96 protein-coding genes and 2 riboswitches (2 of these 98 only partly in view) are annotated in these 115,343 nt (G+C 37.8%); of the genes, 79 read left to right on the top strand and 17 right to left on the bottom strand.

All coding sequences use genetic code 11. The annotated features are described in order from the left end of the window. Window positions 1-1,725 carry the 3' portion of a ferrous iron transport protein B gene (feoB, locus tag QBE53_05335; GenBank protein ID WZL82531.1) on the top strand. The gene continues 288 nt to the left of window position 1, outside the view, so 1,725 of the gene's 2,013 nt are visible here — the last part of the coding sequence; its start codon lies off the left edge, out of view; its stop codon occupies window positions 1,723-1,725. 19 nt (window positions 1,726-1,744) lie between these two features. Next, on the top strand, window positions 1,745-1,903 hold the full coding sequence (locus tag QBE53_05340) for a FeoB-associated Cys-rich membrane protein (protein ID WZL82532.1): 159 nt from the start codon (window positions 1,745-1,747) through the stop codon (window positions 1,901-1,903). A gap of 63 nt (window positions 1,904-1,966) precedes the next feature. Here the strand turns inward: QBE53_05340 and argS are convergent, their stop codons facing one another. Then, window positions 1,967-3,748 carry an arginine--tRNA ligase gene (gene argS / locus QBE53_05345; protein ID WZL82533.1) on the bottom strand — a complete coding sequence of 594 codons (1,782 nt, stop codon included), beginning with the start codon at window positions 3,746-3,748 and terminating at the stop codon, window positions 1,967-1,969. Window positions 3,749-3,908: 160 nt separating this feature from the next. Next, entirely contained in the window at window positions 3,909-6,632 is a 2,724-nt protein-coding gene (locus QBE53_05350; protein ID WZL82534.1) for a PBP1A family penicillin-binding protein, read from the bottom strand. A gap of 220 nt (window positions 6,633-6,852) precedes the next feature. Between QBE53_05350 and dapF the strand changes: the two genes are divergently transcribed. The 6 genes from dapF (at window position 6,853) to arsB (ending at window position 14,414) form a co-directional block, all read left to right on the top strand. Beyond that, window positions 6,853-7,686 (top strand): diaminopimelate epimerase, encoded by an 834-nt coding sequence (dapF, locus tag QBE53_05355; protein WZL82535.1) that lies wholly within the window; start codon window positions 6,853-6,855, stop codon window positions 7,684-7,686. A 9-nt stretch (window positions 7,687-7,695) separates the two neighbouring features. Beyond that, window positions 7,696-8,934 carry an LL-diaminopimelate aminotransferase gene (locus tag QBE53_05360; GenBank protein ID WZL82536.1) on the top strand — a complete coding sequence of 413 codons (1,239 nt, stop codon included), beginning with the start codon at window positions 7,696-7,698 and terminating at the stop codon, window positions 8,932-8,934. A 27-nt stretch (window positions 8,935-8,961) separates the two neighbouring features. After that, complete coding sequence (gene glnA, locus QBE53_05365; protein WZL82537.1) at window positions 8,962-10,296, top strand: type I glutamate--ammonia ligase; 1,335 nt, start codon at window positions 8,962-8,964, stop codon at window positions 10,294-10,296. Between the two features lie 39 nt (window positions 10,297-10,335). After that, window positions 10,336-10,908 (top strand): response regulator, encoded by a 573-nt coding sequence (locus QBE53_05370; protein ID WZL82538.1) that lies wholly within the window; start codon window positions 10,336-10,338, stop codon window positions 10,906-10,908. Between the two features lie 231 nt (window positions 10,909-11,139). Beyond that, the gene (locus QBE53_05375) at window positions 11,140-13,227 is read left to right on the top strand and encodes a glutamine synthetase III (GenBank protein ID WZL82539.1); all 2,088 of its coding nucleotides are present in this window, start codon (window positions 11,140-11,142) and stop codon (window positions 13,225-13,227) included. 131 nt (window positions 13,228-13,358) lie between these two features. Beyond that, window positions 13,359-14,414: an ACR3 family arsenite efflux transporter gene (arsB, locus tag QBE53_05380; GenBank protein ID WZL82540.1), complete on the top strand. Its 1,056-nt coding sequence runs from the start codon at window positions 13,359-13,361 to the stop codon at window positions 14,412-14,414. 3 nt (window positions 14,415-14,417) lie between these two features. On the opposite strand, the gene QBE53_05385 is transcribed toward arsB, so the two are convergent. Together QBE53_05385 and QBE53_05390 are read right to left on the bottom strand one after the other, a co-directional pair. Further along, window positions 14,418-15,590 (bottom strand): pyridoxal phosphate-dependent aminotransferase, encoded by a 1,173-nt coding sequence (locus QBE53_05385; GenBank protein ID WZL82541.1) that lies wholly within the window; start codon window positions 15,588-15,590, stop codon window positions 14,418-14,420. Then, a complete protein-coding gene (locus tag QBE53_05390) occupies window positions 15,590-16,747 on the bottom strand; it encodes a PLP-dependent aspartate aminotransferase family protein (protein WZL82542.1) in 1,158 nt (385 codons plus the stop codon). The genes QBE53_05385 and QBE53_05390 overlap by 1 nt, the downstream gene beginning before the upstream one ends. Before the next feature lie 188 nt (window positions 16,748-16,935). Between QBE53_05390 and cysK the strand changes: the two genes are divergently transcribed. The 8 genes from cysK (at window position 16,936) to QBE53_05430 (ending at window position 26,204) form a co-directional block, all read left to right on the top strand. Further along, the gene (gene cysK, locus QBE53_05395) at window positions 16,936-17,865 is read left to right on the top strand and encodes a cysteine synthase A (protein ID WZL82543.1); all 930 of its coding nucleotides are present in this window, start codon (window positions 16,936-16,938) and stop codon (window positions 17,863-17,865) included. Window positions 17,866-17,961: 96 nt separating this feature from the next. Next, window positions 17,962-18,912: a hypothetical protein gene (locus tag QBE53_05400; GenBank protein ID WZL82544.1), complete on the top strand. Its 951-nt coding sequence runs from the start codon at window positions 17,962-17,964 to the stop codon at window positions 18,910-18,912. A 1-nt stretch (window position 18,913) separates the two neighbouring features. Next, entirely contained in the window at window positions 18,914-19,564 is a 651-nt protein-coding gene (locus QBE53_05405) for a YigZ family protein (protein ID WZL82545.1), read from the top strand. A 111-nt stretch (window positions 19,565-19,675) separates the two neighbouring features. Further along, on the top strand, window positions 19,676-20,995 hold the full coding sequence (gene xylA, locus QBE53_05410; protein ID WZL82546.1) for a xylose isomerase: 1,320 nt from the start codon (window positions 19,676-19,678) through the stop codon (window positions 20,993-20,995). Window positions 20,996-21,133: 138 nt separating this feature from the next. Then, window positions 21,134-22,312, top strand: a complete 1,179-nt coding sequence (locus QBE53_05415; GenBank protein WZL82547.1) for an ROK family transcriptional regulator — start codon at window positions 21,134-21,136, stop codon at window positions 22,310-22,312. Between the two features lie 20 nt (window positions 22,313-22,332). After that, window positions 22,333-23,811 (top strand): xylulokinase, encoded by a 1,479-nt coding sequence (xylB, locus tag QBE53_05420; GenBank protein ID WZL82548.1) that lies wholly within the window; start codon window positions 22,333-22,335, stop codon window positions 23,809-23,811. A gap of 267 nt (window positions 23,812-24,078) precedes the next feature. After that, on the top strand, window positions 24,079-25,311 hold the full coding sequence (locus QBE53_05425) for an extracellular solute-binding protein (GenBank protein ID WZL82549.1): 1,233 nt from the start codon (window positions 24,079-24,081) through the stop codon (window positions 25,309-25,311). Beyond that, complete coding sequence (locus tag QBE53_05430; protein ID WZL82550.1) at window positions 25,308-26,204, top strand: YegS/Rv2252/BmrU family lipid kinase; 897 nt, start codon at window positions 25,308-25,310, stop codon at window positions 26,202-26,204. The genes QBE53_05425 and QBE53_05430 overlap by 4 nt, the downstream gene beginning before the upstream one ends. On the opposite strand, the gene QBE53_05435 is transcribed toward QBE53_05430, so the two are convergent. Continuing rightward, window positions 26,182-27,039 (bottom strand): helix-turn-helix domain-containing protein, encoded by an 858-nt coding sequence (locus QBE53_05435; protein ID WZL82551.1) that lies wholly within the window; start codon window positions 27,037-27,039, stop codon window positions 26,182-26,184. The genes QBE53_05430 and QBE53_05435 overlap by 23 nt on opposite strands. 125 nt (window positions 27,040-27,164) lie before the next feature. On the opposite strand from QBE53_05435, the gene QBE53_05440 reads away from it, so the two are divergent. Continuing rightward, window positions 27,165-28,436, top strand: a complete 1,272-nt coding sequence (locus tag QBE53_05440) for an MFS transporter (protein ID WZL82552.1) — start codon at window positions 27,165-27,167, stop codon at window positions 28,434-28,436. Window position 28,437: 1 nt separating this feature from the next. On the opposite strand, the gene QBE53_05445 is transcribed toward QBE53_05440, so the two are convergent. After that, window positions 28,438-29,112 carry a VTT domain-containing protein gene (locus QBE53_05445; GenBank protein WZL82553.1) on the bottom strand — a complete coding sequence of 225 codons (675 nt, stop codon included), beginning with the start codon at window positions 29,110-29,112 and terminating at the stop codon, window positions 28,438-28,440. A gap of 108 nt (window positions 29,113-29,220) precedes the next feature. Here QBE53_05445 and QBE53_05450 point away from each other — a divergent pair, with 108 nt between their 5' ends. From QBE53_05450 to QBE53_05470, 5 genes are all read left to right on the top strand, one after another. Then, on the top strand, window positions 29,221-30,654 hold the full coding sequence (locus QBE53_05450; GenBank protein WZL82554.1) for a histidine kinase: 1,434 nt from the start codon (window positions 29,221-29,223) through the stop codon (window positions 30,652-30,654). After that, complete coding sequence (locus QBE53_05455; GenBank protein WZL82555.1) at window positions 30,651-32,210, top strand: response regulator; 1,560 nt, start codon at window positions 30,651-30,653, stop codon at window positions 32,208-32,210. Before QBE53_05450 ends, QBE53_05455 begins: the two co-directional genes overlap by 4 nt. 112 nt (window positions 32,211-32,322) lie before the next feature. Continuing rightward, entirely contained in the window at window positions 32,323-33,408 is a 1,086-nt protein-coding gene (locus QBE53_05460; GenBank protein ID WZL82556.1) for a TRAP transporter substrate-binding protein, read from the top strand. 75 nt (window positions 33,409-33,483) lie between these two features. Next, the gene (locus QBE53_05465) at window positions 33,484-33,963 is read left to right on the top strand and encodes a TRAP transporter small permease (GenBank protein WZL82557.1); all 480 of its coding nucleotides are present in this window, start codon (window positions 33,484-33,486) and stop codon (window positions 33,961-33,963) included. 11 nt (window positions 33,964-33,974) lie between these two features. After that, window positions 33,975-35,270, top strand: coding sequence for a TRAP transporter large permease (locus QBE53_05470; protein ID WZL82558.1), 1,296 nt, complete (start codon window positions 33,975-33,977; stop codon window positions 35,268-35,270). 5 nt (window positions 35,271-35,275) lie between these two features. Here QBE53_05470 and QBE53_05475 read toward each other — a convergent pair whose 3' ends face one another. Next, entirely contained in the window at window positions 35,276-36,103 is an 828-nt protein-coding gene (locus QBE53_05475) for an AraC family transcriptional regulator (protein WZL82559.1), read from the bottom strand. 149 nt (window positions 36,104-36,252) lie between these two features. Between QBE53_05475 and QBE53_05480 the strand changes: the two genes are divergently transcribed. Continuing rightward, window positions 36,253-39,402, top strand: coding sequence for a glycoside hydrolase family 2 TIM barrel-domain containing protein (locus tag QBE53_05480; GenBank protein WZL82560.1), 3,150 nt, complete (start codon window positions 36,253-36,255; stop codon window positions 39,400-39,402). Between the two features lie 13 nt (window positions 39,403-39,415). Here QBE53_05480 and QBE53_05485 read toward each other — a convergent pair whose 3' ends face one another. The 3 genes from QBE53_05485 to QBE53_05495 form a co-directional block, all read right to left on the bottom strand. Next, entirely contained in the window at window positions 39,416-40,519 is a 1,104-nt protein-coding gene (locus QBE53_05485; protein ID WZL82561.1) for an alanine--glyoxylate aminotransferase family protein, read from the bottom strand. A gap of 4 nt (window positions 40,520-40,523) precedes the next feature. Continuing rightward, the gene (locus QBE53_05490; protein ID WZL82562.1) at window positions 40,524-41,078 is read right to left on the bottom strand and encodes an ECF transporter S component; all 555 of its coding nucleotides are present in this window, start codon (window positions 41,076-41,078) and stop codon (window positions 40,524-40,526) included. 166 nt (window positions 41,079-41,244) lie between these two features. Next, on the bottom strand, window positions 41,245-42,633 hold the full coding sequence (locus QBE53_05495; protein WZL82563.1) for an L-cystine transporter: 1,389 nt from the start codon (window positions 42,631-42,633) through the stop codon (window positions 41,245-41,247). Between the two features lie 153 nt (window positions 42,634-42,786). Between QBE53_05495 and QBE53_05500 the strand changes: the two genes are divergently transcribed. From QBE53_05500 to QBE53_05525, 6 genes are all read left to right on the top strand, one after another. Continuing rightward, window positions 42,787-44,088: a methyl-accepting chemotaxis protein gene (locus QBE53_05500; protein WZL82564.1), complete on the top strand. Its 1,302-nt coding sequence runs from the start codon at window positions 42,787-42,789 to the stop codon at window positions 44,086-44,088. A 132-nt stretch (window positions 44,089-44,220) separates the two neighbouring features. Further along, window positions 44,221-44,901, top strand: a complete 681-nt coding sequence (locus tag QBE53_05505; protein WZL82565.1) for a polyphosphate polymerase domain-containing protein — start codon at window positions 44,221-44,223, stop codon at window positions 44,899-44,901. A gap of 22 nt (window positions 44,902-44,923) precedes the next feature. Further along, window positions 44,924-45,598, top strand: coding sequence for a DUF4956 domain-containing protein (locus tag QBE53_05510; protein ID WZL82566.1), 675 nt, complete (start codon window positions 44,924-44,926; stop codon window positions 45,596-45,598). 10 nt (window positions 45,599-45,608) lie between these two features. Then, window positions 45,609-47,180: a carbohydrate-binding domain-containing protein gene (locus tag QBE53_05515; GenBank protein WZL82567.1), complete on the top strand. Its 1,572-nt coding sequence runs from the start codon at window positions 45,609-45,611 to the stop codon at window positions 47,178-47,180. A 17-nt stretch (window positions 47,181-47,197) separates the two neighbouring features. After that, window positions 47,198-47,884 (top strand): response regulator transcription factor, encoded by a 687-nt coding sequence (locus tag QBE53_05520; protein ID WZL82568.1) that lies wholly within the window; start codon window positions 47,198-47,200, stop codon window positions 47,882-47,884. Then, window positions 47,874-49,337 (top strand): HAMP domain-containing sensor histidine kinase, encoded by a 1,464-nt coding sequence (locus tag QBE53_05525; protein WZL82569.1) that lies wholly within the window; start codon window positions 47,874-47,876, stop codon window positions 49,335-49,337. The genes QBE53_05520 and QBE53_05525 overlap by 11 nt, the downstream gene beginning before the upstream one ends. A gap of 1 nt (window position 49,338) precedes the next feature. Here QBE53_05525 and QBE53_05530 read toward each other — a convergent pair whose 3' ends face one another. Beyond that, on the bottom strand, window positions 49,339-50,703 hold the full coding sequence (locus QBE53_05530) for an MATE family efflux transporter (protein WZL82570.1): 1,365 nt from the start codon (window positions 50,701-50,703) through the stop codon (window positions 49,339-49,341). Between the two features lie 302 nt (window positions 50,704-51,005). Here QBE53_05530 and QBE53_05535 point away from each other — a divergent pair, with 302 nt between their 5' ends. The 13 genes from QBE53_05535 (at window position 51,006) to QBE53_05595 (ending at window position 64,646) form a co-directional block, all read left to right on the top strand. Then, on the top strand, window positions 51,006-51,971 hold the full coding sequence (locus QBE53_05535) for an ABC transporter substrate-binding protein (GenBank protein ID WZL82571.1): 966 nt from the start codon (window positions 51,006-51,008) through the stop codon (window positions 51,969-51,971). Between the two features lie 11 nt (window positions 51,972-51,982). Next, on the top strand, window positions 51,983-52,837 hold the full coding sequence (locus QBE53_05540; GenBank protein ID WZL82572.1) for an ABC transporter permease subunit: 855 nt from the start codon (window positions 51,983-51,985) through the stop codon (window positions 52,835-52,837). Continuing rightward, window positions 52,830-54,011 (top strand): glycine betaine/L-proline ABC transporter ATP-binding protein, encoded by a 1,182-nt coding sequence (locus QBE53_05545; protein ID WZL82573.1) that lies wholly within the window; start codon window positions 52,830-52,832, stop codon window positions 54,009-54,011. Before QBE53_05540 ends, QBE53_05545 begins: the two co-directional genes overlap by 8 nt. 21 nt (window positions 54,012-54,032) lie before the next feature. Beyond that, window positions 54,033-54,671: a GntR family transcriptional regulator gene (locus tag QBE53_05550; protein ID WZL82574.1), complete on the top strand. Its 639-nt coding sequence runs from the start codon at window positions 54,033-54,035 to the stop codon at window positions 54,669-54,671. 127 nt (window positions 54,672-54,798) lie between these two features. After that, on the top strand, window positions 54,799-56,424 hold the full coding sequence (locus QBE53_05555) for a diguanylate cyclase (protein ID WZL82575.1): 1,626 nt from the start codon (window positions 54,799-54,801) through the stop codon (window positions 56,422-56,424). Between the two features lie 11 nt (window positions 56,425-56,435). Next, entirely contained in the window at window positions 56,436-57,083 is a 648-nt protein-coding gene (locus tag QBE53_05560; GenBank protein WZL82576.1) for a class I SAM-dependent methyltransferase, read from the top strand. A gap of 25 nt (window positions 57,084-57,108) precedes the next feature. Further along, a riboswitch (cobalamin riboswitch) is annotated at window positions 57,109-57,303 on the top strand. A 183-nt stretch (window positions 57,304-57,486) separates the two neighbouring features. Next, on the top strand, window positions 57,487-58,518 hold the full coding sequence (locus QBE53_05565; GenBank protein ID WZL82577.1) for an ABC transporter substrate-binding protein: 1,032 nt from the start codon (window positions 57,487-57,489) through the stop codon (window positions 58,516-58,518). Between the two features lie 29 nt (window positions 58,519-58,547). After that, on the top strand, window positions 58,548-59,582 hold the full coding sequence (locus QBE53_05570; GenBank protein ID WZL82578.1) for an iron ABC transporter permease: 1,035 nt from the start codon (window positions 58,548-58,550) through the stop codon (window positions 59,580-59,582). Next, complete coding sequence (locus QBE53_05575; GenBank protein ID WZL82579.1) at window positions 59,575-60,348, top strand: ABC transporter ATP-binding protein; 774 nt, start codon at window positions 59,575-59,577, stop codon at window positions 60,346-60,348. The genes QBE53_05570 and QBE53_05575 overlap by 8 nt, the downstream gene beginning before the upstream one ends. A gap of 12 nt (window positions 60,349-60,360) precedes the next feature. Beyond that, on the top strand, window positions 60,361-60,891 hold the full coding sequence (locus QBE53_05580; GenBank protein ID WZL82580.1) for an ATP:cob(I)alamin adenosyltransferase: 531 nt from the start codon (window positions 60,361-60,363) through the stop codon (window positions 60,889-60,891). 8 nt (window positions 60,892-60,899) lie between these two features. Next, window positions 60,900-62,267, top strand: coding sequence for a cobyrinate a,c-diamide synthase (locus QBE53_05585; GenBank protein WZL82581.1), 1,368 nt, complete (start codon window positions 60,900-60,902; stop codon window positions 62,265-62,267). A gap of 40 nt (window positions 62,268-62,307) precedes the next feature. Then, on the top strand, window positions 62,308-63,207 hold the full coding sequence (locus QBE53_05590) for a RimK family alpha-L-glutamate ligase (protein ID WZL82582.1): 900 nt from the start codon (window positions 62,308-62,310) through the stop codon (window positions 63,205-63,207). After that, entirely contained in the window at window positions 63,204-64,646 is a 1,443-nt protein-coding gene (locus tag QBE53_05595) for a hypothetical protein (GenBank protein ID WZL82583.1), read from the top strand. The genes QBE53_05590 and QBE53_05595 overlap by 4 nt, the downstream gene beginning before the upstream one ends. Here QBE53_05595 and QBE53_05600 read toward each other — a convergent pair. Beyond that, window positions 64,626-65,486 carry an AraC family transcriptional regulator gene (locus tag QBE53_05600; GenBank protein ID WZL82584.1) on the bottom strand — a complete coding sequence of 287 codons (861 nt, stop codon included), beginning with the start codon at window positions 65,484-65,486 and terminating at the stop codon, window positions 64,626-64,628. The genes QBE53_05595 and QBE53_05600 overlap by 21 nt on opposite strands. Before the next feature lie 163 nt (window positions 65,487-65,649). Between QBE53_05600 and QBE53_05605 the strand changes: the two genes are divergently transcribed. The 21 genes from QBE53_05605 (at window position 65,650) to QBE53_05705 (ending at window position 93,304) form a co-directional block, all read left to right on the top strand. Continuing rightward, window positions 65,650-68,937, top strand: coding sequence for a DUF5107 domain-containing protein (locus QBE53_05605; GenBank protein WZL82585.1), 3,288 nt, complete (start codon window positions 65,650-65,652; stop codon window positions 68,935-68,937). Window positions 68,938-69,026: 89 nt separating this feature from the next. Beyond that, on the top strand, window positions 69,027-69,473 hold the full coding sequence (locus tag QBE53_05610) for a MarR family transcriptional regulator (protein WZL82586.1): 447 nt from the start codon (window positions 69,027-69,029) through the stop codon (window positions 69,471-69,473). Beyond that, window positions 69,473-70,819 (top strand): MATE family efflux transporter, encoded by a 1,347-nt coding sequence (locus tag QBE53_05615; protein WZL82587.1) that lies wholly within the window; start codon window positions 69,473-69,475, stop codon window positions 70,817-70,819. The genes QBE53_05610 and QBE53_05615 overlap by 1 nt, the downstream gene beginning before the upstream one ends. A gap of 18 nt (window positions 70,820-70,837) precedes the next feature. After that, a complete protein-coding gene (locus QBE53_05620; protein WZL82588.1) occupies window positions 70,838-71,620 on the top strand; it encodes an AAC(3) family N-acetyltransferase in 783 nt (260 codons plus the stop codon). Between the two features lie 205 nt (window positions 71,621-71,825). Then, entirely contained in the window at window positions 71,826-73,913 is a 2,088-nt protein-coding gene (locus tag QBE53_05625; GenBank protein ID WZL82589.1) for a methyl-accepting chemotaxis protein, read from the top strand. A gap of 339 nt (window positions 73,914-74,252) precedes the next feature. After that, on the top strand, window positions 74,253-75,869 hold the full coding sequence (gene hcp / locus QBE53_05630; protein ID WZL82590.1) for a hydroxylamine reductase: 1,617 nt from the start codon (window positions 74,253-74,255) through the stop codon (window positions 75,867-75,869). Window positions 75,870-76,012: 143 nt separating this feature from the next. Further along, window positions 76,013-76,200, top strand: a riboswitch (cobalamin riboswitch). Window positions 76,201-76,214: 14 nt separating this feature from the next. Next, window positions 76,215-78,698: a glycyl radical protein gene (locus tag QBE53_05635; GenBank protein WZL83268.1), complete on the top strand. Its 2,484-nt coding sequence runs from the start codon at window positions 76,215-76,217 to the stop codon at window positions 78,696-78,698. Continuing rightward, entirely contained in the window at window positions 78,699-79,502 is an 804-nt protein-coding gene (locus QBE53_05640) for a glycyl-radical enzyme activating protein (GenBank protein WZL82591.1), read from the top strand. Window positions 79,503-79,621: 119 nt separating this feature from the next. Continuing rightward, complete coding sequence (locus QBE53_05645; protein WZL82592.1) at window positions 79,622-80,923, top strand: diguanylate cyclase; 1,302 nt, start codon at window positions 79,622-79,624, stop codon at window positions 80,921-80,923. 102 nt (window positions 80,924-81,025) lie between these two features. After that, window positions 81,026-81,928 (top strand): quinolinate synthase NadA, encoded by a 903-nt coding sequence (nadA, locus tag QBE53_05650; GenBank protein WZL82593.1) that lies wholly within the window; start codon window positions 81,026-81,028, stop codon window positions 81,926-81,928. Window positions 81,929-81,937: 9 nt separating this feature from the next. Beyond that, a complete protein-coding gene (nadB, locus tag QBE53_05655; protein ID WZL82594.1) occupies window positions 81,938-83,467 on the top strand; it encodes an L-aspartate oxidase in 1,530 nt (509 codons plus the stop codon). Continuing rightward, window positions 83,464-84,336: a carboxylating nicotinate-nucleotide diphosphorylase gene (gene nadC / locus QBE53_05660; protein ID WZL82595.1), complete on the top strand. Its 873-nt coding sequence runs from the start codon at window positions 83,464-83,466 to the stop codon at window positions 84,334-84,336. Before nadB ends, nadC begins: the two co-directional genes overlap by 4 nt. Window positions 84,337-84,357: 21 nt before the next feature. Beyond that, a complete protein-coding gene (locus QBE53_05665) occupies window positions 84,358-84,870 on the top strand; it encodes a shikimate kinase (protein WZL82596.1) in 513 nt (170 codons plus the stop codon). After that, entirely contained in the window at window positions 84,863-85,702 is an 840-nt protein-coding gene (locus tag QBE53_05670) for a S1-like domain-containing RNA-binding protein (GenBank protein WZL82597.1), read from the top strand. Before QBE53_05665 ends, QBE53_05670 begins: the two co-directional genes overlap by 8 nt. Before the next feature lie 248 nt (window positions 85,703-85,950). Beyond that, window positions 85,951-86,451: a translation initiation factor IF-3 gene (infC, locus tag QBE53_05675; protein ID WZL82598.1), complete on the top strand. Its 501-nt coding sequence runs from the start codon at window positions 85,951-85,953 to the stop codon at window positions 86,449-86,451. 35 nt (window positions 86,452-86,486) lie between these two features. Next, the gene (rpmI, locus tag QBE53_05680) at window positions 86,487-86,684 is read left to right on the top strand and encodes a 50S ribosomal protein L35 (GenBank protein WZL82599.1); all 198 of its coding nucleotides are present in this window, start codon (window positions 86,487-86,489) and stop codon (window positions 86,682-86,684) included. A 21-nt stretch (window positions 86,685-86,705) separates the two neighbouring features. Further along, window positions 86,706-87,065 (top strand): 50S ribosomal protein L20, encoded by a 360-nt coding sequence (rplT, locus tag QBE53_05685; GenBank protein ID WZL82600.1) that lies wholly within the window; start codon window positions 86,706-86,708, stop codon window positions 87,063-87,065. Window positions 87,066-87,317: 252 nt separating this feature from the next. Continuing rightward, entirely contained in the window at window positions 87,318-88,718 is a 1,401-nt protein-coding gene (locus QBE53_05690; protein ID WZL82601.1) for an ABC transporter permease, read from the top strand. Window positions 88,719-88,732: 14 nt separating this feature from the next. Continuing rightward, window positions 88,733-89,431 carry an ABC transporter ATP-binding protein gene (locus tag QBE53_05695; protein ID WZL82602.1) on the top strand — a complete coding sequence of 233 codons (699 nt, stop codon included), beginning with the start codon at window positions 88,733-88,735 and terminating at the stop codon, window positions 89,429-89,431. Then, window positions 89,431-91,938 (top strand): PASTA domain-containing protein, encoded by a 2,508-nt coding sequence (locus QBE53_05700; protein ID WZL82603.1) that lies wholly within the window; start codon window positions 89,431-89,433, stop codon window positions 91,936-91,938. The genes QBE53_05695 and QBE53_05700 overlap by 1 nt, the downstream gene beginning before the upstream one ends. Before the next feature lie 169 nt (window positions 91,939-92,107). Continuing rightward, the gene (locus tag QBE53_05705) at window positions 92,108-93,304 is read left to right on the top strand and encodes an acetate kinase (protein WZL82604.1); all 1,197 of its coding nucleotides are present in this window, start codon (window positions 92,108-92,110) and stop codon (window positions 93,302-93,304) included. Between the two features lie 147 nt (window positions 93,305-93,451). Here QBE53_05705 and hydG read toward each other — a convergent pair whose 3' ends face one another. After that, a complete protein-coding gene (hydG, locus tag QBE53_05710; protein WZL82605.1) occupies window positions 93,452-94,837 on the bottom strand; it encodes a [FeFe] hydrogenase H-cluster radical SAM maturase HydG in 1,386 nt (461 codons plus the stop codon). Window positions 94,838-94,859: 22 nt separating this feature from the next. Further along, window positions 94,860-96,107 carry a [FeFe] hydrogenase H-cluster maturation GTPase HydF gene (gene hydF / locus QBE53_05715; GenBank protein WZL82606.1) on the bottom strand — a complete coding sequence of 416 codons (1,248 nt, stop codon included), beginning with the start codon at window positions 96,105-96,107 and terminating at the stop codon, window positions 94,860-94,862. A gap of 357 nt (window positions 96,108-96,464) precedes the next feature. On the opposite strand from hydF, the gene QBE53_05720 reads away from it, so the two are divergent. From QBE53_05720 to QBE53_05765, 10 genes are all read left to right on the top strand, one after another. Next, the gene (locus QBE53_05720) at window positions 96,465-97,226 is read left to right on the top strand and encodes an IclR family transcriptional regulator (GenBank protein WZL82607.1); all 762 of its coding nucleotides are present in this window, start codon (window positions 96,465-96,467) and stop codon (window positions 97,224-97,226) included. A 144-nt stretch (window positions 97,227-97,370) separates the two neighbouring features. Further along, window positions 97,371-98,216, top strand: a complete 846-nt coding sequence (gene kduI, locus QBE53_05725; protein ID WZL82608.1) for a 5-dehydro-4-deoxy-D-glucuronate isomerase — start codon at window positions 97,371-97,373, stop codon at window positions 98,214-98,216. A 12-nt stretch (window positions 98,217-98,228) separates the two neighbouring features. After that, on the top strand, window positions 98,229-99,017 hold the full coding sequence (locus tag QBE53_05730) for a gluconate 5-dehydrogenase (protein WZL82609.1): 789 nt from the start codon (window positions 98,229-98,231) through the stop codon (window positions 99,015-99,017). A gap of 93 nt (window positions 99,018-99,110) precedes the next feature. Further along, complete coding sequence (locus QBE53_05735; GenBank protein WZL82610.1) at window positions 99,111-100,070, top strand: sugar kinase; 960 nt, start codon at window positions 99,111-99,113, stop codon at window positions 100,068-100,070. A 66-nt stretch (window positions 100,071-100,136) separates the two neighbouring features. Further along, entirely contained in the window at window positions 100,137-101,633 is a 1,497-nt protein-coding gene (locus QBE53_05740; protein WZL82611.1) for a histidine kinase, read from the top strand. Next, complete coding sequence (locus tag QBE53_05745; GenBank protein ID WZL82612.1) at window positions 101,630-102,628, top strand: TRAP transporter substrate-binding protein; 999 nt, start codon at window positions 101,630-101,632, stop codon at window positions 102,626-102,628. Before QBE53_05740 ends, QBE53_05745 begins: the two co-directional genes overlap by 4 nt. A gap of 83 nt (window positions 102,629-102,711) precedes the next feature. Further along, on the top strand, window positions 102,712-104,631 hold the full coding sequence (gene speA, locus QBE53_05750; protein ID WZL82613.1) for a biosynthetic arginine decarboxylase: 1,920 nt from the start codon (window positions 102,712-102,714) through the stop codon (window positions 104,629-104,631). Window positions 104,632-104,703: 72 nt separating this feature from the next. Next, the gene (locus QBE53_05755) at window positions 104,704-105,906 is read left to right on the top strand and encodes a saccharopine dehydrogenase family protein (protein WZL82614.1); all 1,203 of its coding nucleotides are present in this window, start codon (window positions 104,704-104,706) and stop codon (window positions 105,904-105,906) included. A gap of 24 nt (window positions 105,907-105,930) precedes the next feature. Further along, entirely contained in the window at window positions 105,931-107,085 is a 1,155-nt protein-coding gene (nspC, locus tag QBE53_05760; protein ID WZL82615.1) for a carboxynorspermidine decarboxylase, read from the top strand. Window positions 107,086-107,147: 62 nt separating this feature from the next. Then, window positions 107,148-107,699, top strand: coding sequence for a hypothetical protein (locus tag QBE53_05765; GenBank protein WZL82616.1), 552 nt, complete (start codon window positions 107,148-107,150; stop codon window positions 107,697-107,699). A gap of 13 nt (window positions 107,700-107,712) precedes the next feature. On the opposite strand, the gene QBE53_05770 is transcribed toward QBE53_05765, so the two are convergent. From QBE53_05770 to QBE53_05780, 3 genes are read right to left on the bottom strand one after another with little or no spacing between them, the layout of a single operon-like run. Further along, entirely contained in the window at window positions 107,713-107,943 is a 231-nt protein-coding gene (locus QBE53_05770; GenBank protein ID WZL82617.1) for a thioredoxin family protein, read from the bottom strand. 33 nt (window positions 107,944-107,976) lie between these two features. Further along, window positions 107,977-108,981 carry a permease gene (locus QBE53_05775; GenBank protein ID WZL82618.1) on the bottom strand — a complete coding sequence of 335 codons (1,005 nt, stop codon included), beginning with the start codon at window positions 108,979-108,981 and terminating at the stop codon, window positions 107,977-107,979. Window positions 108,982-109,015: 34 nt separating this feature from the next. Then, the gene (locus tag QBE53_05780; GenBank protein WZL82619.1) at window positions 109,016-109,375 is read right to left on the bottom strand and encodes a metalloregulator ArsR/SmtB family transcription factor; all 360 of its coding nucleotides are present in this window, start codon (window positions 109,373-109,375) and stop codon (window positions 109,016-109,018) included. Between the two features lie 220 nt (window positions 109,376-109,595). Here QBE53_05780 and QBE53_05785 point away from each other — a divergent pair, with 220 nt between their 5' ends. The 6 genes in view from QBE53_05785 to QBE53_05810 are tightly spaced (at most 45 nt apart) and all read left to right on the top strand, a layout consistent with a single transcriptional unit that may run on beyond the window. Then, window positions 109,596-109,838, top strand: coding sequence for a (2Fe-2S) ferredoxin domain-containing protein (locus QBE53_05785; GenBank protein ID WZL82620.1), 243 nt, complete (start codon window positions 109,596-109,598; stop codon window positions 109,836-109,838). Continuing rightward, window positions 109,835-111,574, top strand: coding sequence for a [Fe-Fe] hydrogenase large subunit C-terminal domain-containing protein (locus QBE53_05790; protein WZL82621.1), 1,740 nt, complete (start codon window positions 109,835-109,837; stop codon window positions 111,572-111,574). Before QBE53_05785 ends, QBE53_05790 begins: the two co-directional genes overlap by 4 nt. Continuing rightward, a complete protein-coding gene (locus QBE53_05795) occupies window positions 111,574-112,761 on the top strand; it encodes a PP2C family protein-serine/threonine phosphatase (protein ID WZL82622.1) in 1,188 nt (395 codons plus the stop codon). Before QBE53_05790 ends, QBE53_05795 begins: the two co-directional genes overlap by 1 nt. Continuing rightward, window positions 112,748-114,208, top strand: coding sequence for a 4Fe-4S dicluster domain-containing protein (locus QBE53_05800; protein WZL82623.1), 1,461 nt, complete (start codon window positions 112,748-112,750; stop codon window positions 114,206-114,208). The genes QBE53_05795 and QBE53_05800 overlap by 14 nt, the downstream gene beginning before the upstream one ends. 45 nt (window positions 114,209-114,253) lie before the next feature. After that, window positions 114,254-114,520: a cysteine-rich small domain-containing protein gene (locus tag QBE53_05805; GenBank protein ID WZL82624.1), complete on the top strand. Its 267-nt coding sequence runs from the start codon at window positions 114,254-114,256 to the stop codon at window positions 114,518-114,520. Next, on the top strand, window positions 114,517-115,343 hold the 5' portion of the coding sequence (locus QBE53_05810) for a cobyric acid synthase (GenBank protein ID WZL82625.1). It continues 703 nt past the right edge of the window; the window shows 827 of its 1,530 coding nt (coding positions 1-827); the start codon lies at window positions 114,517-114,519; its stop codon lies beyond the right edge, outside the window. Before QBE53_05805 ends, QBE53_05810 begins: the two co-directional genes overlap by 4 nt.

Raw genomic sequence — 115,343 nt, forward strand, 5'->3', positions numbered from 1 at the left:
CGAAGCTTATTTTTCACAACGCAGCTGTTAGAATTAGATATTCCTGTTGTCGTAGCCTTGAATAAAAGCGATTTAAACAGAAAGAAAAACACAGATATCGATATTGACGCGTTGGCAAAAAAAATAGGGTGTCCGGTAGTTGAAACAGTATCGACAGCTTCAACAAACAATGGATTAAAAGACTTATTGAGCAAAGTGGTTGAAGTGGCAGGCAAAGGACAGTCGCGACCGTTTAATGCAGATAATGTTAACATGTCGAATAAAGAAGCGGTGCTTGCATCGGATAAAAAACGTTATGATTTTGTAAAAACGATTGTTAAAGCTGTTGAAAAAAGAGTTGTCGCTTCTAATGAACAAACAAAACAGGATGCAGCAGACAGAATTTTAGCACATAAGTGGCTGGGAATTCCGGTGTTTGCACTTATAATGTGGTGTGTATTTGCTATTTCTCAATCATGGGTAGGTCCTTGGATTGCGGATGTATTTGTTGGATGGCTTGAAGGTTTTCAAGGTTTTGTTGCAGATGCTTTAGGTGAAAGCGTTAGTCCGTTTTTATCGGCACTATTGGTTGATGGTATTATTGGTGGTGTTGCAGCAGTTGTTGGTTTCTTACCACTGATTATGGTTTTATTCTTCTTGCTTGCGTTATTGGAAGATTGTGGATATATGGCAAGGGTTGCAGTAATTATGGACCGTTTTTTCAAAAAAGTGGGTCTCTCAGGAAAATCGATTATCCCAATGATTATTGGTACAGGTTGTGCAATCCCTGGTGTTATGGCTACAAGAACTATTCGTAACGATCGCCAACGAAGAACAACGGCTATGTTGACACCTTTTATGCCTTGTGGAGCAAAACTTCCGGTTATTGCCTTGTTTGCAGGTGTGTTTTTTAACGGATCAGCAATTGTTGGTGCAGGCATGTATTTCTTAGCTATCATAATCATTATTATCGGCGCACTCATTGTGGTTCGTATTACTGGAGAAAAAGGTGCACGGTCATTTTTCATCATGGAACTTCCAGAGTATAGAATACCAAGTGTTAAAAGAGCAACGATTTCAATGTTTTCACGGGCAAAGGCTTTTATTGTGAAAGCAGCGACTATTATTTTGATTTGTAATGCGGCTGTGCAAATTATGCAGTCCTTTGATTGGAGTTTTAACCTTGTAGCAGAAGGGGCAGAAAATACAAGTATCTTAGCAAGTATTTCTACTCCGTTTGCGATATTGTTATTACCGCTTGGTTTTGGGGTATGGCAATTAGCGGCAGCTGCAATTACAGGTTTTATTGCAAAAGAAAATATAGTAGGTACATTGGCAGTTGTCTATGGAATCTCAAACTTTATTGATACAGAAGAATTTGCAATTGTAAATGAAGCAGGGGCTGCAAGTGGTGTTGCCGGCGTTATGGGAATCACTTCTGTAGCAGCGCTTTCATATTTAGTATTTAATCTATTTACACCACCATGTTTTGCAGCCATTGGTTCTATGAATTCAGAGATGGAAAATAAAAAGTGGTTATGGGGTGGTATCGGCTTCCAGTTTGGTATGGGATATGTTGTGTCCTTTTTCTTCTACCATATCGGTACATTGATTACAACAGGAGCAGTAGGTGAATATTTCCTACCAGGAGTTATTGCTGTTGCAATAATGATTGGCATCGTCATAGTCCTAATGAAAAAAGGTGACCAAAAAGCAAATGCAAAAGTAGCATTAGCTTCCAGATAATAGCAAAAGGAGTGATATTATGGGAGATATAATTGTTATTTTAATTATCGTGGCAAGTATAAGTGGTGCCATTGCAAAGATTATTTCCGAAAAGAAAAAAGGTGTTAAGTGCATCGGATGCCCTCACAGTGGAACAAAAAATGTTCCAGGTGGCGGCTGCAGTTGCAATCATGAATAAAAATTGTTTTGCCTAAACCCAAAAAAATAGCCAGTGCATTAGTGCACTGGCTATTTTTATAATTTACATTTTTTCCGGAACGATGATACCAAGTAAGTCAAGGCATGTTGTTTGAACATCAAGAGTTAATGTTAACAGAGAAAACCAAGATTTTTTCTGTTCTACATTGGTCTCGTTAATGATATGGTGTTGATGATAAAAACTACTAACCATCGTTGCCAATTCATAGACGTACTCTGCAATAACATTTGGAGAACGGTCTCTTGCGGCGAGATTAAGGACACTTTCAAGTTGATCAAGCTTTAACATCAAGCTACGCTCAATATCGCTTGCAGGAGCCATTAAATCGCCTTTTTCAAAGTTAGATGCTTCGAGCTTACGGATAATATTTTTGATGCGGACAGTAGAATAAAGAATATAGGGGCCGGTTTTTCCTTCAAACGAAGAGAACTTGTCAAGGTCAAAGACATAGTCTTTCATACGATAATTGGATAAATCCGCATATTTTAATGTGGCTAAACCGACAATGTGTGAGATACTATCAATATCATCGGCTGAAGTATCTATACCTTTATCTTCAATATTTTTAATGATTTTTTCTTTTGCATTATTCTCAACCATTTCAATCAAGTCAGAAAGACGAAGGACTCCGCCAGCTCTTGTTTTGAATGGTTTACCATCTTTTCCGTTCATTGTTCCAAAGCCAATATGTTCAAGAGAGACATCAGGAGATACGATTCCATTATCACTGGCACATCTAAACACTTGAGTAAAATGGGTTGCTTGTCTTGAATCTACAACATATAAAATCTGTGTTGGATCAAAATCTTTGACGCGCTGGTAAATAGTGGCTAGATCAGTTGTACCATAAATTACGGAGCCATCAGATTTGAATAAAATAATCGGAGGAACATCTTTTTTATCTTCCGGGCGGGCAACGTCAACAACAATTGCGCCGTCGCTTTCACGTAAGACATTTTTCTCTTTAAGGATAGCAATAGCATCATCAATATATTCTTGGCTATTACTTTCTCCATACCAAAGGTCAAAATCAACATTGAGGCGTGCATAATTCTTTTTAATATCAGTTATAGATATATTGACAATATGCTTCCAAAGAGCAATGTAACCAGGATTACCTTTTTGTAGCTTATAGGTTGCTTCTTTGGCTTGATTATACATAGCTTCATTTTCTTTACAAAGAGCGCTGACACGTGGATAGATTTCTTCAAGATCCTCTAATGAGAAAGGAGCATCACTAGGGTAATCCCCAGCGTGTTCTGGATCAAAATAGGGGAGATCAGGTTGTGTGCGTTCGATTTCTGAGATGATCATACCCATTTGAAGACCCCAGTCGCCAAGATGGATATCACCGATCACATTGTGACCCAGATATTTGAGTAGGCGCTTTAAGGATTCACCAATAATAGCTGTACGTAAATGACCGACATGTAACGGCTTAGCAATATTAGGTCCGCCATAGTCAATAACAACTCTTTCAGGATGTTGTGCAAGGGATATTCCGAAACGCTCGCTATTCATAATTGCTGTGGTGTTTTGTGAAATATAATCATTCGTGAGTGTGATGTTAATGAATCCGGGCTTAACGGTAACCGCCTCTTTAATAATTGTTCCATATTCAGGGTAAGTTTTTAGGGTTTCAATAACAGTGTCACTAATCATAAAAGGTGCTTTTTTGTATTCTTTTGCAGCGGGCATAGCACCATTGCATTGGAATTGACACAAGTCAGGGCGGGCAGAGACAACAACATCTCCGTAGGAAGCTTTGTACCCGGCTTCTTCAAAAGCACGAGATAATAGTTCGGTTAATTTTGAGGTTAACATTTAATCGACTCCTTTTTCTTCAATACATTCTGTTTATTATAATATAAAAGACTGCAGATTACAATAATAGACTGCAGATTAGTTGGTCACAGTATAAAACAAAGAAAAGCTGATATGTCAGCTTTTCTTTGAACATATCAGCTTGAATTTGAATCAGTACTTAGTTGTTATTCCCGTTGTTACTTGAGTTTCCGTTTCCATTGCCGTTGTTAGTATTGTTGTTATTGTTCCCATTATTGGAAGTTTCTGGGAACTGGGGGTTAAACGGGGAGAGCGGATTGTTCGGGTCAAATACATCTCCATTATTTGGCGTCTCTTCAGGCACATTTTCCGGAACTGTATGAGGACCGTGAACATTACAATATTCTCCAATCATTGAGTGTGGAATTTCATATTGGTAGTCCGCGATTGAGTTTAATACTGCTGGTGATAACTCTTCAACATTTAATGGGTTGACACGTTGAATCATGATGCGTCGTTCTACCAACTCTTCAGGACAATATTCAGTAGCAAACAAACCAGTGGAGGTATCGATAAATACCTCTTGATGTACATCACAAGTCTCTGTAGGCACTGTTCCTGGAGCAAAATATTCATAACGTGCAGTACTTCCTCGAGGATCGTCTGTGCATAGTCCTTGAACAGCTAATTTGCCGGACTCGGTACAGATAAGTGCAGAAGTAATACTTGCAGGCTTATTGAAGTCTTTATATGGAAGCTCTTCGTGAGCAATTTCCATGACGTCGCGCCACATTCGCTTGTGATAACTTCGTACATATGCCATTTGCTGTGGGTCATCATATCCCATCCAAAGCGAAGCAGCATAGTAAGGTGTATATCCTGCAAACCATAAGTCTTTGGTAGCAGAGGTTGTACCAGTCTTACCTGCAGCAGGTGTTTTGGTATTTCTAAGTCTAGAGGCTGTACCGGTTCCGTATTCAATAACATCTACCATAGCATCGGTAAGTAAAAATGCTGTCGTATCTTTCATTACGGTACGTGTAACCGGTTCTTTGTCAATTAGGATATTACCATCATGGTCTAGTACCCGTGTATAGAAAATAGGTTCGACATAGACACCTTCATTAGCGATGGCGCCGTAAGCGGCAGTTAGTTCAAGAGTTGTTACCCCATCAGTCAATCCACCAAGGGGGAGCGCAAGGGTTTTATCTGTAAAGGATTGTCCATTTCGTGTTAACGATTCATGGAGTGTAGTAAAGCCAAGGTCCATTAAATAATCGAATGCTAAATCAACGCCTACATTAAAGGTGGTCTCAACTGCCAATATATTCATTGAATCGACGATTCCTTGACGAATGGTCGATAGACCACGATACCCGCGATACCAGTTGCCAGGGCTATATGTTGAGCCGTTTGGCATAGAGACATTAAATGGAGCATCATCTAAAACGGTTGCCAATGTATAATCTCTAGCATCTAAAGCTGGAAGATAGGCAGCAAGTGGTTTAAATGTTGAACCCGGTTGACGCTTTGCTTGTGTAGCACGGTTAAAGGTTTGGTTACCTATTTTTATTCCACGACCACCAGCTAACGCTTTAACATGCCCGTTGTGGAAGTCGAGCAGTACCATCGCCGCCTGAGGTTGAGGGATAAATAATGGGTTTTCCTTAGCAAGCCCGTTGTCAAAATCGGATTGTGTCAATCCGTATTCGTCCCAAACACTTTGGATATAGGCTTCAGCTTCTTCCCGATTTGCAAATTGTTCTTCGTGGTAAAAATGTTCCGGATTTTCTTCATCTTTTAAAACCGATAAGCTATATAACAACTTCATAGCATAGTCTTCATACTCTGGTGGATAGTTTTCTTCATTATTAAAGACACTATCCATACCTTCTTGAATCTTGGAGTCTTGTGTAATGTAGATACTAAGTCCACCGCGATAGATTAGATTGTATGCCTGTGATTCAGAGTATCCTTTTTGGATGGTTAAATCATCAACAAGACGTTCAATCGTCTCATCAACAAAATATGAATAACTCGACGATTTTTCAGCACGCATTTGTGAATTGATTTGAATTTGACTATATACATCCGTATTATATGCTTCGTTGTATTCTGCTTCGCTGATATAGCCTTGCTCTAAAAGCTTATCTAGAATACGTTCTGCACGGTCCCGGTTGTTCTCAGGTTTTGATACAGGATCATACTTTGACGGATTGTTTGTAATTGAAGCAAGTACAGCAGCTTCTGCAATGGAAATATCCCAAACATCCTTATTAAAATACAGTTGAGAAGCAGTTTGAACACCGTTGGTTCCGCGACCACTAGCTACAGTGTTCATATAGAGTTCAAGAATATCTTCTTTTGAAAGATACTTTTCAAGTTGAACGGCAAGATACATTTCTTGTAATTTACGCTCAATCGTTACATCTGTAGATAAAACGTTGTTCTTAATAATCTGCTGTGTAATGGTACTTGCACCTTCAGAAAAGCTTTGTGTCTTAAGGTTAATAAAAATAGCACGCATAAACCCTTCTAAGTCAACACCATTATGTCGCATGAAGCGTTCGTCTTCAATAGCGATATAAGCCTCTCCCAAATATTTTGGGATTTGGTCATATTCAACATAGATTCGGTTAGCATCAGCACCATGAAGTTTTTGGACTTCGTTGCCTTGAAGGTCATAGATAATCGTTGTATATCCTTCGGGTTGGATCTTTTCCAGTAAATGATCAATACTTGGTGATGCGTCAATAATAGCTTTAAAGGTTCCAAGACCTGCAGCAAAAGCAATAATACCTGCAACTAATATAAAAAATACTAAAAGCTTGAAAAAAGTTGAACTGACTAAATTCTTGATCTTGCTAGACTTTGAATTAATCTGCTTTATTTTCTTATTTCGAGCATATTTTCCAAAATTCATAATGAATCCTCCTTTTAATCTTCACTATTATATCAAATATATGGCTAATAAGAAAGAAGTTTAATAACCTTAATCAAAAATTAATATTTACAAGGAAGGTTTTTGAAGGGGAATTATTTTTTGTGGCATATATTGCATTTTGAGAAATATTCATGTATACTTAAATAGTGTTATTAAATGGTACTACTAATTTGAGCTGAATAGTCCTATGAGGTGAAAAATGAATTTTACGAAAATGCAAGGCTGTGGTAATGATTATATCTATATAAATGGGTTTGAAGAAACGGTAGAAGATCCCAAAGAGCTGGCAATTCAAATGAGTGATCGCCACTTTGGAATCGGAAGTGATGGGATAGTATTGATTCTTCCATCGCAAAAAGCGGATGTAAAGATGCGGATGTTTAACGCAGATGGATCAGAAGCTGAGATGTGTGGCAATGCGATTCGATGTGTTGGCAAGTATGTCTATGACAACAAAATGATTGGGAAAGAGACGATATATGTAGAAACTCAGGCAGGAATAAAAATTCTAGAACTCTTTCATGAACAGCAAAGCGTAAAGACGGTACGAGTGGATATGGGAGAGCCTATACTAAAGGCACAAGATATCCCTGTCTTAAGCGAAGGCTCACCGGTAGTGGATTTGATGTTGATGGCAGCAGATAAAAAATTTGCGATGACATGTGTATCTATGGGAAATCCCCATGCAGTTACATTTGTTGAACAAACCGATGGATTTAATGTAGAAAAGTATGGTAAACTATTAGAAGTGGACGCTTCTTTCCCAAAAAAAGCAAATATTGAGTTTGCGCAGGTCATCAATCGGCATGAGATAAACATGCGGGTATGGGAACGGGGAAGTGGAGAGACGCTGGCATGTGGTACAGGCGCTTGTGCGACACTTGTAGCATGTGTTCTTAACGATAAATGCGACACAAAAGCAACGATACATTTACTTGGAGGGGATCTAGACATCGAATGGGATCAAGAGACCAATCATGTGTTTCTTACAGGCCCGGCGGAATTTGTTTTTGAAGGTAAATGGTTAAAATAGGAGGATATTATGGCAGAAAGTTATATTCAAAGTTTAATTGCAGAACGCATTGGTGGAAAACAATTTGGAAAAAGTACGGTTATCTATAAATTTGAAAAAATCAAGCGTGCTAAAATCGAGGCAATGAAAGCACACCCAGATCTTGAGCTTATTGATATGGGGGTTGGAGAACCGGATGCAAAAGCAGACCAAGGAGTTATTGACACATTGGCATTTGAAGCCAATCAATGGGAAAATCGTAATTATGCGGATAATGGTATTTTTGAATTTAAAGAGGCCGTTGTCACGTATATGGAACGTATCTATGGAGTGAAAGGAATCGATGCACAAACCGAAGTCAACCATTCCATCGGTTCAAAGCCTGCGCTTGCCATGATGGCACAAGCGTTTATTAATCCGGGCGATGTTACCTTGATGACAGTACCTGGATATCCAATCATGGGAACGATGACAAAGTGGTTGGGGGGCGATGTGTATAATATGCCGCTTTTGGCTGAAAACAAGTTTCTTCCTGACTTAGATGCAGTTCCAAAAGATATCGTAAAAAAAGCAAAATTATTGTACTTGAATTATCCCAACAATCCTACAGGTGCAGTGGCAACCAAAGCTTTTTTTAAAAAAGCAATTAAATTTGCAAAAGAAAATAATTTGATTATTGTTCATGATGCTGCATATGCTGGGTTAATGTTTGATGGACATAAGCCTCTAAGTTTTCTAAGTCTCCCTGGAGCAAAAAAAGTAGGCGTTGAGATTCATTCGCTCTCAAAAGCATATAATATGACGGGATGGAGAATGGCTTATGTTGTTGGAAACAAAAAAGTAGTTGCTGCATTTGCATCGGTTAAAGACAATAATGATTCAGGACAGTTTAAAGCGATACAAAAAGCTGCTGTTTATGCGTTGGAACACCCGGAAATTACAGAAATGACAGCAGCAAAATATTCAAGACGCCATGATATGCTTGTTGAAACCTTGTCAAGCCTTGGATTCAATGTGAAAAAGCCTAAGGGCTCGTTTTATCTTTATGTAGGAATACCCAAAGGGGTGAAAAATGGTGTGAAGTTTAAAACAGCAGAAGACTTTTCACAATTTTTAATCAAGGAAAAACTGATTTCTACGGTTCCATGGGATGATGCAGGTGCCTATGTGCGATTTTCTGTTACATTTTTATCGTTAAATGCTCAAGAAGAACGACTTGTCATGGATGAGATTTATCGACGATTGTCCGATGTTGAGTTTGTATTTTAAATATAGCCATCCTAAAGGAGGAAAGCAATGAGTGCGAAGATGTATTCTAATGAAGAGATTCGACGGATTGTGTTTGATGAAGATGTAAAATTCATCCGATTACAATTCGTGGATATTTTTGGAACACTTAAAAATGTTGCCATTACTGTTGAACAGCTGGAGAAAGCTTTGGCTGGAGAGATTATGTTTGATGGTTCATCAATTGAAGGGTTATATCGAATTGAAGAAGCGGATATGTATCTTCGTCCAGATTTATCAACTTTTCAGATTTTTCCATGGAGACCTCACCAAGGAAAGGTAGCAAGGCTTATATGTGACATTGTCAAAGCCGATGGAAATCCTTTTAGCGGTGATCCTCGATATGTTCTTAAGCAGACAATAAAAAAAGCAGAGGCAATGGGATATCGAGTCAAGGTAGCACCGGAGTTTGAGTTTTTCTTGTTTCATACAGATGAACAAGGAGATCCAACGACGACGACACATGATAAAGCCGGATATTTTGATTTGGGACCTATTGATTTGGGGGAAAATGTTCGAAGAGATATTGTCTTGACGTTGCAGGATATGGATTTTAAAATTGCTGCATCCCATCATGAAGTAGCACCAGGTCAACATGAGATTGATTTTGAAATGGGGGATTTGCTTGAAACAGTCGACAACATTGTGACGTTTAAGCTTGTTGTCAAAGTGATTGCACAAAAACATGGATTACATGCAACATTTATGCCAAAGCCTCTGCATAACATTAATGGATCGGGTATGCATACTTTAATGACGCTAGAAGAAAAGGCGACTGGAAAAAATGTCTTTTTTGATGCAGATGAAGACTACCAATTATCCGAAGATGGACATGCTTTTATCGGAGGATTATTAGCACATGCTAAGGGCATAACAGCAGTGACGAACCCAACGATTAATTCATATAAACGTTTGGTAACAGGATTTGAAGCGCCGATTCGCATTGGCTGGTCAAGTTCAAACAATAGTCCGCTGATTCGTATTCCTGCAGCACGTGGCAATAGAACCTGTATTGAGTATAGAAGTCCTGACCCTTCCTGCAATCCGTATCTTGCCCTTGCAGTGATGATAGAGGCAGGGTTAGATGGAATTAAAAACAATTTAAAATCGGATGAACCCATGTCGGCAAAAGACTTATCTAAGGCAGTACACCCCTTTGACTTTGAGAATACGCTGCCAAAAACATTAAAGGATGCTGTGGTTGAGTTGGATAAAGACGAACTGATTAGGTCTGTCTTAGGCGATGTATATGAAAATTATAAACGTGCAAAAATTAATGAATGGATGGATTATATATCAATCGTACATGATTGGGAAGTCGAACGGTATATATCTAGGTATTAGTCGTTCTCATCGAGACTCTTCATAAGTAGGTGAAATTATATGGGGATAAGAGTCATGATTGGCTCAAACAACAATAAAATAGCTGCTCAACTAACCCAATTTCTGGTTGAAAACGGTATGCAAGTTGTTGGCGAGACGACAGACGCTTATGATTTGTTGCGAAGGATTCATACAGTCTATCCGGACATTACGATTATTGATGATCAAATGAAGGGAATGAAAGGGTACGAAATCTCTGAAACCATTCTAGCAGAAAAAGTCTGTCCGGTGATTACACTTATTCACGCGGCAGATATGGGCTATTATGTCAACTTGAATCAAGAACCGATTTTTGCCAGTATTGCAAAGCCGTGTGGACGTGAAGTGTTGATGAATACTATCTTCTTACTCGCCAAAACAGCCAAGAGCATACTGGCATTGGAGCAAAAAGTTGACAAAATCAATGATGAGAAAAAAAATCAAGACATTGTGAACGAAGCAAAAAAATACTTGATGGAATATCTGAACTTAAGCGAAGAAGAAGCACATCGCAAAATACAAAAAAAGAGTATGGATAAAGGTATTTCAAAGGTAAAGGTAGCAGAAATCATTATCAGAATATACAAAAAATAGTGATAAAAAGCTTGAAATGACAGAAAATTAATTTATAAAAAAAATAACTTGCATTATTATTTGTCCTATGATATTATGTTTTTAAGTAAGAGGGCGTAGCGCCCAGGTCATATTTATTTTTGTTTTGGAACAATGGCGTTCTCAAGGCTTTCTTGAGCACGCCTTTTTTGTGTTATTGGAAAGCACGACTTAGACTTTGTGGTAAATCGTTAGCATAGCAAGGAGGATTTTATGAATGTAACTGATATTTTTGGGAAAAATGTATTTAATGATGTTGTAATGAAGGAACGTCTTCCAAAGGATACGTATAAGGCGCTAAAAAGAACTCTAGACTTGGGTGAAGCGCTTTCTGAAGACGTCGCAGATGTGGTTGCAAATGCAATGAAGGATTGGGCAATTGAAAAAGGTGCAACCCATTATACACATTGGTTTCAACCAATGACAGGAAAGACTGCTGAAAAGCATGATTCGTTTATTGAACCGACAGGAGAAGGCTCTGTAATTATGGAGTTTTCAGGCAAACAATTGATCCAAGGGGAACCAGATGCTTCATCTTTTCCAAATGGTGGATTACGTGCGACATTTGAAGCAAGAGGCTATACAGCATGGGATGCGACATCACCTGCATTTTTAAAAGATGATACGTTGTGTATTCCTACAGCTTTTTGTTCCTACAGTGGCGAAGCACTGGATAAGAAGACACCTTTGTTACGTTCAATGGAAGCTATAGATAAGCAAGCCTTAAGAATATTAAGACTCTTTGGAGATACAACGACAAAAAAAGTAACTACAACCCTTGGACCGGAACAAGAATACTTTCTTGTAGATAAGCGATTATATCAACAACGAAAGGACTTGATCTTTACAGGACGAACATTGTTTGGTGCAAAACCTCCAAAGGGACAAGAATTAGATGACCATTATTTTGGAAGTATAAAAGAGCGTATTTCTGCATTTATGAAAGAAATTGATGTGGAACTATGGAAATTAGGTATTGCATCAAAGACAAAGCATAATGAAGTTGCTCCTGCACAACATGAGATGGCGCCAATCTTTACAACGGCAAATATTGCAACAGACCATAATCAATTGGTTATGGATATGATTACAAAAGTTGCGCAGCATCATGAACTTGCATGTCTATTACACGAAAAACCATTTGCAGGGGTTAATGGATCGGGAAAACATAACAACTGGTCTATGAGCACTCCAACAGCTAATTTGTTATCTCCAGGAAGAACGCCTCATTCAAATGCTCAGTTTTTAACATTTTTAGTGGCTATCATTGCAGCGGTTGATGAGTATGCGCCATTGCTTCGCTTGACAGCAGCCAATGCAGGTAATGAACATCGCCTTGGTGCAAATGAAGCGCCACCGGCAATTATTTCTATTTTCCTTGGTGAGCAATTAACGGATATTATTGATCAAATCAAGTCTGGGGCATTAACATCAAGTAAAGAAGCGAGTACGATGAAATTAGGCGTGACAACATTGCCGGATTTCCCAAAAGATGTTACTGACCGTAATCGAACATCACCTTTTGCATTTACCGGTAATCGCTTTGAATTTAGAATGGTTGGATCGAATCAATCCATTTCGGGAGCGAGTATTACGCTAAATACAATTTTGGCGGAAGTCTTATCCCGAATTGCAGATAAATTAGAAAAAGCAGAAGACTTCGAAACCGAGCTTAGCCATATTTTAGAAGAGCTTGTCAAAGAACATTATAATATTATCTTTAATGGTGATGGTTATTCTGAAGAGTGGGTAGAGGAAGCCAAGAGACGAGGCTTACCAAATATTAAGACGACGCCAGAAGCAATTAGTGTCTTTAACCGACCTGAATACATTGAAGTCTTTGAACGTCATCATGTTTTCACAGCTCAAGAAGTCAATGCACGACAAGAGATATTATTTGAAGAATATTCAAAAAATATTAATATCGAAGCATTAACGATGATTGAAGTTGCACGACGTGAAATTATGCCGGCAGTTATGGAATATATGGGTGTATTATCCAATTCAATTATTTCAGTTAAATCAGCAGTTCCAAGTGCAGATGTTTCGGTTCAGACACAGCTGGTTGAACAAATCTCAAAATTATTAAAAGAGGTGAGTGATCAAGTCGATGCATTGGAAGCTACGGTAGAACGCGTTCATGATGGAATCGAAGATTATGAAGAACAAGCCCATGCGTATAAGTTTGAAGTCTTTCCGGTAATGGAAGCGTTGCGTAAGCCTTGTGATGAATTAGAAGTGATTGTATCTGAGGAATTTTGGCCATTTCCAACGTATTCAGATTTATTGTTTAGAGTATAATTTATATATATTTAAAAGCGGTACGCCCTGGTTGGTGTACTGCTTTTTTCTTGACAGTTTTTCAAGTATATGCTAACATATCGATAAACATAGATATGTTAATGCAAGTACGATATATGAAAAGGAGCTATATGAAAAAACAAAAATTAGAAGGTATGAGTTTTTTTGAGCGGTATTTATCTTTATGGGTGATTCTTTGTATGCTTTTAGGAATTGGTATTGGAAAATATTTGCCGATGATACCAAGATTTTTTGGGAAGTTTGAAGTCGCCAATGTATCTATTCCGATTGCAATCTTAATTTGGCTGATGATTTATCCAATGATGATGAAAGTAGATTTTAAAAGTGTGAAAGATGTAGGGAAAAATCCTAAAGGATTGTTTGTGACATGGGTTGTTAATTGGTTGATAAAACCTTTTACTATGTTTGGAATTGCCTATCTTTTCTTTAATATTATCTTTAAGGAGTGGATTACTCCAGAGTTAGCATCAGATTATTTGGCAGGAGCGGTGTTACTTGGAGCAGCACCTTGTACTGCAATGGTCTTCGTATGGAGCCATTTGACGAAAGGAAATCCCGCGTATACAGTTGTTCAAGTGGCAACCAATGACTTGATTATCTTAATTGCATTTACACCGATTGTTGCTTTTTTGCTTGGGGTCAGTGGTTTTGTAGTTCCTTGGATGACATTGATTCTCTCTGTCGTTCTCTTTGTCGTTATTCCTCTTACCGGTGGAGTAATCACACGTCACATCATCATAAAAAATAAAGGAGAAACCTATTTTAATAATACGTTCCTCCCTAAATTCAACCATGTTACAATTGGTGGATTGTTGATTACACTTGTACTTATTTTTTCTTTTCAAGGACATGTAATCTTAGAAAATCCATTGCATATTCTCTTAATTGCCATTCCATTGATTCTTCAGACTATTTTGATTTTTGGTCTTGGTTATGGAATAAGCCGTGTACTAAAATTGCCACATGCTATTGCTGCACCGGCAGCAATGATTGGTGCTTCCAACTTTTTTGAGTTGGCAGTGGCAGTGGCTATTGCACTTTTTGGTGCTCAAAGCCCGGTTGCATTAGCAACTATTGTTGGAGTATTAGTTGAAGTACCAGTTATGTTGATGTTGGTTCGATTTGCAAATAATACGACAGAGTGGTTCTTAAACGCAAAAAACTAACCGTTATTTAAAGGCAGTAGCGATTTGACCTAAAGCTTGTTCAAGGATTGTTCTTGGACAAGCTATATTTATACGCTGAAAACCTTGACCTGCCTGTCCAAACATTAATCCATCATCTAGCCAGACCTTGGCTTCATAGAGCATTTTTTCTTTGATGGCAGTGTCGGATAATCCAAGTGCGGAAAAGTCAAGCCAGACAAGATAAGTACCTTCAGGCTCAATCAAACGAACGTTAGGAAGGTGTGTCTTTAAGTATTCGCGTGTGAACGCAAGGTTTTCAAGTAGGTAGATGCGAAGTTGGTTAAGCCAATCATGCCCATTGGCATAAGCGGCCTGACAAGAAATTAGCCCCATAATATTTGGTTGGCTGTACCCTGAACATGCAAGAGCTTTTTTAAATGCTTTTCTTAGCGTCGGGTTTGGAATGAAGATATTGGAAAGTTGAAGACCGGCTAAATTAAAGGTTTTTGATGGAGAGGTACAAGTAATTGATATTTGGGCGAAGCTATCTTGAATACTTGAAAATACAATATGTTGATGACCTGGGTAGATAAAGTCTTGATGAATTTCATCGGCAATCACATAAACATTATGCTTAAGGCATATATTGCCTAAGCGTGTGAGTTCTTCTTTGGTAAATACGCGTCCGACAGGATTGTGGGGATTGCTCAAGATGAAGAGTTTGACCTTGTGTTCCTCTATTTTTTTTTCGAAATCTTCAAAATCAATGATATAGGTATGATCTTTGGTATAGATTAACTCATTAACAACAACATTACGATGATTGTTTTCAATAGAATCACGAAACGGATAATAGACAGGTTCTTGGATAAGAATGCTGTCGTTTTCTTTTGTATAGGCATGAATGGCCATATTAATAGCAAAAACAACGCCAGGTGTTTTGATAAGCCATTGGGGCTTTATAGTCCAATGGTATTGGGAAGAAAACCATTGGGTTAAGATGTCTTCGTATTGATGATCGTTATCAGAATATCCATAGATGCCGTGTTGGGATTTTTCGATGAGGGCGTCCATCACGGCTGGGGGGGATGCAAAGTCCATGTCGGCAACCCAAAGGGGCAGGACATCATCAGGAAGTCCGCGGCGCGTGGCATAGTCATATTTTAAAGAGTTTGTATCGTTTCTTGGGATGATTGTGTCAAAGTTATATTGCATTAATTTGCCTCCTTTAAAATGGTGTCAAATTCATGAATGAGGTCATCTATAGCCTCTATTCCGACAGATAAACGTAGTAAGCGGTCATTGATCCCTTTTTTATTACGCTCCTGTTCAGGAATATCTGCATGGGTTTGTAACATAGGATAGGTGATTAAGGTTTCAACACCACCAAGACTTTCAGCATAGTGGATAATGGATGTATGGTTTAAGATGTAGGTTGCAATAAAAGAGCTGGCGCATTCAAAGGAAATCATTGAGCCAAATCCACTGCATTGCTTTTGCATAGTGTGATACCCAGGGTGGTTGGGTAATCCTGCGTAAAAAACCTTTGTGATTTTTGGGTGTGATTCGAGCCAAACGGCTAGTTGACGTGCATTTTTTTCCTGTGCATCCATACGTAAAGCAAGGGTTTTTATGCCACGAATCATTAGCCAACTGTCAAAGGGAGCAAGTGCTGAACCCACTGTTTTTATTAGATAGCGTAATTGTTCACTAAGGTGGGCATCGTCAACAATGACAAATCCAGATAGTGTATCGTTATGTCCGCTCAAAAATTTTGTACCACTGTGAAGAATGATATTAGCACCAAATTGAAAAGGCTTTTGAAGATATGGTGTTAAAAAGGTGTTATCTACAATAAATAGTAGGTCGTGAGTACGAGCGATTGTAGACATGGCACTTAAGTCGGTAATATGCATCATCGGGTTTGAAGGAGTTTCAATATACAGCGCTTTGGTTTTGGGGGTTATAGCAGAGCTTACAAGGGATGGGCTAGTTGTATCAACATAGCTAAATTCAAGATTGTACTGATGACTCAAATAATCGAACAGGCGGTGTGAGCCTCCGTATAGATCTAATGAGGTAATAATGTGATCTCCAGGTTTAAACAATTGAAAGACGGCTGTAATAGCAGCCATGCCAGAAGAAAAGGCAAGTGCATCATAGCCACCTTCTAGATTGCATATAAGTGTTTCGAGTTGCTCCCTAGTTGGGTTTTGGAGTCGTGAATAATCGTATCCAGTGCTTTGGCCGACGCTTGGATGCACAAAAGTAGCTGACTGATATATGGGCGTACTGATGGCTCCGGTATGGTCATGGGGGAAGGCTTGAGCATTGTGTACACATAAGGTGTTGAAAGCGTTATTTTTTTTCATGTAGGCTCCTCTCTTTACGGTTTCATCGTTATACTAAAATATATAGGTTTTTCGTGAAAAAGTCAATGACATATAAAACATATATAAAAAATAAGATATCTTCTTGACAAATATAAGTCTAGCGTGTAAGATGTAGCTAACAGATGACATATATAACATATATAAAAAATATGAATTGGAGGAACAATATGAAAAATGTATATAGTAATTTAAACGAGCTTGTAGGTAAAACCCCTTTAGTTGAGATTAGTCGATATGCAAAATTAAATGAGCTTGATGCGAATATTATTGTAAAGTTAGAGAGCTTTAATCCAGGCGGAAGTGTAAAAGACCGTATTGCAAAAGCGATGATTGAAGATGCAGAACAAAAAGGAATATTAAAAGAAGATTCTGTCATTATTGAACCGACCAGCGGAAATACGGGGATTGGATTAGCATATATTGGCGCGTCAAAAGGATACCGTGTAATTTTGACTATGCCTGAGTCCATGAGTGTCGAACGAAGAAATATTCTAAAAGCCTACGGTGCTGAACTTGTTCTGACTCCGGCAGCTGGAGGAATGAAAAGTGCTATAGAAAAAGCTAAACAATTACATGAAGAAATTGAAAACTCATTTATTCCAGGTCAATTTATTAACCCGGTAAACCCTGAGATACATCGAAAAACATCAGGACCTGAGATATGGGAAGATACAGAAGGTGCGATTGACATATTTGTCGCAGGTGTTGGAACCGGCGGAACGATAACAGGAGTTGGAGAATATCTGAAGTCAAAGAATAAAAACATCCAAGTCGTTGCTGTGGAACCAACTGGATCTCCGGTTTTATCTGGAGGAAGTTCAGGACCCCATAAAATTCAAGGGATTGGTGCAGGATTTATACCGGAAATTCTAAATACAGCAATTTATGATGAAGTGATTCAAATAGAAAATGACGAAGCCTTTATAGCTAGTCGACAACTATCAAAATCTGAAGGGATTCTTGTAGGTATATCATCCGGTGCGGCAGTTGCGGCAGCAGCAAAGTTAGCCAGTCGACCGGAAAATACAGGTAAAAATATCGTTGTTTTCTTACCGGATACGGGAGAACGTTATTTATCCACACCACTATTTTCCTAAGGCTCCTAGGTTGAATACTTAATCAAATTACGATATAATCATAAGATAGCGACAAGTATAATAGAAAGATTAAGTATGTCAGATAGGAGAGACAAAGTGATACTTACATTAGCATTAAACCCTGCAGTCGTTCGTACAATCAATGTAGAAGGTTTTCAAGTGGATCAGCATAATGAGGCTGTTTATGATGCGTTGAGTGTTGGAGACTGTGGAATATACAGTGCATATATTGTTAAAATATTACAAGGAGATCCATATGTTATGGGGGTCTCTGGAGGTATTGGTGGACGATATATCAAGAATTTTTTAGATAAAAACAAAATAAAAACGGATTTTCTCCAGGTGGATCACGAAACCAAGACCCATCTATTAATTCATGATAATATCAATGATACAACAACAAAAATACTAAGTCATAATAATCAACTGACGGAACGAGATTTTATTAATATTAAACACAGAATATATCATCATATCAAAGAAACAGAGTTAATTATGCTAACGGGTGATGATGCGTGGAGCTCGAATTTTATTAGAGATTTGAACACCATGACGAAAGGTGCAATACGTATCATTACCGCAGTCGAAGGTGATAGCTTTAGAGAGTGTATTAATGAAAGTGTCTATGCATGTGTTATGGATGTAGATAATCTAAAAGCTTTAGGCTATGACTTTCCGGAAGATGAAGAAAGCTTTGAAAGAATACGTGAATTTCGACGGGCGCATAAGATGAAGTATTTGATTGTTAAAGGGCATTATGAGATTATTGGTTTTGCAAAGAACAAAATATGCAAAGTCAACTATCATACCAAAAACAGCATATATCCGGTAGTGAAAAGTATGATTTTAGGTGGATTAAGTGTTGGTGTTAAGCGCAATTATAGTTTTGAGACAACGATTAAACTAATGGGAGCTATTGCAAATAATTGCTCTGTTGATGAGTATCCATTCGTTATTCGAAGAAATGAAATTGATCGAGGCATGAAGCACTCTAAGCTTTATGAAATCTATAATCAACGTAATGGTTATTCGATAGGGGATATGTAAAATGGAGCGATTTACAACACTAAAAAATCAACAAGAGGCAGAAATAGTCGTAAAAAAATCTCGCTTTATCGGTATTGCATTTCCATGTGACTCGGTTGACGTATTTGAAAAAGAAGTAGAACGCATACAGAGAAAATATCCCGGAGCCCGTCATTACTGCTATGCCTATCGCTTTCTTGAAAATATTATTAATGAACGTTATCAAGATGATAAGGAACCTTCGGGAACAGCAGGACTTCCAATACTAGAAGTTTTACGTCATCACGATGTACTTCAATGTGCAGTCGTGGTGGTGCGTTATTTTGGAGGAACGCTTCTAGGAACAGGAGGACTATCAAGGGCTTATTCTGATGCGGCAAGAGATGCATTAGCAGCATCAATTTTTATTACACAAGTTAAAGCTGTGGAATGTGAAATCAGAGCGGACTATCACTTTAGCGGAAAAATTGACTATTATTTAAATACAGAAAACATTCCTGTTGTGGACACACAATATGCTGATCAAGTAACGTATACTGTTGTAGTTGAAAAAGAGCAGTATGATCAAGTGGAAAATGATTTGAAAAATATAGCGGCCAATAACATACAATTTGTTTATATGCGAGATGTCTCAGGATATTATGAAGGTAAAGACTTTATTGAGGTACAATAAAGTCTTTTTTTGGATACTTTTTAAAATACTTTTTAAAAGTCGTTGAAAAAGTATTGCGCATGAGTTATAATAAGGTCACCAAAATAATATTAATTGATTTAGGAGGGCTCTATGAAAGAATATTTTGAAAGTATAGGAAAGATTCAATTTGAAGGACCAAAGTCAACGAATCCATTGGCATATAAATACTATGACGCGGATCGAGTAGTTGCAGGTAAGCCAATGAAAGAACACTTGCGTTTTGCAATGAGTTATTGGCATACAATGACCGCAGCAGGTGTAGATCCATTTGGAATGGGTACCATGGAGCGATCATACAATAGCCTTGAGGGAATGGAATTAGCAAAAGCTCGTGTACATGCAGCTTTTGAATTTATGGAAAAACTTGGTATGGAATATTTTTGCTTTCATGATATTGATATTGCACCTGAAGGAGATTCATTACAAGAAAAACTCGATAATTTAGATCAAATTGTTGATGTTATCGAAGAAAAAATGCAAGAGACAGGCATCAAATGCTTATGGGGAACTACCAATGCGTTTGGACATCCTCGATTTATGCATGGAGCATCTACATCACCAAATGCCGATGTTTTTGCATTTGCAGCAGCACAAGTTAAAAAAGCTCTCGAAATTACCCATCGTTTAAAAGGCGAAAACTATGTGTTCTGGGGTGGTCGTGAAGGATATGAGACACTTCTTAATACAGATGTTGCACTTGAAAATGATAACTTGGCAAGATTTTTGAAAATGGCAAAAGACTATGCGAGAAAGATTGGATATACAGGACAATTTTTGATTGAACCAAAGCCAAAAGAGCCTACAAAACATCAGTATGATTTTGATGCTATGACGGTTTTAGGATTCTTAAGAAAATACGACTTAATCGATGACTTTAAGCTAAATATAGAAGCTAATCATGCAACACTTGCAGGGCACACATTCCAACATGAATTACTTATTTCACGTATTAACGGTGCACTGGGTTCAATTGATGCTAACCAAGGCGACATGCTTTTAGGATGGGATACGGATCAGTTCCCAACAAATATTTATGATGCGACAATGTGTATGTATGAAGTATTAAAAAATGGTGGAATTGCTCCCGGAGGATTAAACTTTGATGCCAAAGTACGTCGTGGGTCATTCCAAGCAGATGATTTATTCATTTCCTATATTGTTGGAATGGATACTTTTGCTAAAGGACTTCTTGTAGCTGACAAATTATATAGTGATGGTATCTTAGAAGATTTTGTCGCTAAACGTTATGTCTCATATACTGATGGAATCGGTAAAAAAATCCTAGACGGAACAACAGACTTTGAAGAATTAGCAGCTTATGCTGTTGATCATGACCAGATTCAAAATACTTCAGGACGTCAAGAAATGTTAGAAGACATTGTTAATCGCTATATCTACTTAACACAATAAAATTATAAGTGTGCTTGTGCATTTGTTATGCGCTTGATATAATGTTCTAAGGCGCATGAGAGAAAGACTTGAGAGAAGACAATTGACAGTCAGGGTGACTGCCAATTGTCTTACATCTTATAAAATAGGAGCGATCATATGACAAAGTTTGGAACATTCAGTCAAGAACAAATCAAAGAAATCAATCGAGTTAATGTTATCAATGCTATCAGAAATAACAAAGAGACGACAAAGCATGAAGTGTCAAGAATACTTAAGCTAAGTATACCGACAGTGACATCTAACATTAATGCGTTGATAAAAGAGGGGTTTGTTTATGAATCGGGTGTGGCTCAATCAACAGGTGGACGCAAACCAGTTTTGTTAAGCTTTAATGAAAATGCTAGATTTTCTTTTGGAGTCAATATTACGTTGGATCATATGACGATTATTTTGATGAATCTTAATGGAGAAATTATTGAATCACAGGTATTTGACTATTTGCCTAATCGTAATTTTGATCAAGTGGTGACACAGATAAAGGAAACTATTTTAAATATATTAAAAAAACGTCAGATTTCTAAGAAAAAAGTCGTCGGAATTGGATTGTCTTTGCCGGGACTTGTTGATGAGGATAAACTGATTTTAGACAGTGCTCCAAATCTTGGAGTCAAAGAATATGACTTTCATTCATTTCAAGAAGCTCTTGGAATTCAAGTATATGTGGAAAATGAAGCGAATATTGCAGCTTATGGAGAGACTTTACAGGGAAACCATAAAAACATGAGTAATGTTGTCTATATATCGATAACAGAAGGTGTAGGGACAGGGATTATTATCAACAACCAAATCTATAAAAGCGCCAATAAAAAAGCGGGAGAATTTGGACATATGCGTATTTCTGATGAGAATCTTCAATGCAATTGTGGACGTACTGGATGTTGGGAGTTGTTTGCTTCAAAACGCGCATTGATTCGATACTTTTTTGAAGAAACCGGGCAATCAGAAGAAGACCTTTCGGTATTACTTTCTGATGATAACCTTCAAAAACCTGCCGTCAAAGCGGTACTTCAAAAATATTTTGATTATTTATTTATCGGTATAGAAAATATTGTACTAGGCTTAAATCCTGAATATGTGATTATTGGTGGAGAGCTTGGGAAATATAAGCAGCAATTACTTCAATTTATCAATGAAGAAAAACAATTAAAAAGTTCATATATGGTATATGAAGGGACACGTATTATCTTCTCTGATTTAGCAGATCAAGCTTCTGTTATTGGAGCGGCATTATTGCCGCAGCAATCTATTTTCTATCACCATAACAATGTAATTTAACGATAAGGAGAGAAGCGTTTATGTATTATTTAGGTATTGACCTAGGAACATCCTCAGTAAAAGTACTACTTATTAATAAAGACAATGAAATTGTCGGTGATGCTTCACGTGAGTACCCCGTATCTTATCCTCAAGAAAAGTGGGCAGAACAAAATCCTATAGATTGGTGGATTCAGACAAAGGAAGCTATAAAAGATGTTGTCAACAAATATAACATTCCCAAAGATGGCATTAAGTCAATGAGCTTTAGCGGACAGATGCATGGATTGGTGGCATTGGATGGGAAGAATGAAGTTTTAACGCCGGCAATCTTATGGTGCGATAATCGTACAGAAGCAGAATGTGAAGAGATAACTGAATATTTTGGACAAGAAAAATTGAGTGAATATACAGGGAACAAAGCGCTAACAGGATTTACGGCACCAAAGATTCTTTGGGTCAAAAAGCATCTTCCCAATGTTTTTGCTCAGATTAAGCATATTATGCTGCCAAAGGACTATGTCAGCTTTAAATTAACAGGGAACTACTCAACAGATGTATCTGATGCTTCAGGCATGCTCCTTCTCGATGTTAAGAATAGAACATGGTCACAAGAAATGCTTACATTTCTTGGCATTGAAGAGACGATGCTTCCTAAGCTCTATGAGTCTTATGAAGCATGTGGATATGTTCAGCCATCAATATTAGAAGAGCTTGGACTAGAAGGTGATATAGTAGTTGCAGCCGGTGCAGGTGACCAAGCAGCTGGTGCAGTGGGTACAGGAACAGTTGTTGAAGGTATTGTGTCGGTAACACTGGGAACATCAGGCGTTGTTTTTGCTGCGCATGAATCGTATGCCCATGATGAAAAGAACCGATTGCATGCATTTTGTCATGCAAATGGAAAATATCATTCAATGGGAGTAATGCTGTCTGCGGCTTCATGTTTGAAGTGGTGGGTTGATACAGTTCAAAAAGGTATGAGCTTTGAGCTATTGCTAGAAGAAGCACAACAACTTGAGACAGAAGATAAACACCTTGTTTTCTTGCCTTATCTCATGGGAGAACGCACACCTTATGCAGATCCAAATGCTAAAGGGGCCTTCGTTGGCATGACTATGACGACACAACGAGGACATATGACAAAAGCTGTTCTTGAAGGTGTATCCTATGGATTAAAAGACTCTATGGAGATTCTAAAAGATATCAAAGTGCCTATTAAACAAGTACGTGTGATTGGTGGAGGTGCCAAGAGTGCTCTATGGAAGCAAATACTTGCCGATATGTTTGATGTTGAAATTCAACAAATCAATACAAATCAAGGGGGAGCATTGGGGGCGGCGATTTTAGGTGCAGTAGCTGCCGGACATTTTGCATCGGTTTTGGAAGGATGCGAAGCTATGATTAAGGTAACAGATACGGTAAAGCCAAATCCGGATACAAAAAGCTATTATGATGAGAAATATCAGCGATTTATAAAACTATATGCAGCGCTTAAAGACTGGTATCAATTAGGCTAACATAAGTATAAGGATTCTGAGTAGATAAATGGATATAAAATACCGACAATCATTTGTGATTGGCGGTATTTTTATATTCTCGGACAATATGTTTAGGCTTATCTGAATCTAGATGTAGCATAGAACATGAATCGGATGACTTAGGTGAATAATCTGTATAAAAATGGTATAATAAGGATATAGTATATAAGTTCCTACTTCACAATATACTAAAATATTGGTATGATGTGTATATCAAAATTTATCATTATTAATTAGGAGAAATACATGCGACATTACATATTACTTGGTTTATTATTACTTGGCTTGATAAGTTTTTCAAGCTGTACTATTGAAGAAAATGCTTTGGATGAAGCAACGCCAGTTGAGGAAATAGAAGCGCCAACACTTAGGATATGGAGCTATTCAGATGAGTTCTTAACGGAGTTAGCTACATTTGAAGAAAAAAATGAATGCATTATTGAATATGAATTGATTGATGCAAATGGGTTTGCGCGAATGGTTGACACACGAATAGAAGAGGGTGAAAAACCAGATATTATTATTTCAGACTATGCATCAATGATGAGCGAAACATTAAAGGACCACATACGTCCTTTAAATACATTTTCAGAAGAATATAACATTGCAGAAAAGCTTAATCCACAGATGCTTGAACAAAGCTATGATACATCAAAACAGATGCGCGGCCTCTCATACCATATGACACCGATTGTAATCTTTTATAGGCGAAGTCTAGCTAAGCAAGTGTTGGGGACAGATGATCCCGAAGATGTCAGACCACATTTTAAGTCGATGGAGTCGATTTATGATTTGGGAATGATGCTTAAAGATCATGATATTGGCGTTGTTCCAGATCCTTATGCTCTACGCCATTTTATGCCGTTAGAGACAGTAAAGACAGATGAAGGTGTAGTGAATTTGGAACAGTGGAGAACGTATCTTACAACGCTTAACGCAATCAAAAGAAATAAGCTTACGCCATTTTATGTCGAATGGTCAAAAGAGTGGTTTGCGGGAATGCAAGAGGATGTGTTTAGTTATGTATTACCCAGCTGGGCGTTGTCTCAGATTTTGTTTATGTCAGCGCCACAGACCTCGGGAGATTGGGGAATGGTTCAAGGACCCTACTCAAAACAATGGGGAGGAACTTGGCTATCAGTTACTTATAGTGGAGAACAACAAGCGTTGGCAGATCGATTTCTTGAATATATACTTCTTGATCAAGAGCATCAAGAAACATGGCTTTCTAAGAGCTACCAGATATCTAGCAACATACAAGTACAACAAAAGCAGAGTTATCCAGAAGGAAATGTCTTTTTAGGCGGACAAGATTACCATCAAACCCTCAATCAAATCATTGAATATGGGCTGGCAAAAGAGGAACGTGACACATTATACGAAGAGCTTATAATCCGCTATGTCAATGATGAATTTCATACGATTGATGAAGTGTTAATGTTGATTGAAGAAAAAGCAATAAAGGAGGAGACATTATGAAATACATACAGTTAGTTTATAATCCGATGTCAGGAAGTCGTACATTTAAGACACGGCTGGATACACTTATAGAAATTGTAGAAAAAAAAGGGTATGAGCTACGCATATGGAGAACACGCTCGGCAGAAGACTTTACAACTTTTTTTGATGAAGGTAATTTTGAAGGTTGTGCTGCGATTTTAATTGCCGGAGGAGATGGTACAGTTAATCGGGCAGTCAATGCCATTATGAATAATAAAATCAATGTACCCATCGGTGTGATACCGGCAGGTACGGCCAATGACTTTGCACAGCATTTAGGAATTCCGGCAAATTTTAATGATGCTTTTGATGTCATTGCCCAGATGAAAACACGAAAATTAGACATAGGTGTTGTGAATGGACAATATTTTGTGAATGTTTGTGGAGGGGGATTGCTGACAAGTATAGCCCATACCATAGAACCGGAATTTAAGAATACACTAGGTAAATTAGCTTATTATATTAAAGGGGTTCAGCAAATTCCTAAATTCAAAAGTCAAAAAGTGCGTATTACAACCGCTGAACAAATTTATGAAGAAGAATTCTATCTTTTTATAGTCCTTAACGGCTCAAGTGCAGGAGGGTTTAACCGTTTAGGTGAATATGCATCTATGCGCGATGGCAAATTGGATTTTGTTGGATTTAAAGCGTGCAGTATGAATGAAATTCCCCTTATTTTTGCAAAAATGATGCGAGGAGAACATTTGGAAGACAAGAACATTTTGTTTTTCCAAAGCCGTAAGATTCACATTGAATGTTTAGAAGATAAAGGCTTTCCGGCAGATGTGGATGGAGAGTTAGGTCCGGCATATCCTTTGGATATTAAGGTTATACCGGAAGGCATGGAATTTATTGTGAAAACTGGTTCTTAAAATCACTGGGCGTACGCCCGGTGATTTTTTTGAATTGTTTTGAAAAAGTATAGGTATCAACATAGCCTAATTTTATTGAAATCTCTTTAATACTTAACTCAGAATTCGATAGTAAGCGTTGAGCAAGGTAAATACGATGTTGGATTATATACGTTCCAGGAGAAAGGTTATAGTGCTTTGTAAAAAGTTTTCTGAATTTTTCGTACCCCATATTTACTTCAAGAGCAACATCTTCAATGGAAATACGATTTCCGATATTTTCGTGAATATAAGCCGTGGCAACAGATAAAATATTTTTTTCGTCAGAGGAACGTTGACTTACGCGATCAAGATAAGTCAAACGTGCAAGGTAATTGATGATTTTGGGAATGACTAAAGGCAATTCAAGGCGATCAGAATAGCCGAGCTGTTCATGGAAGGATAAGAAGGACTGAATGGTTTCAAAGTCAATTCCAGGGTGAATGACAGGAGAACCTTTACCAAGAACGCCAAGGTCAACAAGATTTTGGAAGAGCTTTTTACCAATAACGATATATAGTTCTGACCAACGATCATCTTCAGGAACCGTTGAGTGGGTATTTCCGGGAAAGCGCTGAATAAAGTCACCGGCTTTGACAGGAATTTTTCCGTTGCTGTCTTCATAATACCCATGTCCCTCAATTACAAGAACACCGTGATATTCATTGGTGGTTAACTGAATATGTGAGCCGGAGTTTTGATTTTTTCGAACATATCCTGAGGCAAGAATACCTTCATGTGGCGTTGAATTTAGCATGCGATGCTGTGAAGTATTTTTCCAGTTGAATTTATTACCAATAACTTGTGCAATGTTCATAGTATGCTCCTTACCAAATATGACATGAAAAATACCAAAATGACCATTTGTATTTTCTAAAAAAAAGAATATATTAACTCTTATATTATATACATGGTATCCTAGAGAATGCAAGAGGAAGAAGAATGAGAAAAGCAATGACAACACAAGAACGCAGTCGGCGTTATTTTATTTTGGAAGGAATTACAGGGATTGGTCAATTTTCATTGACGACCGGTAATTTTTTGGCAGGGTTTATTAGCTTTTTAGGAGGCAGTGAGACATTAAATGGTCGGATAGGCGTTATACATGTCGCTATGGGGATTTTTCAAATTTTTTCGACATTAATTTTATCTCATGGGCATCGTAGCCGTAAAGAAAAAGTTATCAGTATTGCCATTATCTTGCGGATATTTATGTCAGCGACATATTTTGTCCCCTATATTTTAATGCGCTTAGGGGCTTCGCCAACGATAATGATGGCTGGTTTTATAAGTTGCTTTGTGTTGGCTTATATTTGTAATGGACTTATCAGTCCAATCATCTCTAGTTGGATGATTGATTTATCGCCACTTCAAATTCGTGGGAAATATTTAGCGTATCGTGAAAAATTGTCGTTGGGAATTGTCGCCGTATGCACCATTGTTCTTGGACGTGTTCTTGACTATAACAAAATGTTGGGACAAGAGTTTGTAGGTTTTTTGTTTTTAGGTGCAGTTCTTGTCATTATGGGCGTGTTAAATATTTATGCGCTTATTCATATTGAAGATGTACCAACGGATGAGACTAAAAAAGAAAATGCTTTTTTAAAGCGTCTTTGTGCTCCGATACTAGATCCGGTTTTTAGTAAAATTATTCTTATGTATATTTTTTGGAACCTGGGGCTCTTTGTTGGTGCGCCTTTTATGGCGGTATATATGGTAGATGTACTTAATCTTAGCTATACATATATGATGACAATGACGGTTGTGACTATTTTGGTGCGTGTCGCCTTTACATCATGGTGGGGAAATCTTGCGGATAAAAAATCATGGTTTTTATCAGGAAGCATCTCCGTGATGCTTTTAGGATTAACACATTTTTCTTGGGGATTTATCACACCCGATAATTATAAGATACTGATACCCTTAGTTCATGTTACAGTAGGATTTGCATGGGCTGGTGCAGGGATATCGTTATTTAATATGCAGTTTTTATTTGCAAAACAAAAAATACGTACAATGTCTGTAAGTGTCAATTCAGCTATTGGAGGCTTAGTTAGCATTGTCGCTGTATTTTTAGGAAGTTATATTGTGGAATGTGTAGGGGAAAATGGCATGCGTTGGACGTTCTTTTTATCCGGTTTGATTATTTTACTTTGTCCAATTTATATTCACAAAGTGTTAAAACGGTTACACATGCACATTATCCAAGATTAATTTAAGCATTTGATGTGTTTTTATATTTATACTTATAATATTTTAAAGAGACAATAACAAGAATGACTTTTACGACCAGAGAAAGTATAAAACTTGGCGATGAGGGGTCGTCGGCAGTTAGTCCAATAAAGGTGGCAATAAACATGGAAGGTATAAGGCCAAGCGTTGAACTAATAATATATTTGATGAATGGGGTTTGAACTGACCCGAAAAACATTCCGGTAATATCCATCGATACAAGTCCGATGGAACGTATTATAAAGACAAAAAACCCCTCGTTTTGTTGTCTGTTTTTTAGCAATTCTTCTCCCTTCTTAAATCTATCTAGTAGGGCTTCGACCCGATTTTTTCCAAGAATAGATCCGATACCATAAGCGACAGTACATGCAATAACTAATCCGATAAGATTAATTCCCAATGCGAGTAGCGGTGGAAAAACCATGCCGACAACAATTTGCAGTATAGGCACTGGGATAACAAATAGGATGGGTTTGATTAAATACAACGTCAAGAAAAAAATCATTGCAAAGAAAGGGTTGCTTGGACTATAATCAAGAAGGTTTTGAATGGAAAAAATGCGATTGCCTCGATTGAGGTATAAAAAGCCAAGAACCATACCGATTAGAATTAAATATCTTAATATATAGAATAAACCACGCTTATAAATTTTTTCCATGAGAATCTCCTTTAAGTACACTATGTCTATTTATTATAAACTGAATCAAGGCATTATGAAAGGGGATATTTAAAAAGAGTCCACTGAATAATGAATGAAAGGAATCCCATGAAGTCGTTAAAACGCGTTGTCATACAGATTTTTGTGTCTATCTTAGGAATTTTCATCTTATCCGTTATCGTTAATACCAGTGTAGATGCCCATATTTTAAAGAAAAATCAACGAATGATTCATAACTATGATATGATCACACAAACTGTGGTCTTATATGATGCATCCAAAAATGCTTTTCGTCTCTATAATCGTAATCGCGCTTCAGAGTTTTATCAAGAGTATCAACAAACCTATACGGTGTTAATGGAGGCAATTGAAGGCTTGTCCCAGGAGTTTGAAAAAGACATTCAGGTTAAGATGCATTATCGAATTATTCGCCAAATGCTTAAGGAGCGCCACCAATTGATTGAAGCTTACAGTACATATGAAACCGTCGGGCAATCCCTCTCGCAAGATCTTGAGTTTGTACAGATTATGAGTGACCGTATATCTACACAATTAAATTATCTATTGGCATCCTATTTGAGTTATATCAATCAAGGCAATCATGAACAAACCCATTGGTATGCAACATACAAGAGAACATTCAATCTTATCATGCTGATTATGATTAGTGGGATTATTATTGGAGGGTTAGTTACAATTACAAAGGTGAAGGAAAAACTCCACCAAACCAAGCAGGCGATGACAGATATCGGAGAACGTCGATTTTCGACGCCGGATATTACGCTGACACAGTATGACGATATTAACGTCTACATTAATACGGCCAATACGATGAAGCATGAAATTATTGCAGGTATTGAGCAGATCGAAGCGTTCGCAGAACAAAAAATCATCCATGAAAAACAAGGCCGACTTTTAGCAGAAAGTCAATTTAAAGCTTTGCAGCTTCAGATTAATCCACATTTTTTATTTAATACGTTAAGCTTGGTTATTCGTCATATTCAGCTTAATGAAAAAGAGGTTAGCATTCAGCTGGTTAAAGAGACTTCACGTATTCTTCGTAACAGCCTAGGTAAGCTTGACCAGTTAATAACCTTGGATGAAGAAATTGAATTACTTGAAGCGTATATATATATTCAACGCCTACATTTGCAAAATCGTGTCGATATTGTTCTTGATATCCGCAAATCGTATGGAGGATCCCAAATTATGGTTCCCTCCCTTGTAATCCAGCCCCTTGTTGAAAATGCAGTCTTGCATGGCATGAAGGAAACGAGTGAACAAGGATTGATTGAAATCAAAATCTTAGAAAAAGCAACCCATATTGATGTAGTTGTTTCTGATAATGGGGTGGGAATGTGTGAACAGCAGGTTCAGCAGCTTTTTAATGTTCACCAAGAAGAACATATTGGTATGACAAATGTGCTAAAGCGCTTGCAATTAATCTATGATCATAAGAATAGTGACCTAATAAATATTTGGAGTGAGCCCGGGGAAGGGACGACCATTACAATGAAGTTATATAAGGAGGTAGAACTGTGATTAAAGTATTGATTGCAGATGATAAAAAAATAGAACGCAATTACTTGAAGCAATTTTTAGAACAAAAGTATTCCAAGGATGTCACTGTTGTAGCAGCGGTCCAAGATGGACGTGAAGTTATAGATTTTATGTCTCATAGCCGAGTAGATTTGCTTTTACTGGATATTCAGATGCCTAAAATTGATGGATTAGAAGTTGCCCAGCAAGTACGTATCAGTCATCCGGATGTCGAAGTAATCCTTATTACCGCTTATGCGGAATTTTCTTATGCCAAACAGGCCATCAAAATCGGAGTAACAGATTATTTGTTAAAACCATATATGGATGAAGAACTTCAAGAAATTATGGATAACAGTTTAATAAAAATCAGCAAAAACACACCTGAATTATATAACGGTGGAGTAAGCCATGGATATGTGGATGCCCCTTATTTTGAACTAAAGATGGCAATGAATAAAATTTTACTTGATAAGCATAAACATGAATTAGGCAAAGAAGTATTTGCTAATCAACCTTTTAATCATAGTGATTATAAAGTTGTGGTATTTTTTAGTGAAAACTTGTCAAATATATCTATGGATATGCTGCAAATCGTCTTAGGAATTTTTAGAAAACGGAATCTATACGTTCTTGGCTATGTTGATGGCAAAGAGATTATTATCTACTTATTCGGAAATAAAAAAATTGATTTTGTTGAAATGGATACAAGTATAAAAAAAGCGGTAAAATTTTTAAATGATGAAAAAGTGGGAGAAGTTTTTTGTGGTGTAAGTGGGTTTTACTGTGCACTAGAAACAATGCATCCTGCTTATGCAGAGGCAACCTCGTTTATTACAGAATTTAGTCCGTTAACAATCCAAAAGGCCTTTATCAACAATATGACAGAGCGTGAAAAGGGTTATGCTAAGCTGCATCAGCTTTTGCAGGCGATTATTATGAAAAATCATGAAGAGATGCAAAAAATATATAGGTACTTGATTCATCAGATTATGGATGATAAAGGCCTAAGCTTGGCGTACATGGGATATTATTTAATAGCAAGCGTTTATGATGTCTTAAATTGCCAAGGTGAAAAAAACAAAGAAATACATACGTTTATGCGAAGTGCGCAGCAAAATTATAATGCAATCACGGCAATGGAAGAACTGGTATATGACTTGGTTCAATCCCTTAGCCAACGAGTAGGGGACGTAAGTGTCTATAACAATGTTACATTAACTGCTAAAGCTAAGGATTACATACAAGCCCATTATCATGAAAAAATCACATTACAGGAAGTGGCTGATCGGCTTGATGTAAGTTACGGGCATTTAAGCAAGTGTTTTAGTCAGGTAGAGACCATTCCCTTTAATCGATATCTTCTTGAAACACGTATTAAGCAAGCTAAAAAATTGATGACTCGTGGGGAGAAGACCATCAGTGAAATCGCTTATGCGATTGGTATTGATGATCCTAACTATTTTAGCAAGTGCTTTAAGCGTGTCACTAATATGGCACCCAAAGAGTATATGACAATGCAAATGGTAGAAAATTCTCCTACGTCTTCAAAGTCATGACCAAAAATTACCCGTATTGATAAATTACTCCATTCTAATGCTTTATAGCCTTGGGTATAATAGGGAACGTGTCAAGGACATGAAAATAATTAAGCATTTAGGGAGGAAACAGATGAAAATGAAGAAAATGATGGCTATTATCTTAACACTTGTGATGATGATAGGTCTATTGGCAGGATGTCAACAAGAGACAAACAATGAAGTTACAGAGACGGAAACGACAGAAAACGATGGACAAACAACAACAGAAGAAAAAAATGATGCAGAAGAGACAGCAGTAGAACCAGAGCTTGTGTTGCGTTATGGAGATGTTAACCCATTAGGACATGTCCTTTTGGATTCAGCAGATTACTTTGCACAACAAGTTAATGAAATGAGTGAGGGACGTATTAAAATTGAATTATATCCATCCGGTCAGTTAGGGGATGATAATGAAGTATATCAAGCACTTCAAATGGGTGCGGTAGACTTATATCGAGGAAATGCTTCATCATTAACAGATTTTGGAAATATGCAAGTGAGTGCATTGGCATTACCTTATATCTTTAGAGATCGTGAACATTTTTGGGCTGTATGCGGCGGTGAAGTCGGACAAAAGATTCTTGATAATGTTCAAGAAACAGGTTCAAGAATGGTTGGCCTTTTCTACATGGATGAAGGTGCGAGAAACTTCTTTACAACAGAAGCACCAATCACAACGATTGAAGACATTCAAGGGTTAAAAGTGCGTGTGCAAAACTCAGCCTTGATGTTAGATACAATTTCAGCACTAGGAGCAAACCCAACGCCAATTGATTATGCAGAGCTTTATACATCTCTTCAAACAGGTGTTGTTGATGGCGCTGAAAATCCACCGGCAAGTTATTATTCAAATAAATTCTATGAAGTTGCACCTTATTATGTCTTAGATGGACATACATTTTCACCTTCTGTGATTCTTATGAGTGAAATCACATGGAACAATCTAAGTGAAGAAGATCAAGCTATTTTAGTTGAAGCCGGAAAACTTACAGAGATCTATAACCGAGAAGCTATTGAAGCGGCTGACCAAGCAGCTTATGAAAACTTAGAAGCACAAGGCGTTCAAATTACAACATTAGAAGATCCTGAAAAATGGTCTCAAGCTATGGATGTTGTTTATGATACACATGGAAGCGAATTCTTAGATTTAATCGAAGAAGTTAGAAATGTAAAGTAATATACAAATGTCATGCAAAGATCAAGCCTAATGTTTCTATCATTAGGCTTCATTTTTTAGAAAGCGAGTAAAACAATGAAAAAAATACTTGATCGAACATTTAATTTTATAGAGTCTATCTGTAAGATTCTATTAATTGTACAGATTATTTCGGTGACGATTGTTGTTGTAGGAAGACAAGTCTTTAGTATGACACCTGTGTGGGGCGAAGAGCTTACGCTTTTTTCAATGGTTTGGGCATCGTTATTAGGCGCAGCCGTATTATTGAAAAATGATGGACATATCGCTGTGACCGCTTTGGATATGTTTTTGCCGGATAAAGTTATTAAAATATTGGACCTTTTATCGTATATCTTTTTGATGCTTTATGCAGTTCTTATGGTCATCTATGGCATTAAGCTGATGGAACTGACAGGATTAAACATGATGCCGGCACTAAAAATCAAATCCAGTTGGCTATACGCGGCTATGCCTGTCTCGGCGGCAGCAATGATGTTACTCTTGGCTGAGAAAATATATTTATTTGTGAAGAAAAAACCCTACAAATTTAATTAAGGAGAAATACTATGCCAAATTTAACGATTGCTACAATTATTTTGATTGGTAGCTTTATCATATTTATTGCACTTCGGTTTCCGATAGCGTATTCATTGGGAATATCTTCGGTGATGACAGTAATCTATCTAGGAATGCCGCCGGAAATGGTTGCTCAAAACACAGTGAAAGGTATTAATGCCTTTTCTTTGATGGCGGTTCCATTTTTTATCATCTCCGGAGAGCTAATGAGCTGTGGAGGAATCGCAAAACGCTTAGTCAAGTTGGCAGACGCCATGGTTGGCTGGATGAGTGGAGGATTGGCCATTGTTAACATTGTCGCTTCCATGTTTTTTGGAGGAATATCTGGATCATCAGCTGCAGATACAGCATCTCTTGGTCCGATTCTTATACCGATGATGAATAAAAAAGGCTATGATAATGAATTTTCAACGGGTATCACCTGTGCCAGTTCAGTTCAGGGAATGTTGATTCCACCCAGTCACAACATGGTAATCTATGCCATGGTTGCAGGGAGTGTGTCTGTTGGTGCCTTATTTCTTGCAGGGATGGTGCCAGGAATCATTCTTGGAATTTTTTTGGTTATATACAGCTTGATTGTAGCTAAAAAACGTAAGTATCCTAAGGGAGATCGGTTTGAACTTTCGAATGTACTTAAAGCATTTAAAGAAGCAATTTTTGGCTTGATTACGGTATTGATTGTTGTTGTAGGCGTCATTGGAGGTCTCTTTACAGCAACAGAAGCGGCAGGACTTTCAGTAGTATGGGCATTTTTTGTCACCTTTTTTATCTATCGTGAAATACCTTTAAAGGAATTTTGGAACATCTTAGGACGTGCACTACGTACCATATCTATGGTCATGATTATTATTGGTACTTCATCGGCTTTTGGCTGGCTCTTAGCTTATCTGAAAGTGCCGGAAATGGTAGCTGGAGGTATTCTTGGGATGACACAAAATAAAATCCTGGTTCTATTGATTATCAATATCATCCTTTTAGGTTTTGGTATGTTTATGGATATGGCGGCGATCATAACGATAACAACGCCTATTCTTTTACCGATTGCTATGCAAATGGGAATGGATCCGGTCCACTATGGGGCCATGATGGTCCTTAATTTGGGAATTGGCGTATTGACACCTCCAGTGGGCAACACGCTCTTCATCGGTTCAGCCATCTCAGGGTTAAAGATAGAGCGCTTGGCAAAGAGCATGATTCCAATGTATGTTGTCATGGGTCTTGTGCTATTACTCATAACATTTGTTCCTCAAGTGGTTATGACCTTACCGCACATATTAATGAAATAAATCAATCAAACACCTCGTTGATGAAGTTGTATAAATTCACGAGGTGTTATTTTTTCTTCTTTTTTAAAAAGTGCACTATAATAACTAGGACTTTTAATTCCGACGCGCAGTGCAACATCTTGAATGGATAAATCCGGTGAGGATAAGAGAAGCGATTTACTTTTGGACAAACGATAATTACGGACATATTCAAAAGGACGCATGCTAAGTTCGGCTTGAAATAGGCGACATACATATTGGGGAGAACGTTGGATAATTGAAGCCAAATCGTTTAAACTAAAATCATCCATATAATGATTTTCAATATATGCTAAAAGTGTCAGAAACATCTGGCTTCCATGAATGTCGGTGTTTTTTTTAGTGCTTTGTAGACGATGAATTTCATAGATAGTGTCATAGAGCAAAGTGGAAATTTTAAAATAGTGCTGATGATATTCATTATTGGATAAACGGTATATCTGTTCGAGAAGCTGTTGAGTTTGGTGGGGATCATTTAGAGGCATATATGCAAAATCGGTTAATCCAAAGGCTTGAAGAAGGTCAGCAACGGCGTAACCGTCAAATGAAACCCAATGTGTGATCCAATCTTCTCCCGTTTTCATATAATGGTGTGGAAGATGCGCTGGAATAAACAGCCCTGTATTTGGAAAGATATCATAGACTTCGTCGTTGATATATAGTTGGCCAGAACCAGAGATCGTTTGAATCCATTGAGGCGATGTATAACCATGAGGACGATCCATTTCAGTTTCAGTAAAAAAAATACCGGATGATGTCAGGTAAAAAGGAAGGTTTAATTGATGATCCGTATTTGTAGGAAAAAAAGCGTTCATAAAATCCTCCATATTTTGTATTAGTTTTAAGTTTGTGAGTTCATATTCTTATAATATATGAAAAACTTTATATTGAAAAGACTTAGTTAACGTATTATGATGAAGATACATTAACTTTAATTTTATGATAGTATATGAAGGAGAAGGTTATGCAGAAAAAAATAGTATTGGACAGTCGTAATGACAATGAACAACCTTGGTACAACCAACCCGAAGTTTTTCAAATTAATCGAATGAAAGCCAAGGCCTTTGGTGTATCCTATACGTCTATGGAACAAGCAAAGGCTTATGCTCCATATGAAAGTGACCGTGTAGAGCTTTTAAATGGGCAATGGTATTTTAAGCTTGTCGATAGTCCAAAGGAGCGTATCTATGGATTTGAACATCCGGAGTATAATGTTAAGGACTGGGATCTTATCTCTGTGCCGTCGAACTGGCAGATGGAAGGGTATGATTATCCTCAGTATACCAACACCGTTTATCCGTGGGTGGATACGGAGGAAGTGATTGCGCCCAATGCTCCGATACAGTATAATCCTGTGGGACATTATGTGACCTATTTTGAGCTTAAGAAGAATTTTAAGGATCAACCGGTATATATTAGCTTTCAAGGTGTTGAATCTGCTTTTTACCTATATCTTAATGGAGAGTGTATTGGTTATAGTGAGGACAGTTTTACTAATGCAGATTTTGACCTGACCCCTTATCTACGTGAAGGGCAGAATAAGTTAGCTGTTGAAGTATTTCGCTGGTGTGATGCCAGTTGGTTAGAAGATCAAGATTTTTGGCGCCTAAGCGGAATTTTTCGAGATGTATTTTTATATACAGTAGGCACAGCATGGATTGATGATTATAGTGTCAATACTCGATTTGAAGAAGATTATACGAAAAGTTGGATAGATGTTGAGTTGGTGTTAGCGTCATATGAACAAGCCTATGAACAGACATATACAGTTTCTGGGACTTTATTTGATAGTAAGGATTCGATTGTTGAACGCTTTGATATTGCAAAAGGAGTGCAGGGGACAGGACAAAAACTTCAAGCCTCTGTGGGTGTCAATAATCCAAAGCTTTGGAGCAGCGAGACGCCCTATTTATATATGCTGGTTTTTGAGGTTGTAGATGCATCTGGTAAGAGAATAGAATATCGGTCAACCCGTATAGGGTTTCGAGAGATAAACGTTGAAGGTACCCAAATGTTTATCAATGGAAAAGCTTTATTGCTTCTTGGAACGAATCGACATGAGTTTCATCCGCAGAAAGGCAGAGCTATTGACTTGGAAGATACACGCAAAGATTTGATACTTATGAAACAGCACAATATCAACTCAGTGCGTACATCGCATTACCCTAATCACCCGTTCTTCTATGATTTGTGTGACGAACTTGGTCTATATGTTATTGATGAGACAAACTTAGAGACGCATGGGACATGGAAATATCCAGAAGCACAGCAATTCCAAGAAAATGCCATCCCAGGAAGTAAATCCGAATGGAAAGATGCCGTTGTAGATCGTGCGGTATCCATGGTTATGCGTGATCGTAATCACCCATCAATTATTATGTGGTCTCTTGGGAATGAATCCTATGGAGGATTGAACTTTGCGCATATGCGTCATGCGATTCTTGCTATTGATCAATCCCGTACCATTCACTATGAAGGGACTTTTCATGATCGTAAGTTTGACTATGTATCAGATATTGAAAGTCAGATGTATACAACACCCGAGATGCTGGAACACTACGCTAAATATAATCCGAAAAAACCTATACTTTTATGTGAATATAGTCATGCTATGGGAACAAGCTGTGGAGGACTGCATTTATATTTAGATTTGTTTAGAAAATATGAGGCGCTACTCGGTGGATTTATATGGGACTGGGTAGATCAAGCCATCTTAAAGCAGGAGGGAGATATAAGCTACTATGCTTACGGAGGAGATTTTAATGATACCCCCAATGATAATTTCTTTTGTGGCAATGGATTGGTCTTAGCTGACCGCAGTGTGACGCCAAAACTGTTAGAAGTAAAAAAATGCTATCAAGTCATGGAAGCATTTCCTTCAAATTTAAAAGAAGGAAAAATATATATTGAAAACAGAAATTTATTTTTGGATTCGCAATATTTGAATATCAACTATTCGATTGAAAAAGATGGATGCAGTGTAGCTACAGGTACAATTGATACGTTAATTCCAGCGGGGGAAATGCGAGAAGTGACTATTAAGGAGCTCAAGAATGGCATCGTTGATGAAGAAGGATTTTATCAACTAAATATTAGCTATGAGCTAGCGGAGGATACAGAGTATGCCCCGAAGGGATATTCCCTTGGGTTTTCTCAGATAACATTGCCTTGGATAGGAAAACATACTCCTGAAAGCCTAGAAGCACGTTTTGGAAGTATATCTAAGGTGGTTTCTGAATATCCGTATATTATTATGGAAGAAGTAGAAGGAATATATGACGTATCAGGTGAAGGATTCAAGATAGCATTTAATCAAGCTACAGGTTGGATTGAACAATATAGCATTCATGACCAAGAGATGTTGGTAGAGCCTATTCAACCATGTTTTTGGCGTGCCGCGACAGATAACGATTTAGGCAACAACATGTTAGAAGAGTGTAAAATATGGAGAACTATGCCAACACAAATGCGCTTAAGGGATTTTGATGTGGTATCCATCGAAATTAATGAAGCAAGTTATGTACAAGTAAAAGCATTATATCAAATGCCGATTGACGATGAAGGTTTTGTTGAGATGACATATCTTATTGATACCCAAGGACGAATAAAGATTACGATGGATCTTAAACCATCAGCTATGATGCCACAAATTCCAGCCTATGGAATGATGGTTCAGATAGACGCTCAAATGGATGCGTTAAAGTGGTATGGACGAGGGCCACATTCCAATTTTTCAGACCGTAAGCAAAGTGCACCCATTGGCTTATATGAATCAACCGTTGCAAAACAATGGGTACCTTATATTCGTCCTCAAGAATGCGGTAATAAAACGGATGTACGTTTTATGCAAGTGTGCAATAAAGAAAAGATGCAAGGAATGCAAATCATGGCAGATATTCCAGTGGAAGTTGCTGTGGCAGGATTTACACCCTATGAAATCGAAACGTACACACATCCGCACTTGATGCCAAAACCTTCAAAAACAGTTATCCGTGTCAATGGCTATCAGCGTGGTATTGGCGGAGATGACAGTTGGGGAGCTCAACCGAACAAAAAATATCAATTAAGTTCAGAGAAAAACTACCAATATACATTCTTCCTGGGATTTAACTAGAGGATGGCGGGGATTATTGCTGAAAGTATGCGCTTAATGCTTCAAGTGTGCGATTGACTTTTTCAGGAGTACAATTATACCCCATATGTCCGATGCGAATCACTTTGCCTTGGAGATATCCAAGAGAACCTGCAAGCAAGATGCCTTTTTGTTCAAGCATATATTGGCGTATATCCATTTCAGAGTGACCTTCGGGCACAACAAAGGCTGTGACTGTATCTGAAAATCCAGCCTTTGGATATAGAGATAGACCCAAACTTTTTATTGTTTCTCGAACTTTTTGGGCTTCCTCATGATGTCGGATAAATACGTTCTTGTCATCGACAACCCGCTTAGCAGCTAGATGTAATGCTTTGATTTCATTGACAGGCTGTGTATAGGGAAACTTTTTTTTAGAATACCAATCATCCCATATCATAAGGTTTGCATAAAAGCCGATAATGGGGTGATTTCTTTTTTTCATTTTTTCTTTGGCATCTGTGCTAACAGATAAAAAAGTTAAACCACTTGGAGCCGAAAGACATTTTTGAGAGCCGCCTAAGACAATATCTATATTCCATTGGTCCGCATAGACTTCTAGTCCACCAACACCGGAGACGGAATCAACGACAGTCAAAATACCATAAGACTTTAGTAAGGGACAAAGTAAGTCAATAGGGTTAACGAGTCCGGAAGGGGTTTCGCAGTGAACCATCGTTGCTAAAGTATATTCATGATTGGTTTCTAGAAAAGCCTTTAGTTTATCTACATCAATGGGTTCTTGGTCATTCATTTCATAGAGTGTTACTTGTGCCCCATATAGTGAGGCAAAGTCAGCAAAGCCTGACCCAAAGATACCGTTGGAGATGACAAGTACGTTGTCGCCAGGTTCGATAAGAGAAGCACATGCTGCCTCAAGACCTAGGATACCTTCACCATTTAAGAGGTAGACGTCCTTTTGGGTATGCATGATTTGCTGAAGGTATTGAGTGGTTTCTTTATAGATTTCAAAAAAATCAAGGTCGATGCTAGGATGCATAAATGGTTCGGACATCATGGCAAGGACTTCAGGAGCAATGTCAGTTGGACCTGGGGTCATGATAAGCTTTTTTGAAAAGTTCGGGTTATCTAAATACATCAATTCACGACCTTTCTGCGGCAAGTTGGTTGAGATGTTGGGAGGTTCCTGATTTTTCAATGATTAAAATAACAGGTGTCGCAATAAGGATTCCGGCAACTGCCTGAGTAATATCACCAGGTAAAGAAGCAACAGCAGCAGGAAGATTATGATAAAGCAGTAGATTATATGCGAAGTATCCAAGAATCATCCACAAGCTGGGTAGAATCATTGCAAGCATCAGGCGAACCATATGTATAGGCCGTCTTTGGCTTGTGTTTGCGATAGAACCTATCATATAGCCCATAATTCCTCGTATGATAAATGTTCCGGGAGCCCATATAATCCATGGAGACAATATGTCAAAAAGAGCCATTCCAAAAGCACCTGCAATAGCGCCGTATCGTTTTCCAAAGATAATGGCAATGGAAAAAAGTGCGACATTGCCAAGATGTATCAAACCACCGGTGGCTATTCCTGGTAGAGGGATTTGTACAGCATATGTAGCGACAAAGACGATGGCAATAAATAAAGCAGCAATAATAACGGATTTTGTTGTGATTTTTTGATGTTCTTTCATAGGACACTCCTTTTTATCATAAGTATAGGCGTTCATGTCATAGCTTGACAAAAACGAATAAAAAAATATAGTCCTAGTATAATTGAAAAGTGTCTCTTGTAAAAGTGACAGAAAATCATAAATAGAAGGGGACAGTGTTAAAAAAGGGCATAAAAAAAGCCGAGAGTTAAAAACTCTCAGCTTTTTTACCTTTACGGTTATAAATGGATAAATCCACTTTATTCATTAAACGTCCTGAAACCAAACCGGACACAACAGAACCACTAACATTTAATGCAGTACGTCCCATATCAATAAGAGGTTCGATAGCAATAAGCAAGCCGACTAATCCAACAGGAAGACCAAGCGCAGATAATACAGTTAAAGCAGCAAAGGTTGCGCCACCACCAACTCCGGCAATACCAAAGGAAGCAAGGGCAGTAATAATAATAAGCTTAATCAAAAAACCAGGTTCAAGCGGATTAATACCGACAGTAGGAGCAATCATGACAGCAAGCATAGCTGGGTAGATTCCCGCACAGCCATTTTGACCAATGCTTGTCCCCAAGGATGCAGATAAGTTGGCATGTCCTTCTGAAACACCTAAATCATCAATTTGTGTTTCAACATTTAAAGGAAGGGTACCGGCACTACTTCGTGATGTAAAAGCAAAAGAAAGTACAGGAGCCATTTTTTTCACATATGTTAATGGGTTTAACTTAAATAATGTAAGAATAATCAAATGAATAGCAAACATAATGATTAATGCAACATATGAAGCCAAGACAAAATTAATGAGACGAAGAATCTCGCTAAAATTACTTGTTGAGACCATACGTGTCATCAAGGCAAGGACACCATAAGGTGTCAAGCGAAGGATTAATGTCACTAAGCGCATGACAACATCGTGCAAGGATTTAATTAAATCAACAAAAAAGGCTGCTGATTCCGGTTTTTTACGTTTTAGTCCAATGACTGAGATAGCAAGGAGTGCAGCAATCAGTACAGTTGAAAGCGTTGAAGAACTTTCTTGACCGGACATAGCATAAATCGGATTTAGTGGGATAATTTCAACAAGTTGCTGTTGAATAGGCTTTGCTTGGAAATCATCAAGACGTGACTCCAACCGTTCACTTGCTCGAACTTCAGCATCCCCAGATACTAACCCTTCAGAGGTAAGATTAAAAACACTAGCAGTCGTTGCACCGACAAAAGCAGAGATTGCCGTAGTAATCATCAAGGTGGCGATGATGAGTGATGCCATTTTTCCTAGATTCTTTGAATCTTGTGTTATGATAGCGTTAATGATTGAGACGAAAATCAAAGGAATAACGATCATACGTAGTAGTCGAACATATCCGCTTCCAATAACACTAAACCAAGTGTTTGAGTCTTGAACGACACTTGAGCTACTTCCATAGATGACTTGTAGCAACGCACCAAAGACAATACCTAAAAGTAAACCTAAAAATACACGTTTTGTAAAAGAGATGTGGCGTTTTTGCATTTGATATAGTCCAAGGACCAATAAAAGCATAATAACCACGTTGATAATAATTGCAAAAGTAGTGTTCATATAATTCCTCCTCGTGATATAACATATTAATTATATATGTTACATATGATATTAAGTTTATCATAGCAGAATCTTTAGATTGTGTCAATGCATTTGTGTTTATTATTCAATTGAGTTATACTGATACGCAGAATAAAAAAAAGGAGAACAAATATGAAAGAGTTATTAAAAAAGGTAATATTTATGAACTACTTTAAAAAACTACAGACTAAGATTATTGTTGCCATTACCCTAGCCTTTTTGGTGAGCATTCCATTGTCATCATTAATCAGTCAAGGTGTTCATAATAGCGGAATTCATACGGGGAACTTAGAGATATATGTTAATACCATCATCAATATTCTCATTATGAACATTATTATGGTGTTCTTTTTACGCTATATGATTATTAAACCGTTAAAACATTACATTGAAATCTTAAAGCATATGAGTGAAGGTGATCTAGATATTCAGTTGCCCAAACAAAGGAAAGATGAGTTTGGACAAATGGATCAAGCGACCAATAAAATGTTGGAGCGCCTTAGAAATTTAATTGAACAAATTCAAAATAATGCAGAAGCAACAGATGAAAAAGCAGAAGATTTGTACGAAGATTTACGTCAAGTCAAAGAAACATCCCAAAATATCACCAAAGCGATAGAAAATATTGCTCAAGGTGCAGTTGATCAGGCAAAAAGTACAGAAGAAGGCTCACAAGAAGTTCGTAAATTAGGCGAAGCCATTGAACAAAATCAAGCGTATCTTCAGGACCTTAATGCATCATCAAAACGTGTGGATGCCCATGTTGATGAAGGTCTTGCGTCCATTGACGCATTAACAAAGACCAATGATGAAAATATGCAGGCGATTCATGAAGTCAACACAATTGTAGAAAAAACGAATGAAAGCGCTAAAGCCATTAGTGAGGCAAGTATGATGATTGCCAATATTGCGGATCAGACGAACTTACTTGCCCTAAATGCTGCGATTGAAGCGGCTAGAGCAGGAGAGATGGGGCGAGGTTTTGCCGTTGTCGCAGATGAAATACGTAAACTTGCAGAACAGTCGACACAGTCAACAAAAGAAATAGAAACGGTGGTGGATGGTTTACAGACAAACTCAAGTGCAGTTGTTGATACTATGGATAAGGTCTATGGGATTTCTACAAGACAATCTGAGATGGTTCTTAAGAGTCGGGAAAAATTTCTAGAGATTTCGAAAGCAATTCAAGAAACGGAAGTGGCCATTGAGGATTTGAATATGTCAGAGAGTCAAATAGACCAAATGAAAGATGTCTTAACAGATACCCTTCATAATTTAATGGCTATTGCTCAAGAAAATTCAGCGTCAACACAAGAAGTCACTGCTTCTGTTCAAGAGCAGCTCAATAGTATTGAAAAAGTGACCAATTACGGAGCGAAAATCTCCCAATCAACAGAAGAATTATCGGATAATATTAGTGTATTTAATGTATAGATAGTTAGATTAGATTTAAAAAGCGCCTTCAAAAGAGGGCGTTTTTTTGTTTACAATTTGTTCATAAATATGTTAGGTTTCGGTTAAGGCGACCTTCTATGATAGAACTATAAAGAAAAGGAGGTCAAAGACATGTATAGAAATGAACTAAAATATATTATCGATGAAAATACAGCAGGCATCATTCGTGGAAGAATAAAACATGTCTGCCCGTTTGACAAAAATTCAGATGAACAAGGATTCTATCAAGTGACAAGTCTATATTTTGATGATTATAATAACAGTGCTCTTGGAGACAATGTCATTGGGCGATTACGGAGAAAAAAATATCGTATCCGTATTTACAATGGCGATGATCACAATATTCGGTTAGAGAAAAAAGTGAAACATAATCAAGTTGGGTTTAAAGAAACCTGTCAGCTTACAAGAGAACAGTACAATATGATAATGCAAAAAAATTACAGCCAATTAAAATCAACATCGAAAGCCTTGTTGATTCAGGAATTTTGTCTGGATGCACTACAGAGAAAATTACAACCTAAAGTTATCGTAGACTATGATCGCCAGACATTTGTCTATCAATATGGTGATGTACGAGTTACGCTTGATTATGATATTCGTCATTCGACGCATGGAGAGGATTTGTTCAATCCAAATATGTTATATTTGGCAGCGCTAAACCCGAATCAGGTTGTGTTAGAAATAAAGTATACAGGCTTTTTACCGGAGCATATTAAGCAACTTGTGCAACAAAATGTTACGAAGCGTCAAAGTATATCAAAGTATACCTTATGCCGATCAAGACAATATTAAGCCATAGAAAGAAGAGGATAACATGACAATTAATGATATTTTTAAAAATGATTTTATTGAACAAACGACAGGAGCGCTTTCACTACTGGAAATGTGTATAACATTTCTTGTTGCTTTTTTCATAGGAGTAGGAATTTTTTATATTTATAAAAAAACCTTCCAAGGGGTAATGTATTCCAAAACATTTAACGTATCCCTCGTAATATTAACATTGATTTCGGCGATGATAATTATCGGTGTAACCAATAATATTGTCTTATCGCTTGGTATGGTGGGGGCACTTTCGATTGTTCGTTTTCGAACGTCCATAAAAGATCCCATTGATGTGGTGTATATGTTTTGGGCTATTGGAACCGGAATTATTACCGGAGCAGGATTATATATTTTAGCCCTAATTTCGTTTGTTTTTATTACACTTGTCATCATTATATTTAACAATATGGACATACGCATAGAACCATATCTGTTGATTATTGCATATACCGACGGAAGCGCAGAAAAAGCGATTTTTCAGGAGTTGGATGCAGCACTAAATCAATACAAGATTAAATCAAAGACAAAAGTGCCATCTCAATATGAATTAACGATTGAGATTCGAACAAAATCAGATAAAAGTGGTTTGGTCAACACAATTGATCAGCTTGAGTATGTAACTAATGTCGCTATGCTAAGTTATGACGGTGATTACGCCGCGTAGGAGGAAAAAAATGAAAAAAATAATTAGACAGATATTTATAATAGTACTGATAATAAATTTACTGGCTGGCTGTGAAAAAATACAGACAGATATAAAGAGTGGTCAAAGTCAAGCAGTGGAAGAAGTTATTACGATAAACTTAGAAGGAGATACAGCGAAATCCACTAGTGAACAGGTCCATATCTTAGATGGAATTATTAACATTGTGAATGCAGGAACATATAGATTTGTGGGAGAATTTGATGGACAAATTCATGTGTTGACAGAGGATAAAGGACAAGTTCAGCTTCTGTTTGCAGGGGTCACGTTAAGGAATGAAACAACTGCCCCTATTTATGTAGAAAAAGCTGAAGAAACGGTAATTACTTTGGAAGAAGGTACAGACAATTATATCGAAGATACAGCAGCATATTTGGAAGAAGAAGCGAAGCTTTTGGATATTGAACGAACCAATGGTGCTATTTATTCAAAAACTAATCTGGTCATTAATGGACTAGGAACGCTAAGCATTACAACAACAGATAAAACAGCTGTTTTAGGTAAGGCGCAAGTTAGTCTGTATGATGCAACACTCTTGGTAGAGTCAGCAAGAAATGGAATAAAAGGAAAGGATAAGATTTATATTGATAAAGGGTCTATAGATATTCAAGCTCAGGAAAAAGCAATAGTATCGGATGGAATCATTGAAGTTATGTCGGGACAAATTACCATCGATAGTGTTGATGATTCAATGCACAGTGATGATACCATTATAGTTCATTCGGGGGAATTGTCTCTAAGCACTCAAGATGATGGGATACATGCCGATAGCCTTGTGCAGGTAAATGGTGGAGAAATTCGTATTGTAGAATCCTATGAAGGAATCGAAGCGAAAGACATTGTTGTTAATGGTGGTTATATCGATGTTCACAGCAGTGATGATGGAATTAACATCTCAGATAATACAGAAGAAAACAACGAAAGAGTCAAGGAAATAGAAGGTGGAGATTATGATTATGGACTGCATATTAATGGCGGGGAGATAACTATCAATAGCTATGGTGATGGACTCGATTCTAATGGAAATATTTGGATGAATGCAGGAACAGTTATTGTCAGTGGACCGATAGATAATGCCAACGGAAGTATTGATTACTCAGGAACCTTTGAGATGACAGGTGGTAGCTTAATTGCAACAGGAAGTAGCGGGATGGTGCAAGGACCAAGTGAGATATCTAGTATTCCTACAATGATTATTGGATTTGATGCGTCCTTAGATGCAGGAACAAGGATTCAAGTTGTCGATGACAACGAAAAAATTCTCATGGATATCACAGCTGAAAAAACATTGAGCAGTCTGGTATATTCTTCAATTGAATTAAAAATAGATACATCATATAATATACTTATTAATGAACAAGTGCAGATGACCCTAGAACTAACAGACATAGTTACCTCCTATGGTAACATAGGCGGTATGGGGGCAAGACCACCGCGAGGAGAACGACCTCAAGGAGAACGACCTCAAGGAGATTACCTTGAAGGTAATTGGTCTCAAGATGATATGATGCAGCCACCAATGGATGTGCTGATAGATGAATAAAACGGAAAGGAATTGTTATGGAAAAGGCAACGATTTTAATTGTGGATGATGATGAACGACTTCTTGCGATGATACGAATGATTTTGGAAAATAGGCAGTATAAGGTTATTCAGGCAATGAATGGTGAAGAAGCCATTACCATGACAAAAGTTATGGAACCAGATTTGATTGTGTTGGATGTAATGATGCCGATTATGGATGGATTAACTGCATGTGAAAGAATTCGAAGTTTTTGCACATGTCCCATTATCATGTTAACTGCAAAAGGCGAGGACGAGGATCAGATTAATGGTTTAGATAAAGGTGCAGATGACTATATCATTAAACCCTTTACGCCAATGGTTTTAGCTGCGCGAATTGAAGCCGTTCTTCGTCGTAGCTTCCAAGAAGAAAAACATCAAGAGATGAATGTTTTTGGAGAAATCATTATTGATTTAAAAGGGCGAAGTTTAATTATCAAAGGACAACGTGTTGACTTAAAGCGCAAAGAATTTGACTTATTGGCATATATGTCGATGAATCATGGGATATCCCTGAGCCGAGATCAAATCCTTGAAAATGTATGGGGATATGATTATCTAGGATCGGAAAGTACAGTAGATACTCACATTAATCGACTACGCCGACAACTTGGTGCGTATGGAAGTTATCTGCAGACAGTACGAGGGTTTGGGTATCGATTTGAGGTGATGTATGAAGCGTAAAACAATTTCCAAACGTTTAACGATACAAGTGATGGGCTTGGTGCTTAGCTTTTCAATAGTACTGCTTATTGCCAATTCCTTATTGCTTAAACCTCTGTATTACTATTCGGTCAAGACAGCAATGCTTAGTGGAATGGAACAACTTTCTGAGGTTCCGTTCATGCAAGGACAATGGCAAGCGGTTGTGGAGACGATTGATCCAGAACATGGATATGATATTACTGTAGAAAAAAGTGGGCAAGTGGTATATTCTTCATCACGAGAGATAGGGGTAAAAGAACCGGGAGACTTTGAACCAAAAAGTCCACCCGATGAAAAAAGACCCTTTCTTCCTATTGATTTGGTAAAAACATGGACATGGGAAGGGGACGTTCAGATGGGGACGCTACAAGATGATAAAAAAGATATGCATCTATTTATTGCTAAAAAGCAAATGGATGAAGATACGATAATTTATCTGACACAGGGTATAGAACCTATTTTGAGTAGTGTACGTCAGGCAAATGTTCTCTTAATTAGCGTTACTTTTTTGTTTTTGATTATTACTGTTTTTGCAGTTATGATAGTATCAAAACGCTTTACCCAACCCATTCGGGCAATGCAAGAACATGTTAAAGAGCTGGCTAATCTTAATTTTGATGAGCAGATTCAGGTGAGTACAGGAGATGAGCTGGAACATTTAAGTGGTGATATACAAAGGCTGGCAGTGAAATTAAAAGAAGCGCTCCAGGTTCTTCAAAAACAAAATATTCAGCTGGAAAAAGATATTGAATCACAGCGAAAATTTATCTCTAATGCATCCCATGAACTAAGGACCCCTCTTGCATTAATTAAAGGCTATGCAGATGAGATTGCCCAAGGATATGTTAAAGATCAAGAACAGGAAAAGATTTACATACGATACATTGCAGATGAATCCAACAAAATGAAACGGCTCTTGAATGAAATATTAGAATTATCTCGCATTGAGAGTGGATATATGCAATTTCATTACGAAGAAGTATCCATTAAAGAGTCCATTGAAGGTTTTATTGAAAAATATCAAGGGTTTATCGAAGAAAATCAGTTAAAAATATCCCTTGAACTTATTGAAGGGATAGGGGTAATCGATACTGTCCGTTTTGAACAAGTGTTGGCCAATTATCTGTCCAATGCGGCGAAATATGCTAAAACATCCAAGCAGATTCATATTCGTATGGAAGAACACGCCAAGACATATCGAATTAAGGTTATTAACTTTGGAACGCCTATTCCCACAAAAACAGTGCAACATATGTGGGATGGGTTCTATAAGGAAGATGAAGCGCGAGCAACCCATAAAAGTAGTTATGGGCTAGGCTTATCCGTTGTTCGTGCTATTCAAGATGTAGCCGGACAAGCCTATGGATACGATAATGAGAAAAACCAAGTGGTATTTTGGTTTGATGTAGCTAAAACGCTGGCTGCTCAATAAGCTATTCACTAATGATATGCAAATCTCTTACTTTTGGGGTTTTCCATACCCCGGTTAATGTGACAATAAAAGCGATGACAGATGCGATAGGGTTACTTATACTTACAGCAATCCAAACCGATGTCGGTCCCAGTGATGTAAAGTGCCCTAAGAGAAGAATCAAAGGGATTCGAATAAGCCATAGACGACCGGCATCTAAGAACATCGCATGTAGGGTATGTCCAGATCCATTTAATAAGCCAAGAGCACAATTAAAAAATGAAATACTCCAAGTGGTCATTGCAAGTGCACGTAGATAAAAAGTGCCATGTTGGACCACTTCTTGTGTATTCGAAAAAATCGAAACAAGCTGAGGGGCAAAAAACCAAATAATAGAGGTAGTCATAAAGAGAAAAACCAAAGCCAGAGCAATGGAAATGCGATAGGCTTTTTTGACGCGTTCTACTTGATTTGCTCCAAGATTTTGTCCGGTAATAGTGGTTAATGCGGCACCAACTCCGACAGCAGGCATGAATGCCAGTGAGTTTAAGCGATTTCCAATACCAAGCGCGGCAACAGCGGAATCACCATATTGAACGACAAAACTAAAGAGAATAATAAAGCCAAATGCGACACCACTACTTCCCATGGAAGAGGGGATGCCCATACGAATCAGCATCTTCATCTTTTGATAGTTAATTTTTAGGTTGTGTGGAAAGATTTTTATGTAATTAAGTCCATGGGTTAGTCGATAAATACCAAACAATGAAAAGGGTACCATTGACATCACTGTTGCCCAAGCAGCCCCTTGGATGCCTAAGTCAAAAACAAAAATGAAAATAGGGTCCAGAATAATATTTAAAATAGCACTGGAAGCATTTAAAATCATAGGGGTGATGGTATCGCCCTGGGCTTGATTAATGGCTAAGAAGATATTCATCATAAATAAAAAAGGCACTTGGATAAAAATAATTCTTAAATAAAGGGTTCCTTCGGACAAGAGTTCTCCCTTAGCTCCCATGAGTTTTACAATAGCAGGCGTAAAGACCATGCCGATGGCACAAGCGATAATACCAAAGAAAAGAGCAAAAATATATAATTGCTGAGCCGTTTCATTGGCTTCTTTGACTTGGTTGGCGCCAATATATTGAGAAATCATGGCGGCACCGGCTACAGCTATGCCCGTTGCAAAAGAGATGGTTAAAAAGGTAACTGGCCAAACAAAGTTTACAGCAGCAACCTGTACATCGCCCATACGTGATACCCAAAAGGCATCGCCGATATTATATAAAGATTGAATTAGGTTATTTAGCATTATCGGAATTGCAAGGGTAAGGATAGCCCGAACTAAACTACCTTCCAAGATTAATTTTCTGTTTCTTTCCATGGTATATCCTCCGTTGATGGGTTGACACCCAAACCATTTTATATGTCTATCTTGCAATATAGCATGTTTTTATTAAATAGACAATTGGCATATATCCAGTTCAGCATGGCAAGTTAGCTGATATGTGCAAAGGTGCTATAAAATAATAGAAAAAATATAAAAAATAAACAAAAATGAAAAAACAAAGGGCAGAATAAACAAATTTTGCTTTTTTACTTGTCAAAGTGACAACTTCTGTGTAAAATAGGATTGTCACCAAGAAACAACTTGGAAAAAATATAAAGTTGTCACAAGGAGGAAATATGAGAAAAATTATTGGAATAGCACTGAGCTTAATGATTGTTATGGCATTAGCAGGCTGTGCTGAAGAAACAAAAGAGATTAAAATTGGCGAAGGCGATTGGGATAGTAACGCATTTCATGATCAAATTGCAAAATTCATTATCGAGAATGGCTATGACACTCCAGTCAATGTTGTTATGGCAGATACTTCGGTAATGGTGTCTGGAATGAAAACAAAAGATATTGATGCCTCATTAGAATTGTGGTCAGATAATGTTCCGACGTATCAAGACGATATTGACAATGGACATTATGAAGAGTTAGCCGTCAACTTTGATGATAACCGACAAGGAATTTATGTTCCAACGTATATGGTTGAAGGTGAAGGCGCAATTGCACCAGACTTAAAAACAGTTGAAGATTTAAAAGATTATGTACATTTATTTCCAAATCCGGAAAATGAAGATGAAGGAATTATCTATGGAGGACCAGAAGGATGGTCGGCAACAGCAATGCTTCATAATAAAATGGAAGCATATGGTTTAGATGAATTCTACAATTTCAAAACAATTGATTCAAATGCAACCTTATCAGCAACATTAGCATCAGCATATGCAAAACAAGAACCATGGGTTGGATACAACTGGGAGCCAACATGGATTATGGGGCTTTATGATATGACATTGCTTGAAGATAGTGAGTATAATGCTGAGGATTATGAACAAGGGATTGGCGCATTCCCATCCGTAAAAGTTACGGTATGTGTAAACAGTGAGTTTGAAGAAAATCATCCAGAAGTATATGAATTTTTGAGCAAATATGAGACTTCTTCAGCGGTAACCAGTGCAGGACTTGGCTATATGCAGGAAAATGAAGTCGAAGCAGAAGATGCAGCAATATGGTTCTTAAATACGTATGAAGATATGTGGAAGCCAATGGTAAGCGAAGAAGCTTATACTAAAATCATTGAAGCTTTAAATGAATAGGAGTGAAAAATTTGTTTGATTTTCCTGAGCAGCTAAGTTTTGAAATAACAGAGCCCATAGATAAAGCCGTCGAATGGATGTTGCTAAACTGGGGACTACTTTTTGATTTTATACAAGGATTTGTATTGACAGTCTTTAATGTCGTTGAAGCCGGGCTAAACATAATTCCATGGTGGTTGATGATTTTAGGTGTGTTCGTTGCCGGCGTGAAGCTATACAACTGGAAAACAGGGGCAATATTGTCGTTAATGCTTTTTTTAATCGGCTTGTTTGGTTTATGGGAATTAATGATTTATACATTAGTCATTGTTATTGTTGCTGTACTCGTATCCCTTTTGATTGGAATCCCCTTTGGAATTCTTATGGCAAAGTCGGATATAGCCAAGCGAATTATGCTTCCCATACTTGATGGAATGCAAACAATGCCAAGCTTTGTGTACTTATTGCCAGCGGTTATGTTTTTTGGTTTAGGTAAGGTGGCAGCACTTATTGCCACAACAACCTATGCGATACCGCCGCTTATTCGTTTGACTTACCTAGGTATTTCAAATGTAGACAAGGAAGTTATTGAGGCGGGAAAATCCTTCGGATCAACAGCGCGTCAGATGCTGGTTAAAATTGAGTTTCCACAAGCTTTATCTTCAATTATGACCGGTGTTAATCAGACCACGATGATGGCGATGGCGATGGTTGTTATCTCATCTATGATTGGTGCAGAAGGGATTGGGCAAGAAGTGCTCGTCGCAATACGACGAATGGAAGTTGGAAAAGGTTTTCAATCCGGTATTGCTATTGTATTCCTTGCGATTATATTGGACCGTTTGTTACAAGGAACGGCAAGTCGTTTAAAGAAAGGTAGTGAGTAAACTGGCTAATTATAAAGTAGAAATAAAAAATTTGACGTTGGTATTCGGAAAGAAAAAAGAACGTGCATTAAAAATGCTAGATGAAGGAAAAACCATTCAGGAAATTCGTGAAAAAACAGGTTTAGCTGTTGGCGTTAATAATGTGAGCATTGATATAGAAGAAGGCGAGATGTTCGTCATCGTTGGTTTGTCAGGAAGTGGGAAGTCATCACTGATTCGATGTATGAATATGTTGAATGTCCCAACACGAGGACAATTACTTATTGACGGCGAGAATATTTGTGACTATAATAAGGAGCAGTTGCGTGAACTGCGACGAAAAAAAGTAGCGATGGTCTTTCAACATTTTGGCTTATTAAGTCATCGTACGGTTATTGATAATGTAGAATATGGTTTAGAGGTACAAGATGTATCGCCTTCGATTCGAAGAGAAAAAGCAGAAGAGGCAATTAAACTTGTTGGACTTGAAGGATGGGAAAATTATTTTCCACATCAACTAAGTGGTGGAATGAAACAACGGGTTGGACTTGCTAGAGCTTTAACTAACGAACCGGAGATTCTATTGATGGATGAACCGTTTAGTGCACTTGATCCACTTATTCGTAGAGATATGCAAAAAGAATTACTCAGCATAGAAGATTATATGGATAAGACAGTTATCTTTATTACCCATGATATGAATGAAGCCTTTAAACTTGGGGATCGGGTAGCATTATTAAAAGATGGTGAATTAGTACAAGTAGGTAGACCGGATGAATTTTTTGAAAATCCGGCCAATGATTATGTCACAAGCTTTATTGAAGATGTCGACAAATCAAGAATATTAAAAGTACGAACGATTATGCGAGCACCGACAGTATTAGCCCATTTGGGAGATACGACAGAATCGATTAATAAGCAACTGTTAGAAAAAGATCGTGACTTTTGTTATGTCGTTAATAGCAACAATGAACTTGAAGGCTTTGTAGAACAAAAGACATTAGAAGAAAATCCTGGACAATCAATTGATGCATTTGTTATTGAAGAGCATGAAGCGATTAACCGTAACGCTTTTGTTTTCGATACCTTCGCTAAACTAAATGAAAGCGATTATGATATAGCTGTTGTTGATAAGAAAAAACGTTTACGTGGTGTTATCAGTAATGAAGATGTTGTATCAGCTTTATCTCATTAGGAATTTTGAGGAGGCATGCAAATGGCAAGAAAAAATAGTGAGCCAATATATATGCGTGTAGCTATGGATGTAGCAGGGCGCATTATCAAAGGTGAACTAAAAGAGGGGCAAAAAATTAGTGGACGTACAACGTTTGCAGGAGAATACAATGTATCCCCAGAGACAATACGTAAGTCCATGGGACTATTGGAAGAAAAAAATATTGTGACTGTCGAACATGGTAACGGGATTTATGTTGCTTCTCGCCATAAAGCAGAAGAATTTATTAAAATTTATACTGTGCGTGCCAGCATTAATGAGCTAAAGGAAGAACTTGTTGATTTGCTTGAGCAACGGGATAATATAGAAAAAAAGATGAATCAGACGGTGAATTCAATTGTAGATTTTTCAAGTCGTTTTAAAAATGTTGAGCAAGTATTTGTTCATGAATACCCCTTAGCATTTGATTGTGATACGTTTGAAAAAACCATTGAAGAACTCAAGATATGGGAGAATACAGGGGCAACATTGGTAGGCATCCGTAGAGAGGGACAGACCTTGTTATCACCTTCTCCAAAAGATACAATAAAATTGCACGATCGTCTTTTATATGTAGGTGATCCTCAGTCAAGCATACGCTTGGGAGAGTATATGCGCATACAAATGGAAGGCGGAAAATAGTAAAGTAGGACTAAGGAGCTTGAGTTATGGCTTTAGTCCTATTTTTGTATAGATAATTGTACTCATTGGTTAGGAAAAATGTTATAATGAATATGTATATTATTAAGGGCATAAAGGGTGAAAAAGGATGAATACAATCAACGCACATATTGAACAAGCAAAGCTGCATGCTTTAAGTCAGCCAAAAAAAGCCTATGAAAACGCAAAAAAAGCGTTAGAATACGCAACCGTTAAAAATTCAAAATACAGTCAAGGGCAAGCCTATTTTTATATGGCTTTTGCTTGCCGTGTGATGTCAGATTATGTGCACGGCTTATCCAATGCGCTAAAAGGGTTATCGATTTTTGAAGCACTAGGGGATAATCTGGGTATAATGAAAGCACGTAACATTACTGGAATAATATATTTTTATTATGGGGACTATGCCAGTGCATTAGAAAACTTTATGATTGCATTATCCCTTTCTGAAAAAGTAAATGACTTGAATATGTATTCGTCAGTAGTCAACAATATCGGGGAAGTGTACCGTGAAGCAACAGACTATGAAAAAGCCTTAAGTTGCTATCTAGACGCACTTGAGATAACCCTGTCCCAAATAAAAGATCCACAGCTTGAACTCAATGCGGCATCGATTTATTTAAATATTGGTGAAATCTACTATATACAAAAAGAATTTTCGAATTCTTTGGAGTATATGCAAAAAGCTTTGGAGCTTGCGATCAAACATAATAATATTATCTTGATTGGTGAAGCTGAGACGAAACTTGGACGTGCAATGATAGAATTACATGACTATCAAAAAGCAAGTATGCACTACCAAAGGGCGCGAGAGCATTACGATACAATTCATAATAAATTCTATAAGATTGAATTGCTTATCTACCAAGCAAAGTTATCCGACTTGTTGGGTAACGATTCCCTAGGCTATCTCGAAGAAGCCTTAACAGATGCGGCTTTACTAGGACTTGATTCGAAAGTTAGTCAACTATATAATATTTTGTCGAATTATTATGAACAGCAGGAAAATTATCAAGAAGCGTTGAATTATTACAAATATTACTCGATGAAGGAAAAAGAGATAGAGGCATCAAATTTATCACAAAAGCTTGAGATATTATCAATAGAATTAGAACATAATAAGAGTAAAAAAGATCGACGCCATATTCGTGAAATCACACGAAAACTGCGTAATGATATCAATCACACAACGAAAGAGTTAGAAGATATTAAGCAAAAAAATATGCGCCTGATACAAGAAAGCATGATGGATGAGTTGACCCAAACATATAATCGACGGGGTATTCAACATCAATACAATAAGTTCATGGCTAGTCATGAAGGCCAGCGGGACAATATCGCGGTATATATGATTGATATTGATTTTTTCAAGGCATATAATGATTCGCTAGGGCATATTCAAGGAGACATATGCTTAGGAAAAGTAGCGGCAATTCTTAAAAGTATTCCAACGAAGGACTACTTTGTAGGACGTTTTGGTGGAGAAGAGTTTGTGGTGATTGCCAAAGTAAAGACGGTGGATGAAGCGAAGGATTTAGCGGAGCATATGCGTCAGCAAATAGAGAAGAAGCAGCTGATGTACTATGTTGATGAAAAAGCCGTTAATCTGACGATTAGTATAGGTGCAAAATATGTAGAATCAACTACCCATGAGATGCTTCAAATTATTGACTTTGCAGATAAAGCGTTGTATAAAGCAAAGCAGAGTGGTAGAAACTGTGTGTGTTTTTATTGAAAGGAATATAAATGAGTACAAAATGTCGTTTGTGTGCAGGAGAGACAATCACACTATGCCATCCAAAAATTGGAGATTATTTTTGGTGCCAGCAGTGTGACTATATATATAAAGATGAGAAAGATTATATATCCGACGAAGCAGAATTAGAGATTTATGACCAACACCATAATTCTATTGAAGACCCTAGGTATGTGGCGTACTTTCAAAAGTTTATAAAGTGCGCTATTGTAGAGTATGCATCGGATGGAAAAGTTGGTTTGGATTTTGGGAGTGGACCTTCCCCGGTTTTATCGATGATTCTAGAACAAGACTATGGGTATGCCATAGATATCTATGACAAGTATTATTCGCCACAACCTGTATATGAGAAAAAGCAGTATGACTTGATAACATCAACAGAGGTTGTAGAACATCTAAAAGATCCCCTTGAATATTTTAGGTTGTTCAAATCCTTACTTAAGCCTCAGGGGATTATAGCCATTATGACACAATTTCATCCCCAGGCAGAGGGGAAATTTATTAATTGGCATTATATGCGAGATCGAAGTCATGTTTCTTTTTTTACATTAACAACAATGGAATTTATTGCAGAAAAAGTGGGATTACGTATTGTGTATACAGATAATAAGCGTTATATTACATTGACACATCGATAGGATTAGGTTAGAATCTAAGAAGTTAATTGAATAAAAGATACGCGATACGTAATGAACAATTCGTTACATGGAAGAGGGTGTGAATCCCTCACAGGGCCGCTGCTGTAATAAACGAGCAAACCTTAGTCCAAAGAGACACCCACTGAAAGAAAACTTTCGGGAAGGGGAGGAAAGCGCTATAGTTTTAAGTCAGAAGACAGTCGCATATCATAAGCATGAAAACTCTTCGGATCCAAGAGAATGCAACGGGTACTTTGCTATAGATATGAATGTGATGTATCAAAAAATAAGTTGCTGTATTATGAATTCGATAATACAGCTTTTTTATTTCTCTAGAAAAGATTGAGGTTCGCATTGACAATTAACACAAACTATACAAACCAACAGGAAAGAGGAAATAACCATGAAAAGAAATCTAAAACAATATGTTGCAGTGCTCCTTATCTTGATGTTTGCATTTACAGCATGTACATCACCAAGTACATCACCAAGTACCACAGAGCAAACAGAGACTACAGCAAATACAGAAGCATCCACTAATACACAAGAACAGCCAAGTGCACAAGACACAGAAGAGGCTACAGAATCAGACGAGACGACGGATACAGATCGTGCAGGTAACCCTATTACCCTTCCGGATAATATTGAGCGTGTTATATCTTTTGCACCATCCATGACTCAGGTTATCGAAGAGCTTGGATTCTTGGATAAACTTGTAGCAGTAGATACCCAGTCGCCTAAATATGTTGACGGCGTCGATGGGTTACCACAGTTTAACATGATGACACCGGATATCGAAGCATTAGCAGCACTTGAACCTGATGTGATGTTTGTCTCCGGAATGAGCTTGGCCAAAGGAGATAATCCTTTTGAACAATTGGTTGAATTAGGAATTTGTGTTATTATGATTCCATCAAGCACAAGTATTGAAGGCGTAAAAGAAGATAATCAATTTATCGCCGATGTCATGGGAGCATCAGCAAAAGGCCAAGAAATTAATCAAAAAATGCAAGAGCGTATTGATGCCATTGCCGCTATTGGAACCACTATCGAAGATAAAAAAACAGTCATGTTTGAAATTGCAGCATTGCCAAATATCTATAGTTTTGGACAAGAGACTTTTTTGCATGAGATGATTGAACTTATAGGTGCAAATAATGCGTTTGCTGATGAAGAAAGTTGGATTTCAGTTTCAGAAGAAGCGGCAGTTGCAAAAAATCCAGATGTGATTTTAACGAATGTCAGTTATATTGAAGACTCTGTAGGAGAAATTCTTGCAAGAACAGGCTGGGAAAATGTCAAAGCCGTCCAAGAAAAAAATGTATATTATATTGATAACGGCAAGAGTAGTTTATCCAACCATCATATTGTAGAAGCGCTTGAAGAGATGGCAAAAGCCGTGTACCCTGATGAATATTCTGCACTTAGTGAATAAGTGTATACAAAAGATTGAAGTGATATTATATGAAAAAACTACAACTTAAGATAGGCATAACGGTATTGATATGTGTCATGGTATTGATGGTAGCTGTAGGGTTTGGAACCGTTAGAATAGAGCCTGCAAATATCTTTGCCATTTTTGGACATAAACTTTTTGCTTTAGAGCTTCCAAGTGAAATATCGGATAATATTGCTTCCATTTTTTGGACAATGCGATTACCTAGAGCGATTGCTGCATTTTTAGTTGGAGCCGCTCTTGCAGTAACAGGAACTGTGATGCAATCGGTACTTAGAAACCCTCTAGCCTCATCCTATACACTAGGTGTATCCTCAGGCGCATCCCTTGGAGTAGCCCTCATGGTGGTGTTTGGAATCTCTTTGCCTTTTATAGGGAACTTTTCATTACCTATGATTGGATTTGTCTTTGGGTTGGGAACCGTTTTACTTGCTATGGCTATGGCGATGCAACTGGATAAAAACCTGGAAAATCAGACGATTATTCTCATTGGTATGGTCCTTTCACTTTTTGTAAGCTCCATGCTGACGATTCTTATTGTCTTGTCAAAAGAACACATGGAACAGATTATTTTTTGGCAGATGGGAAGTTTTTCTGCGATTAAGTGGAGCCATGTACAAGTACTTTTAATGATTATCATTCCGGGGATTTTGTTTCTCATGTATTTTGCCCAAGAGATGGATATTATGACCTTTGGAGAAGAACAGGCTATTTCTGTAGGCATTGACATGCGACGCATGAAGATTATTCTGATTACGGCATCGGCACTGCTAACAGGAACGGCGGTTGCTTTTGTTGGCATCATTGGGTTTATTGATTTAATTGCACCGCATGTGGTGCGAAAAATATATGGCGCCTCACATCGTATTGTTGTACCTATGTCCGCGCTATTTGGAGGTGCATTTATGACCCTAGCAGACATGGTGTCACGAACGATTATATCACCTTCTGAACTTCCTATTGGTGCGGTGACAACTCTTATTGGAGCGCCCTTTTTTGCATACGTATACTTTAGCAAGAGGGGAGTGAAAAGACATGCTTAAGCTTGAAAATGTTAGTGCTGGATATAATGGAACAGACGTGATTCATGATATCAGCTTTCGCTTGTCAGAAGGTGAAAGCTTATGTATTCTAGGTCCAAATAGTTGTGGAAAGACAACGCTACTTAGGGCGATTGCCAAGTTAATTGAATCAAATGGAGTTTTGGAATTGGATGGGAAATCGGTACATGCCATGCGTCGAAAAGATATTGCCAAGCGTGTAGCTGTGATGAGTCAAATTTCAAGAGTGAACTTTCCATATTCAGTGTATGATACCATTATGATGGGGCGTTATCAGCACATCAAAAAGTCTATGTTTAAAACACCTGGAGAAAAAGATATTGCACTTGTTGAAGCGTGTATGAAAGAAGTCGAACTAACATCTATTCGAGATCAAATGATTGATTGTCTGTCAGGGGGACAACTACAACGGGTTTTTTTAGCCCATACACTTGTTCAAGAGCCGCGTTTGATTTTATTAGATGAACCGACCAATCATTTAGATATGAAACATCAAGTGAGCTTAGTGAAGTATCTAAAAAAGTGGTCAAAAATAGATGGACATCAAGTGATAGGTGTTTTTCATGATATTAACCTGGCGATGCAACTTTCGGACAATCTTATGTTTATGAAAGAAGGGCGCATTAAAGGAATCGGTCACAGTGATGATTTGATTACGACCGATTTTCTAAAAGATATCTATGATGTCGATATTGTTGATTATATGATTCAGTCATATAAACGGTGGGAAAAATTTAGCGGAAAATAAAGAGGTGAAGATATGAGTATTATTTATCGCAGTCCATTTGAAGCATATCCATTTTTATCAGACAAGGCAAGCGATGTCCGATGCGACTTTGAAATCTATACAGATAAAGTTGCCAGTATGACAGGGTTGCTTAGTGCACAGTGTCTTGAGCCGGAGATTCGAGATGAGCTAATTCAAATTGAAGAGCTTATATATCATAGCAATCCAACACTTCGAACGAAGCTTACCCTCACAGAAGACGAAGTGCTTTGGTTAAAAAATCGTGTGGATGATTGGCAAGCAAAAGTTCAGGGGCGTTGTCAGCAGTTTGTGCTACCTCGTGGGTCAAGACGAGCGGGACTTGCACATGTCTTGCGTGCAGAGGCAAAGGGCTTGGTACGCTTATTGTATCGTTATCAAGAACAAGGAAATTCCGTTGATCCGTTGTTGATTGATTTTATGAATCTGCTTTCCGGTTATTTTTTTGTATTGGCATTACAGCTTAATGCATTAGACGGTATAGAGGAGATTCCATATATCAGTCGTAACTACCCAAAGCGATAGGTGATTTTATGAAGAGCATTTGTATTGCCGGAACCCAAAGCGGTTGTGGAAAAACAACAGTGACAATGGCTATCTTAGGAGCCTTATCAAAAAAAATGTCCGTGCAGCCTTTTAAAGTAGGACCAGACTATATTGATCCCATGTTTCATTCTTATATTACAGGGAAAAAGTGTCGTAATCTTGATTCTTACCTAATGGAACCTGTTCATATCAAGTATTTGTTTGAACATAATATGAAGGATGCAGACATCGGCGTTATCGAAGGTGTAATGGGATTATTTGATGGGGCTGACGTCGGAAGCGATATTGGAACGACGGCATCAATAGCCAAACTGACAAAGACTCCGGTGATTCTCGTTGTTGATGGCAGCAAGGTGGCAGCATCTATTGCAGCGACGGTTCAAGGATTTCAAAATTTTGATCCGAAACTTTCCATTGCAGGGGTCATATGTAACAAGGTCGGCGGAGAAGGACATTATCAACTGCTAAAGGAAGCAATTGAATATTATTGTGATATTGAAGTGTTAGGTTATCTAAGTAAAGAGGCAAAAATAAATCTTCCAGAGCGCCATCTTGGGTTGGTCCCGACGGATGAGTTGGAGAACTTAGAAGCGCGATTTGAACACTTGGCGGATATAGCAAGTCAAACGATCGATCTGGAACGCTTGATTCAATTGGCAAAAGGGCAAGTCATACATACACCTCATGCCAAGAAAAAGAAGATGCCTAAACTACGTATCGCCTATGCCAAAGATGAAGCTTTTCATTTTTACTATGAAGATAATTTGGATTTTTTTCGAGAACAAGGCGTAGAACTTATCTCTTTTAGCCCGATACATGATCAGGAACTACCTAAGGACATTCATGGACTGATTATTGGAGGTGGCTTTCCGGAAATATTTGCAGGAAAGCTTGCAAAAAACAGCCAAATGAAACGTAGCTTACGTACGGTGCTACAATCGGGGCTACCTTATTATGCAGAATGTGGCGGATTGATGTATCTATGTGAAAAGCTCTATGATCTTGAAGGCAAGGAACACTCAATGGTCGGATGGTTTCATGGAGAGACATCGATGCAATCGACTCTGCAAAATTTTGGCTATGCTACATTGACCTTGACTCGTGATTGTATCTTTGGTGAAGCTGGTGATAGTATAGCAGTTCATGAGTTTCACCGATCCAAGGCAAGGATTCAAGAAGAGAAAATCTATGCACTTCATAAGGAAAAAAAGGGAGCAATAACCCGACAATGGTCCTGTGGTTATGGGAAGGGGAATGGTGTTGCGTCCTATGCGCATATGCACTTTTATGCAAATCTAGATTTTGCTGAAGCATTTATAAAAAGTTGCTTGCAATATAAAGAAAAAGTCTTATAATGAGTATACATTCTATTATGCGTAAAGACGCGGAGGTAAGATGAAAGGTATTATTCTTTATAAAGTGAATCAAAATGAACTCAATGAAACCCATTATGAGACCCATCGATTTATTGAAGAGGCCGAAAAAATGGGCATTGAAATTGACGTTATCAGTCCGGCACGTTTTGAGATTGTGGTTAACCAAGATGAGACGAATTCGATTTTCTTGGATGGACAACCGCTAAAACGTCCGGATTTTGTCATACCTAGAATGGGGTCGGGTACGACATATTTTGCGTTAGCACTCATTCGACAATTTGAGCGGCTCCATATTCCCTGTATCAATGGAAGTACAGCGATTGAGCTGGTTAAGGATAAGCTTTTTTCCCAGCAGGTGCTGGCATATAGAAAGCTGCCCGTTCCAAAAACCATGCTCATGAAATTCCCGGTAGATATAGCGTTGATTGAAGGGCAGTTTGGCTTTCCTTTGGTTGTAAAAACATTATCAGGTTCTCTTGGTCGAGGCGTTTTTATGTTAGACACTCGAAAACAAATGGAGGATTGGACTCGTATTGTGGAGCTAGCCAATGTCAATATGAATATAATTGTTCAAGAGATGATTACAGATAGTAAAGGCAAAGACCTGCGGGTTTTTGTTGTAGGTAATCGTGTAGTTGGATGTATGATTCGTCGGGCAAAAGAAGATGATTTTCGTGCGAATTACTCTGCAGGCGGGACAGTAGAAAGCTATCCGGTATCCCCATTAATTGAGCGAATAGCTCTTCAGGCTGCCAAGGTGCTAGGTCTTGATGTGGCAGGGGTTGATTTGTTGTTTGATGGTGATGGGTTTAAAATTTGTGAGGTCAATTCGTCGCCGATGTTTAAAGGACTTGAGTCGTGTTCAGAGGTTAATATTCCACAGGTGATTTTTGAGTATTTATTAAAGGAGCGCGTATGAAAATAGAATTGGAACGGCCGGCAAAATTAATGCAAGACTTGACTTTTAACATGGAAGAACATTATTACAATAAGGTGATTCATGCCCAAATTCATCAATCAGTCAAAGCTTTTTTTAATATGGATAAACAGCGGATTGTCGAGCGGTTTTGCCATTTGAACCCAATGGTAGATAAAGAAGAGTTAATGCGCTGGCTCTTGTATCAGCCAAGACATATGCAATGGTCAGGAACGGATCTGTTTCATGTGGTTAATGAACAAGGTGCAAAGAAAATGGTGGTTATTGAAACAAATTCTTCACCTTCAGGACAAAAATCCATGCCGCTTCTAAATGATACAGAAGAAAGAGGCGGATATCTAAGGTTAATGGAAAAATCGTTTTTGCCCTTTGTAAAAAAACAGCGGACGATTCCGGGAAGCTATGCGGTAATATATGATAAAAACGAGATGGAAGCTTCAGGATATGCCAAAGTATTAGCTCAATTGGTAGCAGAAAAAGTATACCTTGTCCAATACTTTACAGAAGATAAAAATCCTTCCGTACGATTTATAGATGAAGTGATGCAAGTGCGTGATGCATCTGGAAATTGGCATGATATTAAAGCGGCATTTCGTTATGTAACCCAAAAACCATGGAATCGTATTCCGGTTAAATCAAAGACAGTGATATATAATCCAATTGTTGCCTGTCTTGCTGGCGGACGCAATAAAAATATGGCGGCTAAAGCTTATGATGTGTTTAACGCTCAACTATCAGCTGCCCATTTGAAAGTATATAGTCCAGAGACCATTAATGATGTGAAACTTCGGGAAGTTCCCATTTGGGTGCATCGCTTTGGAGGTCATGCGGTCATCAAAAATCCTTATTCCAATGCAGGTCAAGGGGTGTATACGGTTACGTCAGAGCAAGAGTTAGAAGCATTTATGGCTGTTGAGCACGACTATGATGAATTTATTGTTCAAAGCCTTATTGGCAACTACCATTGGTCAACTGTCCATGGTGAGCAAAAGTATTATCATGTGGGTATGATGCCCAACAAAAAAAGTGAAATCTATGTAGCAGACCTTCGGATGATGATTGCATCCACCCAAGAAGGGTTTGAACCTATGGCGATTTATGCTCGCCGAGCAGAAAAGCCACTTAAAGAAATTTTGGAACCATTTGAAAATTCCTGGGAAATCTTAGGGACAAATCTATCGGTGCGTACCCAAGAAGGCTGGGACAGTGAGACGAAACGGCTCAAATTAATGGATAACAAAGACTTTAATACCCTGGGGTTATCGGTTGATAGTTTAGTCGAAGGATATATTCAGTCGGTGCTGTCTACAATTGCTATTGATCAAATGGCCATTCGTTTAATCAGCAGCAAAAAAATGCTACGTAAAAAACTCTTTAGTGATCTGAATCCAGATGCAGCGCTAATCAATGAAATTATTTGATATATCTGTTTTGCGATATTTGGATGGCGTTAATCCCACCTTTTTTTTAAAGGAAGTGCAAAAAGAACTTTCACTTGAAAAGCCAATGTCAAAGGCAATAGATTTGACACTAAGCGTTGATGTTTTTAAGAGGTATTTTGCCGTGTTGATACGTATATCAAGGATGTATTCATGGGGCGTGTAGCCGGTTTCTTTTTTAAACAGACGGATAAAGTGATAGGGACTGATGAGTGCTTGACCTGAGAGGTGTTCAATGGATAAGGAGTGGTTAAAGTGTTCATGTATATAGACAACTATATCTTCAATACGTGATTGTTGAGGTATGGATTGAACTTGTGGGTGATTTAATAAAATAGACGTTAAGATATCAGAGAGCCATTTAGACATTAAAGGCTCTCTGATTTTTTCTTTTTTTAAAAAGGCTTGATATATCCTTGCCACTCGCTTAAGGACGGTATAGGAATCGGAGAGAGTAAGCACGCTAGGATGGCTTTCGTGGATCAAATCATAATAATGGGCAGCCATGGGACCATCAAAATGAATCCAAGTACATTCACATCCGACAGAAGTTATATATCCATGGGGGTTGTAGCAATTTATAAAGATAAAGTCTCCGCTTTTTGCACTAGAGCGTGTACCATCATATTCGACGACCAGTTCGCCGTCGTGGACAGCAATCAGCAAAAAGCTGTCATAGGCGTTGCGATACAATTGATATCCGGGTTCATAAATAAAATGTCCGGTGCATATCGGATAAAAAAAGGTTTGCGTAGCCGTAATGCTAGGTGAATAGATAAAATAGTTGGATTTTTGTGCAACATAGGGTTCATGGGATTTCATAGTAGACCTCCAATACAATATAGAATCATGGTAGCAAGACTTTCAGAAAAAATCAATAGCAATTTTTTGAAATGATTTCGCAAGTTCAAGTAATGAAAAAGTCTCGCAATAGGTTTAATATATGGAGTATATTAATCAATACGTATTAGAAATGGAGGCAAATATGGAGTCAATTAAAAGCAATTATGTGAATGTTTGGGAAGAACAAATTACGCTACCGACATATGAGATTGGGGAAGCGGAAAAGAATCCGATTTTTCTAGAAAAACGTGTGTACCAAGGAAGTACAGGAAAGGTATATCCTTACCCGGTTGTTGAAAAAATATCGGATGAGAAAGTGGACAAAGTCTATCAAGCAGTTTATTTAGAAAACCCATATTTAAAAGTAATGATTCTACCGGAACTTGGTGGACGGATTCAACGTGCCTATGATAAAACCAATGATTATGATTTTGTCTATTATAATCATGTGATTAAACCGGCATTAGTGGGACTTGTCGGACCGTGGATTTCTGGAGGGATTGAATTTAACTGGCCACAGCATCATCGCCCGACAACATATATGCCTGTTGAGTATCAGCTGCAAGAGCATGAGGATGGCAGCAAGTCGGTGCTTGTGCATGATGTGGACCGAATGTATGGCACACAATCCATTGCGGCATTTACCTTGTATCCAGATAAAGCCTATATTGAAATTAGCGGACAGCTTTATAATCGAACAGCCCTTGCGCAGACGTTCCTATGGTGGGCAAACCCTGCCGTTCCGGTCAATGATTATACCCAATCTATTTTTCCACCGGACGTTCATGCGGTTATGGACCATGGGAAAAGGGATGTCTCTAGATTCCCGATTGCAACAGGGGAATACTATAAAATGGACTATAGTGCAGGCGTTGATATATCTATGTATAAGAATATTTTGGTACCGACATCTTATATGGCGCAAAAGTCCAAGTATGATTTTGTCGGAGGCTATGATTATCAAAAACAAGCGGGGATATTGCATGTGGCCGACCATCATATCTCACCAGGTAAAAAACAGTGGACATGGGGATGTGGAGATTTTGGACAAGCTTGGGATGATAATCTGACGGATACAGATGGACCTTATGTTGAATTGATGACAGGGGTCTATACGGATAATCAGCCGGACTTTACATGGCTAAAACCTTTTGAAGAGAAAACTTTCAAGCAGTATTTTATGCCGTATAAAGCTGTAGGGCAAGTTAAAAATGCAACTATTGATGTTGTTATGAATATGGAAAAAAGTCAGGATACAGTGGATTTGGTGGTATATGCATCCAGTGAAAAAAAACTTGACATAATCATTGAATATAACGACGATGTTATCTATGAAGCATCTATTGCAATCTCTCCAGTTAAGACCTATGCAAAAGAAATACCTTTTTGCTGTGAATCTGAAGTTGGACTGAAAGCTTCAATATTTGAGCAAGGGAAGCTACTTTTATCCTATGCGCCTGAAAGCCAAGAGATTGAACCGATTCCAGATCCGGCTAAAGCAGTGGAAGCTCCCCAGCTGATTCAAACCAACGAAGAACTTCTGCTTGCAGGAATGCATATCGAACAATATCGACATGCGACGTATCTGCCGGACCCATACTATTTGGAAGGTTTAAAGCGGGATGCTGGAGACATACGTATCAACAACGCTTATGGAACACTTTTGCTGCGTCGAGGAGACTTTGATAGGGCGCTTGAACACTTTAACAAGGCGCTTGAACGCTTGATACGTTTAAACCCCAATCCTTATGATAGTGAAACATACTACAATCTGGGATTAACGCTTTTTTACCTTCATGACATGGATGGGGCGTATGATGCATTTTATAAGGCGACATGGACCAATGAACAGCAAGAGATGGCTTTTTATTATTTGGCAGCCATCGATTGTCGAAAAAAACGCTATGAGCATGCTTTGGAGATGATTGATAAAGCGTTGACCAAAAACACAAAGAACATCAAAGCTCGAGGATTAAAAGCTTATGTACTTCGTAAGTTAAAACGAATCCAAGCGCATCGAAAATGGTGTGAAGAAAGCTTGACGGTTGATTCTTTTCATGGTGTATTACTTTTTGAAGAAGGCATCTTAAAAAATGAAGCGAGTGAAAAAGTGTTCAAAAAATCCGTTGACAATATGTTACTTGTTGCTAGAGATTATGCAGAGTTTGGTGCATATGAAGAGGCAATCATGGTACTTAAAACAGTCAAAGATTTTTCACCGTTAGTAGGTTATTATTTAGGATATTACGCCCATCAATTAGGAAAAGATGATGCGGCAAACCAATATATTCAAGCAGCAGAACAAGCGGCGTCGGATTATTGTTTTCCAAATCAATTGGAGGATATTGAAGTACTTCGTTATGCCATTAATCAGTATCAAGCAACAATGGCAGCGTATTATTTAGGGAATGTCTATTATGATAAACTGCAGTGGGAAAAGGCGACTGAACTTTGGGAAGCGTGTGCCAAAGCCCATGATGATTTTCCAATTGTCTATCGTAACTTAAGTTTGGCTTACTATAATAAATTCAACAATCCCAAAAAGGCAAAGATGGCTATGGAAAAAGCGTGGGCTATTAATGAAAGCGATCCACGGGTTTTCTTGGAATTAGATCAGCTTTATAAAAAACTAGATATGTCTTTTGAAGAGCGTCTGCAACGCTATGAGCGTTATATAGACGTGGTCGAATGTCGTGATGATTTATACGTAGAGTATGTGACGCTGTTAAACATGACAGGTTCAAGTAAAAAAGCATATGAAAAAATGATGCAAAGACAGTTTCATCCATGGGAAGGCGGAGAAGGAAAAATTACTGGGCAGTATAAGTTTGCTTTAATGACTATGGCTAAAGACGCATTAGCCAACAATAGATTAGAACAAGCAAAAGCCTATCTAAATCAGGCATTGACTTACCCTAGAAATTTAGGCGAAGGTAAACTTGAAGGTGATAAAGATAATGATGTGTATTACTTATTAGGAAAGGTTAATCAGGGTCTTGATAATATGGAGCGTGAAGCGATAGAGTGCTTTAGACGAGCGACAGTTGGGACGAATGAACCGGCAGGCATGATGTATTATAATGACCAGCCAGCAGATATGATAATGTACCAAGGTCTGGCACACCGACAGCTTGGAGAGGAGACGCAAGCCAAGGCGCGGTTTTATCGATTAATTGATTATGGAGAAAAACACCTTTTTGATGATTTTAAAATCGATTATTTTGCTGTATCTTTACCGGATTTTCTGATTTTTGAGACGGATTATAATCAGATGAATAAAGCCCATTGCTATTACTTGATGGGACTTGGACATCTGGGATTGGGCGATGATCAGAAGGCGACAACCTACTTTGAACAAGCACTTAAAATAGAACCATCACATATGCACAGTCATATATACCGATACGTGTATACTGATGTGAGACAATAAGCAAAACACAAAATAATAGTTGACGTGACAACCAATTGTCGTTATAATGGTTGTTGCGTCAACTATTTTATTTGATTTGGAGGACATTTATGCAAAGAAGTATAGGACGTTTAGTGTCAATACTGTATCGGAAAAATCAAGTGTATCTTAATCTTGTGCTTAAACCTTTAAATATTACAGCGGCTGAGTTACCTATTTTGCTTCATCTTTATGATGATGATCATGTGTCTCAGGAAGAACTATCCACTTTTTTAATGATTGATAAAGGGGCGACAGCTCGAGCGGTACAATCACTGATTAAAAAAGGGATTTTAACTAAGGAAAAAGATATACACGATCGACGGGCATATCAGGTATATGTCACTGAACAAGGCATAAACATTAAAGAGAAGCTATACGAACAGCTAAATGGTTGGACACACTATTTGACCCAAGACATTGATGCACATGAAGTTGACATTATGTTTGATGTATTGGAGGCAATGGTTAAAAAAGTTGAAAAAGCAGATTTTAGAGAAATAGAGAGGAAGTTTTAATGGCACAAAGCAATGTTTTAGGTACGGAAAAAATATCGAGTTTGTTGATTAAATTTTCTGTGCCAGCAATTATTGGCATGATTATTAATGCATTATATAATGTTGTTGACCGTATTTTTATAGGAAATGCTCCGGATCTTGGTTCGGATGGATTAGCCGGAATTACCATCGGTTTTCCAATTATGATTATTTTATTATCGATTGGTCTATTATTTGGTGTAGGTGGGGCAACGTTATTTTCAATTAAGTTAGGGCAAGGTAAGCATGAAGAGGCGGGACAAGTCCTTGGAAATGCTTTTTCATTATTAGTTATTAGTGGAACCTTATTCTTAATTCTTGGACAAATATTTTTGGCACCGTTACTAACAATCTTTGGTGCAAGTGCGACCGTTTTACCCTACGCTACCGAATATATGCGGGTTATATTTTTTGGGGCGATTTTCCAGGTATTAAGTATTGGTATGAATAACTTTTTACGTGCAGATGGCAAACCGAAGTTAGCAATGATTACTATGTTTGTTGGAGCGGGGATTAATATTTTGTTGGACCCGGTGTTTATTTTTGTTTTTAAGATGGGGATGACAGGAGCTGCACTCGCAACGATTATCTCTCAGGCAATATCTGTGTGGTGGATTATGGCTTATTTTTTATCAAAAAAAAGACAACAGCGTATTACTCTGCATAATATGAAGTTAAGATTTGATGTAACTACTCAAATTATTTCCCTAGGAATGCCTGGTTTTTTGATGCAGCTAAGCAATAGCTTGCTTAATGTTATCTTAAATAAAAGCTTACTCGCTTATGGCGGAGATATTGCAGTATCAGGCATGGGCATTATTAATAGTATTCAAACTATTTTGTTGATGCCGATTATCGGATTAAATCAAGGCGTACAGCCAATTATTAGCTTTAACTACGGAGCCAAAAAATATCAAAGAATTAAAGAAGCGCAGATGTTGGCTATTATAGCTGCAACGGTGATTGTTGTTATTGGTTGGATTGTTACGCGTATGTTTCCAGAACAAATAGTAACGGTGTTTAATCAGGAACCAGAGCTTATTGCATTTGGAAAGTTGGCGATGGGAATATGGTTTGGATTTTTGCCTGTTATTGGTTTCCAAGCTTTAGGCGCCAATTTTTTTCAAGCGGTCGGACGACCAAAGGCATCAATGGTGCTTACCTTAACACGACAGGTTATTTTATTGATTCCTGCTATTATAGTGTTTTCAAATTTATGGGGACTTAAGGGGCTTTTATATGCTGCTCCATTTGCAGATGGAGTCTCTGCTGTAATTACAGGTATCGCATTTTACTTTGGAATGCATGCATTGGCAAAAGAATTGTAATTTAGAAGGAGGTAAAGGATGTATACGAAGCCAGATTTAATAAAAGCAATAAAAAAGATGGGAATTAAACCAACAGATACCTTGTTTATCCATTCTTCAATGAAAGCTGTTGGTGAGGTTGAAGGTGGCGCGGATACAGTTTTGGACGCCTTTATGGAATATTTGTCAGAAGGGCTATTAATTCTTCCGACACATACATGGGCGCAGATGAGTGCAACGTACAATGTATTTGACCCAAGGAAGGAACCATCTTGTGTAGGGATATTGACGAATCTTTTTATGAAGCGCCAAGGTGTTTATCGGTCGTTACATCCGACGCATAGTGTGGCGGCATATGGAGCGGATGCAGAAGAATTTGTCAAAGGCGAAGAAAACATGACTACGTCTTGTCAAAGGGGCGGCTGTTATGATCGTCTAAGAGACAGACATGCAAAAATTCTTTTGCTAGGCGTAAACCATGCACGCAACACGTTTATTCACGGCGTAGAAGAATGGCTAGATGTTCCGGAACGTTTTACAGAAAAACCGGTTCTTTTTAAGATTGTCATGCCTGACGGTACGTTAAGGGAGAGTCATGTGTATCGCCACTATAATTCAACAACAGCACATATCTCAGAAGCATATACTAAACTGGAACAGGCGTTTTATGATAACAACGCAGCAGAAGCCACAATTTTTGGAGATGCAGACTGCATTTTATGTGATGCCAATAAAATTTTTGAAGTGACAAAAAAAGTTTTGTCCCATCAACGCAATTGTTTGATGGAGTTGGAAGAGATTCCAAAGGCATGGTGGACATAGGATTACTATGATTCTAAAAAAAAATAAAAGATAGTATAAGTTTACATAGCATGACAAAAAACATAACACAAATATAACATTCAGTTAACTTTTTGTTAATAATAATTCTCTTTACATAATGATAATCCTCGCATATAATAGGTCTATACTACTAGTTTTTAATTTATGATTAGGTGTTTAGACCTAATCAATGGGAGGTTTTTCTATGGATTTAGCAAAAGAAAAAAAGAAAGTTCAAAAAAAAAGAACATTCACATTAAATTTACGTATATTTAATCATATGAAAATACAGTCAAAGCTTTTGGGAGCATTTTCACTTTTAGTTGTACTTATTTTAATTTTAACAGGAACAACTATGGCAAATTATGCAGATATTTCAAAGCAGAACCATATATTATATCAAACAAATAAAGCCATCGATTTTTTAGCGCTGGCACGTGTGGAACAAGTACGGTTTGAAAAAGATCTAAGTCAAGAGTCGGCAGACTTGGTGGAACAACACTTGGATGAAAGTGCAAAGTATATCAATAGTGTTCTTGATACTATGGATTTAGAAGAAAACCGTGTCAGTTCAAAGCAAATGTTAGAAAGCATTGAAAAATATCGAAGCGATTTTCGAACATATGTAGAACTTAATCGACAAAAAGAAGAACTGTCAACATCGAGGAATGCAGCTGGAAATACAGCGTTAAGTCGTATTGAGCAACTGATATCTTCGCAAAATGACTATATCATGAGTGTCGACACTGTTGAACAGATGAATAGTGGACTTGATCGTTTAGTGGTTATGCAATCAGCCTTTGATGCGTATTCCCAAGTACGTATTGCGTCGCTGATGTATGCAAATACAGAAGAACAAACCTATGCTGATGAGCTTCTTACTAAGGTTGAATTAACACAGACAGCGCTTAATAAAGCCAAAGAAGGTATTGATAATCCAGAGGTTATTGCATCAATAAACGAATCAATTGACAATATTAATAATTATAAGACGACATTTATCTCCTATCAGACATTGGTTAAAGACCAAACAACAACACGGCAAAGCATGCGTCAATACGCTGCAGGTACATCCGATATTGCGAATGAAATCATTTCTAATGTATCCGAGCATTTAAATGATATTCAAGCCATTGCTAATAGAAATAACATCATTATATCAATCGTTGCGATAATCATAAGCATCTTTTTAGGAATCATACTTAATGCAATTATTTCTAATCCGATCCATCAAGTTATCCAAAACATTCAAAGCCTATCTGAATATGACTTAACCCACACAATTGATAAACAAATGGTTGAAAGAAAAGACGAAGTTGGTTTACTTGCTAAGGCTGTTAGCCAAATTGAGACGAGCTTAAAAGAGATTGTCACCAATATGGATAATAGTTCAAAGCTTATGGGAGAAACATCAAAGAATCTATCGGTAATCTCTCAATCGACCTCAACAGCCTCAACAGAAATAGCCAGTACAATTGAGGAAATTGCAAATGGTGCATCCTCACAAGCACAAGATACAGAAAATGGTGTTGAAGGCATTATACACTTAGGTGCACTCATTGAATCTGAACAAGAAAATGTTGGGAAAATTATCGAAGCAGCCGATCATGTAGAGACACTAAAAAATGAAGGGGTAGATTTGATTGATACCCTTGTTGAAGAAACAGAAAAAAATCAAAAGGCAACGGGACTTGTTGATAAAATTGTTCGTGAGACAAATGAACGTGCAGAATATATTGGACAAGCCAGCGACATGATAGAAAATATTTCCAGACAAACCAATTTACTTGCGCTAAATGCAGCGATTGAAGCGGCTAGAGCGGGAGAAGCTGGAAAAGGTTTTGCTGTAGTTGCAGAAGAGATACGTAAACTGGCAGAACAGTCAAAAAGTTTTTCGGATGAGATTTCCTTGACTATTCAAGAATTAAAAGTTAAGGCAAATGAAGCTGTAAAACAGATGGAAATATCAAAAGAAATCGGAAAGTCTCAAGAAAATCGTGTACAAATGACCCAGCATAAATTTGAGGGGATTGATGATGCGATTGAGACGATGCGTAGTTATATTGATGAGCTTAAGGCATCGGGTACACAAATGGGCAATACAAAAGTTAAAATGACCGATATAATGAGCAATCTCTCAGCCTTAGCTGAAGAAAATGCTGCAAGTACAGAAGAAGCAGCGGCAGCTGTGGAAGAACAAACTGCATCCATTCAAGAAGTCTCTGCATCGTGTGTAGAAATCGAAGGCATTATTGAAGACTTTGAGCAAATCATTAGACGTTTTACATTATAATTAATTGTAATCGTTTAGAATCGAATATGTAAAAACCCCATGATCATGCATATAAAAAGATGCTGGTCATGGGGTTTTTTGTTTGTGCTATTTGGAAAAGGTTATGATATACTATAAGAAGATGCATGATGACAGACATTTTATTTGCATAATATGTAAACATAATTAATTCAAATAAATGTAGCTGTGGCTACATAAGTGAGGGGGCGTTTATGATATTATAATCTCAATGATTCATGAGCCAAGACATTATTGATTAACGTGGTAAGAATCATGTAACATTAAATAGCAATGTCTACTGTCAAGAGGCGGAGGCAGGAAAAGGAGTAGTGATATTAAATGTTTTGTTATCAATGTCAAGAAGCAGCAAAAGGAACAGGATGCGAAGTTAAAGGGGTATGTGGAAAGTCACCGGAAGTAGCAAATTTACAAGATTTACTTATCTATACAGTTAAAGGAATCTCGGATATTGTTGTCAAAGGCTCTATGAAAGCACAAGACCTTGATGACATTAATGAAGTCGTGTTAGATAGCTTATTCAAAACGATTACAAATGCAAACTTTGATGAAGAAGCGATTAAGCGCCAGATTCGTAAAAATATTGAAATTCGTGACGCGTTGGCTAAAAAAGTTGTTGCCAACTTACACGATGCCGCCACATTTACAGTAACAACAGATGCTGAGATGGAAGCAAAAGCACAAGTATGCGGTGTGCTTGCAACAGAAAATGAAGATGTACGTTCTCTTAGAGAACTGATTACATATGGAATGAAAGGCTTAGCGGCATATACGCACCACGCCCTAAACTTAGGAAAACAAGACAATGATATCTATGGGTTTGTCTATGAAGGTATGGCAGCGACTTTAGATGATTCTTTATCAGCCGATGATCTTGTTGCTTTAACCTTAAAGACCGGTGAATATGGAGTCAAAGCAATGGCGCTTCTTGATTCTGCAAATACTACAGCTTATGGTAATCCGGAGTTAACGAAAGTTAATATTGGTGTCAAAAATAATCCGGCAATCCTTATCTCAGGACACGACCTAAATGACCTTGAGATGCTTTTAGAGCAAACCAAAGGTAGCGGAGTTGATGTCTATACTCATAGCGAAATGCTGCCAGCAAATTATTATCCAAAATTCAAAGAATACGATAACTTAGTTGGAAACTATGGTAATGCTTGGTGGAAGCAAAAAGAAGAATTTGCAACATTTAATGGACCGATTCTCTTTACAACAAACTGTATCGTTCCTCCAACCGATGGATCAGAAAAGCGAATCTTTACTTCCGGTTCTGCAGGATATCCAGGATCCATGCATATCGAAGCCGATGAAAAAGGATGGAAAGACTTTAGCCCAGTTATTGAAATGGCAAAAACATTACCTTCTCCAACAGAAATTGAATCAGGAGAGATTATCGGTGGATTTGCTCATGAGCAAGTATTTGCTTTGGCAGATAAAGTGGTTGACGCTGTAAAATCTGGGGCAATTAAGAAATTCTTTGTTATGGCCGGATGTGATGGACGTATGAAATCTAGAGATTATTATACAGAGTTTGCTCAAAACTTACCTGCAGATACGGTTATATTAACGGCAGGATGTGCAAAATATCGTTACAATAAATTACCACTTGGTGATATAGGCGGTATTCCACGGGTACTAGATGCAGGACAATGTAACGACTCCTATTCTTTAGCCGTTATTGCGCTTAAGCTAAAAGAGATCTTTGAATTAAATGATATTAATGAACTTCCGATTGCTTATAATATAGCGTGGTATGAGCAAAAGGCCGTTATTGTTCTTTTGGCGCTATTATTCTTAGGTGTAAAAAATATTAAGTTGGGACCAACACTTCCAGCATTTTTGTCACCAAATGTAGCCAATGTATTGGTTGAAACGTTTGGAATCAATGGAATTAACAATGTACAAGATGATATGGAGCAATTATTAGCATAAATGCTCTAAAAAAATAATAAAAGAAAAGCACTGGTGAATTCAATATATTGAAGACACCAGTGCTTTTCTTTTGCTTTTTGTGGTTTTTTCTTTGAAAATGTGGTTTTTTCTTGAAAAATCTGTATAGGAGTGGTAGTATAGGAGTTAAAGACAATGCACTAGGTTATTAAATCAATGATTTGATATTAAAAGGGAAGGGAGTGAAAAGCTTCCACAGCCCCCGCTACTGTAATTGGGATGAAAGCCGTAATCCACTGTCGTTTAGGATGGGAAGGGCGGTAAGTAGGATGAACAAAAAGTCAGGAGACCTGCCTAGCACATAACTGAACTTCGGAGGGAAGAATGATGAAAGATTTTAGCATTGAAAAAAGTGAACGTATCGATCGACTTATTAAAGATCTATATGCAACAATGCCACGCATTGAAAAAGAACGTGCGCATATTTTAACAAAGGTATATCAAGAGACAGAAGGTGAACCGATAATTCGAAGGCGTGCAAAAGCATTTTATGCCATATGCTGCGAATTGCCTATTGTTATTCGCCCGGATGAACTTATTGTCGGTAGCAATGCGTTAGCACCTAGGAGCTGCCAGACATTTCCGGAATATTCTCACGAATGGCTAACCAAAGAATTTGATACAATTGAACAAAGAAGTGCAGATCCATTTTCCATAACAGAAGAGGTAAAAACTTCGCTTAAAGAAATTCATACATATTGGGAAGGCAAGACCACCAGTGATTTGGCCCATGCGTATATGTCAAAAGAAGCATTAAAGGCTATTGAACACAATGTTTTTACCGTTGGCAATTATTATTATAACGGAATTGGACATGTCTCGGTTCAATACGATAAGGTGCTAAAAAAAGGCTTTGGTGGAGTGATTCAAGAAGCCAAAGATGCCCTTAGTACGTTAAAGATAAGTGATGGAGATTATGTAAAAAAAGCAGATTTTTTACATGCCGTTATTCTTAGTTGTGAAGGGGCAATCATCTATGCCAAGCGATATGCGAAAATGGCCCAGGCTAAAGCCGATACGTGCCAAGATATGAAGAGAAGACAAGAACTGCTTCAAATTGCAAAAAACTGCACCCAAGTGCCAGAGTATGGTGCACAGACTTTTTATGAAGCTTGTCAAGCATTTTGGTTTGTTCAGATGTTATTACAGACGGAATCGAGTGGACATTCTATTTCGCCAGGTCGATTCGACCAATATATGTATCCATACCTTAAAAAAGACTTAGAAGAGCAAACCATAACCGAAAGGTTTGCACAGGAACTTATCGATTGTATATGGATTAAGTTCAATGATTTAAATAAAGCCAGAGATGCGGACAGTGCAGAAGGATTTGCCGGATACAGCCTTTTTCAAAACTTGATTGTGGGAGGACAAACAGAAGATGGCTTAGATGGGACGAATATTCTTTCATATATGTGCTTGGAAGCAACGTTGCATGTGATGTTGCCGGCGCCGTCACTATCTGTTCGGGTCTGGAATCGTTCACCCAATGATTTCTTACTTAAAGCGGCAACCCTTGTAAGAACAGGCATAGGACTTCCGGCATATTATAATGATGAAGTGATTATTCCATCCCTTCAAAACAGAGGGTTAACCCTAAAAGATGCTAGAGACTATTGTATTATCGGTTGTGTTGAACCGCAAAAAGGCGGTAAAACTGACGGATGGCATGATGCTGCATTTTTTAATATGTTAAAACCTTTGGAGATGGTCTTTTCAAACGGAATAATGCATGAAGACTTGGTGGGCCTTCAAACCGGAAAAATAGAAGAGATGAAGACCTTTGAGCAATTTTTTGACGCTTACCAAAGACAAATGGAATATTTTATAGAACTCCTTGTGAATGCATGTAATTCGATTGATGTTGCCCATAGTCAAAGGTGCCCATTGCCCTTTCAATCAAGCCTTATTGATGATTGTATCGGCAGAAAAACATCCCTTCAAGAAGGTGGGGCTATCTATAATTTTACAGGTCCTCAAGGTTTTGGTATTGCTAATATGGCCGATGCGATGATGGTCATTAAACGGTTAGTTTTTGAAGAAAAGAAACTATCGCTTACAGAACTCAAAGAAGCATTAGATCAAAACTTTGGAAAAACACCTATCTATCAAAATGCGCATGATCCAGTGGCGGCAATCACCAAAACGATTATCAGTGAACTTGCGGCAAAAGGATATGTAATTGAAAAAGAAAAACTAGGAACTAAACGATTGGACGATATATATCATATGATTCAAGAAGTTCCAAAATATGGGAATGATTGTGATGCGGTTGACTTATTGGCGAGAGAAATAGCATATACCTATACGCGTCCTATTGAAAAGTATAAAAATCCGCGTCATGGAGTTTATCAGGCAGGATTGTATCCGGTATCGGCCAACGTTCCATTGGGTGCTCAGACTGGTGCAACACCCGATGGAAGATACGCAAATACACCAATTGCTGATGGTGTAGGGCCGGCTCAAGGAAGAGATGCGAAAGGACCAACTGCAGCAGCCAACTCAGTGGCAAAACTTGACCATATGATTGCTTCAAACGGCACCCTTTATAATCAAAAATTCCATCCATCAGCGCTAAGCGGAATCAATGGACTCCAAAACTTTACCCATCTGATTCGTGGATTTTTTGATCAAAAAGGCATGCACATGCAATTTAATGTGGTTAGCAAGGAAACTTTATTAGATGCTCAAGCACACCCCGAAAAGTATAAAGGGCTTGTTGTACGAGTGGCAGGATATAGCGCCCACTTTACAACACTTTCAAAATCATTGCAAGATGATATTATTAGCCGGACAACACAAGGACTATAGATGATGAAAAGATATGAAGAACTTTTAAACACCAAAGGAAGAATCTTTGACATACAACGTTATTCCATCCATGATGGAGAAGGGATTCGAACGATTATTTTTCTAAAAGGATGCCATTTTCGCTGCCAGTGGTGTTGTAATCCTGAATCACAAAGCAAGCAAATACAAACCATGCAGACAAAAGATGATGTAAAAGTTATCGGTAAAGATGTGTGTGTCAACGAGGTTATGGAAGAGGTCCTTCGTGACATGGCATACTATCGTCATTCAAAAGGCGGTATCACACTTTCGGGAGGCGAGGCCCTATTACAGCCTCAATTTGCTGGTGCATTATTAGAAATGGCCAAATACAATGGTCTTACGACAACCATTGAGTCGACGGGAGATGTAGACTTTTCGATTATAGAAAACTATATCTTGCCATATTTGGATGTGTTTTTGATGGATATTAAACATATCGACGGCAAAAAGCACGAAGAATTTACTGGGCGTTCCAATGCTCGCGTGTTGGAAAATGCAAAAAAAATTGCGCAGTCAGGGCAAAAATTAATTATTCGTGTTCCGGTTATTCCGACGTTTAATGATACGCTCCAAGAAATAGATAAAATCGCAGCTTTTGCCAAGACCTTACCTGGGGTGGTGGAATTGCATTTGCTGGCTTACCATCGATATGGCGTAGACAAATACAAAGGACTAGGTCGCACGTATTTGCTGGAGAATATCAAGACCCTTGAACCAGAGCGGATGCAAGCCTTGAAAAAGGTTGTACAAGGGCATGGCCTCAAAGTACATATCGGCGGCTAAGGGTTATATATACAACAATATGGAGCGTCACATCTAGTGATAAATACCTAGATGTGACGCTTTTTTCTTTTTTACGGCTATGGTATGATAAATATGAATAAATATACAGGAGGTGCCCGATGGATGCTCAGAATACTAGGCGTGTTGATGAGATTATTGAAGATATGCTTCAGACAGGTTCATGGACATGGAATCATTATCAACCCGAAGTGGTGAATGTCTCAAAAGGGTTTTGCGCTATTGTTGGAGAAGAAGAGACACAGGTGATGACGGTCAATCAAATGAAAGCTTTGGTTTTTAGTAGTGAATATGAAGAATTGCATAAAAGGTTTTTGTACCATCTCCAACGTCAAGATGAAGAGATAGATTCCCATATTCATATAAGCACCGATCCGGGGGATGTGGTGTTTGTTCATCAACGGTTACGTATTGCCTATGATTCTAAGGGTAATGCCACACAGATTATTGGTGTGGTTATGAATCACACGGCGCATAATGAGCGCGATGGGGACACTCGCTTGCATGATGAAAAGTTTTATCGACTATTTGGAGATGCACCGATAGGTATTGCCCTTATTCGTGTGGATGGAACATGTATATTGGCAAATAAAAGCCTTAGCGAAAATGTTCAGTACAAAGAATATGAATTGAAAAATCTACCCTTTCAAATGCTAATTGATGATGAAGATCAGCATGCTTTTATGAAAATGTATCATTCAGTGATTCAACAAAAAATTGCTTCATTTCGTAATGAGTACCGATTAGTTGCAAAAGATGGAACGCGTACGTGGACAAGTATAACCATTACTTCAGTTGAAGATGATAAACAGGTGCTAAAATATTTAATCGTGATGATTCAACCAAGTCTTCGAACAGAGCAAACGACAGTACGCAACAATTTGATTCGATCCATCAAAAATGAATTATCCGATTTGTCCTTAAAGGATAACTTGTCAGGACTATATACACGTCAATATGTGTTGCGAAAAATGAAGGAATTTATTTTGGCTTTTTATGAACGGCATATGACCTTTTCCGTTCTTCTGATTGATGTGGACTATATTCATAAGATTAATCAACAGCATGGACATGAATGTGGAGATTATGTGATCTACACCCTATCAGAAGTGTTCAAATCACTTACAAGAGAAACGGATATCTGTGCACGATGGGGAGGAGAAGAGTTTATATTGCTATTTCCTGAAATCGAGCGTGACATAGCACAAACACTTGCACAACGTTTGCGTAATGATGTCAAGGACACAATCATCTTGTGGGAAGGCAAGGAGATTCAGATGACAGTAAGTATTTATGTTACATCGTATACCGAAGATGATACTTTAAAATCCTTTGTCAATAAAATTGACCATATTTTGTACGATACGATTAAACAAGAACGCGATGCAGTAAAAATTATTTAAAAATATTGTTTTTTTAAAAAGAGTATGATATACTCCCCCTAACTGACAAGACAGGTGACTTTACAGGGCTCGTTGTCGAGTTCAATAAGTGATGGAGGAATCATGGAATTAATTGAAAAAATACGTACATTAAAAGAAGAAAAGAATGCGTTGATTTTAGCGCACTACTACCAAATTCCTGAGATTCAAGATGTAGCTGATTTTGTAGGTGATTCATTGGCCTTGGCAAAAATAGGTGCGTCGGATTCTCGGGATTTAATTGTTTTATGTGGGGTGCGCTTTATGGGAGAAACTGCAAAAATTCTCTCAAGAAACAAAAAGGTGCTTATACCTTCGCCAGATGCAGGGTGTCCTATGGCAGACATGGTTATAGCCAAAGATCTAGAACGCTATAAAGCGTCCAATCCAGAAAGAACCATTGTGTCTTATGTCAATACGACAGCGCAAGTGAAGACGCTGACAGATATTTGTGTTACATCGTCTAATGCATTAAGCATTATGGAACAGCTTGACGATTCAAAGTTTCTATTTTTGCCCGATCGTAATTTGGGTGCATATATTCAAGAACAACTGCCAAAAAAAGATATCGAACTATGGCCAGGCTTTTGTCTGACGCATCAACGATTACGTGGCAAGGATATAGAAGGGATGCTGGACATACATAAGTATGCAAAAGTTCTTGTACATCCTGAGTGTAGCCAAGATGTCCTAGGGTTTGCTGATTATATTGGTTCGACAAAGGGGATTATTGATTATGCGAGTCAAAGTGCTCATGATACATTTATCATTGCAACAGAAGAAGGTATATTACATCCGTTAAGACGTGACAATCCGGATAAACATTTTATATTGGCTTCAGAACGACTTCAATGTAAGAACATGAAAAAAAATACACTTCAAAGTGTTTATGATTGTTTGAAAAAAGAACAATACGAGATTTGTCTGGATGATCAAATTATTGAACGCGCTAAAAAACCCTTAGAGCGTATGTTAGCTTTGAGTTAGAAGGCGAATATGGAGAGATTAAAAAAAGATGTCGTCGTATTAGGAGCAGGATTATCAGGATTGTACACAGCGCTACATATCGATGAGAACAAGAGTGTTGCAGTCATATCAAAAAGAACAATGGAAAAGTCCAATTCTTTTTTAGCTCAAGGTGGAATTGCCGCAAGCATATGTCCTAAAGATTCATATCAAAGCCATTTACAGGATACATGTGTTGCGGGTGCTCATGTCAATGATATAAAGGCTACGACCCTACTAGTGAAAAATGCACCCGGTGCCATACGTCAACTTATACAGCTTGGTGTTGCCTTTGATACGGATGAGCAGGGAAAGCTTTTGGCTACACTTGAAGGGGGCCACTCACATCGACGCGTACTCCATGCTCGGGGGGATGCGACAGGAAGAAGTGTGATGGAGGCAGTGACAGCACAAGCTATGGCTAAAAAAAATATCACCATTTTTGAAGAGGCAATGGCTACTCGCATTCTTACCCAAACCGATGGAAGTTTTTGTGGTATTATTGTACGATATAATCACCGGGATATTTGTATTCAGGCACCAATTCTTGTCATCGCTACAGGTGGTATTGGCGCCCTCTATGAAGATACAACGAATCAACCGTGTCTGACGGGAGATGGGATTGCGTTGGCGTTAAATGCAGGATGTCAGCTAGAACATATGCATTATATTCAATTTCATCCTACGGCTTTTTATTCTAGAAAATGTCAGCAACGGTTTTTGATATCAGAAGCAGTACGCGGAGAAAGTGGGATTTTACGTAATGGCAAGGGTGAAGCATTTATGTCAAAGTATGACATAAGAAAAGACTTGGCACCAAGAGACATTGTTGCAAGAAGTATTGATCAAGAGATGCAATCGGCAAAGACAAAGCATGTATGGCTTGATATTACACATAAGGATAAGGCATTTTTGATGCGTCGCTTCCCTTCGATTTATACCTTTTTAGCGGACCAAGGTATATTCATGGAAAAAGATTATATACCGGTTGCACCGGTTGCCCATTACTTTGTGGGTGGCATAAAAACGGACATACATGGACAAACCAACATCAAAGGTATCTATGCATGTGGTGAAGTGGCATCTACAGGTGTTCATGGAGCCAATCGCTTAGCCAGCAATTCGCTATTAGAATGTATTGTTTTTGCGCATCAGATTGCTAACCATATGAATACCCATATAGAAGCTACAAGCGTTGAAAAAAACATAAAATACCCAAGTGGGCAAAACAAGAAAAAGCGTTATGATGGAGTGATCAATCATAAGCGTATCAAAGAGAACATACAAAGACTGATGTCAACATATGTAGGGATTATTCGAACCCAAAGCGGATTAGACAAAGCGTATAAAAAGATGTATCATTTATGGTGTGTGCTGGATAATTTGAATCCAGTCTGTCAAGACGATTATGAAGTTCGTAATATGTGCCAAGTAGGCTTGGCAATTATTGAGGATGCAATGAAGCAAAAAAGTATAGGTTGTCATTATAAACAAGACGTTGATGCGGAGGTGTTTGCATGAATATTGGAGTAAATCAAATTGAGTTACAACGACACATATTGGAATGGTTAGAAGAAGATATGCCCTTTGGAGATGCAACAACAGATGCTATTATTGATAAAACCGTTTTAGGTGCAGGAGATCTAATTGCAAAAGAAGCAGGGATATTGTGCGGTATAGACGTCTTTGCCCAAATTTATAAGTGTATAGATAGTCAGGTCAAGCTAGAGGTTGCTATACATGATGGAATGGCCATCGAGGCAGGCGATGTCATCGCAAGAGTGCATGGTCCGATTGGAAGCATACTTAAAGGGGAACGTTTAGGCTTAAATATCATGCAACGCTTAAGTGGTATCGCTTCTATGGCATATCAATATTTTGAAGCCGTTAAGCCTTATGATACGGTAATCGTGGATACACGTAAAACAACACCGGGGTTTCGAAGTTTGGAAAAGTATGCAGTACGTACCGGTGGATGCATGAATCATCGCTTTAGCTTAAGTGACGCGGTGATGATTAAGGATAATCATATTGCGGCGGCGGGGTCGATTACTGAAGCGGTCAAGCGGGCAAAAGCAAGTGTTGCCCATACCATGAAAATCGAAGTGGAAGTTGAGACGTTTAATGAGTTGCGTGAAGTGATTCATACGGGTGTAGATATTATCATGCTTGATAATATGACAACAGACCAAATCCGACGTGCGGTACGCTTTGTTAAAGAGCATGCAAAAAAGATGATTGCATTAGAAGCAAGTGGCAATATGACATTAGAACGTGTAGCAGAAGTTGCAGCAACTGGAGTTGACGTAATCAGTGTGGGAGCGTTGACCCATTCCGTTCACGCCCTTGATATTAGTTTGAAATTTGAAAAACCAGTAGTCAAATCATAAAAATTGTGGGATAATGGGCATATGAAGAATATAATATTAATTGGAATGTCAGGTGCAGGAAAATCAACACTAGGAGTTTTGTTGGCCAAGGCGTTGAATTATGATTTTGTCGATACAGACTTACTGATTCAACAGCAAGAAGGTCGATTGCTTCAAGGGATTATACAAGAAAAAGGAATTGACTATTTTAAAAAAATAGAAGAAGACGTTATATCTCACATTCATCCCCAGCAGACGATAATAGCTACGGGAGGCAGTGTTGTTTATGCCACAGAGGGTATGAGGCACCTTAAAAGGATTGGCAAGGTTATCTATATTGCCGTTGATTTTGAAGAAATCCAAAAACGCATACAAAATATACATACCCGAGGAATTATAATGGGAGAACATCAAAGCTTGCAGGACGTCTACAATGAACGGATAAAGTTATATGAAAACTATGCCGATGTCATTGTAAATATAAAAGAACAAACGATTGAAGAAACCGTGTCCCTGCTGGTAGAACTGTTAGAAAAGAAGGAGAACAATGATTAAACTAGGTGAATTTCAAACATTAACAATGGTACGACGTACGGATTTTGGAATCTATTTATCAGATAATCCGACAGAAGATCCAGAAGGGATTTTGTTGCCAAATAAAGAAGTGCCGGAAGGGATTGAACAGGGGGATCAACTGGATGTATTTGTTTACAAAGACTCAGAAGACCGTCTGATTAGTACATGTCATACACCCAAGATAACGATGGGAGAGATTAAAAAGTTACGTGTAGTTCAATTGACAAAAATAGGCGCCTTTTTAGATTGGGGGCTACTCAAAGATTTGTTTTTACCCTTTAAAGAGCAAATTGGACGCCTCCAAGAAGGAGAATCCTATTTAGTAGGGCTATATATTGATAAGTCCGATCGATTGTGTGCAACAATGAAGTTGTCTAAATTGTTATCAGCAGAATCACCCTATAAAGAAGGGGATCGAGTAAAATCCACTATTTTTAGTATGAATAGAGATTATGGACTTTTTGTAGCTGTTGAAGGTAAGTATCATGGAATGCTACCACAAAAAGAAGTTACCAAGCATTATGCCATCGGAGACGAAATCAAGGCAAAGATTGCCAAGGTCAATGGAGATGGTAAATTAGTGCTGACTTTAAAAGAAGACGGCTTTGTGCAAATGGAAGCCGATGAAAAAGTGGTCTATGAAGCACTTTTGAATAATGGAGGATTTTTACCTTTAAATGATAAATCAGATAAGGATATTATCAATAAGGAACTCCACCTGAGTAAAAGAGCTTTTAAACGTTCAGTTGGACGCTTAATGAAATCAGGAAAAATTATTCAGACAGAGCAAGGCATTGAAATAAAAAAATAAATATAATAATAATAATTATGATTTGACAGATAGGCACATGCATGCTATAATAATCTTCGGATTACAGGAAGTAGAGTTTTGATCCACTCTCACCTAAGGGTAATTAAGCGCTTGGGTTAATAATCGGACTTATTATGCATGTGCATATGATGAGTTATGTATTATTGTGAGTGGATAGGAAACTATCCATTTTTTATTGTAACTATATATTTTATTGATTCAGGAGGTGTCGGACAATTAGCGACTATATGATTAATGAGCAAATACGAGACAAAGAAGTACGTCTTGTAGGAGCGGACGGGGAACAATTAGGAGTTGTATCCGTAAAGGAAGCACAAGCAATGGCCAGGGAACAAGGACTTGACTTAGTAAAGGTTGCACCGAAAGCTAAACCACCGGTGTGTAAGATTATTGATTTTGGTAAGTTTAGATACGAGCAAACGAAACGAGAAAAAGAGGCTAAGAAGAAACAAAACATTATAAGTGTAAAAGAAGTGCGTTTGTCGCCGAATATTGAGGAACACGATATTAATACTAAGATGAAGCAAGCAAACAAGTTTTTGACCAAAGGTGATAAAGTGAAAGTTTCCGTTCGATTTAGAGGTCGTGAATTAGCTCACACATCCGTTGGTAGAACGATTTTATTAGAATTTGCAAAAGACTTGGAAGAAATTGCTGAAATTGAAAAAAGACCTAAAATGGAAGGTAGAAGCATGGTTATGTTTCTTACACCTAAAAAGGCAAAATAGTTAGTACTAATTACAATTTATAAGGAGGAAACATCATGCCAAAAATGAAAACACACCGCGGCGCTGCTAAGAGATTTAAAGCGACAGGTACAGGTAAATTAAAGAGAAGTAAAGCGTACAAACGCCATATTTTAACCAAAAAAAGTCCTAAGACAAAGAGAAATCTTAGACAAGCAACTATGATGGATTCATCAAATGAAAAGGTAATTAAGAAATTATTACCATATCTATAATAATCGATTGGAGGTTTAAACATGGCAAGAATTAAAGGTGCGATGCACACAAAGAAAAGACGTAATCGTGTATTAAAGTTAGCTAAAGGATATAGAGGCGCTAAGAGCAAACAATTTAGAACAGCTAAACAAGCCGTTATGAAGTCTGGCGTATATTCATATGTAGGTCGTCGTCTTAAGAAAAGAGACTTCCGTAAATTATGGATTGCTCGTATTAATGCAGCAACACGTGCTAACGGAATGAGCTATTCAACATTTATGCATGGATTAAAATTAGCTGGAATCGAAATTAACCGTAAGATGTTAGCAGAAATGGCTGTCAATGATCAAGCGGCTTTTACATCTCTTGTTGAGACAGCAAAAGGAAAAGTTAACGCATAAGTTTAAATAAAATGTGTCCTATAAAAGGCAATTCTATGGTTAAGGCTATGGAATTGTCTTTTTTTAAAAAAAAATTAGTAAATTTGAAACTTTTTCACGTGATCATACGTCTTATAGTAGAAGGCTTTGATAAATTATTAAAAGTGGATTAAAAAATCACAAAGGCATATGAAAGAAGCCTATTATATGATAATATTATCAGAGGTTTGAGTATAAAAATATATAAATGTGTGAAGAAAAGAGGTAAGTGGTGTGAGAATTTTAAAACATGGGTTTTTAAGTTTAGTTAGAAAACCGGCAAAAGTATTAATGATTTTTGCAATATTATTTGTTGTATTTAGTCTGCTGTTTACAGGTGTCATCATTCAAAACAGTATTGATGAGTCAAAGGTGTTTATACGAAAACAGCTAGGTGCAGCAGTTGAATATAAGGCAGATTATCAGAAGGCATACAGTGAAGAGCTTGAAGAGGAAGAATATATGAAGTTGCAGCTATCAAAAACAGTTGCAGAAGACATTGCAAAAGATCCGGTTGTTCAGCAAGTCTATTATTCCAACTCTAACTCGCTCATGAGCAAAGAATTAAAGACGGCGGAGTATTGGGAGCGTGACGGTCAAAAAGAATATTATGACAATACATACATTGATGAAGACGGTAATGAAATCAAAGACAATGTATACTTCCAATTAAATGGAGGAAATGTTGCTGAACCCCTTGAATTTTCCGAAGGAGATTATTACTTGGTGGATGGAGAGTTCCCGACCCAAGATCAAGTAAAAGAAGGCTATCCCTATGTTTTAATTACGCGTGAGCTTGCAGAACGTAATAATTTTGTGACGGGTGATCTTATTGAATTGTTTGACTGGGAAGAAAACACATATGACCTTGAAATCGTAGGAATATATGATGGTATTCAAGAAGGACATATGGGCAATAACCTTTTTGTGTCCTATGAATTTATTCGTGAAATGAATATGAATATGTATCCTGATGATGAAGAGATGATGGAATACGTAAACCGTATTATTTTCATGTTAGCTGACCCACTAGAAGTTGACGGTTTTGTTGAACGTAACACGAGCAAATTACCATCAGAATATAACTATCTTGATGCGGCAACAACACAATTTGATACCTTGACAAAACCTTTGGATTTAATTTCTCTTATTGCATCCTTACTTATCTGGGTTGTCTTTGGCGCCGGAATTATCATTATTATAGCTATCGTTAGTATCTTTGTCCGTGACCGTAAGTTTGAAGTGGGGCTATTGCTTTCAAGCGGTGAATCAAAGCTACGTATTGTTATGCAGTTTATTTATGAGATTTTATGTATTGGACTGGTAGCCTTTGTATTAGCTATTTTGATGAGTAATATCTCCAGTGCATTTGTCAGTGATTGGATTGTAGAAAATCAGCTGGTTGAAGAAGAAGCAGCACCGGGAAGTAGAGATGATATGTATTTTGGATATTATGATACGAATGTATTTGGTGATGTGGATATGAATAATATCGCAGAAGACTTTAATGTATCGATGAATCAAGAAGTTATTTTGAAATTGTTTGTGATTAATATTGCATTACTAATCTTTGCAAGTTTAGTTCCGTTGTCGATTATAATGATGTTTAATCCAAGGCAAGTACTGCAAGACTAAGGGGGATGAAGAAGATGGCACAAGAAAAAGAAATACAATTTGAATTAAAAGATATTAGTTATAGTTATATAGATGGTGGTAAAAAACGTGTTATTCTCAATGGTTTATCCTATGCCTTTGAAAAGGGAAAGTTCTACACGATTTTAGGTCCATCAGGTTCAGGAAAGAGTACACTTCTAGCGTTGGCAAGTGCTCTTGATAAGCCCGAATCCGGTCGTATTGAATACGAAGGTCAAGATATTCAAAAGATTGGATTCACAAAATATCGACGAAACTGCATGGCGATTATTTTCCAAAAATATAACTTAACGGACTACCTTAATGGGGTTGAAAATGTTGAATCCAGTTTTTATATTACGGATAAAAAAGCACCACCAAATAAAAAAGAGCTTTCATATAAGATATTAAGTAGTGTAGGGATTGTTCAATCTAAAGCAGATCGTCGGGTTAACAAACTTTCCGGTGGAGAGCAGCAAAGGGTGGCTATAGCTAGAGCCCTAGCAAAAGACGTCTCCTTGGTTTTTGGTGATGAGCCGACGGGCGCACTAGATACCGCGACATCACATGAAGTTATTGAATTATTTAAGCGATTATCAAAAGAGTATGGCAAGACGATTATTCTTGTAACGCACTCCGATGAAGTTGCTGCATCTTCAGATATTGCATTACGTTTGCATGAGGGAAAACTGGAAGAGATGAAAGGAAACGCCTAATGTCAAAAGAACCTGGAAAAAAGAGTTTTTTAGACGAATTTTCTGAGCCGAAGCCTGAAAGCTTCGGCGAAGAAGTTTTTGTCGCCAATAAAAGAAATTATAAACCGATTATTATCGGAGGTTCCATAGGTATCGTCATTGTGATTATTCTTCTCTATTTCTTAGTCTTTAGAGGTGTTGAAGTTCCTGATATGAGTGAATGGAACGTCGGTCAGGTTAAAGAATGGACCGAAAAAAACAAAGTCACCTTAATTGCCAAACAGGCGTTTAATCTAGAAATAGACAATGATTATGTCGTAGAGCAAAGTGTAGCTCCAGGAGAGCGGATACGAAAAGGAAAAGAGCTTGAAGTTATTTTTTCTAAGGGAGCCGATCCAGAAGAAAAAATTCAAATGATTGACCTTGATAATGCTACTTATCCCGAGATTCAACAATGGGTAGAAGACAATCATTTGACAGGGGTCACGATCAAACGAGAAAATAGTGAAACCGTTGAAGCGGATGCCGTTATTGAATATAAAATTATTGATGGATCTGAAGACGACTTTTTACGTAAAAATCGTGTACGTATTACTGTTTCACGAGGACCTGAAGAAGTCTCAGATGTTATAAAAATCAAAGATTTCTACCGATCCACAAAAAATGAAGTGAATAAATGGGCAGAGGAAAATGATATTCTTGTATCTTTTTCAGAAGAAGAGAGTGAATATGTTGAAGCAGGGCTTGTTATTCGCCAAAGTGTTAAGGGTGGAGAAGAGATGCCAAGAAAAGACACGTTGGAAGTCGTAATCTCTCTTGGTGAATCCGTAGAACTCCCTGACTTTGTTGGGTTGACATCTTCAGAAGCCTCTAGTTTAGCTGGACTAAAAAATATTCAGATTTTTGTTCGAGAGGTAGACAGTACACGTGATTCTGGTCTTGTGGTATCTCAGGATTTAGAACCGGGAACGTCAATACTTAGTGATGAAATTGTTACGCTAAAAGTCTCAAAAGGTAATGCGAGTGTTCCAAGTTTTGTAAACCTTGATAAACAATCTGCAGAAGTCTTAGCCCAGTCAATGGATATAAAGGTCATCTTTAAAGAGGTGGAAACTGTAGATAAAACCAATGAGACTATTTTATCTCAAAGCATAAAAAAAGGTGCAATGATTGACGAAAGTGATACAGTTATTCTTGAAGTGGCTAAAAACTCAGGCGTTCAAGTAATTGATATGACTGAGATGTCGAAGTTTGAAGCGGAACTTTGGGCTACTCAAAATGAGATTTCATTGACTTTTATTGAACGTTATAGTGACCAATATCCATTTGATACACTTTTTGGTCAAAGTGTGGTTGAGGGCATCATACCGGCAGGAGAGCAAATGTATGTCTATCAATCCTTAGGCAAAATAACTATTGATAATTTTAAAGGGAAAAGCCGTCTGGAACTTCTTGACTGGCAGAAAAATATTAATTCTAAAGGGGGCAATGTATTAGTAACCTATGAATACGTTGTCGATACGAATGAAACCCGAGGAACCATTTTAGAGCAATCCATCAAAGAAGACTATATTGCATTAAATGCTATTGTTCATGTTGAAGTCTCAGGGACAGATAATGGTGTAATTGTACCGAAGATGGCATCATGGGACAAAGCTGAAATAGAAGCTTGGTGTGAACGTAACGATGTTCCTGTTCGCTTTGAAGAATACTATGATGAAGATGAACCGGCAGGTGAAATTATTTCACAAAATTACCGTGAAAAGCAAATTCCAAAGGATGAGCAACTTGTAATCCGCATCTCACTCGGACCATTGGGAATTCCGGATTTTGTTGGCAAAGGACGTCTTTCTTTATTAGAATGGGTTAATGAGGTAAACTCAAAAGGCGCAGATATCGAAGTGGACTTTAGCACAGTAAAAAATACTACAGAACCAAAAGGAACGATACTTTATCAGTCCGAGCGTGAAGAATATATTGATTTAGATGAAGAGATTGATGTAAAGATTTCCGGATTTGACGGAGGAACCTTTGTCCGTGACTTGACAGATTTATCTCTTGATGAAGCTGTAGCATGGTGTGCGGAGAATAAGATTGCTTTTGATATCGATAAAGTATATCATAGTACTGCAGATAAAGATATTGTAGTCGATCAAAGTTATAGCAATGATTACTTACCTATCGGAAAAACTTTAGTTATTGAAATATCTCAGGGGAAAGTACCTGTAGAAGATTTCACAGGAGAAAAAGTAAGTAAAATCCTAGAATGGCAAAAAGAAGTTAACCGCGAAGGGGCAAAGATTGATTTGGACTTTAATCGTTCATATGATAAAGACGATATTATTGTAGATCAATCGCCAAGTGGAGGTTATGCGGATGTTGGAGATGACATAAGAGTAACGCTTGAAGCGTTGCCTGAACCTGAGCCGACACCGGAACCAACACCAGAGCCAACGCCAGAGCCGGATCCGGAAGTGACGCCAACACCTGAACCGGAGGTTACGCCGGAACCGGAAACAACGCCTTAAATTAAAATATCAAGAATTATTGACAGACAATCTTAAAAAAATGTGAAAAAAGGTTGTCTGTCTTCCTTTTTTTAGCTATAATAAAGGTGTTGTGCATAAATAAAATTTTGTTCGTCAATTTTTGACGTCGAACCAACAATAAATAAAATAAGAAATAGGAGTATTGCCAATGAAAGTTTTAGTTATTAATTGTGGAAGTTCTTCACTCAAGTATCAGTTGTTAGACATGAAAGATCAATCTTTATTAGCGATCGGCCTTTGTGACCGTATCGGTTTGGATGGGTCAATGATTAAACATGAGCCTGTAGGAAAAGATAAAGTAAAATTATCAGTTCCAATGCCAACATACAAAGATGCGGTAGAAGCAGTTATTAGTGCATTATTGTCTAAAGAGCATGGTGTAATTGAATCAATGGATGAGATCTCAGCTGTTGGACACCGTGTCGTTCATGGTGCTGAATACTTTACGAATTCTGTACTTATTACAGATGAAGTTCTAGATACGTTACGTGAATGCTCAGAACTTGCACCATTACATAACCCAGCGAACATTTTGGGAATAGAACTTTTCCAAGAGATTCTTCCAAATGTACCGATGGTAGGTGTGTTTGATACAGCATTCCATCAAACAATGCCTGAAAAAGCATATTTATACGCAATACCATATGAATACTATAAAAAACATAAAATCCGTCGTTACGGTTTCCACGGAACATCACACAAATATGTGTCACAACGTGTGGCTGAGATCTTGGACAAAGACGTTAAAGATTTAAAGACAGTTGTTTGTCACTTAGGAAATGGTGCAAGTCTATGTGCTGTTGATGGTGGGAAATCAGTGGATACGACAATGGGATTAACACCACTTGAAGGACTTATGATGGGAACACGTAGTGGAGACATCGATCCTGCTATTATTCAATTCTTAGCTAAAAAAGAAAACATGGAACTTGACGAAGTTATTAATGTTTTAAACAAAAAATCAGGTGCGCTTGGTGTATATATGGAATCAAGTGACTTTAGAGTTATCGAAGATGCTATTGAAGAAGGAGACAAACAAGCACGTCTTACAATGGATATCTTTGAATACCGTGTTGCAAAATATATTGGATCCTATGCAGTTGCTATGGGTGGATTAGATGTTGTTGCATTTGCTGGTGGTCTTGGTGAGAACTACCCATTAATGCGTACAAATATCTGTAATTACTTAAAGTTCTTAGGATGTAAGATTAATGTCGAAGACAATCAATTCCGTAGCAAAGAGCGTGTGTTCTCAACAGATGACTCAAGTGTTGTTGCAATGGTTGTTCCTACCAATGAAGAATTGATGATTGCACGCGAAACATTTGAAATCGTTAGCGAATAAAATAAGTCAGAATACAAACATTATATAAAATATATAATAAAATAGATATAAAGCAATATGCCCCGTCCTTCCAGAAGTTAGAGCTAAATAAGCTGACTGTTGGAAGGACGGGGCATATGTTATATAAAAGGTTAAGGTGTTAAAAATCTAGAAGTAGAGATCACGCTCACCATTGGCAATACGCTCAAGGCGTGCAACCGTATTGGCACGCATTTTTTCACTAGGTATTTTTTCAATGTTTTCAGTGATAACTTGGTTGCCCAATGCTTTTAAATCTTCATCGCAATAATCTTCTAAGTATTCCTTGAGCGTCATCAGTGCGTTGGGGTGACATAGATTTTGGATAGCTCCTGTTTTGGCAACTTGCATAAAACGATCGCCTGTTCTACCGGCACGGTAACAAGCCGTACAATAACTAGGAAGGTAGCCTTTTTCAAGAAGGGATTTGATGATGACTTCATGTGGGCGTTCATCAGCAAGTTCAAACTGATTTTCTATACGTGCTTCCTCATGATAACCGCCGACATCTGTTTTTGAACCGGCGCTAATTTGGGAGACACCAAGATTAATGACTTCTTCTCTAAAGCTGGCCTCTTCACGTGTAGATAGGATAATACCTGTATATGGAACGGCCAAACGTATAATGGCAACAAGTTTTTTAAATTCAGCATCCGTCACTGCATAAGGCATTTTATTTACATCAACATTGTTGGCTTTTCGAATACGAGGGACACTAATGGTATGTGGACCTACACCAAATGTTTCTTCAAGATGATCTTTATGCATCATCAAGGCCAAAACCTCAAAACGATAATCATATAAACCAAAGAGTGCGCCGATGCCCACATCATCAATACCACCTTCCATAGCTCTATCCATTGCGGTTAAGTGATAGAGATAATTTGATTTAGCCCCATGGGGGTGATATTTTTTATAGGTATCTTCATGGTAGGTTTCTTGGAATAGTGTGTAGGTTCCTATTTCAGCCTCTTTTAATCGGCGGTAGTTTTCAACAGTCGTTGCTGCAATGTTAACATTGATACGGCGAAGAGACGTACCGTCTTGCTTGCTGTCATATAAAACTTTCATAGCGTTGACCACATAATCAACAGGACAGTTTTCATCGTCTTCACCTGCTTCAAGAACAATACGTTTATGTCCCATTTTAATAATTTCTTTTGCTTCTTGCGCAAGTTCTTGATCCGACAGCTTTTTGCGATGCAAATTGTTTGAACATTTATAACCGCAATAGAGACATCCATTGGTACAGTAGTTTGAGATATATAGCGGAGCAAACATAACAATACGGTTTCCATAGATACTTTGCTTGATTTTTTTTGCGGCATGATAGATTTCATCTAGGTGAGCTGGGTCTGTTACGCGAAGGAGCGTAGCAACTTCAGTCATATCTAAACCTTGAGATTTCAAAGATTTTTGAACGATAGAAGTCACTTCCTCATATGTCGGAAGTGTGTGATTGCTTAAAAGTTGGTGGATCTTAGCTTCATCAATAAATTTTTTTTGTGTGTTCATAATATTCCTTTCCTATGACAATTTATTTTGATTCGTCCCAAATCATTTTGGCTTGAGTAAAAGGTTCTAAGGCACGGTCAAGAATTCCATGAACCTGTGCGATAAGAACACCATAATTTACAATCGGAACACCTTCTTCCTGTGAAGAATGTATTCGATAATTCATGGCCTTGGAATTGAGCATACATCCACCACAATGAATCACCAATTTGTAGCCGGACAAGTTATCTTTAAAACCTACACCGGCGGTGTGTTCAAATTGAAGTTTTTTTCCTGTTGACTGTGTGAGCCAGCGAGGAATTTTTACTGTTCCGATATCATCAGCCTGGCGGTGATGGGTACATCCTTCGGCGATGAGAACTTTATCGCCATCTTCCAAACGATTGATCGCTGCAGCGCCTTGAATTAGTGCGTTAAGATCTCCTTTGTGTCGGGCAAAAAGTATGGAAAAAGATGTGAGTAAAACATCATCGGGAGTTTCCTTGGAGACTTGCTCAAAGGCTTGGGAATCAGTAATGACAAGAGCAGGCTTTGTACCAAGTTGCGCCAATGTTGTAGCTAATTCAGTTTCTTTTGTCACGATTGCGATAGCGCCATGGTCTAAAATATCTCGAACAGTTTGCTGCTGGGGGAGGATAATTCTACCCTTAGGGGCAGCAGAATCAATAGGAGTTACTAGAACAACAAAATCTCCAGGGTTAATTAAATCGCCGACCAGCTTGTGCGAATGTATTTCTTGAGGGCTATGTTTAATAATCAAATCCTTGATTGAATCTATGCCTTGACTTGATTGAGCAGAGGCAGTTATAAAAGGGATGTCAAATTTTTGGCTATAGTCAGTACACTTTTCTTGTAATAGCGTTGAAGCATTGTTGATGGCATCAACCTTATTTAAAATTCCGATACAGGCAATATTGCGTTGTTTTATAGCGTGTAAAAGTTCAATATCTGATGCATGAAGAGGTTGGTTGATATCAAACACGATTAATGCGACATCTGTTTTTTCAAGAACGTCCATTGTTTTTTTCTGACGGAGGACGCCAAGAGTACTTTCATCATTGATTCCAGCGGTATCAATGAGAACAACCGGACCGATAGGAAGAATTTCCATAGCTTTGTATACCGGATCGGTAGTAGTGCCCTTGACTTTAGATACCAAGGCGATATCTTGTCCGGTCATTGCATTAATGAGGCTAGACTTTCCGGCGTTGGTCTGCCCAAAAAAAGCAATATGTAATCGATTAGAGCGAGGGGTAGTATTCATAAACATCTCCTTTATCATGGATGGTTCATTACAAGATTTTTAAAAAAGGGTATAAAAAAAGCAACAATCTCATTGGTAGATTTAATCATCCAAAAAGATGGTTATATTAACAAGGTATCCAGGTTCTTAGAGGGTAAGTCTTTGAAATTGGATTTTGTTATAATTTTAACCATATTTTACATCATTTGTTAGGGACTCGTCAAGTGTATTTCGAAGGTTTCTTCATTCCTAGAGGAATAGTTACATTTTGTATAGAATATAGATAAAATGCGTTCCTATATGTGAGATATTAAATCACTATTTGACACGGCTTCGGATTAGATATATTATTAGTTAATAGAAGAAACAGTTTGGAGGAATTATATGAGTGAACCAGTGTTACAAACAGCGGATCGGGCACTTCACGTTTTAGAGCTATTAGCGGAAGAAGGGATGACCGCATCAGAGATACAAAAAAAGTTAGAGTTAAATAAAAGTACGGTACATCGACTCATGATGACGCTCCTTAATCGGGGATTTGTCGAACGTAATGAAGCAACAGGTATATATCAGATTGGACTTAAACTAGTAGAGATTAGTAGTATTCGTCTAAATCATGTAGAGTTAAAGACCGAGGCAGTGCCATATTTACATCATCTAGCCAATAAAGTAAACCAGTCAGTACAATTGGCTATTTTTGATGAAGATGAAGCCGTGTTTATAGAAAAAGTTGAAAAGTACAAATCCTTTCATATGTATTGTCAAATAGGCAAGCGCATTCCAATTTATTGTTCTGCCGTTGGTAAGTCTTTGATGCTTGATCGTCCTGATCAAGAAATCATCAAAATATTAAAACAAACAGCTCTGGTTCCATTTACAAAAAATACAAAAACCTCAATTGAAGAAGTGATGCAAGATATATATCGTGGTCGACAAGAAGGGTATACCCGAGATGAAGCGGAACATGAAGAAAATGTATACTGTGTATCTATGCCGGTATATGACTATCGGAGTCGAATTGTTGCAGCTGTTAGCATTACAGGTTTTTCGGATGAGGTCTTTCAAGAAGAAGGAGAGTCTGTTCGTGACGCATTGGCAAATACATGTATGGAGATATCAAAGCGGCTAGGATATACACCAAAATAGCAAGGGTGTCCCGATATGTGAAACCAAGGTCCCATTATTGAGAAATGGATTGACGTTACTTCCTAAAGATGCTATAATTATTTTGAAAATGAAACCTCGTTTCATATAATGAAACCAAAAAACATGCAGTAAAAGGAGAAAGATATGATTGTAAGAGAACCTTCAAATTCAAAAGATGCAAAACACTATACAACCGACAGATTACGTGATGAGTTTTTAATCCAAGACTTATTTATTCCTAATAAAATACAACGAGTATATAGCCATATTGACCGAATCATTACGATGGGATTCTGTCCGGAAAATGAAGCACTAGAATTAGGACAAGGCCTTGAGATTATGAAGTCTCTAGGAACAGAGTATTTCTTGGAACGTCGTGAACTTGGAACGATTAATGTAGGTGGAGCAGGTAAAGTATCTGTTGATGGCGAAGTGTATGAATTAAATAGCCGTGATGGATTATACGTAGGAATGGGTGCAAAAGAAGTCGTATTTACTAGTGATGATCCAAAAAATCCAGCGAAGTTCTATACACTTAGTGCGCCTGCACACAAAACATATCCTAATAAGCACATTGATATTACTAAAGCAAAAGCAGTTCCAATGGGTGATTCAAAAGCGTCTAACAAACGTACGATTTATCAATTCATTCATCCAGATGTGTTACCAACATGTCAGTTGACAATGGGATTAACAGAACTTGAAGAAGGTAACGTATGGAATACAATGCCATGCCACACACATGAGCGTCGTATGGAAGTATATTTCTACTTTGACCTTCCAGAAGATGGTGTTGTTTTCCATTACATGGGTGAACCATCAGAGACACGTCACATTGTGCTTCGAAATGAAGAAGCGGTTATCTCACCAAGCTGGTCAATCCATTCCGGTTGTGGTACACAAGCATATACCTTTATCTGGGGTATGGTTGGAGAAAACCAAACATTTAATGATATGGACCACGTTGATATGAAAAACGATTTACGATAAAGGAGATAGAGTATGAGTATAATGAATACTTTTTCGTTAGAAGGAAAAATTGCTTTAGTTACTGGAGCATCTTATGGAATTGGCTTTGCTATGGCAAAGGCATATGCACAAGCAGGTGCAACAATTGTATTTAATGACCGTAATCAAGAAGCGGTAGATAAAGGATTAGCTGCATACCAAGAAGAGAATATTAAAGCGCATGGTTATGTGTGTGATGTAACGGATGAAGCGGCAGTTGAAAAAATGGTTGCTCAAATCGAAAAAGAAGTAGGGATTATTGATATTCTTGTTAACAATGCTGGAATCATTAAGCGTATCCCAATGATTGAGATGTCAGCTGAAGACTTTAGACAAGTTATTGATGTTGACCTTAACGGACCATTTATCATGGCAAAATCCGTTATTCCAAGTATGATTAAAAAAGGCGGCGGAAAGATTATTAACATCTGCTCCATGATGAGTGAATTAGGACGTGAAACTGTATCTGCATATGCAGCTGCAAAAGGTGGTCTTAAGATGTTAACAAAGAATATTGCGTCTGAGTATGGTGAGTATAACATTCAATGTAACGGTATTGGACCAGGTTATATTGCTACACCTCAAACAGCGCCTTTACGTGAAGATGGACATCCATTTAACAGCTTCATTATTGCAAAGACACCAGCAGCACGTTGGGGAACACCAGAAGACTTAATGGGTCCAGCTGTTTTCTTGGCGTCAAATGCATCAGATTTTGTTAATGGACATGTACTTTATGTCGATGGTGGTATCTTAGCTTATATTGGAAAACAACCAAAATAAATAATATACATTTGGAATAAACCTACTTATTTATGTAGGTTTATTTCAATTAAGAAGATGTCTGACAACAGACAACAATAAGGAGGCTTTCATATGAAAAAGGATTTTGATGTAATAACATTTGGAGAATCGATGGTTTTGTTTAGTCCGGATGAAAAAGGACCGTTACGACATATTCACCACTTTAGTAAGGCAATAGCTGGAGCGGAGTCTAATGTTGCTATTGCCCTGGCTCGATTAGGGACTAAGGTGGGGTGGTTTTCAAAAGTGGGGCATGATGAGTTTGGCAGCTACTTAGAATTTATGATTAGGGGTGAAGGGGTAGATGTCTCACGTCTCAAGCGTGATGAAACACATGCGACCGGGTTGGTATTTAAAGAAGTCTTTGAGCATGTTAATCCTAATGTGTATTATTATAGAAAGAATTCGGCAGCAAGTTACCTATCTAAAGAAGATATTGACTTTGAATACATATGTTCGGCAAAAATCCTGCATATTACAGGTATTACAGCGGCTATATCTACATCAGCACGGGAAGCTTTGTTTGCAGCCATTGACGTGGCAAAAAAAGCCGGTGTATTGATTTCCTTTGACCCTAACATTCGTCTTAAGCTATGGTCGGCTCAAGAAGCCAAAGCAACGCTACTTAAGATTTGTGAACAAACAGATATACTATTCCCGGGCATTGAAGAAAGTGAGATTCTTCTTGGAACAACCGATGTTGACCAGATTTTAACTCGGTTTCATGAGATGGGGATACAACAGGTCGCCTTAAAAATGGGGAAAAAAGGATGTGTGGTTTCCGATGGTCAACATCAAGAATTTGTTCCGGGATATGTTGTTGAACAAGTGGAAGATAGTGTCGGTGCAGGTGATGGATTTGCAGCGGGATATTTAAACAGTTACTTAAAAGGTTTATCTATTCAAGAGTGTGGCGACTTTGCTAATGGTGTAGGAGCGATGGCAACCTTAGTTCGTGGTGACAGTGAAGGCTTTCCTACATATGAGCAACTCTTGGCATTTACAAATAAAATCGAGCACATTGACAGATGATTTATAAGCGGTTAAACTAAAGATAAAGCTATAAGCAAAACCTATGATTGCTAGAAGGAGTAGTATGTGAAAACATTTGGTCGATTCTGGAATTCGCTGTCCATCAAAATTAAACTATTGTCATATTTCTTTACAATTCTAGCAATTGTAAGTTTATTTAGTTTGTACTTAAATCATAATAATTATCAAATTGTTGACCAATTTAATGCGACAATGACGAATTATTATGAAATCAGTCAACTGCTGATGATGAATCAAGAAGGGAAAAAAGCCGTTGAAAGCTATATCAATGAACGAAGTCCATCCGAACGTCAATATTATGAAGAGAATCTTATTAAAATAGAAAGAACAATCGATACACTGGATAAAAAATATAATTCGTTGGAAAGCCAGTTTGCCATCAATGCGATTCGAAATTCAGTTTTTTCATACAATTTGAAGTGGCAATTATCGATGAATCAAAGAGAAAATGGAATTGCAACCTATTATAGAACTTTTTATGAAGGCGAACGTATTGAACAATATACGGAAAAATATATTGAGGAACTATTATATATTAGCCTGCGCGAGGGCGATGAACTATATAATAGGTTAGCAAATGAAGCAAATGTTATGCGACGTATTTCGTTAATATTAATTGCACTTTTTTTTCTAATCTCTTTATTTATCGGAGTTTTATTTGCAAACTATCTCATCAATCCTATAAAAAAATTAGCCAAAGCATCCATTCGCATCTCTTCAGGAGACTTAGATATTGAAGCGATACATATTGATTCCCAGGATGAAGTCGGTGTCTTGGCGGATTCGTTTAATATTATGAGCCAAAGTATTAATTCCTTGGTGTCCGATTTGAAGCAAAAAGTAATTATCGAAAAGAAACTGCATGAAGAAGAATTACACTTGTTACAAATGAAGCAGTTGCTAAAAGACTCACAGTTTCAAGCGCTACAGTCTCAAATCAATCCGCATTTTCTATTTAATACCTTAAATACAATTTCTCGAACGGCAATGTTTGAAAGCGCAGAAGATACTCTAAAACTAACACAAGCTTTAGCACAGCTGTTTCGCTATAAGCTAAGAAATGATAAATCCATGATTCCTATTAAAGAGGAATTGGATATTATTGATGAGTATGTGTATCTTCAACAAGTTCGGTTTAAAGAGCGTTTGGAATACGAACGGATCGTAGAGCCATCGTGTGAAAAAATATTGGTCCCTATATTTACCTTACAGCCTTTGATTGAGAATGCGATTATACACGGAATTGAACCTAAGATCAAAGGTGGGAAAATACGTGTCAGAATCTATCAACAAGAGCAGTATAATAAGGTGTATGTGGTAATGCAGATTATGGATAGCGGTATTGGAATGGATAAAGAACGGTTAAAAGAAGTATTAAAATTTGATACGATAAATAATCGTAGCATTGGAGTAAATAATGTCTATCAACGTTTTAAATTGACCTTTCAAAATAAATGCTCTTTTAAAATTTTAAGTAAGAAAAATATGGGTACATTTATTGAGATGAAGTTTGAAATCGAAAATCAGGAGAGTGAACTATGATAAAAAAAGGAATCGTATTTTGTTCGGGCATTATCATGCTCATTGTTTTTTTAAGTAGCTGCTCTTTTGTAAAAAAAGAAAGTGTGATTGAGCCCGAATACATTTTAAGGATGGCAGAAGCCCATCCTGAAGGTTACCCTACAACTCGAGCAGATGAAGAATTTGCCCGTTTGGTTGGAGAGCTTTCCCAAGGACGGATTAAGATTGTGGTCTATCCAGATCAAGCATTAGGCTCAGAGGCAGATGTCATTGAACAGATGTTGTTTGGAGGAGTCGATCTAGCGCGTGTAAGCTTGGCACCCATATCCGAAGAGGCAAACATATTAAACGTATTGTATTTACCTTATATCTATGAAGATAAGGACCATATGCTTCGTGTCCTTCGCGGTGAGATTGGTGATGAAATATTGCAAGCCATTGAAAAAGATGGTTTCATTGGTTTTGGATGGTTTGAAGCCGGAGCGCGAAGTTTTTATAATACAAAAAAACCGATAAAAACCCTTGAAGATCTTCAAGGAATGAAAGTTCGGGTCCATGAAAGCCAATTAATGTTTGAGATGGCAGATGCTTTGGGTGCAAGTGGCGTCAAGATGCCCTACGGTGAGGTTTATCGTGCACTTCAGCTTGGCGAGATTGATGGGGCAGAAAATAACCCGCCAAGTTATCATACCTCAGAGCACTATAAGATTGCAAAATATTATTCGATTGATGAACATGTGCGTGTACCGGAACTTATTGTGGGAAGTAAAGTTTCATTAGCTAAGCTATCAAAAGAGGATTTAGGCATTATCCGTAAAGCTGCAATTCAAACCCAAATATATCAACAAAAGCTTTGGGAAGAAGGCGAACAAAGCTCATTAAAATTTCTTGAGGAACACGGAGTTCAGATTAATTATATTGAAGATAAGTCTGAATTTATAAAAGCGGTTCAACCTTTGTATGACAAGTATAAGGTACGGTATGGTGAACTTATTGAACGAATTCGTAAGGAATAGAAATTGTTGTTGACATTTGAACACAAAGATGATATTTTGAAAATCACAGCTTTAATGAAGTGTAATATAGAAAGGGTGATATAATGAACCGCGTTGAAGTTTTAGGACGATGGAAAAAAGAAAAATCAGAAGAGCTTTATGGCATAAAAAATTGGGGTGGCGGATATTTTTCGATTTCAGATGAAGGTGAAGTTCGCATTAATATGCAAAAAGGATCTGAAAAAGGATCTGTAAGCCTTATGGAGATTGCAGCCGGAATTAAAGAGCGGGGACTGGATATGCCCGTTTTATTAAGAATAGAAAATTTACTCGATGCGCAAATTACATACTTAAATGAGTCTTTTCGTCATGCCATGAATACGTTAAATTATAAAGGTGTGTATCAAGGGGTTTATCCAATTAAGGTGAATCAGCAGCAAGAAGTGGTAAGAGAAGTCGCAAAGTTTGGGCAGCGTTACCACCACGGCTTAGAGGTTGGAAGTAAACCGGAGTTAATTGCTGCGCTTTCAGAGCTAAAAGATAAAGATGCTTGTCTTATTTGTAATGGCTACAAAGATGAAGAGTTCATTGACCTTGGACTTTATGCCAATAAAATGGGATATCGATGCTTTTTTGTCATCGAGATTCCAGGAGAACTTGATCTAATTCTTGAACGGGCAGAGGCTTTAAATATTCAACCAAACATTGGGGTACGTATCAAGTTATCTGCAAAAGCCGGAGGACATTGGACGGATTCAGGTGGAGACCAAAGTATTTTTGGACTTAACATGAACCAAGTTATTGAGATTGTTGATGAACTTAAAGCAAAGAATATGCTAAATAGCCTGAAGCTAATGCACTATCACCTAGGATCACAGATTCCTAATATTCGTGATATTCGTTCAGCAGTACAAGAAGCTTCAAGAGTATATGCGGAGTTGGTAAAAGAAGGCGCACCGATGGGATACTTGGACTTAGGGGGCGGTTTGGCAGTCGATTATGACGGTTCAAATACGAACTTTGCCCACAGTCGAAACTATTCTGTTGAAGAATACTGTACAGATATTGTTGAGGCCGTAATGACAGTGATGGACAATGCCCAGATTGACCACCCAACGATTGTTACAGAATCCGGGCGAGCGTTAGTTGCATACTATTCTGTGCTTTTATTCAATGTTCTTGATGTAGCTTCTTATCAAGAATATGATATTCCTGAGACTTTGGATGAATCCGTTCCGGAGCAGATACGTAACCTTCATGAAGTGAATAAAGTCTTAAAAACAAAAAATCTTCAAGAATGTTATAATGATGCTTTATATTATCGCGATATTATTCGAGATATGTTTAACCATGGACGCTTAGGACTTAGGGATCGAGCGTTTGCAGAGAAGATTTTTTGGAATATTATTCAAAGAATAGCTAAAGATAAGTCGAAGTTAAAGTATATTCCACAAGAACTTGAAGATATTGATAGTGCGATTGCAGATATCTACTACTGTAACTTTTCTGTATTTCAATCCATTCCCGATAGTTGGGCAATTGACCAGCTCTTTCCGATTATGCCGATACACCGCTTATTGGAAATTCCTAAACGTAATGCAGTTGTAGCAGATATTACCTGTGATTGTGATGGAAATATTGATAGTTTTATAGATATGCATGATGTGAAAAAAACATTGCCGTTACATGATCTAAACCCGAATGAAGACTATTTTCTAGGGGTCTTTTTAGTGGGGGCGTATCAAGAGACGCTCGGAGATTTGCATAATTTATTTGGTGATACCAACGTGGTTAGTATTCGTCTCAATAAGGAAGGTGGATATGAGTTCATCAGTGAGATTGAGGGCGATACAGTAGAAGATGTACTGACATATGTTGAATATGATGCCAAAGAGATGCGGCGTAATTTCCGACAATCGGCAGAGGAAGCTGTGCGGGATGGGTTAATATCCCCTGCAGACCGACGCGATATTGTCGGAGCCTATGAAAATGGACTTCGTGGGTATACATATTATGAACGTTAATTTTTAAGTAGACAAGACAAAAATAGCATAAAATGTTATACTATAAATAATAATTTTTAGGAGGTTAGTAAAGTGGGAAAAGCTCTTATTATCGGTGCAGGTGGCGTAGCAAATGTTGTCGTTCACAAGTGCTGTCAAAATTCAGATGTATTTGAAGAAATATGTATTGCAAGTCGTACACAATCAAAGTGTATCGCAATAAAAGATTCGGTGAAAGACACAACCACCAAGATTCAAACGGCGCAGGTGGATGCAGACAAAACAGAAGAAGTCGTTGCACTTATTCGCCAATTTGAACCGGATATTGTCATTAATGTGGCACTACCCTACCAAGATTTAACTATTATGGATGCATGCCTAGAGACCGGTGTAGATTATCTGGATACAGCTAACTACGAGCCGCCGGAGGTACCAAAATTTGAATATAAATGGCAATGGGCATATAGAGAAAAATTTGAAAAAGCTGGCTTAACAGCAGTTCTTGGAAGTGGATTTGATCCTGGGGTAACAGGTGTTTTTTCAGCATATGCGATGAAGCATTATTTTGATGAAATTCACTATATAGATATCGTTGATGCCAATGCAGGCGATCATGGATACCCATTTGCAACGAACTTTAATCCAGAGATTAATATTCGTGAAATCACGGCCAATGGTCGGTATTTTGAAGAAGGCGACTGGGTTGAGACCAAGCCGTTGGAAGTGAAAAAAGTCTACGATTTACCTGAGATTGGACCCAAAGACATATATTTATTGTACCATGAGGAACTAGAATCTTTGGCACAAAATATTAAAGGGATTAAACGTATTCGCTTCTTTATGACGTTCTCAGAAAAGTATATTAATCACTTAACGGTTTTACAAAACGTAGGCATGACATCCATTGAACCGGTAATGTTTGAAGGCAAAGAAATTCAACCGTTGCAGTTTTTAAAAGCGGTTCTTCCAGACCCAGCTTCGTTAGGTCCAAGAACAAAAGGAAAGACAAACATAGGATGTATTATTCAGGGAATAAAAGATGGTGAACCTAAGAGCTATTATGTCTATAATGTTTGCGACCATCAAGTATGCTACAAAGAAGTAGGTTCACAAGCCATTTCTTATACAACAGGTGTTCCTGCAATGATCGGAGCAAAGCTTGTTCTTGAAGGAAAATGGAAGAAGCCGGGAGTATACAATGTGGAAGAGTTTGATCCAGATCCATTTATGGAAGAATTAAATAAACAAGGTCTTCCTTGGAAAGAAGAATTCAATCCGACATTATTAGATGATTAAGTAGGAAGATATAAAGGGTGAACTATGGATTACGGAATAAATGAAAACGATATCAAAAAAATACACAAGGTTATGACACCAGCATATGTTGTCGATGAGCGCTTACTGCGTAAAAACTTAGAAACCCTTGATTATGTACAACAGTCAACAGGATGTAAAATCCTGTTGGCTCTAAAAGGGTTTTCAATGTATTCGGTGTTTCCTTTGGTTGGAAATTACTTGGCGGGAATTACAAGTAGCTCATTATTTGAAGCGCGATTAGGTTTTGAAGAGATGGGCAAAGAAGTGCACATTTATTCACCGGCATATCGTGAAGATGAGTTTGATGAAATCATGACTTATTGCGAGCATATTGTTTTTAATTCCATTGACCAATATAATCAATTTAAAGGTAAAATAGCCAGTACCGATAAACACATCGAATGTGGTCTTCGTGTGAATCCGGAGTATTCGGAAATCGAGACGACAATATATGATCCATGTGCGATTTATTCTCGTCTGGGAACAACAGCAGACCAGTTTAGTGAAGAGGATCTAGAAGGCATTGACGGCTTGCATTTTCATGCAATGTGTGAACAAAACTCAGATACCTTAGAACGTGTAATGGAAGTTGTTGAAGAAAAATTCGGAAAATATTTTTATCAAATGAAATGGGTCAATTTTGGTGGAGGACACCATGTGACACGAGCTGATTATGATGTGGAACGATTGATTCAAATCATTCATCGTATTAAGACAAAATATGATGTGGAAGTATATCTTGAACCGGGAGAAGCGATTGCATTAAACACAGGTTTTTTGGTTACCAAAGTTCTTGATATTGTGCATAATGGGATGGATATAGCTATAACGGATGCTTCGGCAGCATGCCATATGCCAGATGTTATTGAAATGCCATACCGACCCATGATTATTGGCTCTGGTCTTCCAGATGAAAAGAGATACACCTATAGACTCGGTGGGACGACGTGTCTATCAGGAGATATTATAGGCGATTACTCTTTTGATGAGCCGCTAAAGATTGGTGATGCTTTGATTTTTACAGATATGGCGCATTATACTATGGTTAAGAATAACATGTTTAATGGAGTGAATCTACCTTCTATTGCGTTGTTAAATGATCAAGGCATACGTATTGTCAAAGAATTTGGATATGATGATTATAAACGAAGACTATAAACGAAGACTATAAATGAAGCCTATAAACGAAGCCTGTAGGTAATGAATGTGAAGGTGATCTTATGCGATTAACAGCAGATATAGCACAAGATAATATAGTACATTTGCCTGATAAGAGTGTGCCCGAAAAGAGCGTGACCGCGGGAAAGGCGACAATAGCAAACAATGAAAAATTACCTGCGAATAAAATTGTTGCGCCGCAGCAACGTCTGGAAACATTAAAAAAACACTTTGATGAGAAAACATTAAAGCGTATGGGAGTTGTAGAATGTACAACGTGTGCGACGAGGACGTATCAAGATGAATCCGATGATTCTGGAGTTTCTTTTCAATCACCGACGCGATTAAGTCCTGAACGGGCAAGTAGCGCTGTACGCAATCATGAACAAGAACATGTTGTACGTGAACAAGCCAGTGCAGAAAAAGAAAACAAAGAAATCGTCAGTCAAAGTGTACAAATTTTCCATTCGACGTGTCCGGAATGCGGAACCAGCTATGTATCTGGAGGCGTTACTCGAACAACGACTTCAGAAAAAAAGCAGATGCAAGCAGAAGCTTATCAAGGGCCTATACAGGAAAAGACTATAGGCAACTTAGTTGACTATAGTCTTTGATTGATAAAGCATATTATTGAAGATATTTGATAATATCTTTTGGTGATGCGACACGTCCTGAGAATTTAACTTCCTCATCGACCACAAGAGCCGGAGTGCTCATAACGCCATATGCCATAATTTTTTCAAAGTCTTCGACTTTTTCTACAGTTGCATCTAAATTAAGCTCTTTAAGAGCTTTTTTTGTGTTCATTTCTAATTTCTTACAATTTGGACAACCGGAACCTAAAATTTTTATAATCATATTAATCTCCTTTTGGTATGATAAAGTATTTGTTTATATAAATAGATAGCCCAGTGCATTGAATGCAAATCCAATAATGAGTATACCTATAGTAACAATAGTGGTAAAGATAACTAATAGTTTGGGTTTAACGACTTTTTTTAACATAATCAGTGAAGGAAGCGATAGCGCAGTTACTGCCATCATGAAGCTTAGAGCAGTCCCGATACCAACACCTTTTGTGACAAGCGCTTCAGCGATGGGTAATGTTCCAAAAATATCTGCATACATGGGGATACCTACCAGTGTAGCTAAAAATACAGAATACCACTTGTCTTGTCCAAGAAGGGCGCTAATAATATCTTGTGGAATCCAATTATGGATGAGCGCGCCAATTCCGACACCTACAAGAATGTAGAGCCATACTTTTTTTATGATATCAAGGACCTGATCTTTTGCAAAACCAAGGCGCTCATTTCGTGTTAGAGATGCTTGAGACGCTTCCATAAGCTTGTTTTTATATACAAAAGGTTCTACATATTTTTCCAGTTTTAATCGACTGATGAGACTCCCACCAATGACGGCAAGAATAAGTCCGACCAAAACATAGGCAAGAGCGATGCGCCAATTAAATATACTAGCTAAGAGTAGCACAGAGGCAAGATCAACTAACGGAGAAGAAATTAAAAAAGAAAAAGTAACACCAATAGGAAGCCCCGCACTTGTAAAGCCAATAAATAAAGGAATAGAAGAGCAGGAACAAAAGGGCGTGATCGTTCCTAAAAGTGCAGCGAGGATATTGGCGCTTAATCCATTAAAACGTCCTAAGATTTTTCGGGTACGTTCAGGTGGAAAAAAGCTTTGAATATATGAAATTGTAAAAATTAATACGGAAAGTAGTATAAAGATTTTAATAACATCATAAATAAAAAAGTGAATACTACCACCAAGTTGTGTGTCGATATCTAGCCCAAGTATTTTCTCAACAAAGGATTGAACGCCCCTAGAGAGCCAATCCATTTTTAAGAGCTGATTGTTAAGCCATTGAAAAACTTTCATGTTGTCTTCCTTTCATTTTGGATGAACTGCACTTTTATTGAATGTCACGTAATGACTCAAGTGAACATTGATCAATGTATTTTTCTTTGTCGAGCAAGCGTTGACTATCTTGAAAAAGTACAGGATAATCCATGGTGTGTTTGAGCAAATAGTCCAGAGTGTGGTTTAATAAATGATTTGTTTTTTTTAGACGATAAAAAACAAATTTTTCTTTGCGTTCGTCGGTGACAAGGTTCATATCACGTAACTTTGCAAGGACTTTTGACACCTTGGGTTGAGGTTGATCAAGAATTCCGCAAAGTTCACAGACGCATAATTCTTCTTGATAGATAAGCGTGATAACACGCATACGTGTCTCGTCAGACAATAATTTGAATATAGCAGTTAAGTCCATAGCAAACTCCTTTAAATAATCATATGCACATATTGGAATACGAATATATTACCAAGAGTCCTTGCAGCTGTCAAGTATTTTTTGTTTATCTGTTCAGTATAAAAAAATACTTGATAAAAAACTAACAAAGTTATTGAAATAGTCTTTACTTGTTGTGATATTGTGATATAATTAACAATGCAAAATAAATTGTGTAGTACACAGTGTTTAGGAGGTCATTATGATTGAAATATGTATTGGTAGTGCATGCCATTTAAAAGGATCTTATAATGTAATACAAGATATGAAACGACTGATTGCAGAACATCAATTGGAAGAAAAAGTAGAGCTTAAATCTTCTTTTTGTCTCGGTTCGTGTGGTTCAGGTGTCAGTATTCGTGTGGATGGAGAAAAAATCTATTCTATTCAAGCCGATGAAACGGAAGCTTTTTTTAACAAGTATATTGGAGGAGACTTGTTATGATGAAGTTCATTGAGTTTGATAAGGAAAAATGCGACAGTTGTTATAAGTGTCTTCGTATTTGCCCGACAAAGGCGATTAGTTTTAATAAATCAGAACGCAAAATAATCGATTCATTGTGTATTAAATGTGGATTATGCCAAGCTTCATGTCCTCAAGAAGCATTAAAAATTACAAGTCAAGTGGATTATGTTCAATCCATGATTGATGCAAAAGAAACGGTTGTTGTTTCGATTGCACCTTCTTTTGTGGGAGCATTTGGACTGAGTCAACCCGGGAAAATGGTGACTGCATTAAAAAAAGTTGGTTTTAGCCATGTTGAGGAAACTGCATTTGGTGCAGAAATAATTGCAAATCATTATGACGCATGTATTGAGAAAAATACACAGAAAAATTACATCACCAGCTGTTGTCCTTCCGCGAATTATCTGATTGAGGAATACTATCCAATGCTTATTCCATATGTTATACCTGTTGTATCTCCTATGATTGCACATGGCCGAAGTATTAAGAAGCGTTATGGCGCCAATGTAAAAACTGTATTTATTGGTCCATGCTTAGCAAAGATGGCAGAGGCAGAAGAACTCCCAGATGCTATTGATGCAGTGGTTACCTTTGAAGAATTAGAGTTAGTGTTTAAATCGGAACATATTATTCTAAGTGAATGTGAAGTGGATACTTTCGATGCAGTTGGCAGTCAGCGGGGAAGGGCATTTCCTTTGGGAGGAAGCTTAAGAAATCCCAAGAATGAACGCCGTGAAGACCATGAACTTCGTTTTATTCATGTTGATGGTATTGATAATTGTAAGGAAGTTCTCAATGAACTTCGCTTAGGCAATATTGAGCATTGCTGTATTGAAATGAATATTTGTGACGGAAGTTGTATCAACGGACCGGATATGCCTAAAAATTACCTGGGACGCTTTCAAAAAGAAATATATATGCGGGAATATGCAAAGCAAAAAGATGATGCATGGTTTGTAGAGAATAATACGATGCGCAACAATATTCATACAGATGAGCCATTAGATATCGAGCGAAGCTTTACGGATTTACAAAAAAATCAGCAAGAACCTAATTCGTTGATTGTTCGTGAAATTATGCGAAAGATGGGAAAATACACATCAAAAGATGAGTTGAACTGTGGAGCTTGCGGATATAAAGCGTGCTACGATAAAGCAAAAGCCGTCTATTTTGGATATTCAGATATTGAAACATGCTTGCCCTACTTAAGAGAAAAAGCAGAAAGCCTACAGAATGTTATGATAGAAAATAGCCCGAATGGTGTTCTTGTAATTGATAATAATTTAACAATAAGAGAGGTCAATCCTAGCTTCAATCAGTTGTTCAATCAAGAACAATTGCCGGTAAAGGACATGCCTATTCAATTGTTCTTAAATGATCAAGTGTTTATTGATAATATCAAGGAAAATCTGTATATAAAGAATAAAAAAATATACTTTGAAGAAACAAATCGTTATTTTATTATCAATATGGTGTGCTTAGAAGAAACGAATCAACGGATTATCTTTTTAACGGATATAACAGGCGATGAAAAGCGGAGAAAAGAGTTTCATGAAGCCAAAGAAAAGACATTATCAAAAACTCAGGAAGTTATCGACAAGCAGATGCGTGTTGCCCAAGAAATTGCGAGTCTACTCGGTGAGACAACAGCAGAGACAAAGATGAGTTTGAAAAGTCTTAATCAATTGTTTTTAGATGACGGAGGTGTATTTTAATGTCAATGACTCCCATGTTTGTGGAAGTTGGACATAATAGCTTAAATAAAAAAGATGAGGAACTGTGTGGAGATAAGGTTGAGGTTTTTCAATCGGATGAACGTACAATTATCGTCCTTGCAGATGGATTAGGCAGTGGCGTCAAGGCCAATATTTTGGCAACACTAACGTCAAAGATTGCGATTACGATGTTGATTAAAGGGGCAGATATTGAAGAAGTTATTGACACAATCGCCCATACTTTACCGGTGTGTAAAGTGCGAGAAATCGCATACTCTACATTTTCAATTATTGAGATTGATCGGCAGTTAAAATGTAAGATTTTTGAATCTGAAAATCCACCGTTCTTTTTTTTACGAAAAGGAAAGCTGTTAATTCCGGAAAAACGTGAAGTAAAAATTATGGATAAAACGATTGTCCTAACAGAATTGCAACTGCAAGAAGAGGATATTATCTATTTGTGTAGCGATGGAGTAATTCATGCAGGTGTTGGACAGACATTAAACTTTGGATGGCAATGGGAACATGTTGCAAGCTACATTACAAAAAATCAAAAGATGAATGCGGAACTATTAAGTCGCCGCCTGCTTAATGCATGCAATGATTTATATGAAGGGTTACCGGGAGATGATACGACGATTGTCACTGTCAAAATTCGAAAACCCGTCCAATTGCTTTTGTTTACGGGACCGCCGGTTGATCAAAAAAGAGATGCACAAATTGTTCGTCAGTTCATGAAAAGTACGGGCAAAAAAGTTGTCTGCGGCGGAACGGCAGCAAATATTGTATCACGTGAGCTTGGGGAACCTATCCATACGTGTATGGACTATTTAGATCCGACGATTCCACCGATTGCACACATAAAAGGGTTAGACTTAGTAACAGAGGGTGTACTGACAATTCAAAGAACCATTGAACTGCTTGAGCAATTTGCAGAGCGCAAGATACGCTTGTCCGATCTTGGAAAAGATGGCGCAAGCCTCTTATGTAAAATATTTATTGAAGAAGCAACACATGTTGATTTATGGTTAGGCAAGGCTATTAATGGAGCACATCAAAATCCGGATTTTCCTAAAGAGTTGAGCTTGAAAATCAATCTTGTGCAAGAACTGGTTTGTGCACTGGAAAAAATAGGGAAAAAAGCGAAGATTCGTTATATTTCGGAGGTTAAGCATGAGAAAATATGAAAATAGAGTACAGAAGATAAAAAATGAAGTGTATGCAAAAGTGAGTGAGTACGCATTTGAAGACACCTTAACGAACCATGTATTGGCAATACCTGCAGAGTTAAATCAAGGGCCTAATGCTTCTTTACGCTGTTGTGTGTATCATGAACGCGCAGTAACTGCAGAGCGGGTGCAGATGAGTATGGGAGGCGATGCGCTAAACCCAAATATTATTGAAGTACTTGAATCGGCATGTGATCAATGTATGGAACATCGATTTGTCGTCACAGAAGCGTGTCGAGGATGTTTGGCCCATCGTTGTCAAGCGGCCTGTCCAAAGCATGCCATTAGCTTTATTAATAATCGCGCGATTATTGACTATGATAAATGTATTGAATGTGGTCGTTGCCATAGTGCCTGTCCATATAATGCAATCAGCGATGTATTAAGACCGTGTATACGTGTATGTCCAACCAAGGCCATCTCTATAGATGAAAACAAAAAAGCTGTCATCGATGAAAAAAAATGTATTCGATGTGGTGCATGTGTCTACAGCTGTCCCTTTGGAGCAATGCAAGATAAGTCAGAACTGCTTGAAGTGATTGACCATCTTAAGAAACAAAAAAAACCGATCTATGCAATGATTGCACCTGCTATTGCCACCCAATTTGAAGATGTATCCCTAGGACAAGTAGTTACAGCGTTAAAAAACTTAGGGTTTAAAGATGTTGTCGAGGTAGCTCTTGGAGCAGATATGGTCGCTATCCATGAGGCAGAGGAGTTTGTTGAACATATTGAACAGGACAAAGGATTTATGACGACATCCTGTTGTCCGGCCTTTGTTCGTTACGTCCATCAAGAATTTCCCGAGATTGCCAACCATATCTCAACGACAATATCTCCAATGGTGGCAACGGCACGTTTGATTAAATCCATTGACCCTGAGGCAGCAGTTGTCTTTGTAGGACCTTGTATTGCCAAAAAAGAGGAAGAACTCTTCTGGGAAGGAGAACGTTGTGTAGACTATGTATTGACGTTTGAAGAATTAATTGGAATTGTTCGCTCAAGACATATTGATGTTACGGCGCTTGAAGCATCACCATTAAACAATGCATCCTATTATGGAAGAAACTTTGCCACTTCAGGTGGTGTTGCAAAGGCGGTTTCCCAGATTCTTAAGACCAAAGATACAGAGTTATCCTATGATGTATTGGTGTGCAATGGTATTGCTGAATGTAAAAAAGCCTTGACTCAGGCAAAGCTTGGGCGTTTAGGCAATGTTCTTATTGAAGGTATGGCGTGTGAAGGTGGCTGTATCAAAGGACCGGTAACGATGCAATATGGACCGATTGATCGGAAAAAATTGGAGAATTATTGTAAAGAAGCACTGGAAGAAAAGTCCGAAGAAGCGATTGATATTTTTTCAGACCACAAGATTTCTATGATACGGGAAGGTCAGTCTTGCTAAGCGAACAAAAAAATGCTAAACTTCAATAAGATAAAGGAGCTTAGTATGAAAAATAGTTATCGTTTTTTTAATAATTCAGCATGTGAGTATTTTCCATGCCATGCAACGACCCATCCCGAAGCATTTAACTGTCTGTTTTGTTTTTGCCCATTATATCTTCAAAAGGACTGTGGAGGTAATTTTCAGATGCGTGGACAGGTCAAAGATTGTTCAGCGTGTAAACTTCCCCATCACCCAAAAGGATATGACTATATCTTGAAAAAGCTAAAAGAAACTATGGGCAAGGAAAAGGGGACAGGTGAAGCGTTATGAGAGGATTAATGATACAAGGGACAAGTTCAGATGCAGGAAAAAGTTACTTGGTTACAGCCTTATGCCGAATCTTTGCAGATAAGGGCTATCAAGTTGCTCCGTTTAAAAGCCAAAATATGTCCAATAACTCCTACGTGACTATTTTTGGCGAAGAAATCGGACGGGCACAAGGCGTACAATCGGAGGCAGCGCGTCAGATACCTAACGTCCATATGAATCCTATTTTGCTTAAGCCAAGAAAAGATACCAAAAGTGAAGTGGTTCTTCATGGAAAAGTATATAAAAGCTATTCGGGGATGGATTATGGAAAAGAGTTTACCCTTAGTAAAGGAATGGACGCAGTTTGCGAAAGTCTAAACTATATTCAGGACCATTATGACATGGTTATTATCGAAGGGGCAGGTTCGCCGGCAGAAGTTAATTTAAATGATCGGGAAATTGTCAATATGCGTATTGCAGAAGCGGCAGATGTGGATGTTATCTTAGTGACTGACATTGACCGCGGTGGTTCGTTTGCTAGCTTGATAGGGACGATTGAATTGGTTTTTGAACATCGTCACCGTATCAAAGGGGTCATCTTCAACAAATTCAGAGGTGACCTTCGCCTATTGCAAGATGGACTGGATTGGTTTGAAGCCTACACCCATATCCCGGTCATTGGTGTGATTGATTATATGCAAGACATCCATATTGAGACAGAAGATGCGCAAAGCGATGCGCTGGTTTTTTCGCGTCAAAAGGAAGAAAAAGATTTCGATGGAAAGCAAAAAACTTTGGATATTGGCATTATTCATATGGAACGTGTGAGCAACAATACAGATGT

This window comes from Vallitaleaceae bacterium 9-2, from assembly GCA_038396585.1.
In the GTDB taxonomy this organism is placed as follows: Bacteria; Bacillota; Clostridia; order Lachnospirales; family Vallitaleaceae; genus UBA1351.

Bases quoted from the DNA above. Each gene is read 5' to 3' on its own strand.
- QBE53_05445 (WZL82553.1), bottom strand. From the start codon at position 29,112: ATGGAAAAAATTTATAAGCGTGGTTTATTCTATATATTAAGATATTTA.
- QBE53_05435 (WZL82551.1), bottom strand. From the start codon at position 27,039: ATGAACATTGCACAAGTTATTGGTAATAAATTCAACTGGAAAAATACT.
- infC (WZL82598.1), top strand. From the start codon at position 85,951: ATGATTAATGAGCAAATACGAGACAAAGAAGTACGTCTTGTAGGAGCG.
- hydG (WZL82605.1), bottom strand. From the start codon at position 94,837: ATGAACACACAAAAAAAATTTATTGATGAAGCTAAGATCCACCAACTT.
- QBE53_05775 (WZL82618.1), bottom strand. From the start codon at position 108,981: ATGAAAGTTTTTCAATGGCTTAACAATCAGCTCTTAAAAATGGATTGG.
- QBE53_05450 (WZL82554.1), top strand. From the start codon at position 29,221: ATGAAGTCGTTAAAACGCGTTGTCATACAGATTTTTGTGTCTATCTTA.
- QBE53_05360 (WZL82536.1), top strand. From the start codon at position 7,696: ATGGCAGAAAGTTATATTCAAAGTTTAATTGCAGAACGCATTGGTGGA.
- QBE53_05570 (WZL82578.1), top strand. From the start codon at position 58,548: ATGAAAAAACTACAACTTAAGATAGGCATAACGGTATTGATATGTGTC.
- QBE53_05555 (WZL82575.1), top strand. From the start codon at position 54,799: ATGAATACAATCAACGCACATATTGAACAAGCAAAGCTGCATGCTTTA.
- QBE53_05470 (WZL82558.1), top strand. From the start codon at position 33,975: ATGCCAAATTTAACGATTGCTACAATTATTTTGATTGGTAGCTTTATC.
- QBE53_05340 (WZL82532.1), top strand. From the start codon at position 1,745: ATGGGAGATATAATTGTTATTTTAATTATCGTGGCAAGTATAAGTGGT.
- QBE53_05550 (WZL82574.1), top strand. From the start codon at position 54,033: ATGGCAAGAAAAAATAGTGAGCCAATATATATGCGTGTAGCTATGGAT.
- QBE53_05745 (WZL82612.1), top strand. From the start codon at position 101,630: ATGATAAAAAAAGGAATCGTATTTTGTTCGGGCATTATCATGCTCATT.
- QBE53_05610 (WZL82586.1), top strand. From the start codon at position 69,027: ATGCAAAGAAGTATAGGACGTTTAGTGTCAATACTGTATCGGAAAAAT.
- QBE53_05440 (WZL82552.1), top strand. From the start codon at position 27,165: ATGAGAAAAGCAATGACAACACAAGAACGCAGTCGGCGTTATTTTATT.
- rpmI (WZL82599.1), top strand. From the start codon at position 86,487: ATGCCAAAAATGAAAACACACCGCGGCGCTGCTAAGAGATTTAAAGCG.
- QBE53_05580 (WZL82580.1), top strand. From the start codon at position 60,361: ATGAGTATTATTTATCGCAGTCCATTTGAAGCATATCCATTTTTATCA.
- QBE53_05490 (WZL82562.1), bottom strand. From the start codon at position 41,078: ATGAAAGAACATCAAAAAATCACAACAAAATCCGTTATTATTGCTGCT.
- QBE53_05625 (WZL82589.1), top strand. From the start codon at position 71,826: ATGGATTTAGCAAAAGAAAAAAAGAAAGTTCAAAAAAAAAGAACATTC.
- QBE53_05425 (WZL82549.1), top strand. From the start codon at position 24,079: ATGCGACATTACATATTACTTGGTTTATTATTACTTGGCTTGATAAGT.
- QBE53_05665 (WZL82596.1), top strand. From the start codon at position 84,358: ATGAAGAATATAATATTAATTGGAATGTCAGGTGCAGGAAAATCAACA.
- QBE53_05780 (WZL82619.1), bottom strand. From the start codon at position 109,375: ATGGACTTAACTGCTATATTCAAATTATTGTCTGACGAGACACGTATG.
- arsB (WZL82540.1), top strand. From the start codon at position 13,359: ATGAAAAAACAAAAATTAGAAGGTATGAGTTTTTTTGAGCGGTATTTA.
- QBE53_05595 (WZL82583.1), top strand. From the start codon at position 63,204: ATGAAAATAGAATTGGAACGGCCGGCAAAATTAATGCAAGACTTGACT.
- QBE53_05385 (WZL82541.1), bottom strand. From the start codon at position 15,590: ATGCAATATAACTTTGACACAATCATCCCAAGAAACGATACAAACTCT.
- QBE53_05645 (WZL82592.1), top strand. From the start codon at position 79,622: ATGGATGCTCAGAATACTAGGCGTGTTGATGAGATTATTGAAGATATG.
- QBE53_05800 (WZL82623.1), top strand. From the start codon at position 112,748: ATGAGAAAATATGAAAATAGAGTACAGAAGATAAAAAATGAAGTGTAT.
- QBE53_05700 (WZL82603.1), top strand. From the start codon at position 89,431: ATGTCAAAAGAACCTGGAAAAAAGAGTTTTTTAGACGAATTTTCTGAG.
- QBE53_05465 (WZL82557.1), top strand. From the start codon at position 33,484: ATGAAAAAAATACTTGATCGAACATTTAATTTTATAGAGTCTATCTGT.
- xylB (WZL82548.1), top strand. From the start codon at position 22,333: ATGTATTATTTAGGTATTGACCTAGGAACATCCTCAGTAAAAGTACTA.
- QBE53_05480 (WZL82560.1), top strand. From the start codon at position 36,253: ATGCAGAAAAAAATAGTATTGGACAGTCGTAATGACAATGAACAACCT.
- glnA (WZL82537.1), top strand. From the start codon at position 8,962: ATGAGTGCGAAGATGTATTCTAATGAAGAGATTCGACGGATTGTGTTT.
- QBE53_05405 (WZL82545.1), top strand. From the start codon at position 18,914: ATGGAGCGATTTACAACACTAAAAAATCAACAAGAGGCAGAAATAGTC.
- QBE53_05615 (WZL82587.1), top strand. From the start codon at position 69,473: ATGGCACAAAGCAATGTTTTAGGTACGGAAAAAATATCGAGTTTGTTG.
- QBE53_05430 (WZL82550.1), top strand. From the start codon at position 25,308: ATGAAATACATACAGTTAGTTTATAATCCGATGTCAGGAAGTCGTACA.
- kduI (WZL82608.1), top strand. From the start codon at position 97,371: ATGATTGTAAGAGAACCTTCAAATTCAAAAGATGCAAAACACTATACA.
- QBE53_05670 (WZL82597.1), top strand. From the start codon at position 84,863: ATGATTAAACTAGGTGAATTTCAAACATTAACAATGGTACGACGTACG.
- speA (WZL82613.1), top strand. From the start codon at position 102,712: ATGAACCGCGTTGAAGTTTTAGGACGATGGAAAAAAGAAAAATCAGAA.
- xylA (WZL82546.1), top strand. From the start codon at position 19,676: ATGAAAGAATATTTTGAAAGTATAGGAAAGATTCAATTTGAAGGACCA.
- QBE53_05565 (WZL82577.1), top strand. From the start codon at position 57,487: ATGAAAAGAAATCTAAAACAATATGTTGCAGTGCTCCTTATCTTGATG.
- QBE53_05635 (WZL83268.1), top strand. From the start codon at position 76,215: ATGAAAGATTTTAGCATTGAAAAAAGTGAACGTATCGATCGACTTATT.
- QBE53_05790 (WZL82621.1), top strand. From the start codon at position 109,835: ATGATGAAGTTCATTGAGTTTGATAAGGAAAAATGCGACAGTTGTTAT.
- dapF (WZL82535.1), top strand. From the start codon at position 6,853: ATGAATTTTACGAAAATGCAAGGCTGTGGTAATGATTATATCTATATA.
- QBE53_05520 (WZL82568.1), top strand. From the start codon at position 47,198: ATGGAAAAGGCAACGATTTTAATTGTGGATGATGATGAACGACTTCTT.
- QBE53_05695 (WZL82602.1), top strand. From the start codon at position 88,733: ATGGCACAAGAAAAAGAAATACAATTTGAATTAAAAGATATTAGTTAT.
- QBE53_05705 (WZL82604.1), top strand. From the start codon at position 92,108: ATGAAAGTTTTAGTTATTAATTGTGGAAGTTCTTCACTCAAGTATCAG.
- rplT (WZL82600.1), top strand. From the start codon at position 86,706: ATGGCAAGAATTAAAGGTGCGATGCACACAAAGAAAAGACGTAATCGT.
- QBE53_05350 (WZL82534.1), bottom strand. From the start codon at position 6,632: ATGAATTTTGGAAAATATGCTCGAAATAAGAAAATAAAGCAGATTAAT.
- QBE53_05730 (WZL82609.1), top strand. From the start codon at position 98,229: ATGAGTATAATGAATACTTTTTCGTTAGAAGGAAAAATTGCTTTAGTT.
- QBE53_05560 (WZL82576.1), top strand. From the start codon at position 56,436: ATGAGTACAAAATGTCGTTTGTGTGCAGGAGAGACAATCACACTATGC.
- QBE53_05795 (WZL82622.1), top strand. From the start codon at position 111,574: ATGTCAATGACTCCCATGTTTGTGGAAGTTGGACATAATAGCTTAAAT.
- QBE53_05460 (WZL82556.1), top strand. From the start codon at position 32,323: ATGAAAATGAAGAAAATGATGGCTATTATCTTAACACTTGTGATGATG.
- QBE53_05770 (WZL82617.1), bottom strand. From the start codon at position 107,943: ATGATTATAAAAATTTTAGGTTCCGGTTGTCCAAATTGTAAGAAATTA.
- QBE53_05600 (WZL82584.1), bottom strand. From the start codon at position 65,486: ATGAAATCCCATGAACCCTATGTTGCACAAAAATCCAACTATTTTATC.
- QBE53_05785 (WZL82620.1), top strand. From the start codon at position 109,596: ATGATTGAAATATGTATTGGTAGTGCATGCCATTTAAAAGGATCTTAT.
- QBE53_05590 (WZL82582.1), top strand. From the start codon at position 62,308: ATGAAAGGTATTATTCTTTATAAAGTGAATCAAAATGAACTCAATGAA.
- hcp (WZL82590.1), top strand. From the start codon at position 74,253: ATGTTTTGTTATCAATGTCAAGAAGCAGCAAAAGGAACAGGATGCGAA.
- nadB (WZL82594.1), top strand. From the start codon at position 81,938: ATGGAGAGATTAAAAAAAGATGTCGTCGTATTAGGAGCAGGATTATCA.
- QBE53_05370 (WZL82538.1), top strand. From the start codon at position 10,336: ATGGGGATAAGAGTCATGATTGGCTCAAACAACAATAAAATAGCTGCT.
- QBE53_05415 (WZL82547.1), top strand. From the start codon at position 21,134: ATGACAAAGTTTGGAACATTCAGTCAAGAACAAATCAAAGAAATCAAT.
- QBE53_05720 (WZL82607.1), top strand. From the start codon at position 96,465: ATGAGTGAACCAGTGTTACAAACAGCGGATCGGGCACTTCACGTTTTA.
- QBE53_05510 (WZL82566.1), top strand. From the start codon at position 44,924: ATGACAATTAATGATATTTTTAAAAATGATTTTATTGAACAAACGACA.
- QBE53_05525 (WZL82569.1), top strand. From the start codon at position 47,874: ATGAAGCGTAAAACAATTTCCAAACGTTTAACGATACAAGTGATGGGC.
- QBE53_05605 (WZL82585.1), top strand. From the start codon at position 65,650: ATGGAGTCAATTAAAAGCAATTATGTGAATGTTTGGGAAGAACAAATT.
- nadC (WZL82595.1), top strand. From the start codon at position 83,464: ATGAATATTGGAGTAAATCAAATTGAGTTACAACGACACATATTGGAA.
- QBE53_05530 (WZL82570.1), bottom strand. From the start codon at position 50,703: ATGGAAAGAAACAGAAAATTAATCTTGGAAGGTAGTTTAGTTCGGGCT.
- QBE53_05620 (WZL82588.1), top strand. From the start codon at position 70,838: ATGTATACGAAGCCAGATTTAATAAAAGCAATAAAAAAGATGGGAATT.
- QBE53_05585 (WZL82581.1), top strand. From the start codon at position 60,900: ATGAAGAGCATTTGTATTGCCGGAACCCAAAGCGGTTGTGGAAAAACA.
- nspC (WZL82615.1), top strand. From the start codon at position 105,931: ATGGATTACGGAATAAATGAAAACGATATCAAAAAAATACACAAGGTT.
- QBE53_05515 (WZL82567.1), top strand. From the start codon at position 45,609: ATGAAAAAAATAATTAGACAGATATTTATAATAGTACTGATAATAAAT.
- QBE53_05575 (WZL82579.1), top strand. From the start codon at position 59,575: ATGCTTAAGCTTGAAAATGTTAGTGCTGGATATAATGGAACAGACGTG.
- QBE53_05640 (WZL82591.1), top strand. From the start codon at position 78,699: ATGATGAAAAGATATGAAGAACTTTTAAACACCAAAGGAAGAATCTTT.
- cysK (WZL82543.1), top strand. From the start codon at position 16,936: ATGAAAAATGTATATAGTAATTTAAACGAGCTTGTAGGTAAAACCCCT.
- QBE53_05495 (WZL82563.1), bottom strand. From the start codon at position 42,633: ATGAACACTACTTTTGCAATTATTATCAACGTGGTTATTATGCTTTTA.
- argS (WZL82533.1), bottom strand. From the start codon at position 3,748: ATGTTAACCTCAAAATTAACCGAACTATTATCTCGTGCTTTTGAAGAA.
- QBE53_05735 (WZL82610.1), top strand. From the start codon at position 99,111: ATGAAAAAGGATTTTGATGTAATAACATTTGGAGAATCGATGGTTTTG.
- nadA (WZL82593.1), top strand. From the start codon at position 81,026: ATGGAATTAATTGAAAAAATACGTACATTAAAAGAAGAAAAGAATGCG.
- QBE53_05535 (WZL82571.1), top strand. From the start codon at position 51,006: ATGAGAAAAATTATTGGAATAGCACTGAGCTTAATGATTGTTATGGCA.
- QBE53_05500 (WZL82564.1), top strand. From the start codon at position 42,787: ATGAAAGAGTTATTAAAAAAGGTAATATTTATGAACTACTTTAAAAAA.
- QBE53_05485 (WZL82561.1), bottom strand. From the start codon at position 40,519: ATGTATTTAGATAACCCGAACTTTTCAAAAAAGCTTATCATGACCCCA.
- hydF (WZL82606.1), bottom strand. From the start codon at position 96,107: ATGTTTATGAATACTACCCCTCGCTCTAATCGATTACATATTGCTTTT.
- QBE53_05375 (WZL82539.1), top strand. From the start codon at position 11,140: ATGAATGTAACTGATATTTTTGGGAAAAATGTATTTAATGATGTTGTA.
- QBE53_05805 (WZL82624.1), top strand. From the start codon at position 114,254: ATGAAAAATAGTTATCGTTTTTTTAATAATTCAGCATGTGAGTATTTT.
- QBE53_05505 (WZL82565.1), top strand. From the start codon at position 44,221: ATGTATAGAAATGAACTAAAATATATTATCGATGAAAATACAGCAGGC.
- QBE53_05475 (WZL82559.1), bottom strand. From the start codon at position 36,103: ATGAACGCTTTTTTTCCTACAAATACGGATCATCAATTAAACCTTCCT.
- QBE53_05765 (WZL82616.1), top strand. From the start codon at position 107,148: ATGCGATTAACAGCAGATATAGCACAAGATAATATAGTACATTTGCCT.
- QBE53_05390 (WZL82542.1), bottom strand. From the start codon at position 16,747: ATGAAAAAAAATAACGCTTTCAACACCTTATGTGTACACAATGCTCAA.